The sequence below is a fragment of the Pseudomonas sp. TE3899 genome (assembly GCF_056279105.1).
This window is the reverse complement of the sequence record NZ_JBWBQR010000001.1, coordinates 5,658,096-5,772,533: the sequence shown is the minus strand read 5'-3', so window position 1 is coordinate 5,772,533 and position 114,438 is coordinate 5,658,096. Positions and strand designations below refer to the sequence as shown.

108 protein-coding genes, 6 tRNA genes, 3 rRNA genes and 3 pseudogenes (1 of these 120 cut by a window edge) are annotated in these 114,438 nt (G+C 57.8%); 38 read left to right on the top strand and 82 right to left on the bottom strand.

Annotated features, from left to right (window positions below; genetic code table 11):
- The 10 genes from ACZ89E_RS26235 to ACZ89E_RS26190 all read left to right on the top strand — a co-directional run bounded on the left by ACZ89E_RS26235 (position 1) and on the right by ACZ89E_RS26190 (position 9,408).
- On the top strand, positions 1-555 hold the full coding sequence (locus ACZ89E_RS26235) for a cysteine hydrolase family protein (RefSeq protein ID WP_149660966.1): 555 nt from the start codon (positions 1-3) through the stop codon (positions 553-555).
- Positions 556-858: 303 nt separating this feature from the next.
- Positions 859-1,440 carry a YjfI family protein gene (locus ACZ89E_RS26230; RefSeq protein ID WP_149660967.1) on the top strand — a complete coding sequence of 194 codons (582 nt, stop codon included), beginning with the start codon at positions 859-861 and terminating at the stop codon, positions 1,438-1,440.
- Positions 1,441-1,464: 24 nt separating this feature from the next.
- Positions 1,465-2,163, top strand: coding sequence for a PspA/IM30 family protein (locus tag ACZ89E_RS26225; protein ID WP_149660968.1), 699 nt, complete (start codon positions 1,465-1,467; stop codon positions 2,161-2,163).
- Positions 2,164-2,381: 218 nt separating this feature from the next.
- The gene (locus ACZ89E_RS26220) at positions 2,382-2,945 is read left to right on the top strand and encodes a rhomboid family intramembrane serine protease (RefSeq protein ID WP_149660969.1); all 564 of its coding nucleotides are present in this window, start codon (positions 2,382-2,384) and stop codon (positions 2,943-2,945) included.
- A 60-nt stretch (positions 2,946-3,005) separates the two neighbouring features.
- Positions 3,006-4,040 carry an ion channel gene (locus tag ACZ89E_RS26215; protein WP_149660970.1) on the top strand — a complete coding sequence of 345 codons (1,035 nt, stop codon included), beginning with the start codon at positions 3,006-3,008 and terminating at the stop codon, positions 4,038-4,040.
- Positions 4,027-4,701 (top strand): DUF2491 family protein, encoded by a 675-nt coding sequence (locus tag ACZ89E_RS26210; RefSeq protein WP_149660971.1) that lies wholly within the window; start codon positions 4,027-4,029, stop codon positions 4,699-4,701. The genes ACZ89E_RS26215 and ACZ89E_RS26210 overlap by 14 nt, the downstream gene beginning before the upstream one ends.
- 16 nt (positions 4,702-4,717) lie before the next feature.
- Complete coding sequence (locus ACZ89E_RS26205) at positions 4,718-5,146, top strand: DUF350 domain-containing protein (protein ID WP_123404383.1); 429 nt, start codon at positions 4,718-4,720, stop codon at positions 5,144-5,146.
- A 20-nt stretch (positions 5,147-5,166) separates the two neighbouring features.
- Entirely contained in the window at positions 5,167-5,895 is a 729-nt protein-coding gene (locus tag ACZ89E_RS26200; RefSeq protein WP_149660973.1) for a DUF1190 domain-containing protein, read from the top strand.
- A gap of 12 nt (positions 5,896-5,907) precedes the next feature.
- The gene (locus ACZ89E_RS26195; protein WP_149660974.1) at positions 5,908-7,065 is read left to right on the top strand and encodes a glutathionylspermidine synthase family protein; all 1,158 of its coding nucleotides are present in this window, start codon (positions 5,908-5,910) and stop codon (positions 7,063-7,065) included.
- 144 nt (positions 7,066-7,209) lie between these two features.
- On the top strand, positions 7,210-9,408 hold the full coding sequence (locus tag ACZ89E_RS26190) for an OsmC domain/YcaO domain-containing protein (RefSeq protein WP_463258616.1): 2,199 nt from the start codon (positions 7,210-7,212) through the stop codon (positions 9,406-9,408).
- Positions 9,409-9,480: 72 nt separating this feature from the next.
- Here ACZ89E_RS26190 and ACZ89E_RS26185 read toward each other — a convergent pair whose 3' ends face one another.
- Both ACZ89E_RS26185 and ACZ89E_RS26180 read right to left on the bottom strand, forming a co-directional pair.
- A complete protein-coding gene (locus ACZ89E_RS26185) occupies positions 9,481-10,011 on the bottom strand; it encodes a single-stranded DNA-binding protein (protein ID WP_123404375.1) in 531 nt (176 codons plus the stop codon).
- 9 nt (positions 10,012-10,020) lie between these two features.
- On the bottom strand, positions 10,021-11,418 hold the full coding sequence (locus ACZ89E_RS26180) for an MFS transporter (RefSeq protein ID WP_476256697.1): 1,398 nt from the start codon (positions 11,416-11,418) through the stop codon (positions 10,021-10,023).
- A 191-nt stretch (positions 11,419-11,609) separates the two neighbouring features.
- On the opposite strand from ACZ89E_RS26180, the gene uvrA reads away from it, so the two are divergent.
- Entirely contained in the window at positions 11,610-14,444 is a 2,835-nt protein-coding gene (gene uvrA / locus ACZ89E_RS26175; RefSeq protein ID WP_149662053.1) for an excinuclease ABC subunit UvrA, read from the top strand.
- Positions 14,445-14,584: 140 nt separating this feature from the next.
- Here the strand turns inward: uvrA and bfr are convergent, their stop codons facing one another.
- From bfr to tyrS, 56 genes and pseudogenes are all read right to left on the bottom strand, one after another.
- The gene (gene bfr, locus ACZ89E_RS26170; protein ID WP_008030905.1) at positions 14,585-15,049 is read right to left on the bottom strand and encodes a bacterioferritin; all 465 of its coding nucleotides are present in this window, start codon (positions 15,047-15,049) and stop codon (positions 14,585-14,587) included.
- 155 nt (positions 15,050-15,204) lie between these two features.
- Positions 15,205-16,653 carry a catalase gene (locus tag ACZ89E_RS26165; RefSeq protein ID WP_476256696.1) on the bottom strand — a complete coding sequence of 483 codons (1,449 nt, stop codon included), beginning with the start codon at positions 16,651-16,653 and terminating at the stop codon, positions 15,205-15,207.
- 241 nt (positions 16,654-16,894) lie between these two features.
- Positions 16,895-17,281: a 50S ribosomal protein L17 gene (gene rplQ, locus ACZ89E_RS26160; protein ID WP_007896790.1), complete on the bottom strand. Its 387-nt coding sequence runs from the start codon at positions 17,279-17,281 to the stop codon at positions 16,895-16,897.
- Between the two features lie 42 nt (positions 17,282-17,323).
- Positions 17,324-18,325: a DNA-directed RNA polymerase subunit alpha gene (locus ACZ89E_RS26155; protein WP_003186012.1), complete on the bottom strand. Its 1,002-nt coding sequence runs from the start codon at positions 18,323-18,325 to the stop codon at positions 17,324-17,326.
- A 22-nt stretch (positions 18,326-18,347) separates the two neighbouring features.
- Entirely contained in the window at positions 18,348-18,968 is a 621-nt protein-coding gene (rpsD, locus tag ACZ89E_RS26150; RefSeq protein WP_003210056.1) for a 30S ribosomal protein S4, read from the bottom strand.
- Between the two features lie 18 nt (positions 18,969-18,986).
- Entirely contained in the window at positions 18,987-19,376 is a 390-nt protein-coding gene (rpsK, locus tag ACZ89E_RS26145; protein WP_002555466.1) for a 30S ribosomal protein S11, read from the bottom strand.
- A gap of 30 nt (positions 19,377-19,406) precedes the next feature.
- Positions 19,407-19,763, bottom strand: a complete 357-nt coding sequence (rpsM, locus tag ACZ89E_RS26140) for a 30S ribosomal protein S13 (protein WP_003186020.1) — start codon at positions 19,761-19,763, stop codon at positions 19,407-19,409.
- Positions 19,764-19,893: 130 nt separating this feature from the next.
- Positions 19,894-20,010 carry a 50S ribosomal protein L36 gene (rpmJ, locus tag ACZ89E_RS26135; RefSeq protein WP_002555468.1) on the bottom strand — a complete coding sequence of 39 codons (117 nt, stop codon included), beginning with the start codon at positions 20,008-20,010 and terminating at the stop codon, positions 19,894-19,896.
- A gap of 27 nt (positions 20,011-20,037) precedes the next feature.
- The gene (secY, locus tag ACZ89E_RS26130) at positions 20,038-21,366 is read right to left on the bottom strand and encodes a preprotein translocase subunit SecY (protein ID WP_077574735.1); all 1,329 of its coding nucleotides are present in this window, start codon (positions 21,364-21,366) and stop codon (positions 20,038-20,040) included.
- Positions 21,367-21,804, bottom strand: coding sequence for a 50S ribosomal protein L15 (gene rplO, locus ACZ89E_RS26125; RefSeq protein WP_007896782.1), 438 nt, complete (start codon positions 21,802-21,804; stop codon positions 21,367-21,369).
- 3 nt (positions 21,805-21,807) lie between these two features.
- Entirely contained in the window at positions 21,808-21,984 is a 177-nt protein-coding gene (gene rpmD, locus ACZ89E_RS26120) for a 50S ribosomal protein L30 (RefSeq protein ID WP_003186033.1), read from the bottom strand.
- Between the two features lie 2 nt (positions 21,985-21,986).
- On the bottom strand, positions 21,987-22,487 hold the full coding sequence (rpsE, locus tag ACZ89E_RS26115; RefSeq protein WP_007943782.1) for a 30S ribosomal protein S5: 501 nt from the start codon (positions 22,485-22,487) through the stop codon (positions 21,987-21,989).
- A 3-nt stretch (positions 22,488-22,490) separates the two neighbouring features.
- Positions 22,491-22,841 carry a 50S ribosomal protein L18 gene (rplR, locus tag ACZ89E_RS26110; protein ID WP_003186037.1) on the bottom strand — a complete coding sequence of 117 codons (351 nt, stop codon included), beginning with the start codon at positions 22,839-22,841 and terminating at the stop codon, positions 22,491-22,493.
- A 10-nt stretch (positions 22,842-22,851) separates the two neighbouring features.
- A complete protein-coding gene (gene rplF / locus ACZ89E_RS26105; protein ID WP_003176412.1) occupies positions 22,852-23,385 on the bottom strand; it encodes a 50S ribosomal protein L6 in 534 nt (177 codons plus the stop codon).
- A 12-nt stretch (positions 23,386-23,397) separates the two neighbouring features.
- Positions 23,398-23,790: a 30S ribosomal protein S8 gene (gene rpsH, locus ACZ89E_RS26100; RefSeq protein WP_003186040.1), complete on the bottom strand. Its 393-nt coding sequence runs from the start codon at positions 23,788-23,790 to the stop codon at positions 23,398-23,400.
- Positions 23,791-23,999: 209 nt separating this feature from the next.
- Positions 24,000-24,305, bottom strand: a complete 306-nt coding sequence (rpsN, locus tag ACZ89E_RS26095) for a 30S ribosomal protein S14 (RefSeq protein WP_003176414.1) — start codon at positions 24,303-24,305, stop codon at positions 24,000-24,002.
- A gap of 13 nt (positions 24,306-24,318) precedes the next feature.
- Positions 24,319-24,858, bottom strand: a complete 540-nt coding sequence (rplE, locus tag ACZ89E_RS26090; RefSeq protein ID WP_003176415.1) for a 50S ribosomal protein L5 — start codon at positions 24,856-24,858, stop codon at positions 24,319-24,321.
- Positions 24,859-24,878: 20 nt separating this feature from the next.
- Positions 24,879-25,193 carry a 50S ribosomal protein L24 gene (rplX, locus tag ACZ89E_RS26085; protein ID WP_003176416.1) on the bottom strand — a complete coding sequence of 105 codons (315 nt, stop codon included), beginning with the start codon at positions 25,191-25,193 and terminating at the stop codon, positions 24,879-24,881.
- A gap of 11 nt (positions 25,194-25,204) precedes the next feature.
- Positions 25,205-25,573, bottom strand: coding sequence for a 50S ribosomal protein L14 (gene rplN, locus ACZ89E_RS26080; protein ID WP_002555479.1), 369 nt, complete (start codon positions 25,571-25,573; stop codon positions 25,205-25,207).
- 23 nt (positions 25,574-25,596) lie between these two features.
- Complete coding sequence (rpsQ, locus tag ACZ89E_RS26075; RefSeq protein ID WP_003176419.1) at positions 25,597-25,863, bottom strand: 30S ribosomal protein S17; 267 nt, start codon at positions 25,861-25,863, stop codon at positions 25,597-25,599.
- Between the two features lie 2 nt (positions 25,864-25,865).
- Positions 25,866-26,057, bottom strand: a complete 192-nt coding sequence (rpmC, locus tag ACZ89E_RS26070) for a 50S ribosomal protein L29 (RefSeq protein WP_008030901.1) — start codon at positions 26,055-26,057, stop codon at positions 25,866-25,868.
- Complete coding sequence (gene rplP / locus ACZ89E_RS26065; protein WP_007896757.1) at positions 26,057-26,470, bottom strand: 50S ribosomal protein L16; 414 nt, start codon at positions 26,468-26,470, stop codon at positions 26,057-26,059. The genes rpmC and rplP overlap by 1 nt, the downstream gene beginning before the upstream one ends.
- Positions 26,471-26,482: 12 nt before the next feature.
- On the bottom strand, positions 26,483-27,169 hold the full coding sequence (rpsC, locus tag ACZ89E_RS26060) for a 30S ribosomal protein S3 (protein WP_003176422.1): 687 nt from the start codon (positions 27,167-27,169) through the stop codon (positions 26,483-26,485).
- Positions 27,170-27,182: 13 nt separating this feature from the next.
- The gene (rplV, locus tag ACZ89E_RS26055) at positions 27,183-27,515 is read right to left on the bottom strand and encodes a 50S ribosomal protein L22 (RefSeq protein ID WP_003103908.1); all 333 of its coding nucleotides are present in this window, start codon (positions 27,513-27,515) and stop codon (positions 27,183-27,185) included.
- A gap of 13 nt (positions 27,516-27,528) precedes the next feature.
- Positions 27,529-27,804: a 30S ribosomal protein S19 gene (gene rpsS, locus ACZ89E_RS26050; protein ID WP_002555486.1), complete on the bottom strand. Its 276-nt coding sequence runs from the start codon at positions 27,802-27,804 to the stop codon at positions 27,529-27,531.
- Positions 27,805-27,820: 16 nt separating this feature from the next.
- Complete coding sequence (gene rplB, locus ACZ89E_RS26045; protein ID WP_003210080.1) at positions 27,821-28,645, bottom strand: 50S ribosomal protein L2; 825 nt, start codon at positions 28,643-28,645, stop codon at positions 27,821-27,823.
- A gap of 14 nt (positions 28,646-28,659) precedes the next feature.
- A complete protein-coding gene (gene rplW, locus ACZ89E_RS26040) occupies positions 28,660-28,959 on the bottom strand; it encodes a 50S ribosomal protein L23 (protein ID WP_002555488.1) in 300 nt (99 codons plus the stop codon).
- Positions 28,956-29,558, bottom strand: a complete 603-nt coding sequence (gene rplD, locus ACZ89E_RS26035; RefSeq protein ID WP_007896707.1) for a 50S ribosomal protein L4 — start codon at positions 29,556-29,558, stop codon at positions 28,956-28,958. Before rplD ends, rplW begins: the two co-directional genes overlap by 4 nt.
- Positions 29,559-29,570: 12 nt before the next feature.
- On the bottom strand, positions 29,571-30,206 hold the full coding sequence (gene rplC, locus ACZ89E_RS26030; protein ID WP_003186059.1) for a 50S ribosomal protein L3: 636 nt from the start codon (positions 30,204-30,206) through the stop codon (positions 29,571-29,573).
- A gap of 80 nt (positions 30,207-30,286) precedes the next feature.
- Entirely contained in the window at positions 30,287-30,598 is a 312-nt protein-coding gene (gene rpsJ, locus ACZ89E_RS26025; protein WP_003186070.1) for a 30S ribosomal protein S10, read from the bottom strand.
- Between the two features lie 141 nt (positions 30,599-30,739).
- The gene (tuf, locus tag ACZ89E_RS26020; protein ID WP_008145495.1) at positions 30,740-31,933 is read right to left on the bottom strand and encodes an elongation factor Tu; all 1,194 of its coding nucleotides are present in this window, start codon (positions 31,931-31,933) and stop codon (positions 30,740-30,742) included.
- Positions 31,934-31,964: 31 nt separating this feature from the next.
- Entirely contained in the window at positions 31,965-34,070 is a 2,106-nt protein-coding gene (gene fusA / locus ACZ89E_RS26015) for an elongation factor G (RefSeq protein WP_064680057.1), read from the bottom strand.
- 30 nt (positions 34,071-34,100) lie between these two features.
- Positions 34,101-34,571 carry a 30S ribosomal protein S7 gene (gene rpsG / locus ACZ89E_RS26010; protein ID WP_002555493.1) on the bottom strand — a complete coding sequence of 157 codons (471 nt, stop codon included), beginning with the start codon at positions 34,569-34,571 and terminating at the stop codon, positions 34,101-34,103.
- 118 nt (positions 34,572-34,689) lie between these two features.
- Complete coding sequence (rpsL, locus tag ACZ89E_RS26005) at positions 34,690-35,061, bottom strand: 30S ribosomal protein S12 (RefSeq protein WP_002555494.1); 372 nt, start codon at positions 35,059-35,061, stop codon at positions 34,690-34,692.
- A 216-nt stretch (positions 35,062-35,277) separates the two neighbouring features.
- A complete protein-coding gene (rpoC, locus tag ACZ89E_RS26000) occupies positions 35,278-39,477 on the bottom strand; it encodes a DNA-directed RNA polymerase subunit beta' (protein ID WP_149662055.1) in 4,200 nt (1,399 codons plus the stop codon).
- 64 nt (positions 39,478-39,541) lie between these two features.
- Positions 39,542-43,616 (bottom strand): annotated as a pseudogene (gene rpoB, locus ACZ89E_RS25995) (DNA-directed RNA polymerase subunit beta).
- A gap of 220 nt (positions 43,617-43,836) precedes the next feature.
- Positions 43,837-44,202 carry a 50S ribosomal protein L7/L12 gene (gene rplL / locus ACZ89E_RS25990; protein WP_149662056.1) on the bottom strand — a complete coding sequence of 122 codons (366 nt, stop codon included), beginning with the start codon at positions 44,200-44,202 and terminating at the stop codon, positions 43,837-43,839.
- A gap of 78 nt (positions 44,203-44,280) precedes the next feature.
- On the bottom strand, positions 44,281-44,781 hold the full coding sequence (gene rplJ / locus ACZ89E_RS25985) for a 50S ribosomal protein L10 (protein ID WP_149662057.1): 501 nt from the start codon (positions 44,779-44,781) through the stop codon (positions 44,281-44,283).
- A gap of 198 nt (positions 44,782-44,979) precedes the next feature.
- Positions 44,980-45,675: a 50S ribosomal protein L1 gene (gene rplA, locus ACZ89E_RS25980; protein ID WP_019693883.1), complete on the bottom strand. Its 696-nt coding sequence runs from the start codon at positions 45,673-45,675 to the stop codon at positions 44,980-44,982.
- Positions 45,675-46,106: a 50S ribosomal protein L11 gene (gene rplK / locus ACZ89E_RS25975; RefSeq protein WP_003228756.1), complete on the bottom strand. Its 432-nt coding sequence runs from the start codon at positions 46,104-46,106 to the stop codon at positions 45,675-45,677. The genes rplA and rplK overlap by 1 nt, the downstream gene beginning before the upstream one ends.
- A gap of 117 nt (positions 46,107-46,223) precedes the next feature.
- Positions 46,224-46,757 carry a transcription termination/antitermination protein NusG gene (nusG, locus tag ACZ89E_RS25970; protein ID WP_007896622.1) on the bottom strand — a complete coding sequence of 178 codons (534 nt, stop codon included), beginning with the start codon at positions 46,755-46,757 and terminating at the stop codon, positions 46,224-46,226.
- Positions 46,758-46,766: 9 nt separating this feature from the next.
- A complete protein-coding gene (secE, locus tag ACZ89E_RS25965) occupies positions 46,767-47,135 on the bottom strand; it encodes a preprotein translocase subunit SecE (RefSeq protein WP_008145488.1) in 369 nt (122 codons plus the stop codon).
- Between the two features lie 45 nt (positions 47,136-47,180).
- Positions 47,181-47,256 (bottom strand) — tRNA-Trp (locus ACZ89E_RS25960).
- Positions 47,257-47,309: 53 nt separating this feature from the next.
- Entirely contained in the window at positions 47,310-48,503 is a 1,194-nt protein-coding gene (gene tuf, locus ACZ89E_RS25955; RefSeq protein WP_007896619.1) for an elongation factor Tu, read from the bottom strand.
- An 84-nt stretch (positions 48,504-48,587) separates the two neighbouring features.
- Positions 48,588-48,663, bottom strand: a tRNA-Thr gene (locus tag ACZ89E_RS25950).
- Between the two features lie 26 nt (positions 48,664-48,689).
- A tRNA-Gly gene (locus ACZ89E_RS25945) sits at positions 48,690-48,763 on the bottom strand.
- Positions 48,764-48,787: 24 nt separating this feature from the next.
- Positions 48,788-48,872 (bottom strand) — tRNA-Tyr (locus ACZ89E_RS25940).
- A gap of 142 nt (positions 48,873-49,014) precedes the next feature.
- Positions 49,015-49,455, bottom strand: a complete 441-nt coding sequence (locus ACZ89E_RS25935) for a hypothetical protein (protein ID WP_476256695.1) — start codon at positions 49,453-49,455, stop codon at positions 49,015-49,017.
- 7 nt (positions 49,456-49,462) lie between these two features.
- Positions 49,463-50,212 (bottom strand): pantothenate kinase, encoded by a 750-nt coding sequence (locus ACZ89E_RS25930; RefSeq protein WP_149662060.1) that lies wholly within the window; start codon positions 50,210-50,212, stop codon positions 49,463-49,465.
- Entirely contained in the window at positions 50,202-51,161 is a 960-nt protein-coding gene (gene birA / locus ACZ89E_RS25925; RefSeq protein WP_476256694.1) for a bifunctional biotin--[acetyl-CoA-carboxylase] ligase/biotin operon repressor BirA, read from the bottom strand. Before birA ends, ACZ89E_RS25930 begins: the two co-directional genes overlap by 11 nt.
- Before the next feature lie 136 nt (positions 51,162-51,297).
- A 5S ribosomal RNA gene (gene rrf / locus ACZ89E_RS25920) occupies positions 51,298-51,413 on the bottom strand.
- Between the two features lie 152 nt (positions 51,414-51,565).
- Positions 51,566-54,457, bottom strand: a 23S ribosomal RNA gene (locus ACZ89E_RS25915).
- A 247-nt stretch (positions 54,458-54,704) separates the two neighbouring features.
- A tRNA-Ala gene (locus ACZ89E_RS25910) sits at positions 54,705-54,780 on the bottom strand.
- A 34-nt stretch (positions 54,781-54,814) separates the two neighbouring features.
- Positions 54,815-54,891 (bottom strand) — tRNA-Ile (locus ACZ89E_RS25905).
- Between the two features lie 83 nt (positions 54,892-54,974).
- Positions 54,975-56,513, bottom strand: a 16S ribosomal RNA gene (locus ACZ89E_RS25900).
- Together the 16S, 23S and 5S rRNA genes with 2 tRNA genes alongside form the textbook arrangement of a ribosomal RNA operon.
- Positions 56,514-57,065: 552 nt before the next feature.
- Complete coding sequence (tyrS, locus tag ACZ89E_RS25895; RefSeq protein WP_149659540.1) at positions 57,066-58,265, bottom strand: tyrosine--tRNA ligase; 1,200 nt, start codon at positions 58,263-58,265, stop codon at positions 57,066-57,068.
- 211 nt (positions 58,266-58,476) lie between these two features.
- Here tyrS and ACZ89E_RS25890 point away from each other — a divergent pair, with 211 nt between their 5' ends.
- Positions 58,477-59,895, top strand: a complete 1,419-nt coding sequence (locus ACZ89E_RS25890) for a peptidoglycan DD-metalloendopeptidase family protein (RefSeq protein ID WP_149659541.1) — start codon at positions 58,477-58,479, stop codon at positions 59,893-59,895.
- Between the two features lie 2 nt (positions 59,896-59,897).
- Positions 59,898-60,989, top strand: a complete 1,092-nt coding sequence (locus tag ACZ89E_RS25885) for an anhydro-N-acetylmuramic acid kinase (RefSeq protein ID WP_149659542.1) — start codon at positions 59,898-59,900, stop codon at positions 60,987-60,989.
- Between the two features lie 67 nt (positions 60,990-61,056).
- Here ACZ89E_RS25885 and erpA read toward each other — a convergent pair whose 3' ends face one another.
- Positions 61,057-61,407, bottom strand: coding sequence for an iron-sulfur cluster insertion protein ErpA (erpA, locus tag ACZ89E_RS25880; RefSeq protein ID WP_007947969.1), 351 nt, complete (start codon positions 61,405-61,407; stop codon positions 61,057-61,059).
- A 155-nt stretch (positions 61,408-61,562) separates the two neighbouring features.
- Positions 61,563-62,597 carry an N-acetyl-gamma-glutamyl-phosphate reductase gene (gene argC, locus ACZ89E_RS25875; RefSeq protein ID WP_123512992.1) on the bottom strand — a complete coding sequence of 345 codons (1,035 nt, stop codon included), beginning with the start codon at positions 62,595-62,597 and terminating at the stop codon, positions 61,563-61,565.
- 135 nt (positions 62,598-62,732) lie between these two features.
- On the opposite strand from argC, the pseudogene hemJ reads away from it, so the two are divergent.
- The 6 genes and pseudogenes from hemJ (at position 62,733) to coq7 (ending at position 67,352) form a co-directional block, all read left to right on the top strand.
- Positions 62,733-63,162 (top strand): annotated as a pseudogene (hemJ, locus tag ACZ89E_RS25870) (protoporphyrinogen oxidase HemJ).
- Between the two features lie 33 nt (positions 63,163-63,195).
- Positions 63,196-64,164 carry an NAD(P)H-dependent flavin oxidoreductase gene (locus tag ACZ89E_RS25865; RefSeq protein ID WP_149659545.1) on the top strand — a complete coding sequence of 323 codons (969 nt, stop codon included), beginning with the start codon at positions 63,196-63,198 and terminating at the stop codon, positions 64,162-64,164.
- A gap of 92 nt (positions 64,165-64,256) precedes the next feature.
- Positions 64,257-65,243 (top strand): DUF805 domain-containing protein, encoded by a 987-nt coding sequence (locus tag ACZ89E_RS25860; protein ID WP_476256693.1) that lies wholly within the window; start codon positions 64,257-64,259, stop codon positions 65,241-65,243.
- Between the two features lie 62 nt (positions 65,244-65,305).
- The gene (locus ACZ89E_RS25855) at positions 65,306-66,094 is read left to right on the top strand and encodes an SDR family NAD(P)-dependent oxidoreductase (RefSeq protein ID WP_476256692.1); all 789 of its coding nucleotides are present in this window, start codon (positions 65,306-65,308) and stop codon (positions 66,092-66,094) included.
- 80 nt (positions 66,095-66,174) lie between these two features.
- On the top strand, positions 66,175-66,513 hold the full coding sequence (locus ACZ89E_RS25850) for a histidine triad nucleotide-binding protein (protein WP_149659548.1): 339 nt from the start codon (positions 66,175-66,177) through the stop codon (positions 66,511-66,513).
- Between the two features lie 191 nt (positions 66,514-66,704).
- Complete coding sequence (gene coq7 / locus ACZ89E_RS25845) at positions 66,705-67,352, top strand: 2-polyprenyl-3-methyl-6-methoxy-1,4-benzoquinone monooxygenase (protein ID WP_123410512.1); 648 nt, start codon at positions 66,705-66,707, stop codon at positions 67,350-67,352.
- A gap of 66 nt (positions 67,353-67,418) precedes the next feature.
- Here the strand turns inward: coq7 and speD are convergent, their stop codons facing one another.
- Both speD and ACZ89E_RS25835 read right to left on the bottom strand, forming a co-directional pair.
- A complete protein-coding gene (gene speD, locus ACZ89E_RS25840) occupies positions 67,419-68,213 on the bottom strand; it encodes an adenosylmethionine decarboxylase (RefSeq protein WP_149659549.1) in 795 nt (264 codons plus the stop codon).
- 239 nt (positions 68,214-68,452) lie between these two features.
- On the bottom strand, positions 68,453-68,875 hold the full coding sequence (locus ACZ89E_RS25835) for an OsmC family protein (RefSeq protein WP_007941657.1): 423 nt from the start codon (positions 68,873-68,875) through the stop codon (positions 68,453-68,455).
- Between the two features lie 235 nt (positions 68,876-69,110).
- Here ACZ89E_RS25835 and crp point away from each other — a divergent pair, with 235 nt between their 5' ends.
- Positions 69,111-69,755 (top strand): cAMP-activated global transcriptional regulator CRP, encoded by a 645-nt coding sequence (crp, locus tag ACZ89E_RS25830; protein ID WP_149659550.1) that lies wholly within the window; start codon positions 69,111-69,113, stop codon positions 69,753-69,755.
- Here the strand turns inward: crp and ACZ89E_RS25825 are convergent.
- The 4 genes from ACZ89E_RS25825 to ACZ89E_RS25810 all read right to left on the bottom strand — a co-directional run bounded on the left by ACZ89E_RS25825 (position 69,752) and on the right by ACZ89E_RS25810 (position 73,005).
- Positions 69,752-70,453: a lipoate--protein ligase family protein gene (locus ACZ89E_RS25825; RefSeq protein ID WP_476256691.1), complete on the bottom strand. Its 702-nt coding sequence runs from the start codon at positions 70,451-70,453 to the stop codon at positions 69,752-69,754. The genes crp and ACZ89E_RS25825 overlap by 4 nt on opposite strands.
- A 66-nt stretch (positions 70,454-70,519) precedes the next feature.
- Complete coding sequence (gene trpC / locus ACZ89E_RS25820) at positions 70,520-71,356, bottom strand: indole-3-glycerol phosphate synthase TrpC (RefSeq protein ID WP_149659552.1); 837 nt, start codon at positions 71,354-71,356, stop codon at positions 70,520-70,522.
- Positions 71,353-72,402 carry an anthranilate phosphoribosyltransferase gene (gene trpD, locus ACZ89E_RS25815; RefSeq protein ID WP_149659553.1) on the bottom strand — a complete coding sequence of 350 codons (1,050 nt, stop codon included), beginning with the start codon at positions 72,400-72,402 and terminating at the stop codon, positions 71,353-71,355. Before trpD ends, trpC begins: the two co-directional genes overlap by 4 nt.
- A 9-nt stretch (positions 72,403-72,411) precedes the next feature.
- Positions 72,412-73,005 (bottom strand): aminodeoxychorismate/anthranilate synthase component II, encoded by a 594-nt coding sequence (locus ACZ89E_RS25810; protein ID WP_149659554.1) that lies wholly within the window; start codon positions 73,003-73,005, stop codon positions 72,412-72,414.
- A gap of 408 nt (positions 73,006-73,413) precedes the next feature.
- Between ACZ89E_RS25810 and estP the strand changes: the two genes are divergently transcribed.
- A complete protein-coding gene (gene estP, locus ACZ89E_RS25805) occupies positions 73,414-75,324 on the top strand; it encodes an esterase EstP (protein ID WP_476256690.1) in 1,911 nt (636 codons plus the stop codon).
- A gap of 284 nt (positions 75,325-75,608) precedes the next feature.
- On the opposite strand, the gene trpE is transcribed toward estP, so the two are convergent.
- The 10 genes from trpE to ACZ89E_RS25755 form a co-directional block, all read right to left on the bottom strand.
- Positions 75,609-77,090, bottom strand: a complete 1,482-nt coding sequence (gene trpE / locus ACZ89E_RS25800; protein WP_463258627.1) for an anthranilate synthase component I — start codon at positions 77,088-77,090, stop codon at positions 75,609-75,611.
- A gap of 71 nt (positions 77,091-77,161) precedes the next feature.
- The gene (locus ACZ89E_RS25795) at positions 77,162-77,980 is read right to left on the bottom strand and encodes a phosphoglycolate phosphatase (RefSeq protein ID WP_149659557.1); all 819 of its coding nucleotides are present in this window, start codon (positions 77,978-77,980) and stop codon (positions 77,162-77,164) included.
- On the bottom strand, positions 77,977-78,651 hold the full coding sequence (gene rpe, locus ACZ89E_RS25790; protein ID WP_123410522.1) for a ribulose-phosphate 3-epimerase: 675 nt from the start codon (positions 78,649-78,651) through the stop codon (positions 77,977-77,979). The genes ACZ89E_RS25795 and rpe overlap by 4 nt, the downstream gene beginning before the upstream one ends.
- An 80-nt stretch (positions 78,652-78,731) precedes the next feature.
- On the bottom strand, positions 78,732-79,880 hold the full coding sequence (locus ACZ89E_RS25785; protein ID WP_149659558.1) for an iron-containing alcohol dehydrogenase: 1,149 nt from the start codon (positions 79,878-79,880) through the stop codon (positions 78,732-78,734).
- Between the two features lie 250 nt (positions 79,881-80,130).
- Positions 80,131-80,955, bottom strand: a complete 825-nt coding sequence (locus ACZ89E_RS25780; RefSeq protein WP_133835769.1) for an ABC transporter permease — start codon at positions 80,953-80,955, stop codon at positions 80,131-80,133.
- Between the two features lie 12 nt (positions 80,956-80,967).
- Positions 80,968-82,215 carry an ABC transporter permease gene (locus ACZ89E_RS25775; protein WP_149659559.1) on the bottom strand — a complete coding sequence of 416 codons (1,248 nt, stop codon included), beginning with the start codon at positions 82,213-82,215 and terminating at the stop codon, positions 80,968-80,970.
- A 270-nt stretch (positions 82,216-82,485) separates the two neighbouring features.
- Complete coding sequence (locus tag ACZ89E_RS25770; protein WP_149659560.1) at positions 82,486-83,529, bottom strand: ABC transporter substrate-binding protein; 1,044 nt, start codon at positions 83,527-83,529, stop codon at positions 82,486-82,488.
- 49 nt (positions 83,530-83,578) lie between these two features.
- The gene (locus ACZ89E_RS25765) at positions 83,579-84,703 is read right to left on the bottom strand and encodes an ABC transporter ATP-binding protein (RefSeq protein WP_149659561.1); all 1,125 of its coding nucleotides are present in this window, start codon (positions 84,701-84,703) and stop codon (positions 83,579-83,581) included.
- A 394-nt stretch (positions 84,704-85,097) separates the two neighbouring features.
- Positions 85,098-85,727: a response regulator gene (locus tag ACZ89E_RS25760; RefSeq protein ID WP_003210977.1), complete on the bottom strand. Its 630-nt coding sequence runs from the start codon at positions 85,725-85,727 to the stop codon at positions 85,098-85,100.
- A gap of 27 nt (positions 85,728-85,754) precedes the next feature.
- Positions 85,755-88,148, bottom strand: a complete 2,394-nt coding sequence (locus tag ACZ89E_RS25755; protein WP_149659562.1) for a PAS domain-containing sensor histidine kinase — start codon at positions 88,146-88,148, stop codon at positions 85,755-85,757.
- Positions 88,149-88,221: 73 nt separating this feature from the next.
- On the opposite strand from ACZ89E_RS25755, the gene ACZ89E_RS25750 reads away from it, so the two are divergent.
- The gene (locus ACZ89E_RS25750) at positions 88,222-89,214 is read left to right on the top strand and encodes an alpha/beta hydrolase family protein (RefSeq protein ID WP_463258630.1); all 993 of its coding nucleotides are present in this window, start codon (positions 88,222-88,224) and stop codon (positions 89,212-89,214) included.
- Positions 89,215-89,352: 138 nt separating this feature from the next.
- On the opposite strand, the gene ACZ89E_RS25745 is transcribed toward ACZ89E_RS25750, so the two are convergent.
- From ACZ89E_RS25745 to ACZ89E_RS25735, 3 genes are read right to left on the bottom strand one after another with little or no spacing between them, the layout of a single operon-like run.
- A complete protein-coding gene (locus ACZ89E_RS25745) occupies positions 89,353-90,120 on the bottom strand; it encodes a TerB family tellurite resistance protein (RefSeq protein WP_149659564.1) in 768 nt (255 codons plus the stop codon).
- 1 nt (position 90,121) lies between these two features.
- Positions 90,122-90,793, bottom strand: a complete 672-nt coding sequence (gene murU / locus ACZ89E_RS25740) for an N-acetylmuramate alpha-1-phosphate uridylyltransferase MurU (RefSeq protein WP_463258631.1) — start codon at positions 90,791-90,793, stop codon at positions 90,122-90,124.
- Entirely contained in the window at positions 90,790-91,809 is a 1,020-nt protein-coding gene (locus ACZ89E_RS25735; RefSeq protein WP_476256689.1) for an aminoglycoside phosphotransferase family protein, read from the bottom strand. The genes murU and ACZ89E_RS25735 overlap by 4 nt, the downstream gene beginning before the upstream one ends.
- Before the next feature lie 131 nt (positions 91,810-91,940).
- On the opposite strand from ACZ89E_RS25735, the gene ACZ89E_RS25730 reads away from it, so the two are divergent.
- The 11 genes from ACZ89E_RS25730 to ACZ89E_RS25680 all read left to right on the top strand — a co-directional run bounded on the left by ACZ89E_RS25730 (position 91,941) and on the right by ACZ89E_RS25680 (position 106,066).
- Complete coding sequence (locus ACZ89E_RS25730; RefSeq protein WP_149659567.1) at positions 91,941-94,757, top strand: LPS-assembly protein LptD; 2,817 nt, start codon at positions 91,941-91,943, stop codon at positions 94,755-94,757.
- A complete protein-coding gene (gene surA, locus ACZ89E_RS25725) occupies positions 94,732-96,054 on the top strand; it encodes a peptidylprolyl isomerase SurA (protein WP_178129144.1) in 1,323 nt (440 codons plus the stop codon). The genes ACZ89E_RS25730 and surA overlap by 26 nt, the downstream gene beginning before the upstream one ends.
- Positions 96,051-97,040, top strand: a complete 990-nt coding sequence (gene pdxA, locus ACZ89E_RS25720) for a 4-hydroxythreonine-4-phosphate dehydrogenase PdxA (protein ID WP_463258634.1) — start codon at positions 96,051-96,053, stop codon at positions 97,038-97,040. Before surA ends, pdxA begins: the two co-directional genes overlap by 4 nt.
- Positions 97,037-97,855, top strand: coding sequence for a 16S rRNA (adenine(1518)-N(6)/adenine(1519)-N(6))-dimethyltransferase RsmA (gene rsmA, locus ACZ89E_RS25715; protein WP_463258635.1), 819 nt, complete (start codon positions 97,037-97,039; stop codon positions 97,853-97,855). The genes pdxA and rsmA overlap by 4 nt, the downstream gene beginning before the upstream one ends.
- Positions 97,856-97,978: 123 nt before the next feature.
- Positions 97,979-98,359: a Co2+/Mg2+ efflux protein ApaG gene (apaG, locus tag ACZ89E_RS25710; protein WP_149659571.1), complete on the top strand. Its 381-nt coding sequence runs from the start codon at positions 97,979-97,981 to the stop codon at positions 98,357-98,359.
- The gene (locus ACZ89E_RS25705) at positions 98,359-99,240 is read left to right on the top strand and encodes a symmetrical bis(5'-nucleosyl)-tetraphosphatase (RefSeq protein ID WP_476256688.1); all 882 of its coding nucleotides are present in this window, start codon (positions 98,359-98,361) and stop codon (positions 99,238-99,240) included. Before apaG ends, ACZ89E_RS25705 begins: the two co-directional genes overlap by 1 nt.
- A gap of 33 nt (positions 99,241-99,273) precedes the next feature.
- Complete coding sequence (glpE, locus tag ACZ89E_RS25700) at positions 99,274-99,603, top strand: thiosulfate sulfurtransferase GlpE (protein WP_149659573.1); 330 nt, start codon at positions 99,274-99,276, stop codon at positions 99,601-99,603.
- A 296-nt stretch (positions 99,604-99,899) separates the two neighbouring features.
- Complete coding sequence (locus ACZ89E_RS25695) at positions 99,900-101,822, top strand: PrkA family serine protein kinase (RefSeq protein WP_054044143.1); 1,923 nt, start codon at positions 99,900-99,902, stop codon at positions 101,820-101,822.
- A gap of 118 nt (positions 101,823-101,940) precedes the next feature.
- Positions 101,941-103,212, top strand: a complete 1,272-nt coding sequence (locus ACZ89E_RS25690; RefSeq protein ID WP_054616829.1) for a YeaH/YhbH family protein — start codon at positions 101,941-101,943, stop codon at positions 103,210-103,212.
- Positions 103,209-104,771 carry a SpoVR family protein gene (locus tag ACZ89E_RS25685; RefSeq protein ID WP_133835752.1) on the top strand — a complete coding sequence of 521 codons (1,563 nt, stop codon included), beginning with the start codon at positions 103,209-103,211 and terminating at the stop codon, positions 104,769-104,771. The genes ACZ89E_RS25690 and ACZ89E_RS25685 overlap by 4 nt, the downstream gene beginning before the upstream one ends.
- 65 nt (positions 104,772-104,836) lie before the next feature.
- The gene (locus tag ACZ89E_RS25680) at positions 104,837-106,066 is read left to right on the top strand and encodes a multifunctional CCA addition/repair protein (RefSeq protein WP_476256687.1); all 1,230 of its coding nucleotides are present in this window, start codon (positions 104,837-104,839) and stop codon (positions 106,064-106,066) included.
- A gap of 85 nt (positions 106,067-106,151) precedes the next feature.
- Here ACZ89E_RS25680 and folK read toward each other — a convergent pair whose 3' ends face one another.
- The gene (gene folK, locus ACZ89E_RS25675; RefSeq protein ID WP_463258638.1) at positions 106,152-106,670 is read right to left on the bottom strand and encodes a 2-amino-4-hydroxy-6-hydroxymethyldihydropteridine diphosphokinase; all 519 of its coding nucleotides are present in this window, start codon (positions 106,668-106,670) and stop codon (positions 106,152-106,154) included.
- Positions 106,661-107,017 carry a dihydroneopterin aldolase gene (gene folB / locus ACZ89E_RS25670; RefSeq protein WP_015097071.1) on the bottom strand — a complete coding sequence of 119 codons (357 nt, stop codon included), beginning with the start codon at positions 107,015-107,017 and terminating at the stop codon, positions 106,661-106,663. The genes folK and folB overlap by 10 nt, the downstream gene beginning before the upstream one ends.
- A gap of 74 nt (positions 107,018-107,091) precedes the next feature.
- Between folB and plsY the strand changes: the two genes are divergently transcribed.
- Positions 107,092-107,661 carry a glycerol-3-phosphate 1-O-acyltransferase PlsY gene (plsY, locus tag ACZ89E_RS25665; RefSeq protein ID WP_149659577.1) on the top strand — a complete coding sequence of 190 codons (570 nt, stop codon included), beginning with the start codon at positions 107,092-107,094 and terminating at the stop codon, positions 107,659-107,661.
- 23 nt (positions 107,662-107,684) lie between these two features.
- On the opposite strand, the pseudogene tsaD reads toward plsY, so the two are convergent.
- Positions 107,685-108,711, bottom strand: a pseudogene (gene tsaD, locus ACZ89E_RS25660) (tRNA (adenosine(37)-N6)-threonylcarbamoyltransferase complex transferase subunit TsaD).
- Between the two features lie 199 nt (positions 108,712-108,910).
- Here tsaD and rpsU point away from each other — a divergent pair.
- The 4 genes from rpsU to ACZ89E_RS25640 form a co-directional block, all read left to right on the top strand.
- On the top strand, positions 108,911-109,126 hold the full coding sequence (gene rpsU / locus ACZ89E_RS25655; RefSeq protein WP_002551877.1) for a 30S ribosomal protein S21: 216 nt from the start codon (positions 108,911-108,913) through the stop codon (positions 109,124-109,126).
- 476 nt (positions 109,127-109,602) lie between these two features.
- Positions 109,603-111,582, top strand: coding sequence for a DNA primase (gene dnaG / locus ACZ89E_RS25650; protein ID WP_133835747.1), 1,980 nt, complete (start codon positions 109,603-109,605; stop codon positions 111,580-111,582).
- A gap of 67 nt (positions 111,583-111,649) precedes the next feature.
- On the top strand, positions 111,650-113,500 hold the full coding sequence (gene rpoD / locus ACZ89E_RS25645) for an RNA polymerase sigma factor RpoD (protein ID WP_054044152.1): 1,851 nt from the start codon (positions 111,650-111,652) through the stop codon (positions 113,498-113,500).
- Between the two features lie 123 nt (positions 113,501-113,623).
- Positions 113,624-114,438, top strand: the start of a protein-coding gene (locus ACZ89E_RS25640; RefSeq protein WP_463258639.1) for a bifunctional diguanylate cyclase/phosphodiesterase. It continues 2,932 nt past the right edge of the window; the window shows 815 of its 3,747 coding nt (coding positions 1-815); it begins with the start codon at positions 113,624-113,626; its stop codon lies off the right edge, out of view.

Here is a 114,438-nt window from a genome sequence, read left to right as displayed (position 1 = left end):
ATGGCCAAGCAAGCGCTCATCGTAGTTGATATCCAGAACGACTACTTCCCCCAAGGCAAGTGGCCGTTGGTCGGCGCCGACGCGGCGGCGGACAACGCCGTACGCCTGATCAACGCCTTTCGCGAAGCCGGCGACCCGGTGGTGCACATCCGCCATGAATTCACTTCCGACGCCGCGCCGTTCTTCACCCCGGGATCGGACGGCGCGAAGCTGCACCCCAAAGTCCTCAACCGCGCCGACGAGCCGGTGGTGCTCAAGCATTTCGTCAACTCGTTCCGCGAAACCGAGCTGCAAGCGATCCTCGATGAACAAGGCATCGAGCATCTGGTGGTCGTCGGCAGCATGAGCCACATGTGCGTCGATGGCATCACCCGCGCCGCCGCCGACCTGGGCTACACCGTGACCGTGATCCATGACGCCTGCGCCACTCGCGATCTGGAGTTCAATGGCGTTACGGTGCCTGCCGCCCACGTTCACGCCGCGTTTATGTCGGCACTGGGGTTTGCTTATGCGAGCGTGGTGTCGGCTGATGAGTTTCTTGGGGCTGGGCGCTAACGGCATGACCTGAGAAAAATCAAAAGATCGCAGCCTTCGGCAGCGCCTACAAAAGCAATCACAGGCCCGCAGCGTGTTCGCGCTGCGGGCTTTTGTATTTCCGTTGGTAAAAATCCTCACGCGTGAGCTATTGAGAGGGCCAGACAATCCCTGTAGTGTTTCTCACGCGTGAGATTTCACAACGGAGTCACCAGTATGAAAAGCAGCTCTGCATCAGGTCCGCCTGCCGAGCCTGTTACCGATACAGCGAGTCGCAAGGGAGAGCGCTCGAAACCGTCCGCGAAAAAACCGTCGAGCTTCTACATGAAGCAGATGCGCGCGGGCCTGGGTGCCGCCGGTTATGTGAAACACGAGACTTGGGTGCTTCCCGAAAACCGAAGCCTGCTCAAGCAGATGGAGAAACAGCTACGCCAACCGATCCTGGCTGGCTCATTCATGTCGGAGAATTTCATGAGCGCAGGTAACAACTGGAACATCGACCGCCTCTTCAGCGCCCTCCAGGCCCTGGATGACGTGGTTTCCAACGACATCACCCTTTCCCTCGTTCAAGGCTCCGAATCCAGCATCAAGCTGGAAATGAACGACTTTGGCGGCTTGCCGATTTACATCGCGGTCGTGGGCGAGCAGATCATCGTCGACACCGTGCTGGTGGACGTCGAGTCGATCAAGGACGTCGCAGCCTTCAACGACGCCGTGCTGCGCAGCCGCGAGCTGTTCCCGCTGTCCTCGATTGGTATCGAGTCGATGCCGAACGGCCAGGTCGTCTACAACATGTTCGGCGCCCTGAGCTCCGATTCGAGCCTGACCAACGTCGTGACCGAGGTCAAAACCCTCGTCGACAATGTGCAGCGCGCCAGCGAAGCCTTTGAACGTTTCTTCCATTAATTATTCAGCCATAGGGCATATCCAATGACTCAGTCCATCTGGAGCAAATTGTTCACCGCGCTGCGCGGCGGTGCCAGTGAAGTCGGCGAAGCCATCGTCGATCAACAGGCCCTGCGCATCCTCGACCAGGAAATCCGCGATGCTGACACCGCCCTGGCCAACGCCAAGCGCGAGCTGGTCACCATCATGGCCAAGCACAAACTGTCGGCGGATCGTGTGGCCGAGTACAACGCCAAGATCCAGGACCTGGAAACCAAGGCCATGGCTGCGATCCAGGCCAACCGCGAAGACCTGGCGCTGGAAGTCGCCGAAGCCATTTCGACCCTGACCAACGAACTTGAGGTCGAGCAAAAGCAGGCCAGCGAATTCGGCGGTTACGCGGACAACATGCGCAAAGACATCACCAAGGCCGAAAACCGCATCAAGAGCCTGCGCCAGCAAGTGGACATGGCCAAGGCGCGCGAAAGCGTACAGAAAGCCCAGGTCAGCGCTTCGATCGCCAGTGGCGGCGCCAACGGCAAGCTGGAAACGGCCGTCGGCACGCTGAACCGTTTGCAGGCCAAGCAGCAGCAACGCGCTGCCGAACTGCAAGCCCAGGATGAACTGGCCGACGCGTCGACCGGCACGGACCTGGAGCGCAAACTGCGCGAAGCTGGCATCACCCCGGATTCGGGCAGTGCCAATGCGATCCTGGATCGTCTGAAGAAAAAATCGGCTGAGTAATCGGTCCGGGCAATCTGGAGCGCGACGAACATCCTGTGGCGAGGGGGCTTGCCCCCGTTCGGCGGCGAAGCAGTCGCAAACCGTTTCAAGCGGCGTACCTGATACAGGACGTTTGCAGGTTTTGGGGCCGCTGCGCGACCCAACGGGGGCAAGCCCCCTCGCCACGGGTGTGTGTTCGTCGCACCTGTCTGCCCTTTTTTGTAGAGTCGAGGTCAAGAATGGATGCCCTGAAGGGTTTCAAGACAATCGCCGGCCTGGCCCTTTTCATGGTGGCGCTGCAAGTGCTCAATTTCGTGAGCGGCTACAGCCTGCTGTCATTCGGCCTGGTCCCGCGGACACTCTACGGACTGCCCGGCATCCTCACGTCGCCTTTCCTCCACGCCTCGTTCGCGCACCTGAGCGCCAACCTGATTCCCTTTTTGATCCTCGGCACCCTGGTCATCGTCGATGGGCTCAACCGCTTCCTGGCCGTCAGCGCGATCATCATTGGCCTGGGTGGTTTGCTGGTCTGGCTGTTCGGTTTCTCCGGCCTGCACATCGGCGCCAGCGGCTGGGTGTTCGGGTTGTGGGCGTACATTCTGTTCCGCGCCTGGTTCCAGCACAGTTGGGGCAACCTGATCACGGCGGCGGTCGTCGCCTTGCTGTATGGCGGGCTGGTCTTCGGCTTCCTGCCGCGCCAGGGGGTTTCTTTCGAAGGCCATATTGCCGGGGCATTCGCCGGATTTATTGCGGCAAAGGTACTTCTCTCGGCGCCCGGCAACAGGTTTAATGCCGCCCGGTAGATGCGGATTCGAACCACGCATAGTGCCTGGAACGAGTTTTCCCACGGAGTCAGGGACGCCATGTCGATTTTTCTTTTATTACGCGTGTATGCCGCGACCTTCTTCCACCGTTTCGGCTGGGCAGGACTGGCAATTGCCTTGGGCATACACCTGAGCACGGCTTACCTCGGCCTGGTGCTTCTGGGCGAACAACACCTCACCGCCCCCGCGACGTTCACCTACTTCTATCTCACCACCACGCTGACGGTCGGCTACGGCGATCTCGCGCCGCAAACGGCGGCCGGGCGGGTGTTCGTGGCCACTTGGGTCATGCTTGGCGGCATTGCGCTGCTCACGGCAGCCATCGGCAAAACCACCAGCAGCGTCATTGATGTATGGAGAAAAGGCATGAAGGGCAAAGGCGATTTCAGCGGCAAGTCCGGCCATACGGTGCTGATTGGCTGGGAAGGTTCGTCCAGTGAGCGGGTCATCGAGCTGCTGCTGGAGGATGAAACCTCCAATGACAACCTGATCGTCATTTGCGATTGCGACCTCGAAGAAAACCCCATGCCGGGCAAAGCCGCCTTCATCAAAGGTGAAAGCCTGTCCTCCAGCGCGCTACTGATACGGGCCGGCGTGCCCGGCGCCGAACGCGTGCTGGTGCGCACCCATTCCGACGACCTGACCCTGGCCACCGTGCTGGCGGTCAATCAACTGAGCCCGGTCGGACACGTGGTGGCGCACTTCAACGAAAGCGAAATCGCCGCCCTCGCCAGCTCCTACGCGCCCAGCCTGGAATGCACCTCAAGCATGGCCATCGAGATGCTGGTGCGCGCGTCGCAGGACCCGGGCTCGTCCGTGGTCATCAACGAGTTGTTATGCGTCGGCCAGGGCGCCACGCAATACCTGATGAAACTGGCGCCGGACTATGTGGCAACATTCGGCGAGCTGTACGCGCGCATGAAAGACCGCCACAACGCGACCCTCATCGGCTATCGCGCCAAAGGCGCCCAGCAACCATCGATCAATCCGCCCAACGCCACGCGCATTGAGGGCGGTGAACTCTTCTACATCGCCTCCACTCGCCTCAAGGAAATCTCCAATGGGATGGTTTAAACAGTTGATGGGGCTTGAGGCCCCGGCTCCTAAAGCGGACCCGAACTGGACAGCCAACGCCAGCCAGCAGGCAGTCGGCCCGCTGGGCCTGGCGCTGGGTAAAGGCGTGATGTTCGACAGCACACTCACATTGCTGCTCGACGAAAAAACCGCCGTGACCATCCCCGGCTCCCAGCAGATCTGGTGCGCCGGCACGGTCGATCTCGGGCAGTCGAACTGGCTGTCACGCTATTACATGAACGACGAAGATTATTGGCTGCAAGTGCACACCACCGGCGACATCGCCGGGCAGGTCGAGTCGGTCATCCTGTTCAACTACCTCAGCTACGTGACCATCAGCAGTGAGGCGGAGTTGAGTCGCCTGGCCGGCCCGCAAAGCCTGATCGGGCTGCCGTACTACGCCCACAAAGGCGTCGAATTCACCCGCGAATGGGGCACCGAGAACGGACAAACCGAGCTGGTCGCCCTGAGCGAAAACCTGAAGAACCCGAACGAGGCCTACACCATTGAGCACCGCTCGATGCTGTACGCCCGCGAAACCGGCCTGACCGATCGACGGGAATTCCTGCTGTTCTCCGTCGAAGAGGACGCCGAAGGCAGCATCAGCTTGAGCACGTCGCTGGGCATTTCGCTGTACACCACCGATCTGAACACCATTTAAAAAAAGGAAGAATGCCATGCTAGAAGCGCTCTCTATCTCCCTGAACAAGGCCGCCGTGCTCGGGTTTGTCACCTATATCATCGGCGCGGCCGTGCTGTTCGCGCTGTTCCAGTTCATCTATACCCGCATCACCCCGCACAAAGAGTTCGAACTGATCCGCTCGGGCAACGTCGCGGCGGCGATTGCCCTGGGCGGCGCGATCATCGGCTTCGCCATTCCGGCCAGCAACGTGATTGCCTACTCGATCAGCATCCTCGACTTCGTGGTCTGGGCGGTCATTGCCGCGTTCGTCCAACTGCTGGCGTTCCTGATGACCAGCCTGGTACTCAAGGGCACGTCCGAGCGCATTCGCAACGGTGAAATCGCTGCCGGCATCTACGTGGCAGCCGTGGCCATCAGCGTCGGCATGCTCAATGCCGCGTGCATGACCCCGTCCCAGAACTGATCGCGCAAACGGAGATTGTGATGAAACGAAGCAAGTACGTTCAGCTCTCGCTCGCCGCGTCAGTTGCCATGGCGATCTCAGGCTGCGGGCCATCAGAAAAAACCTACGAGATCCACAAGAAGTACAACTTCCAGTCCGTCCAGCAGTGTGCCGATGAAAAGCTTCCGGTCGACATCTGTTCTGACGCCTACATGAAGGCCATGACCCAGCATCGCAGCATTGCGCCGGTGTACGACAACAAGGCCGATTGCGATGCTGACTTCGTCGCCGACTGGTGCCAACAGGACTCCGCCGGCAAGTTCATCCCCAAGCTCGGCGGTTTCGAACTGAACGCCGATGGCGAGGTGACGCAATCGGAAGTGGACGCGGCCAAGTCGAAACTGCCGGCGTCCGAAGCGAGCGCCGTCGGTGATTCCGGATTCTCCGGCAGCAGCCTGCTGATGGGGATGTTGGTGGGCAACATGCTCAGCGGCAACCGCAGCAGCTACTACTCCGAACCGGTCTACCGCTACCGCGATGATCGCGGCAGCTACTCGAACTCGACACTCAGCCAGCGGGTTTCGTCGGGTTCGACCTTCAACAAGTCCAATCAGGCGCGCTACGGCAGCAGCAATTACGCCGACACCGTCAGCCGCAGCAAGTCGGCGACGGTTTCCTCCGCGACCTCTCGCGGCGGCTTCGGCAGCCAGGCCAGCGCACGCAGTGGCTGGGGCGGTTCGGGCAAGAGTTCGGGCGGCTCAAGCAGCTAAGGGAACAGGGCCATGAAGAAAATCCTCTGCGCAGAGCGTCCCGACTGGAAACAGACCGCCGAAAGCCTCGGCTTTATGTTCCACACCATCGACGACGAACCCTATTGGGACGAGAGCGCGTATTACCAGTTCACGCTCAAGCAGATCGAAAACGATCTGGAAGACCCGACCACCGAGCTGCATGAGATGTGCATGGACCTGGTGGCCCGGGTGGTGCAGAGCGAGGAATTGCTGGAGCGCCTGAGCATTCCCGCGCCGTTCTTCGACCTGGTCCGTACTTCATGGCTCGAAGGCCACCCGCATTTGTACGGGCGCATGGACTTCTCCTACAACGGCAGCGGCCCGGCCAAGTTGCTGGAACTCAACTACGACACGCCGACCAGCCTGTACGAAGCGGCGGCGTTTCAGTGGGGTTGGCTGGAGCAATGCATCGAACGCGGCCTGCTGCCCAAGCATGCTGACCAGTTCAACAGCATCGACACCAAGCTGCACCAGGCCTTTGCCCAACTGCAACTCAAGCAGCCGTTCTATTTCGCCTCGATGAAAGGCTCGGTCGAAGACAAAGGCACCACCGACTACCTGCGCCTGATTGCGGAGAAGGTCGGAATCGAATCCCGCCACATCGACCTCGAAGACATCGGCCTGACCAGCGACGGACGTTTCGTCGATCTTGAAGATCGCTGGATCCCGCACCTGTTCAAGCTGCATGCCTGGGAATTCATCTTCCACGAACCGTTCGGCGCTGCGATTGCCCAGAGCGATACGCAGTTTTTCGAGCCAGCCTGGAAAGCGATCATCTCCAACAAAGGCATCCTGCCGCTGTTGTGGGCGTTCAACAAAGGTCACCCGAATCTGCTCGCGGCGCACGTGGATACCGACCCGAACAAAGCCGTGCCGAAAGGCTGGGTGCGCAAACCTTTTTTCTCCCGGGAAGGCGCCAACATCGAGTTGCAAACGGCCGACGGTCTGATTGTGAAAGAGGACGGGCCCTACACGGATGCGCCGTTTATCCTTCAGGAATTTGCGCCGTTGCCGCAGTTTGGCGACAGCTTCACGCTGGTGGGTTCGTGGGTGATTGGCGACCAGGCGGCCGGCATCGGCGTGCGGGAAGACAACAGCCTGATCACCAAGGATTCGAGCCGGTTTCTGCCGCACCTGATTCTTGATTGATCGGCACTTCACTTATAAAAAAGCCCGGTGCCGTGCATCGGGCTTTCGGGTGAAACAGGCTCTGGCCCCGACAACGACAAGACATACGTCTGAAAAGCCGGATAATGGCGGCCAATTCGTCTGCCGTCATGCTGGTAATCCCCCATGGAAATCAAGGTCAACTTTCTCGACAACCTTCGACTTGAAGCCAAGTTCGACGACTTCACGGTGGTGGCCGATCAACCTATCCGCTACAAGGGCGATGGCTCGGCACCGGGCCCGTTCGATTACTTCCTGGCGTCCTCGGCGTTGTGTGCGGCTTATTTCGTGAAGTTGTACTGCGACACGCGCAGCATTCCCACGGAAAACATCCGCCTGTCGCAGAACAACATTGTTGATCCGGAAAACCGCTACAACCAGATTTTCAAGATTCAGGTCGAGCTGCCCGCGGACATTTCCGACAAGGACCGCCAAGGCATCCTGCGTTCCATCGACCGCTGCACCGTGAAAAAAGTGGTGCAAGCCGGGCCTGAGTTTGTCATCGAAGAAGTCGATAACCTCGACGCCGATGCCCAGGCTTTGCTGATGCCGGCGTCCAGTTCCGAGGCGAGCACTTTTATTGCCGGCAAGGACCTGCCGCTGGAGCAGACCATCGCCAACATGTCGGCCATCTTGGCTGACCTGGGCATGAAGATTGAAATCGCTTCGTGGCGCAATATCGTGCCCAACGTGTGGTCGCTGCACATCCGCGACGCGCACTCGCCGATGTGTTTCACCAACGGCAAGGGCGCGACCAAGGAAGGCGCATTGGCGTCGGCATTGGGCGAGTTTATCGAGCGTCTGAACTGCAACTTCTTCTACAACGACCAGTTCTGGGGCGAAGACATCGCCAACGCGCCGTTCGTGCATTACCCGGACGAACGCTGGTTCAAGCCTGGCCGTAAAGATGCACTGCCGAGCGAAATCCTCGACGAGTACTGCCTGAAGATTTACAACCGCGACGGCGAGCTGCGTGGCTCCCATCTGATCGATACCAACTCGGGCAACGAAGAGCGCGGCATCTGCTCGCTGCCGTACGTGCGCCAGTCGGACGGTGAAGTGGTGTATTTCCCGTCCAACCTGATCGAGAACCTGTTCCTGAGCAACGGCATGAGCGCCGGCAATACTTTGGCTGAAGCCCAGGTGCAATGCCTGTCGGAGATCTTCGAGCGCGCGGTCAAACGCGAAATCATCGAAGGCGAATTTGCTCTGCCGGATGTGCCGGCCGAGGTGCTGGCGAAGTACCCCGGGATATTGGCCGGTATTCAGGCGCTGGAAGAACAAGGCTTCCCGGTGCTGGTGAAGGATGCGTCCCTGGGCGGTGAATTCCCGGTGATGTGCGTCACGTTGATGAACCCGCGCACTGGCGGTGTATTCGCCTCGTTCGGCGCGCACCCGAGCCTGGAAGTGGCGCTGGAACGCAGCCTCACCGAATTGCTCCAGGGTCGCAGCTTCGAAGGCCTCAACGACCTGCCACAGCCGACCTTTGAAGGCCATGCGGTGACCGAGCCGAACAACTTCGTCGAGCACTTTATCGACTCCAGCGGCGTGGTGTCGTGGCGCTTCTTCAGCTCCAAGTCGGATTACGAATTCGTAGAGTGGGACTTCTCCGGCCAGGGTGAAAACTCGAACGCCGAGGAAGCCGCGACCTTGTTCGGCATTCTTAAAGCCATGGGCAAAGAATCGTACATGGCGGTCTACGAGCACATCGGCGCAACGGCGTGCCGCATCCTGGTGCCGGACTACTCGGAAATCTATCCTGCGGACGACCTGATCTGGGATAACACCAACAAAGCGCTGTTCTTCCGCGCCGACATCCTCAACCTGCATCGCCTGGACGAAGAAGAACTGAAAGCGCTGGTTGAGCGTCTGGTGGAAAGTGAGCTGGACGACTACACCGACATCACCTCGTTGATCGGCATCGAATTTGACGACAACACCGCGTGGGGTCAGCTGACCATCCTCGAGTTGAAGCTGCTGATCTATCTCGCCCTGCAGCAATATGAAGAGGCGAAAGAAGCGGTCGAAATGTTCCTGCAGTACAACGACAACACGGTGGAGCGCGGCTTGTTCTACCAGGCGGTCAATGTGGTGCTGGAGATGAAACTGGACGAAGACCTGGAACTGGAAGACTACGAAGCCAATTTCCGCCGGATGTTTGGCAACGAGCGCACGGAAGCAGCGATCGGCTCGGTGGACGGCAGCGTACGCTTCCACGGCCTGACGCCGACCAGCATGAAACTCGAGGGGCTCGACCGGCACCTGCGGTTGATCGAAAGCTACAAGAAGCTGCACTCGGCCCGGGCCAATGTGAACGCCCGTTAAAACAGCGCCCACAAAAAAGCGAAGCCAGATGGCTTCGCTTTTTTTTGTTCGCGGTTCTGAACCAGTTAGGGATCAGAACGGGATATCGTCATCAAAGCTGTCGAAATCCGGAGCCGGTTGCGGTGCTGCCTGCTGTGGCGGCGGAGCCTGACGCGACTGCTGCGGTGCCGACTGCTGCGGACGCGGAGCCTGCTGCTGGCGTGGGGCTGGAGCGGACTGCTGGTAGTTGTTGCCCCCGCCTTGTTGGTCGCCCTGTTGTGGACGGCCGCCCAGCAGTTGCATGGTGCCTTGCATGTCGACCACGATTTCAGTGGTGTAACGCTTGATACCGTCTTTTTCCCACTCGCGGGTCTGCAGCTTGCCTTCGATGTAGACCTGCGAACCTTTACGCAGGTATTCGCCGGCGATTTCGGCCACTTTGCCGAACATCGAAACACGGTGCCATTCGGTCTTCTCGACCTTCTGACCGGTTTGCTTGTCAGTCCACTGTTCGCTGGTCGCCAGACTCAGGTTGGTCACGGCGTTACCGTTAGGCAAGTAGCGAACTTCGGGATCCTGGCCGCAAGTGCCGACCAATATGACTTTGTTAACCCCACGGGCCATAACGTTCTCCTAGGCTACGCACGCTGCCTCGGCCGGGTTGTTCACCAGGCGCTCAAGGGTCGTGCGATCCAATAGTTCTGTGTCCAATTTGATGTAAATCGCCGCTTCGTCTGCGACGACCACTGCATCTGTTACCCCTACGACGGCCTTCAGGCGCTCGACCAGACCCGCTTCGCGGATCGCCTCGGGCGACAATGGCAAGCGCAAGCTCGTCACGTAGGGAGGTTCGCGCATGGTAACAGCAAAGGCCAGCCAGAGGGCAGCCAGGCCGGCGCATCCGAGGAAGACAACCGACAGACCGCCATGCTGAAACATCCAGCCGCCGAGGATACCGCCGAGTGCCGAACCGAGGAACTGGCTGGTGGAATAAACCCCCATCGCCGTACCCTTGCCGCCTGCTGGTGAAACCTTACTGATCAGCGAAGGCAATGAAGCTTCCAGCAGATTGAACGCGGTAAAGAACACCACCGTCCCGATCACCAGAGCCCGCAAGCTATCGCCGAACTGCCAGAAGAATAGCTCAGTGAGCATCAGCGTCGCGACGGCGCCCAGCAAAACTCGTTTCATTTTGCGTCGCTTCTCGCCGTAGATGATGAACGGGATCATGGCGAAGAAGGAAATCAGCAGCGCGGTCAGGTACACCCACCAGTGTTGCTCTTTCGGCAGCCCGGCTTTTTCCACCAGGGCCAGGGGCAATGCGACGAAGCTCGACATCAACATCGCATGCAACACAAAAATGCCCAGGTCCAGGCGCAACAGGTCCGGGTGCTTGAGCGTCGGGATCAGCGCCTGGCGCGCAACGCCGGACTCGCGATGCTGCAGCGGCCCGGTGGCGCGCGGCACCATGAACATCACGATGACGATGCCGAACAGCGCCATGCCGCCCGTCGCCAGGAACAACCCGGACAGGCCGAAGGCGCGGGTCAGCAAGGGGCCGACCACCATGGCCACCGCGAACGACAGACCGATGGTCATGCCGATCATGGCCATGGCCTTGGTGCGATGCTGCTCCCGGGTCAGGTCCGACAGCAACGCCATGACCGCCGCGGAAATCGCCCCGGCGCCTTGCAGGACGCGTCCGGCGATGACGCCCCAGATTGAATCGGCATTGGCCGCCAGCAGGCTGCCGAGGGCAAAAACGATCAGGCCCAGGTAAATCACCGGGCGCCGACCGATACGGTCGGAAATGAAACCGAACGGAATCTGGAACAGCGCCTGGGTCAGGCCGTAAGCGCCAATCGCCAGCCCGATCAGGGCCGGGGTCGCTCCGGCCAGGTCCATGCCATAGGTCGCCAGTACCGGCAACACCATGAACATGCCAAGCATACGGAAGGCGAACACCAGGGCCAGACCGCTGGCTGCGCGGGTCTCACTGCCACTCATGCGTTCGCTGTTGGGATCGTGCATGGAAAAACCTCATGTGAACCGGCGGCGATTCTACCAGTCCCATCGATTGACGGGGTATATCGCGACGCTATGACGCGCATAGATGACGCAGTCTTCATGTAAGCCTGCGCACTCCGTATTTGATAGTGTGCATCCATCCAGTATTTGGCCGTATACTCCTACGTTTTCGACGCCCGCCGAGCGAGGCCACTTTGGACAAGATCCTGATTCGTGGGGCCCGAACCCACAACCTGAAGAACATCGACCTGACCCTGCCACGGGACAAACTGATCGTCATCACCGGCCTGTCCGGATCCGGCAAGTCGTCCCTGGCTTTCGACACGCTGTACGCCGAAGGCCAGCGCCGCTATGTCGAATCGCTGTCGGCCTACGCCCGGCAATTCCTGTCGATGATGGAAAAGCCTGACGTCGACACCATCGAAGGCCTGTCGCCAGCGATTTCCATCGAGCAGAAGTCGACCTCGCACAACCCGCGTTCGACGGTCGGCACCATCACCGAAATCTACGACTACCTGCGCCTGCTGTACGCCCGCGTCGGTATTCCGCGCTGCCCGGACCACGACATTCCACTGGAAGCCCAGACTGTCAGCCAGATGGTTGACCTGGTGATGGCGCAACCGGAAGGCAGCAAACTGATGCTGCTGGCGCCGGTGATTCGCGAACGTAAAGGCGAGCACCTGTCGGTCTTCGAAGAACTGCGTGCCCAAGGTTTTGTGCGGGCGCGGGTCAACGGCCGGCTCTGCGAGCTGGACGAGTTACCGAAGCTGGATAAACAGAAGAAGCATTCGATTGATGTGGTGGTGGACCGCTTCAAGGTCCGCGCCGATCTGCAACAGCGTCTGGCCGAGTCGTTCGAGACCGCGCTGAAACTGGCGGACGGTATCGCTCTGGTGGCACCGATGGACGACGAGCCCGGCGAAGAGATCATCTTCTCCGCCCGCTTCGCCTGCCCGATCTGCGGCCACGCCATCAGCGAGCTGGAACCGAAGCTGTTCTCCTTCAACAACCCGGCCGGCGCCTGCCCGACCTGCGATGGCCTGGGGGTTAAGCAATTCTTCGACATCAAGCGACTGGTGAACGGCGAACTGACCTTGGCCGAAGGCGCGATTCGCGGCTGGGACCGGCGCAACGTCTATTACTTCCAGATGCTCGGGTCGCTGGCGTCCCATTACAAGTTCAGCCTCGAAGTGCCGTTCAACGACCTGCCGGCCGATCAGCAGAAGTTCATCCTGCACGGCAGCGGTTCGCAGAACGTCGACTTCAAATACCTGAACGACCGTGGCGACATCGTCAAACGCTCGCACCCGTTCGAAGGCATTGTGCCGAACCTGGAACGCCGCTACCGCGAAACCGAGTCCGCCTCGGTCCGTGAAGAGCTGGCCAAGTTCCTCAGCACCCAGCCTTGCCCGGATTGCCGTGGCACCCGTCTGCGTCGCGAAGCGCGGCACGTGTGGGTGGGCGAGAAGACCTTGCCAGCGGTCACCAACCTGCCAATCGGCGACGCCTGTGAGTATTTCGGCGTACTGAAGCTGACCGGGCGCCGTGGTGAGATTGCCGACAAGATTCTCAAGGAAATCCGCGAGCGCCTGCAGTTCCTGGTTAACGTGGGTCTGGATTATCTGTCGCTGGATCGCAGCGCCGACACGTTGTCTGGTGGTGAGGCTCAGCGTATTCGCCTGGCCAGTCAGATCGGCGCAGGTCTGGTCGGGGTTCTGTACATCCTCGATGAACCGTCGATTGGCTTGCACCAGCGGGACAACGATCGGTTGCTCGGCACCCTCAAGCACCTGCGGGACATCGGTAATACCGTGATTGTGGTCGAGCACGACGAAGACGCGATTCGTCTGGCGGACTACGTGGTAGACATCGGTCCTGGTGCCGGCGTACATGGCGGGCACATTGTTGCTGAAGGCACCCCAGCCGAAGTCATGGCTCACCCGGATTCGCTGACCGGGAAATACCTGTCGGGCCGAGTGAAGATTGCCGTACCGGCCAAACGTACACCGCGTAACAAAAAGCTGACCCTGTCGCTCAAGGGTGCTCGCGGTAACAACCTGCGCAATGTCGATCTGGAGATCCCTCTGGGTCTGCTGACCTGTGTGACGGGCGTGTCCGGTTCGGGCAAATCGACGCTGATCAACAACACGCTGTTCCCGCTGAGCGCCACGGCACTCAATGGCGCCACGACCCTTGAAGCTGCCGCTCACGACAGCATCAAGGGCCTGGAGCATCTGGACAAGGTTGTGGACATCGACCAGAGCCCTATCGGTCGGACGCCTCGCTCCAACCCGGCGACCTACACCGGCTTGTTTACACCGATTCGCGAGTTGTTCGCTGGCGTGCCGGAGTCGCGCTCCCGTGGTTACGGCCCGGGTCGCTTCTCGTTCAACGTGAAGGGCGGACGCTGCGAAGCTTGCCAGGGCGATGGCCTGATCAAGGTGGAAATGCACTTCCTGCCAGACATCTATGTCCCGTGCGACGTCTGCAAGAGCAAGCGCTACAACCGCGAAACCCTGGAGATCAAGTACAAGGGCAAGAACATCCACGAAACCCTCGAGATGACGATCGAGGAAGCGCGGGTGTTCTTCGACGCGGTTCCGGCGTTGGCGCGCAAGCTGCAGACGTTGATGGATGTCGGCCTGTCGTATATCAAGCTCGGGCAGTCGGCAACGACGCTGTCTGGTGGTGAAGCCCAGCGGGTGAAACTGTCCCGTGAGCTGTCCAAGCGCGATACCGGCAAGACCCTGTATATCCTCGATGAGCCGACTACCGGCCTGCACTTCGCGGACATCCAGCAATTGCTCGACGTGCTGCATCGTCTGCGTGACCACGGCAACACAGTGGTGGTGATCGAGCACAATCTGGACGTGATCAAGACTGCCGACTGGTTGGTGGATCTGGGGCCGGAAGGTGGTTCCAAAGGTGGGCAGATTATTGCCGTCGGTACGCCGGAGGAAGTCTCGGAGATGAAGCAATCTCACACCGGCTTCTACTTGAAACCGCTGTTGGCTCGCGACAAGGCCTGATCAAGGCCCATGAAAAAGCCCCTGTCACTTCATCGGTGACAGGGGCTTTTTTATGTCTTGCACCTGTAGGAGCAAAGCTTGCTAGCGATGGCGACTTCTAAAACGCCATCGCCGGCAAGCCGTGCTCCTGCAAAGCAGAATCAGGTATGCGATTGCAGGTAGTTCTCGAGACCGATCAACTTGATCAGACCCAACTGCTTCTCCAGCCAGTAGGTGTGATCTTCTTCAGTGTCGTTCAGCTGGATGCGCAACATCTCGCGGCTGACGTAGTCCTTGTGCTGCTCGCAGAGCTCTATGCCCTTGCAAAGCGCGGCACGGACCTTGTATTCCAGTCGCAGATCCGCAGCGAGCATGTCAGGTACCGTGGTGCCGACATCCAGGTCATCCGGACGCATGCGCGGCGTACCTTCAAGCATCAGGATGCGACGCATCAGGGCATCAGCGTGCCCCGCTTCTTCTTCCATCTCGTGGTTGATACGTTCGTAGAGCTTGGTGAAACCCCAGTCCTCATACATCCGCGAATGAACGAAATATTGATCACGCGCGGCCAGTTCGCCGGTCAGCAACGTGTTGAGGTAATCGATTACGTCTGGGTGGCCTTGCATCGCCCTACATCTCCCTGCTTGAAAGTCTGTAGTTTGAACCAAGGCGACTGTTTGGTCACGCCGATAGCGCGATAAAAGCGAAGATATTCTGAGAAAAGTAGTTTAAATAACGCAAAAACCGCCCAAATGAGGGCGGTTCTGCTTCTCGTTTAGACTTAGTTAAGCTGTACGCCCAACGCCTTTGCGATTGCTTCTCCATACGCCGGGTCAGCTTTGTAGAAGTGCTGCAACTGACGATCAGCCACGTCGCCGGAAACCTCGGCCATCGCGCCCGCGATGTTGCTGATCAGCAGATGTTTTTGCTCATCATTCATCAGGCGGAACAGCGCACCGGCGTGGCTGTAGTAATCGGTGTCTTCGCGATGATCGTAACGATCCGCTGCACCGCTCAAGGCCAGCGCAGGTTCGGCGTAACGCGGCGCTTGTTTCGGCGACTCTACGTAGCTGTTCGGCTCGTAGTTGGGTGCAGCACCACCGTTGCTGCCGAACGCCATGGAACCATCACGCTGATAGCTGTTGACCTGATTGCGCGGCGCATTCACTGGCAGTTGCTGGTGATTGGTGCCTACGCGATAGCGGTGAGCATCGGCGTATGCGAACACGCGACCTTGCAGCATGCGATCCGGCGACAGACCTACACCTGGAACCATGTTGCTCGGACCGAAGGCCGCTTGCTCTACCTCAGCGAAGTAGTTCTGCGGATTGCGGTTGAGTTCCAATTCACCGACTTCGATCAGCGGGAACTCTTTCTGCGACCAGGTCTTGGTCACATCGAACGGGTTCTCATAGTGCGCAGCGGCTTGAGCCTCGGTCATGATCTGAATGCACACACGCCATTTCGGGAAGTCACCACGCTCGATTGCACCGAACAGATCGCGCTGAGCGTAATCCGGATCGGTACCGGCCAGGCGTGCAGCATCTGCCGGCGCCAGGTTCTTGATCCCTTGCTGAGTCTTGTAGTGCCATTTCACCCAGTGACGCTCACCTGTGGCGTTGATCAGGCTGTAGGTGTGGCTGCCGAAGCCGTGCATGTGACGGTAACCGTCAGGGATACCGCGATCCGAAAACAGGATGGTGACCTGGTGCAGCGCCTCTGGGGAGTGCGACCAGAAGTCCCACATCATTTGTGCGCTTTTCAGGTTGCTTTGCGGCAGGCGCTTTTGCGTGTGGATAAAGTCAGGGAATTTCAGTGGATCGCGAATGAAGAACACCGGGGTGTTGTTGCCAACGATGTCCCAGTTGCCCTCTTCGGTGTAGAACTTGAGGGCAAAGCCTCGTGGATCGCGCTCGGTATCAGCCGAACCGCGCTCGCCGCCTACAGTCGAAAAGCGCAGGAACGTCGGGGTTTGTTTGCCGACGGATTCGAACAGCTTGGCGCTGGTGTACTCAGTGATGTCGCGGGTAACGGTGAACGTACCGTAAGCACCCGAGCCTTTAGCGTGTACGCGGCGCTCTGGGATGTTTTCACGGTTGAAGTGGGCAAGCTTCTCGATCAGATGAAAATCGTCGAGCAGCAGCGGGCCACGAGGGCCGGCGGAGCGGGAATTCTGGTTGTCGGCGACAGGAGCGCCACTGGCGGTCGTAAGCGTTTTGTTTTGGCTCATGCGATCTTCTTCCTCTGTCAGTTTTGGAACTGCCGGCTAATCGGCTTGGGACGGAGTATTGACCATTGATCAGGAAGGCTACAAATTCATTAATTTGTGGCGATCAATAGAAAAATACTACCAACGAATCCCGCTCGCATCATGACGGCGTGAACCGCAGGGAAGCTTGTATAAACAGCGCGTTTCTTACAGGCACAAAAAACCGGGCACTAGGCCCGGTTCTTCGTTTCAGACTGACGTCTTACTCAGCGGATACAGCTTCACCGCCAACTGGACGATCAACCAACTCGACGTACGCCATAGGCGCGTTGTCGCCAGTGCGGAAGCCGCACTTGAGGATGCGCAGGTAGCCACCCTCACGGGTAGCGTAACGCTTGCCCAGGTCGTTGAAGAGCTTACCAACGATAGCTTTCGAACGAGTACGGTCGAAAGCCAGACGGCGGTTAGCCAGGCTGTCTGTCTTGGCCAAAGTGATCAGCGGCTCAGCAACGCGACGCAGTTCTTTAGCTTTCGGCAGTGTAGTTTTGATCAGCTCGTGCTCGAACAGCGACACTGCCATGTTTTGAAACATGGCCTTGCGGTGCGAGCTAGTGCGGCTCAGGTGACGACCACTTTTACGATGACGCATGGTTCATTCCTTACCAAACACAACGTTCGGTGATTACGACGATCAGGCAGTCGCCTTGTCGTCCTTCTTAAGACTTGCAGGCGGCCAGTTGTCGAGGCGCATGCCGAGGGACAGACCGCGGGAGGCCAGAACGTCCTTGATTTCAGTCAAGGATTTCTTGCCAAGGTTCGGAGTCTTCAACAGCTCTACTTCGGTACGCTGAATCAGGTCACCGATGTAGTAGATGTTTTCCGCCTTAAGGCAGTTAGCCGAACGTACAGTCAGTTCCAGATCGTCAACCGGGCGAAGCAGGATCGGATCGATCTCGTCTTCCTGCTCGACAACCACTGGCTCACTGTCACCTTTGAGATCGACGAACGCAGCCAGCTGCTGTTGCAGGATGGTTGCAGCACGGCGGATAGCCTCTTCAGGATCCAGGGTACCGTTGGTTTCCAGATCAATAACCAGCTTGTCCAGGTTAGTACGCTGCTCGACACGGGCGTTTTCCACCACGTATGCGATACGGCGAACCGGGCTGAACGAAGAGTCAAGCTGCAAGCGACCAATGCTGCGGCTTTCGTCTTCATCGCTCTGACGCGAGTCTGCCGGTTCATAACCACGACCACGAGCTACGGTGAGCTTCATGTTCAGGGCGCCGTTAGACGCCAGGTTAGCGATTACGTGATCGGGGTTAACGATCTCGACATCATGATCCAGCTGAATATCGGCAGCGGTAACCACCCCCGAACCCTTCTTCGACAAGGTCAGCGTAACTTCGTCACGGCCGTGCAGCTTGATAGCCAGACCTTTAAGGTTCAACAGGATTTCAATTACGTCTTCCTGTACACCTTCGATGGCGCTGTACTCGTGGAGCACACCGTCAATCTCGGCCTCGACTACTGCACAGCCGGGCATTGAGGACAACAGGATGCGTCGCAGCGCGTTGCCCAGGGTGTGGCCGAAACCACGCTCGAGAGGCTCGAGTGTGATCTTGGCGCGGGTTGGACTGACAACCTGCACATCAATATGGCGGGGTGTCAGGAACTCATTTACCGAAATCTGCATGGATGCACCTATTTTCTAGCCCTTACTTGGAGTAGAGCTCGACAATCAGGCTTTCGTTGATGTCGGCGGACAGATCACTGCGAGCAGGAACGTTCTTGAAAACGCCCGACTTCTTCTCAGTGTCTACTTCTACCCATTCTACGCGGCCACGTTGGGCACACAGATCGAGAGCTTGGACAATGCGAAGTTGGTTCTTTGCTTTCTCGCGAATCGCGACCACGTCACCAGCACGAACCTGGTACGACGGCACGTTTACGGTCTGACCGTTAACGCTTACGGATTTGTGCGATACCAGCTGACGGGATTCGGCACGAGTAGAGCCAAAACCCATACGGTATACAACGTTGTCCAGACGGCATTCGAGCAGCTGCAACAGGTTTTCGCCAGTTGCGCCTTTCTTGCCAGCAGCTTCTTTGTAGTAGCCGCTGAATTGACGCTCGAGAACGCCGTAGATACGACGGACCTTCTGCTTTTCACGCAGTTGGGTGCCGTAATCGGACTGGCGACCGCGGCGTTGGCCGTGGATACCAGGTGCTGCTTCAATGTTGCACTTCGATTCGATCGCGCGCACGCCGCTCTTCAGAAAGAGATCGGTGCCTTCACGACGAGCGAGTTTGCATTTTGGACCAATGTAACGAGCCATTCTTTACAATCTCCTGGATTACACGCGGCGCTTCTTCGGCGGACGGCACCCGTTGTGCGGGATTGGCGTCACGTCGGTGATGCTGGCGATCTTGTAGCCACAGCCGTTCAAAGCGCGGACTGCGGATTCACGACCTGGGCCTGGACCTTTGACGTTAACGTCGAGGTTTTTCAGACCGTATTCCAGCGCAGCTTGACCAGCACGTTCAGCAGCTACTTGAGCAGCAAACGGCGTGGACTTGCGGGAACCGCGGAAACCCGAACCACCGGAGGTAGCCCAGGAAAGAGCGTTGCCTTGACGGTCGGTGATGGTCACGATTGTGTTGTTAAACGACGCGTGGATGTGGGCGATGCCATCAACCACTGTCTTTTTAACTTTTTTACGAGGACGAGCAGCAGGTTTAGCCATGATTAATTTCCTGTCGATTCGCTGGGGCGATTACTTGCGGATCGGCTTACGCGGACCTTTACGGGTACGCGCGTTAGTCTTGGTACGCTGACCGCGCACTGGAAGACCACGACGATGACGCAGACCGCGATAGCAACCGAGGTCCATCAAACGCTTGATTTTCATGTTGATTTCGCGACGCAGGTCACCTTCAGTGGTGAACTTCGCCACTTCGCCACGCAGCTGTTCAATCTGCTCGTCGCTCAGATCTTTGATCTTTGCGGCTGGGTTTACCCCAGTCACTGCACAAATCTTCTGTGCAGTAGTGCGACCAACACCATAGATGTAGGTCAGCGAGATAACAGTATGCTTGTTATCTGGAATGTTAACGCCTGCAATACGGGCCATTCAGTGGGACTCCAATTGACAGCTACCTACGCCCCGGAAGCCAAGAAATAGGGCGCGAGATAATATCGCTGTAATAACAAATAATCAACCCGGCAGCGCACTAGCTGCCGGGCTTGAAGCACAATCACACTCAGCCTTGGCGCTGTTTGTGACGCGGTTCCGCGCTGCAAATTACTCGAACAACACCTTCGCGGCGAATAATCTTGCAGTTACGGCACAGCTTTTTCACCGATGCACGAACTTTCATCACCAACTCCTCGAACCTTATGGGTACTCAGCGCAACATGCCGCTGCCGTAACCCTTCAGGTTGGCTTTCTTCATCAGGGATTCGTACTGGTGCGAAACGAGGTGCGATTGTACTTGGGACATGAAGTCCATCACAACCACGACGACGATCAGCAACGAGGTCCCGCCAAGGTAGAACGGTACGTTTGCCGCAACCACCAGAAACTGGGGCAGCAGGCACACGGCCGTCATGTAAAGAGCACCGAACATGGTCAAACGAGTCAGAACGCCATCAATGTAGCGCGCAGACTGCTCGCCTGGACGGATGCCCGGAATAAAGGCACCGGACTTCTTCAGGTTTTCCGCTACGTCTTTCGGATTGAACATCAACGCCGTATAGAAGAAGCAGAAGAAAATAATCCCTGCACTAAACAGCAGAATATTCAACGGCTGACCAGGAGCGATCGACTGCGAGATGTCCTGCAACCAGCCCATACCTTCAGACTGACCGAACCAGGCACCCAACGAAGCCGGGAACAGCAAAATGCTGCTCGCGAAAATAGCCGGAATAACACCGGCCATGTTCACCTTCAGCGGCAAGTGGCTAGTCTGCGCAGCAAAAACCTTGCGGCCCTGCTGACGCTTGGCGTAGTGAACAGCAATACGACGCTGACCACGCTCAATGAACACCACGAAACCGATAATCGCTACTGCCAGCAAACCGATGGCTACCAGGGCGAAGATATTGATATCACCCTGACGTGCAGACTCGAAAGACTGCCCGATCGCTCTCGGAAGACCGGCGACGATACCCGAAAAAATCAACATCGAGATACCGTTGCCAACACCACGCTCAGTAATCTGCTCACCCAGCCACATCATGAACATCGCACCAGCCACAAAAGTGGATACCGCGACGAAATGGAAGCCAAAGTCACCAGTGAACGCAACACCCTGCCCCGCCAGACCAATGGACATGCCAATAGCCTGAACGAGAGCGAGGATGACAGTGCCGTAGCGGGTGTACTGGCTGATCTTGCGACGGCCAGCTTCACCTTCCTTCTTCAACTGCTCCAGCTGCGGGCTGACGGCGGTCATCAGTTGCATGATGATCGATGCCGAAATGTACGGCATGATCCCCAGTGCAAAGATGCTCATCCGCTCCAGCGCGCCGCCGGAAAACATGTTGAACAAGCTAAGAATGGTCCCCTCATTCTGTCGAAACAGGTCCGCGAGTCGGTCCGGGTTGATACCTGGAACCGGGATGTGTGCGCCTATTCGGTAGACGATAATCGCCAGGAACAGAAAACGCAGACGAGCCCAGAGTTCAGACATACCGCCTTTGCCGAGCGCAGAGAGAGCACCTTGCTTAGCCATTTATTCCTCGAACTTGCCGCCAGCTGCTTCGATAGCCGCACGCGCACCTTTGGTGGCGCCGATTCCCTTTCCGATGGTGACAGCGCGAGTAACTTCGCCGGACAGCATGATTTTCACACGCTGTACGTTGACGTTAATCACGTTGGCATCTTTCAGGGACTGCACGGTGACGATGTCGCCTTCCACTTTGGCCAGCTCGGACAAACGCACTTCTGCGCGATCCATGGCTTTCAGGGAAACGAAACCGAACTTCGGCAGGCGACGATGCAGCGGCTGTTGACCGCCTTCAAAGCCTGGAGCAATGGTGCCACCGGAGCGGGAGGACTGACCTTTGTGGCCACGGCCACCGGTCTTGCCCAAACCACTACCGATACCACGGCCCGGACGATGCTTTTCGCGACGGGAACCCGGCGCCGGACTCAGATCATTGAGTTTCATCGATTAACCCTCGACACGCAGCATGTAGTAAGCCTTGTTGATCATCCCGCGATTCTCGGGAGTATCAAGTACTTCTACAGTGTGACCGATGCGACGCAGACCCAGACCCTTAACGCACAGTTTGTGGTTAGGGATGCGGCCGGTCATGCTTTTGATCAGCGTAACTTTAACGGTAGCCATGATCAGAAGATCTCCTTGACGCTTTTGCCACGCTTGGCGGCAATGGATTCAGGAGATTGCATAGCTTTCAAACCTTTGAAAGTGGCGTGAACCACGTTTACCGGGTTAGTCGAGCCGTAGCACTTGGCCAGAACGTTCTGAACGCCAGCAACTTCGAGGACAGCACGCATAGCGCCGCCAGCGATGATACCGGTACCTTCAGAAGCAGGCTGCATGTACACCTTCGAAGCGCCGTGACCGGACTTCATTGCGTACTGCAGCGTGGTGCCGTTCAGATCAACTTGGATCATGTTGCGACGAGCAGCTTCCATTGCCTTCTGGATCGCGGCAGGCACTTCACGTGACTTGCCACGGCCGAAGCCAACACGCCCTTTACCATCACCCACCACGGTCAACGCGGTGAAAGTGAAGATACGGCCGCCTTTTACGGTTTTGGCTACGCGGTTAACTTGAACCAGCTTCTCAATGTAGCCTTCGTCGCGCTTTTGGTCGTTATTTGACATAACTTAGAACTCCAGCCCAGCTTCACGAGCAGCATCAGCCAGCGCCTTGACGCGGCCGTGGTACTTGAAGCCAGAGCGGTCGAAAGCCACCTGCGAGACGCCAGCGGCTTTAGCACGCGTAGCGACCAGCTGGCCAACCTTAGTGGCCGCGTCGATGTTGCCAGTGGCGCCATCACGCAGTTCTTTATCCAAAGTCGAGGCAGATGCCAGGACTTTGTTGCCGTCGGCCGAAATGACCTGGGCGTAGATGTGCTGCGACGAGCGGAACACGCAGAGACGCACGACTTCGAGTTCGTGCATTTTCAGGCGTGCTTTGCGAGCGCGACGCAGTCGAGTAACTTTTTTGTCGGTCATTTGCTATGCCCTACTTCTTCTTGGCTTCTTTACGACGGACGACTTCGTCCGCGTAGCGCACACCTTTGCCTTTGTACGGCTCTGGTGGACGGAAGTCGCGGATCTCGGCGGCCACTTGACCTACCAGCTGCTTATCGATGCCCTTGATCAGGATATCGGTCTGGCTAGGAGTCTCAGCGGTGATGCCTTCCGGCAGTTCATAATCCACTGGGTGCGAGAAGCCAAGAGCCAGGTTCAGCACTGTGCCTTTTGCTTGCGCTTTGTAACCAACACCGACCAGCTGGAGCTTGCGCTCGAAGCCTTGGCTTACGCCTTGGACCATGTTGTTTACCAACGCACGAGTGGTACCAGCCATTGCGCGAGTTTGTTGATCGCCATTGCGAGCAGCGAAACGCAGCTCACCAGCTTCTTCAACGATCTCAACGGACGAATGGATGTTCAGTTCGAGAGTGCCCTTGGCACCCTTCACCGAAAGCTGTTGGCCTGCGAATTTGACTTCGACACCGGCTGGCAGCTTAACGGGGTTCTTAGCGACGCGTGACATGCTTATCCCCCCTTAGAACACAGTGCAAAGAACTTCGCCGCCGACACCGGCAGCGCGCGCAGCACGATCCGTCATCACACCTTTGTTGGTGGAGACGATAGACACACCGAGACCGCCACGAACTTTTGGCAGATCATCGACGGACTTGTACTGACGCAGGCCTGGACGGCTAACGCGCTTCACTTCCTCGATGACCGGACGGCCTTCGAAGTACTTCAGCTCGATGGACAGCAGTGGTTTGATTTCGCTGCTGATCTGATAACCCGCAATGTAACCTTCGTCCTTCAGGACTTTGGCAACAGCTACCTTCAAAGTAGAAGATGGCATGCTTACGACGGACTTTTCAGCCATCTGGGCATTACGGATTCGAGTTAGCATGTCCGCTAACGGGTCCTGCATACTCATGGGCTAGACGCTCCTAATACAAAAAAATTAGCCTTGCGGCTACTACTTGTCGCCGAGCTCATCCATGCGAAAAAAGCACGGGCTCAGGCGAGCCGGGTATTCTAGACACACCCCACAAATGAATCAAGCCCCAAAAGGGGCTTGATTCAAGTTCAAGGTCACCGGCGGTCAGGATCTTGCGAACCTGGACGCCGAGACTTTGATAGTGCTTACCAGCTGGCTTTAACCAGACCAGGTACGTCACCACGCATTGCAGCTTCACGCAGTTTGTTACGGCCGAGGCCGAACTTGCGGTAAACGCCGTGTGGACGACCGGTCAGGCGGCAGCGGTTACGCATGCGCGAAGCGCTTGCGTCACGTGGCTGCTTCTGCAGAGCTACTGTAGCTTCCCAACGCGCTTCTGGACTTGCGTTCAGATCAACGATGATAGCTTTCAGTGCTGCACGCTTTTTGGCGTACTTGGCAACCGTGAGCTGACGCTTCAGCTCGCGGTTTTTCATGCTCATCTTGGCCATTTTCCTACTCCAATCAGTTGCGGAACGGGAATTTGAAAGCACGCAACAGGGCGCGACCTTCATCATCGTTCTTGGCAGTGGTGGTCAGGGTAATGTCCAGACCGCGGAGAGCATCGATCTTGTCGTAGTCGATTTCCGGGAAGATGATCTGCTCTTTAACGCCCATGCTGTAGTTACCACGACCATCGAAGGACTTGGCATTCAGGCCGCGGAAGTCGCGAACCCGAGGCAGGGAGATCGACAGCAGACGATCCAGGAACTCATACATACGCTCACGGCGCAGGGTCACTTTGACGCCGATCGGCCAACCTTCACGGACTTTAAAGCCAGCGATGGATTTCCGAGCGTAAGTCACAACGACTTTCTGACCGGTGATCTTTTCCAGGTCGGCAACAGCGTGCTCGATGACTTTTTTGTCACCGACCGCTTCGCCCAGACCCATGTTCAGGGTGATCTTTGTAACGCGTGGAACTTCCATCACGTTCGAAAGCTTAAGTTCTTCCTTAAGCTTCGGTGCGATTTCCTTCCAGTAAATCTCTTTTAGTCGTGCCATGGTCTTCTACCTAGCAGTGTTCAAGCATCAACCGCTTTTTGGGTCGACTTGAAGACACGAATTTTCTTGCCGTCTTCTACTTTGAAACCAACGCGATCAGCCTTGTTGGTTTCGCCGTTGAAAATGGCGACGTTAGAAGCGTCCAGTGGAGCTTCTTTTTCGACGATACCGCCTTGTACGCCCGACATCGGGTTAGGCTTGGTATGACGCTTAACCAGGTTCAGACCACCAATAACCAGACGGTTATTAGCGAGAACCTTAAGCACCTTACCGCGCTTACCTTTGTCTTTGCCGGCGATCACGATGATCTCGTCGTCACGACGAATCTTTTGCATGTCGGATCTCCTTACAGCACTTCTGGGGCGAGCGAGACGATCTTCATGAACTTCTCAGTACGAAGTTCACGGGTCACTGGCCCAAAGATACGGGTGCCGATCGGCTCTTGCTTGTTGTTCAGAAGAACAGCAGCGTTGCCATCAAAGCGGATAATGGAGCCATCAGCACGACGTACGCCGTGACGAGTGCGGACTACAACAGCAGTCATCACTTGGCCTTTTTTCACTTTACCGCGAGGAATTGCTTCCTTCACGGTAACTTTGATGATGTCACCGATACCAGCGTAACGACGATGGGAGCCACCCAGCACCTTGATGCACATAACGCGGCGTGCGCCGCTGTTATCGGCCACATCGAGCATGGATTGAGTCTGAATCATATAATTTCTCCGACCCCTAGTCCTTAGACTTCCACAGCGCGTTCGAGAACATCAACCAGCGCCCAAGACTTAGTCTTGGCCAAAGGACGAGTTTCACGAATAGTGACTTTGTCGCCGATGTGGCACTGATTGGTTTCGTCGTGCGCGTGCAGCTTAGTCGAACGCTTAACGTATTTACCGTAGATCGGGTGCTTAACGCGACGCTCGATCAGAACGGTGATGGTCTTGTCCATTTTGTCGCTGACAACACGGCCAGTCAGCGTACGGACGGTTTTTTCGGCTTCAGCCATGATTACTTACCTGCCTGCTGTTTGAGCACAGTCTTCACGCGAGCGATGTCACGCTTAACTTGCCGGAGCAGGTGAGACTGCCCCAACTGGCCAGTTGCTTTCTGCATACGCAGATTGAACTGGTCGCGCAGCAGGCCGAGCAGTTGCTCGTTAAGCTGCGGCGCGTCTTTTTCACGAAGTTCGTTCGCTTTCATCACATCACCGTCCGTTTAACAAAGGCGGTGGCGAGCGGCAGCTTTGCAGCAGCCAGGGCAAAAGCCTCACGCGCCAGCTCTTCAGAAACGCCCTCGATTTCATACAGGACTTTGCCTGGCTGAATCTGGGCAACCCAGTACTCCACACTACCCTTACCTTTACCCATCCGAACTTCGAGGGGCTTTTTGGAAATAGGCTTGTCCGGGAATACACGGATCCAGATCTTGCCGCCACGTTTAACGTGACGGGTCAGTGCACGACGCGCTGACTCGATCTGACGAGCGGTGAGACGACCACGAGCTACAGACTTCAGCGCGAACTCGCCGAAGCTGACTTTGCTACCGCGCTGAGCCAGACCACGGTTGTGGCCTGTCATCTGCTTGCGGAACTTCGTACGCTTTGGTTGCAACATTTGGCGTACCCCTTACTTAGCAGCTTTTTTACGAGGCGCTGGTGCTTGTGGTTTCAGTTCTTCTTGGCGACCACCAATTACTTCGCCTTTGAAGATCCAAACCTTTACACCGATCACACCGTAAGTGGTGTGAGCTTCGTAGTTGGCATAGTCGATGTCGGCACGCAGGGTGTGCAGTGGCACACGACCTTCGCGATACCATTCAGTACGTGCGATTTCAGCACCGCCGAGACGACCGCTCACTTGGATTTTGATGCCTTTGGCACCAATGCGCATGGCGTTCTGTACAGCGCGCTTCATAGCGCGACGGAACATTACGCGACGCTCCAGCTGCTGAGCTACGCTCTGCGCAACCAACATACCGTCGAGTTCCGGCTTGCGGATTTCTTCGATATTGATGTGCACAGGCACACCCATTTGTTTGGTCAGGTCCTGACGCAGTTTCTCAACATCTTCACCTTTCTTCCCGATAACGATACCTGGACGAGCGGTGTGGATGGTGATACGTGCAGTTTGGGCCGGACGATGGATATCGATACGGCTTACGGACGCGCTTTTTAGTTTGTCTTGGAGATACTCGCGCACCTTCAGATCAGCGAACAAATAGTCCGCATAAGTCCGACCGTCTGCGTACCAGACGGAGGTGTGCTCCTTGACGATTCCCAGGCGAATGCCAATGGGATGTACTTTCTGACCCATCTCTTCGACTCCGTTACTTGTCAGCAACCTTGACAGTGATATGGCAAGACCGCTTGACGATGCGATCAGCACGGCCTTTGGCACGTGGCATGATTCGCTTCAGCGAACGCCCTTCGTTGACGAAAACGGTGCTGACTTTAAGGTCATCAACGTCTGCGCCTTCGTTATGCTCGGCGTTGGCTACGGCCGACTCCAGCACTTTCTTCATGATCTCGGCGGCTTTCTTACTGCTGAAAGCCAACAGGTTGAGCGCTTCGCCCACCTTCTTCCCGCGGATCTGGTCGGCGACCAAGCGGGCTTTCTGGGCGGAGATTCGAGCGCCCGACAACTTAGCGGCTACTTCCATCGTTCCTTACCCCTTAACGCTTGGCTTTCTTGTCTGCCACGTGCCCACGATATGTGCGGGTACCGGCAAACTCGCCTAGTTTGTGGCCGACCATGTCTTCGTTCACGAGAACTGGAACATGTTGACGACCGTTATGCACAGCAATGGTCAAACCGACCATTTGTGGCAGGATCATGGAACGGCGCGACCAGGTCTTAACTGGTTTGCGATCGTTCTTTTCCGCCGCCACTTCGATCTTCTTCAGTAGGTGAAGATCAATAAAAGGACCTTTTTTCAGAGAACGTGGCACTGTCGTATCCCTCTATTTACTTGCGACGACGGACGATCATTTTGTCGGTACGCTTATTACCACGAGTCTTCGCGCCCTTAGTCGGGAAGCCCCATGGCGATACCGGATGACGACCACCAGAGGTACGACCTTCACCACCACCATGTGGGTGGTCAACCGGGTTCATGGCAACACCACGAACGGTTGGGCGAACGCCACGCCAGCGTTTGGCACCAGCTTTACCCAGCGAACGCAGGCTGTGCTCGGAGTTCGAGACTTCACCCAGGGTCGCGCGGCATTCAGCCAGCACTTTACGCATCTCACCAGAACGCAGACGCAGGGTCACGTAGACACCTTCACGAGCGATCAGCTGAGCCGAAGCACCAGCGGAACGAGCGATTTGCGCGCCTTTACCTGGCTTCAATTCGATGCCGTGTACGGTGCTACCAACTGGAATGTTACGCAGTTGCAGAGCGTTGCCCGGCTTGATCGGCGCCAAAGCACCTGCGATCAGCTGGTCGCCAGCACTCACGCCTTTAGGGGCGATGATGTAGCGACGCTCGCCATCTGCGTACAGCAGCAGAGCGATGTGAGCAGTACGGTTTGGATCGTATTCAATACGCTCGACAGTGGCAGCGATGCCATCTTTGTCGTTGCGACGGAAATCGACCAGACGATAATGCTGCTTATGGCCACCACCAATGTGACGAGTGGTAATACGACCATTGTTGTTACGACCACCAGTCTTCGATTTTTTCTCGAGCAGCGGTGCGTGAGGAGCGCCTTTATGCAGCTCCTGGTTGACCACCTTGACCACAAAACGGCGGCCAGGGGAAGTCGGTTTGCATTTAACGATTGCCATGATGCACCCCTTCCTTACTCAGCACTGCTGCTGAAATCGAGATCTTGGCCTGGCTGAAGGGAGATAACTGCCTTCTTCCAGTCATTACGCTTGCCCAGACCGCGAGCAGTGCGCTTGCTCTTACCCAGAACATTCAGGGTAGTAACACGCTCTACTTTCACGCTGAACAGGCTTTCGACGGCCTTCTTGATTTCCAGCTTGGTTGCGTCAGTTGCAACCTTGAAAACGAACTGGCCTTTCTTGTCAGCCAGAACCGTAGCCTTTTCGGAAACGTGCGGGCCAAGCAGAACTTTAAATACGCGTTCCTGGTTCATCCCAGCAGCTCCTCGAATTTCTTCACGGCCGACACGGTGATCAACACCTTGTCGTATGCGATCAGACTAACTGGATCGGAACCTTGAACGTCACGTACATCAACGTGTGGCAGGTTACGAGCAGCCAGGTACAGGTTCTGATCAACTACTTCAGACACGATCAAGACGTCAGTCAGGCCCATGCCAGTCAGTTTGTTCAGCAGATCTTTGGTCTTCGGTGCATCAACAGCGAAGTCCTGAACCACAACCAGACGATCAGTACGCACCAGCTCAGCAAGGATGGAACGCATTGCTGCGCGATACATCTTCTTGTTCAGCTTCTGGGTGTGATCCTGAGGACGAGCTGCGAAAGTGGTACCGCCGCCACGCCAGATTGGGCTACGGATGGTACCGGCACGAGCACGGCCAGTACCTTTCTGACGCCAAGGGCGCTTACCGCCACCACGAACGTCGGAACGGGTCTTTTGCTGCTTGCTACCTTGACGGCCGCCGGCCATGTAGGCCACGACTGCTTGGTGAACCAGCGTCTCGTTGAATTCGCCGCCAAATGTCAGTTCGGAAACTTCGATCGCTTGAGCGTCATTTACATTTAATTGCATGTCAGCTTCCCCTTAACCGCGAGCCTTGGCTGCTGGACGTACAACCAAGTTGCCGCCAGTAGCGCCAGGAACAGCACCCTTGACCAACAACAGATTGCGTTCAGCGTCCACGCGCACTACTTCCAGGGACTGCACGGTCACGCGCTCAGCGCCCATATGACCGGACATTTTTTTGCCCTTGAATACACGACCAGGAGTCTGGCACTGGCCGATAGAGCCTGGAACGCGGTGGGACACGGAGTTACCGTGGGTATTATCTTGCCCGCGGAAGTTCCAACGCTTGATCGTACCCTGGAAGCCTTTACCCTTGGACTGACCGGTTACATCAACCAGTTGACCAGCGGCGAAGATTTCAGCGTTGATCAGATCGCCGGCCTGGTACTCGCCTTCTTCAAGACGGAATTCCATTACGGTACGACCAGCGGCAACGTTCGCTTTAGCGAAGTGGCCAGCTTGAGCAGCTGTAACACGCGAAGCACGACGCTCGCCTACAGTGACTTGCACTGCACGATAGCCATCGGTCTCTTCAGTTTTGAACTGGGTGACGCGATTCGGTTCGATCTCAATGACCGTGACCGGAATGGAGACACCTTCTTCGGTGAAAATACGGGTCATACCGCATTTACGACCGACTACACCAATAGTCATGTTGTAAACCTCATGAGTGTACGGGGCTTTCACCCGCTATGGCCGCCCATTTCAGAGCGTTACACGACTAAGACCGAGTCTTAGCCGAGGCTGATCTGCACTTCCACACCGGCCGCAAGATCGAGCTTCATAAGAGCATCAACGGTTTTATCCGTTGGCTGGACGATGTCCAGAACGCGCTTATGAGTACGGATCTCGTACTGGTCACGCGCGTCTTTGTTGACGTGCGGGGAGACCAGAACGGTGAACCGCTCTTTACGGGTAGGCAGTGGAATTGGACCACGCACTTGAGCACCAGTACGTTTCGCGGTTTCCACGATTTCCTGGGTGGATTGGTCGATCAGGCGATGGTCAAAAGCCTTCAACCTGATACGGATTTGCTGATTTTGCATTGGATTTCAGACTCCGGCTGCTATTCCCAGCGAGCGCAATACGCCCGTTAAAAGGAGGCGCAATTCTATAGACGGGTTTCTACAGTGTCAACCCAATAAAAAAGCCCCCGCTAGGCGGGGGCTTTTTCAAGTCATCACTTATTAAGCGATGATTTTGGCTACGACGCCAGCGCCGACGGTACGACCGCCTTCACGAATAGCGAAACGCAGACCATCTTCCATTGCGATGGTTTTGATCAGGGTGACAACCATTTTGATGTTGTCGCCTGGCATTACCATTTCAACGCCTTCCGGCAGTTCGCAGTTACCGGTCACGTCAGTGGTCCGGAAGTAGAACTGTGGACGGTAGCCTTTGAAGAACGGAGTGTGGCGACCGCCTTCTTCTTTGCTCAACACGTACACTTCAGCTTCGAAGGTAGTGTGCGGCTTAACCGAACCTGGCTTGACCAGAACCTGGCCACGCTCAACGTCGTCACGCTTGGTGCCGCGCAGCAGCACGCCGCAGTTCTCGCCAGCACGACCTTCGTCGAGCAGCTTACGGAACATTTCAACACCGGTGCAGGTGGTGACAGTAGTGTCACGCAGACCAACGATTTCCAGTGGATCCTGAACCTTGACGATACCGCGCTCGATACGGCCAGTTACAACAGTACCGCGACCGGAGATCGAGAATACGTCTTCGATTGGCATCAGGAACGGCTTGTCGATAACACGGACTGGATCTGGGATGTAGCTGTCCAGAGTCTCAACCAGTTTACGAACGGCAGTGGTGCCCATTTCGTTGTCGTCTTGGCCGTTCAGAGCCATCAGAGCCGAACCGATGATGATCGGAGTGTCGTCACCTGGGAAGTCGTAAGTGCTCAGCAGGTCGCGCACTTCCATCTCAACCAGTTCCAGCAGCTCAGCGTCGTCAACCATGTCAGCCTTGTTCAGGAAGACAACGATGTACGGAACGCCTACCTGACGGGACAGCAGGATGTGCTCACGGGTTTGTGGCATCGGACCATCAGCGGCCGAGCAAACCAGGATAGCGCCGTCCATCTGTGCAGCACCGGTGATCATGTTCTTCACATAGTCAGCGTGACCTGGGCAGTCAACGTGAGCGTAGTGACGGATCAGCGAGTTGTATTCAACGTGCGCGGTGTTGATGGTGATACCACGAGCCTTTTCTTCTGGAGCGCTGTCGATTTTATCGAAAGCAACAACAGCGGAACCGAAAACTTCGGAGCAGACGCGAGTCAGAGCAGCGGTCAGCGTGGTTTTACCGTGGTCGACGTGACCGATGGTGCCAACGTTGACGTGCGGGAGGGTACGGTCAAATTTTTCTTTAGCCACGACAATTAACTCCTAGCCTAAAGGGGCTGAATCAGCCTTGTTTTTTGGTAACGGTTTCGACGATGTGCGACGGAGCCGTATTGTATTTTTTGAATTCCATAGAGTAGCTTGCGCGACCTTGGGACATGGAACGAACGTCGGTTGCGTAACCGAACATCTCACCCAACGGAACCTCGGCGCGAATCACTTTGCCGGAAACCGTGTCTTCCATACCCAGGATCATGCCGCGACGACGGTTAAGGTCGCCCATCACGTCACCCATATAGTCTTCAGGCGTAACAACCTCTACCGCCATGATCGGCTCGAGCAACTCACCACCACCCTTCTGGGCCAGTTGCTTGGTCGCCATGGAAGCAGCCACCTTAAACGCCATCTCGTTGGAGTCGACGTCGTGGTAGGAACCATCAAACACGGTAGCCTTCAGGCCGATCAGCGGATAGCCGGCAACAACGCCGTTCTTCATCTGCTCTTCGATACCCTTCTGGATAGCCGGGATGTATTCCTTAGGAACCACACCACCTACTACTTCGTTCACGAATTGCAGACCTTCCTGACCTTCGTCAGCAGGAGCAAAGCGAATCCAGCAGTGACCGAACTGGCCACGACCGCCGGATTGACGAACGAACTTACCTTCGATTTCACAGTTCTTCGTGATGCGCTCACGATAGGAAACCTGAGGCTTACCGATGTTGGCTTCGACGTTGAACTCACGGCGCATCCGGTCAACCAGGATGTCCAGGTGCAACTCGCCCATGCCGGAGATGATCGTTTGACCAGTCTCTTCATCAGTCTTGACGCGGAAAGACGGGTCTTCCTGAGCAAGTTTGCCCAGAGCGATACCCATTTTTTCCTGGTCGTCCTTGGTCTTAGGCTCTACGGCAACCGAAATAACCGGCTCCGGGAAGTCCATGCGAACCAGGATGATTGGCTTGTCAGCGTTGCACAAAGTCTCACCAGTGGTGACGTCCTTCATGCCGATCAAGGCCGCGATGTCGCCAGCGCGCACTTCCTTGATTTCTTCACGGGCGTTTGCGTGCATTTGCACCATACGACCCACGCGCTCTTTCTTGCCTTTAACCGAGTTGATCACGCCGTCGCCGGAGGCCAACACGCCCGAGTAAACTCGAACGAAGGTCAAGGTACCCACGAATGGGTCGGTAGCGATCTTGAACGCCAGAGCCGAGAACGGCTCGCTGTCGTCTGCGTGACGCTCCATTTCCTTGGTCTCGTCATCCGGGTCAGTACCCTTGATGGCAGGAATGTCGGTTGGAGCAGGCAGGTAGTCGATAACGGCGTCGAGAACCAGGGGAACACCCTTGTTCTTGAAGGAAGAACCGCAAACAGCCAGAACGATCTCACCAGCGATAGTACGCTGACGCAGAGCGGCCTTGATTTCCGCGTTGGTGAGTTCTTCACCTTCGAGGTACTTGTTCATCAGTTCTTCGCTGGCTTCGGCCGCAGCCTCAACCATGTTACCGCGCCACTCGTCAGCCAGTTCCTGCAGTTCAGCAGGGATAGGCTTACGAACTGGAACCATGCCTTTGTCAGCATCATTCCAATAAACAGCTTCCATGGCCAACAGGTCGATCTGACCCTGGAAGTTATCTTCGGAACCGATAGCCAACTGGATTGGCACCGGAGTGTGACCCAGACGCTGTTTGATCTGACCGATCACGCGCAGGAAGTTCGCACCAGCACGGTCCATCTTGTTTACGTAAACAAGACGTGGAACGCCGTACTTGTTGGCTTGACGCCATACGGTTTCCGACTGAGGCTCAACACCCGAGGTACCGCAGAACACAACGACCGCGCCGTCGAGAACACGCAGGGAACGTTCAACTTCAATAGTGAAGTCAACGTGACCCGGGGTGTCGATGACGTTGAAACGGTATTGGTCCTTGTGCTGCTTCTCGGAACCCTGCCAGAAGGCGGTAATAGCAGCAGAAGTAATGGTAATACCACGCTCCTGCTCCTGCACCATCCAGTCTGTGGTCGCGGCGCCGTCATGCACCTCGCCCATTTTGTGACTTTTGCCAGTGTAAAAAAGGACGCGCTCGGTGGTGGTGGTTTTACCAGCATCCACGTGAGCAACGATACCAATGTTACGGTAGCGGTTAATCGGTGTAGTACGAGCCATAAAGCCCTCGCAAAATTAGTGACGCTAAAATTAGAAGCGGTAGTGCGAGAAAGCCTTGTTGGCTTCAGCCATACGGTGCACGTCTTCACGCTTCTTAACTGCAGCACCTTTACCTTCAGCGGCGTCCAACAGTTCGCCAGCCAAACGCAGAGCCATAGACTTCTCGCCGCGCTTGCGGGCGAAGTCTACCAACCAGCGCATTGCCAGGGCGTTACGACGGGACGGACGAACTTCGACCGGAACCTGGTAAGTAGCACCGCCTACACGGCGCGACTTCACTTCGACCAGCGGAGCGATGGCGTCGAGAGCTTTCTCGAAGATTTCCAGGGGATCGCTGTTCTTGCGTTCTTTAACCTTTTCCAGCGCGCCATAAACGATACGTTCGGCAACGGCTTTCTTGCCGCTTTCCATAACGTGGTTCATGAACTTGGCCAGGATTTGGCTTCCGTATTTTGGATCGTCAAGCACTTCGCGCTTGGCTGCTACGCGTCTTCTTGGCATGGATAAGCCCTCAAACGGTCTTCAGGTTCGCTCGGAATCGGTGCCCTTTCGGGACGCCTCCGACCTTACTCTTATCGACTCAGAAAAATAGAAAATCAGTTTTTACAAAAAGCCGCTACTACTTAGGCTTCTTGGTACCGTACTTCGAACGACCCTGGTTACGACCTTTAACGCCGGAAGTATCCAAAGAACCGCGCACGGTGTGGTAACGAACACCTGGCAAGTCTTTTACACGACCGCCGCGGATCAGTACCACGCTGTGCTCTTGCAGGTTGTGGCCTTCACCGCCGATGTACGAGGAAACCTCGAAACCGTTGGTCAGACGCACACGGCATACTTTACGCAGTGCCGAGTTAGGTTTTTTCGGCGTGGTGGTATACACACGAGTGCATACGCCACGACGTTGCGGGCAGTTCTGCAGCGCAGGCACGTCGGATTTCTCGACGATACGCTTACGCGGCTGACGTACCAGCTGGTTGATAGTTGCCATCTACTAGCTCCACTGTTGTCTTGCGACGCTATTGTCTTGCAAGAAAAGCAAAATGGCAGGAACGAATTCCCGCCAAATTTAGGGGTACAAGAGTCTAAAGAGGATCTTGTCCCCAGTCAAGGCAAGGCCCCGACCTCCCCGCTCATCCAACCTCGACAAATTGTCTCGATTCGATGAACGGAACGACCGGGGCCCCACACTCATTTACTGCAGAACTCAGTTACCGCTCGAGTTCAGTGCTTCGGTCAGTGCAGCTTCCACTTCACTGGCGCTTACGCGCAACGGTTTGTCAGCATCACGGCGGCGCTTACGCTCGCTGTGATAAGCCAGACCGGTACCGGCCGGGATCAGACGACCCACGACTACGTTTTCTTTCAGGCCGCGCAGGTAATCGCGCTTGCCGGTTACCGCCGCTTCGGTCAGTACGCGAGTGGTTTCCTGGAAGGAAGCCGCCGAGATGAACGATTCGGTGGACAACGACGCCTTGGTGATACCCAACAGCACGCGAGTGAACTTGGAAACGAATTTCTCGTCGCCAGCCAGACGCTCGTTCTCTACCAGAACGTGAGTCAACTCCATCTGGTCGCCCTTGATGAAAGTCGAGTCGCCGGATTCAGCGATTTCAACTTTACGCAGCATCTGACGCAGGATGGTCTCGATGTGCTTATCGTTGATCTTCACGCCTTGCAGACGATAAACGTCCTGGATCTCGTTCACGATGTACTTGGCCAGCGCACTCACACCCAGCAGACGCAGGATGTCGTGTGGATCGCTCGGGCCGTCGGAGATAACTTCGCCGCGGTTTACCTGTTCGCCTTCGAAGACGTTCAGGTGACGCCACTTCGGAATCAGCTCTTCGTACGGATCGGTACCGTCGTTCGGGGTGATAACCAGACGGCGCTTGCCTTTGGTCTCTTTACCGAACGCGATGGTGCCGCTGACTTCAGCCAGAATCGAGGCTTCTTTCGGACGACGGGCTTCGAACAAGTCGGCAACACGCGGCAGACCACCGGTGATGTCGCGGGTTTTCGAAGTTTCTTGCGGGATACGAGCGATAACATCACCGATCGCAACCTGCACACCATCCGCTACACCGACCAGGGCGTTAGCCGGCAGGAAGTACTGAGCCGGTACGTCGGTACCTGGCAGCAGCAGATCCTTGCCATCGACACCGACCATCTTAACGGCAGGACGGATGTCTTTACCGGCAGCTGGACGGTCTTTGGCGTCGAGTACTTCAATGTTGGTCATACCGGTCAATTCGTCAGTCTGACGCTTGATCGTGATGCCTTCTTCCATGCCCACGTAGGTCACGGTACCTTTCATTTCGGTAACGATTGGGTGAGTGTGCGGATCCCACTTGGCCACGATTGCGCCAGCGTCGACCTTGTCACCTTCTTTAACCGAAATCACAGCACCGTACGGCAGCTTGTAACGCTCGCGCTCACGACCGAAGTCATCAGCGATTGCCAGCTCACCGGAACGGGACACAGCAACCAGGCAACCATCCACTCGCTCAACGTGCTTCAGGTTGTGCAGACGGACGGTACCGCCATTCTTCACCTGAACGCTGTCAGCTGCGGAGGTCCGGCTTGCCGCACCACCGATGTGGAACGTACGCATGGTCAGCTGAGTACCCGGCTCACCGATGGACTGGGCAGCGATAACGCCGACCGCTTCACCGATGTTCACCTGGTGACCACGAGCCAAGTCACGGCCGTAGCACTTGGCGCAAATGCCGTAGCGGGTTTCGCAGCTGATCGGCGAACGCACGATCACTTCGTCGATGCTGTTCAGCTCGATGAACTCGACCCACTTCTCGTCTACCAGCGTGCCGGCAGGAACGATGATTTCTTCGCTACCTGGCTTGAACACGTCACGGGCAATGACACGACCCAATACGCGCTCACCCAGCGGCTCAACAACGTCACCGCCTTCAATGTGCGGAGTCATTACCAGGCCATGCTCGGTGCCGCAATCGATCTCGGTCACAACCAGATCCTGCGCCACGTCTACCAGACGACGAGTCAGGTAACCGGAGTTCGCAGTTTTCAACGCGGTATCCGCCAAACCTTTACGAGCACCGTGAGTGGAGATGAAGTACTGAAGTACGCTCAAACCTTCACGGAAGTTCGCAGTAATCGGCGTTTCGATGATGGAACCGTCCGGCTTGGCCATCAGGCCACGCATACCGGCGAGCTGACGGATCTGCGCAGCAGAACCCCGTGCGCCCGAGTCGGCCATCATGTACATCGAGTTGAAGGACTCTTGGTCGACTTCGACGCCATGACGGTCGATGACTTTCTCTTTCGAGAGGTTGGCCATCATCGCCTTGGAAACTTCGTCGTTCGCCTTGGACCAAAGGTCGATCACTTTGTTGTACTTCTCGCCCTGGGTTACCAGGCCGGAGGCGTACTGACTTTCGATCTCTTTCACTTCATCAGTAGCAGCATTGATGATGCGGGCTTTTTCATCCGGGATAACGAAGTCGTTAACACCGATGGAAACGCCGGAAATGGTCGAATAGGCAAAACCGGTGTACATCAACTGGTCAGCGAAGATCACGGTCTCTTTCAAACCAACCACGCGGTAGCACTGGTTGATCAGCTTGGAGATCGCTTTTTTCTTCATCGGCTGGTTGACGACGTCGTACGACAGGCCAGGCGGAACAACCTGGAACAACAGCGCACGGCCGACAGTGGTGTCGACGATACGGGTGTTCTTGACGCTGCCACCATCGCGATCGTTGACGGTTTCGTGGATCCGCACTTTGACTTTAGCGTGCAGTGCGGCTTCGCCAGCACGGAACACACGGTCAACTTCCTGCAGATCCGCGAACACACGACCTTCGCCTTTGGCGTTGATCGCTTCACGAGTCATGTAGTACAGACCCAATACAACGTCCTGCGACGGAACGATGATTGGCTCACCGTTGGCTGGCGACAGAATGTTGTTGGTCGACATCATCAACGCACGCGCTTCCAACTGGGCTTCCAGTGTCAGCGGTACGTGCACGGCCATTTGGTCGCCGTCGAAGTCGGCGTTGTACGCAGCACAGACCAACGGGTGCAGCTGGATAGCCTTACCTTCGATCAGTACCGGTTCAAACGCCTGGATACCCAGACGGTGAAGGGTCGGTGCACGGTTGAGGAGAACCGGGTGTTCGCGGATTACTTCAGCGAGAACGTCCCAAACTTCCGGCAGCTCGCGCTCGACCATCTTCTTGGCAGCTTTGATGGTGGTAGCGAGACCACGCATTTCCAGCTTGCCGAAAATGAACGGCTTGAACAGCTCGAGAGCCATCTTCTTCGGCAGACCGCACTGGTGCAGACGCAGGGTCGGACCTACGGTAATTACCGAACGACCGGAGTAGTCAACACGCTTACCGAGCAAGTTCTGACGGAAACGACCTTGTTTACCCTTGATCATGTCAGCCAGGGATTTCAGAGGACGCTTGTTGGAACCGGTGATAGCGCGGCCACGACGACCGTTGTCGAGCAGTGCATCGACGGCTTCCTGCAACATACGCTTTTCGTTGCGCACGATGATGTCCGGAGCGGACAGATCGAGCAGACGCTTCAAGCGGTTGTTACGGTTGATCACTCGACGATACAGATCGTTGAGGTCGGAAGTCGCGAAGCGACCACCATCCAGCGGGACCAGTGGACGCAGATCTGGCGGCAGAACCGGCAGAACGGTCAGCACCATCCATTCTGGAAGGTTGCCGGAACCCTGGAAGGCTTCCATCAACTTCAGACGCTTGGACAGCTTCTTGATCTTGGTTTCGGAGTTGGTTTGCGGAATTTCTTCGCGCAGACGGCCAATCTCGTGCTCCAGGTCGATAGCGTGCAACAGTTCACGGACAGCTTCGGCACCCATGCGGGCATCGAAATCGTCGCCGAACTCTTCCAGCGCTTCGAAGTACTGCTCGTCGTTCAGCAGCTGACCTTTTTCAAGGGTGGTCATACCCGGGTCGATAACGACATAGCTCTCGAAATAGAGAACGCGTTCGATATCACGCAGGGTCATGTCCATCAGCAAGCCGATACGCGACGGCAGCGATTTCAGGAACCAGATGTGGGCAACCGGCGAAGCCAGTTCGATGTGCGCCATGCGCTCACGACGAACTTTAGCCAGCGCGACTTCAACGCCGCACTTCTCGCAGATCACACCACGGTGCTTCAAGCGCTTGTACTTACCGCACAGGCACTCGTAATCCTTTACCGGGCCAAAGATCTTGGCGCAGAACAGGCCGTCACGCTCAGGTTTGAACGTACGGTAGTTGATGGTTTCCGGCTTTTTAACTTCACCGAACGACCACGAACGGATCATCTCAGGCGATGCCAATCCAATACGGATGGCGTCGAACTCTTCGACTTGACCCTGGTTTTTCAGCAAATTCAGTAGGTCTTTCAAGGCCTTTCCTCCTGGCGGAGCAGAGAGCGGGCAATCCTGCCCCGCTCTCGATTCGCGTCACGTGTTATTCGGTTTCCAGATCGATATCGATGCCGAGGGAACGAATTTCCTTGATCAACACGTTGAAAGACTCGGGCATGCCCGGCTCCATACGGTGATCGCCATCCACGATGTTTTTGTACATCTTGGTACGGCCGTTCACATCGTCCGACTTCACTGTGAGCATTTCTTGCAGAGTGTAAGCGGCACCGTATGCTTCCAGTGCCCAGACCTCCATCTCCCCGAAACGCTGACCACCGAACTGTGCCTTACCACCCAGCGGCTGCTGGGTAACCAGGCTGTACGAACCGGTAGAACGAGCGTGCATCTTGTCGTCTACCAAGTGGTTCAGCTTCAGCATGTACATGTAGCCAACAGTAACCGGGCGCTCGAACTTGTTGCCGGTACGGCCGTCGGTCAGCTGCATCTGGCCGCTTTCTGGCAGGTCTGCCAGTTTCAGCATGGCCTTGATTTCGCTTTCCTTGGCACCGTCGAACACTGGAGTGGCCATTGGAACGCCGCCACGCAGGTTCTTCGCCAGATCCAGGATTTCCTGGTCGGAGAAGCTATCCAGATCTTCGTTACGACCGCCGATCTGGTTGTAGATCTCGTCGAGGAATTTACGAAGTTCAGCGACTTTGCGCTGTTCTTCGATCATCCGGTTGATCTTCTCGCCCAGACCTTTAGCCGCGAGGCCGAGGTGAGTTTCAAGGATCTGACCAACGTTCATACGCGAAGGTACGCCCAACGGGTTGAGGACGACGTCGACCGGGGTGCCATTGGCATCGTGCGGCATGTCTTCAACCGGCATGATCACGGAGACCACACCTTTGTTACCGTGACGACCGGCCATCTTGTCGCCCGGCTGGATGCGACGACGGATTGCCAGGTAAACCTTGACGATTTTCAGCACGCCTGGAGCCAGGTCATCGCCCTGCTGCAGTTTGCGCTTCTTGTCTTCGAACTTGTCGTCCAGCAGACGGCGACGATCAACGATGTAGGCCTGGGCCTTCTCGAGTTGCTCGTTCAGAGCATCTTCAGTCATGCGCAGTTTGAACCACTGACCATGCTCAAGACCGTCGAGTACTTCGTCGGTGATGTCCTGACCTTTCTTCAGGCCGGCGCCGCCTTCGGCTTTGTGGCCGACCAGAGCGGAACGCAGACGTTCGAAAGTTGCGCCTTCAACGATACGGAACTCTTCGTTCAGGTCCTTGCGGATCTCGTCGAGTTGAGTCTTCTCGATCGACAGTGCACGAGCATCACGCTCTACGCCGTCACGAGTGAAGACCTGTACGTCGATGACGGTACCCTTGGTGCCGGTAGGCACACGCAGGGAGGTGTCTTTAACGTCGCTGGCTTTTTCACCGAAGATGGCACGCAACAGCTTCTCTTCCGGAGTCAGTTGGGTCTCGCCTTTCGGAGTGACCTTACCAACCAGAATGTCGCCTGCGCCAACTTCAGCACCTACGTAAACGATACCGGCTTCGTCCAGCTTGTTCAGAGCAGCTTCACCCACGTTCGGGATGTCGGCAGTGATTTCCTCTGGCCCAAGCTTGGTGTCACGTGCCACACAGGTCAGTTCCTGAATGTGGATCGTGGTGAAGCGATCTTCTTGAACAACTCGTTCCGACAGGCAGATGGAGTCTTCGAAGTTGTAACCGTTCCAGGCCATGAACGCGATGCGCATGTTCTGACCCAGCGCCAGTTCACCCATGTCGGTGGACGGACCGTCGGCCATGATGTCGCTACGCTGAACCCGATCACCTTTACGCACCAGCGGACGCTGGTTGATGCAGGTGTTCTGGTTGGAACGGGTGTATTTGGTGAGGTTGTAGATGTCAACACCAGCTTCACCGGTTTCAACTTCATCATCAGCAACACGAACCACGATACGGCTGGCATCAACGGAATCGATCACGCCGCCACGACGAGCCACGACGCAAACGCCGGAGTCACGAGCTACGTTACGCTCCATGCCGGTACCGACCAGCGGCTTGTCAGCGCGCAGGGTTGGTACAGCTTGACGCTGCATGTTCGAACCCATCAACGCACGGTTGGCGTCATCGTGCTCGAGGAACGGGATCAGCGACGCTGCAACCGAAACAACCTGCTTCGGCGAAACGTCCATCAAGGTGACGTCTTCCGGCGCCTTGACGGTGAACTCGTTCAAGTGACGAACAGCTACCAGTTCGTCGATCAGCATTTTCTTGTCGTTCATCGTGGCCGAAGCCTGGGCGATCACGTGATCAGCTTCTTCGATGGCGGACAGGAAAACGATCTCGTCGGTGACCAAAGCGTCTTTCACCACGCGGTACGGGCTCTCGAGGAAGCCGTACTGGTTGGTGCGCGCATAGGCAGCCAGGGAGTTGATCAGACCGATGTTCGGACCTTCCGGCGTTTCAATCGGGCATACACGACCGTAGTGAGTCGGGTGTACGTCACGAACTTCAAAGCCAGCACGCTCACGAGTCAAGCCGCCAGGGCCGAGTGCAGACACACGACGCTTGTGGGTGATCTCGGACAGCGGGTTGTTCTGGTCCATGAACTGGGACAGCTGGCTGGAACCGAAGAACTCTTTCACCGCCGCAGCCACTGGCTTGGCGTTGATCAGGTCTTGCGGCATCAGGCCTTCGCTTTCAGCCATCGACAGACGCTCTTTGACCGCACGCTCAACACGTACCAGGCCAACGCGGAACTGGTTTTCAGCCATTTCGCCTACGCAGCGAACACGACGGTTACCCAGGTGGTCGATGTCATCGACGATGCCTTTACCGTTACGGATGTCGACCAGAGTCTTCAGGACCGCAACGATGTCTTCCTTGCACAACACGCCCGAACCTTCGATCTCGGTACGACCGATACGACGGTTGAACTTCATCCGGCCGACCGCAGACAGATCATAGCGCTCAGGGCTGAAGAACAGGTTGTTGAACAGAGTCTCGGCAGCGTCTTTGGTTGGCGGCTCGCCTGGACGCATCATGCGATAGATCTCGACCAGCGCTTCCAATTGGTTGCTGGTGGAGTCGATCTTCAGAGTGTCGGAGACGAACGGACCGCAGTCGATATCGTTGGTGTACAGAGTTTCGATGCGAACAACCTGGGACTTGGCGATTTTCGCCAGGATCTCGGTGTTCAGCTCGGTGTTGCACTCTGCAAGGATTTCGCCGGTTGCCGGATGCACGATGACCTTGGCTGTAGTGCGGCCCAGGACGTAGTCCAGAGGCACTTGCAGCTCTTTGATCCCTGCCTTTTCCAGCTGGTTGATGTGGCGAGCAGTAATACGACGACCTTGCTCGACAATAACCTTGCCTTTGTCATCCAGGATATCCAGGACAGCAATTTCACCGCGCAGGCGATGAGGCACCAGTTCCAGGCTGAGGTTTTCACCTTGCACGTGGAAGACGTTGGTGGTGTAGAACGCGTCCAGCACTTCTTCAGTGGTATAGCCGAGCGCGCGCAGCAATACCGATGCAGGCAGCTTGCGACGACGGTCAATACGCACGAATACGCAGTCTTTCGGATCGAACTCGAAGTCCAACCACGAACCGCGGTAAGTGGATGATGCGCGCGGAGTACAGCAGTTTACCGGAGCTGTGCGTCTTGCCACGGTCGTGGTCGAAGAACACGCCCGGGGAACGGTGCAGCTGGGAAACGATTACACGCTCGGTACCGTTGATTACGAAGGTACCGTTCTCAGTCATCAGGGGGATTTCACCCATGTAGACTTCTTGCTCTTTGATGTCCTTGATCGCTTTGTTCGACGATTCTTTGTCGAAAATGATCAGGCGCACTTTTACCCGCAACGGTACGGCGTAAGTTACACCGCGCAATACGCATTCTTTGACATCAAATGCCGGTTCGCCCAGGCGATAACCGACGTACTCCAGCGCAGCATTGCCGGAGTAGCTGATGATCGGGAAAACGGATTTGAAGGCCGCATGCAGGCCCACGTCGCGGAACTGATCTTTAGTCGCTCCCGCTTGCAAGAATTCACGATACGAATCCAGCTGGATGGCCAGGAGGTACGGCACATCCATGACGTCCGGCAACTTGCTAAAGTCCTTGCGGATACGTTTTTTCTCAGTATATGAGTAAGCCATCAGCGTTCCCCAGCTTGGTCACCTGCTTGTTTGGCCCCTCCCGACGGGAGCAGCCAGAAAATCGTGCAAACCCCATGGTTTGCTCCACCACATCGGGTGGTTACAGCTCGTTACCAGCACCGACCCAGTCGGCTGCCAATAACGGAAAAAGGCCGGTGGCAAGAGCCACCAGCCATCAGCCTTTCGCTTAACGCTCGGGCTGGAGACGCAAAGTCGATGCTTACTTCAGCTCGACTTTAGCGCCTGCTTCTTCCAGAGTGGCTTTGGCTTTGTCAGCTGCGTCTTTCGAAACAGCTTCCAGAACCATGGCAGGAGCGCCGTCAACTACAGCCTTGGCTTCTTTCAAGCCCAGACCGGTCAGTTCACGTACTGCCTTGATCACGTTAACTTTCTTCTCGCCAGTTTCGGTCAACATGACGTTGAATTCGGTTTGCTCTTCAGCAACAGCGGCAACAGCGGCTGGGCCGGCGGAAGCAGCAGCAGCGGAAACGCCGAATTTTTCTTCGAAAGCTTTGATCAGCTCAACAACCTGCAGAACCGACATTTCAGCTACGGCGTTGAGGATATCTTCTTGGGAGATAGACATTACTGTATTTCCTGAATTGGGGGACGGCCTACGCGGCCATCGAAATAAACAAAAATACGCGAAAGGAGATGCTCAGCCTTAGGCTGCAGCAGCTTCTTTTTGCTCGCGAACTGCAGCCAGAGTACGAGCCAACTTGCTGGTAGCGCCTTGAATCACGCTCATCAGCTGAGAAATAGCTTCGTTACGGGTCGGCAGTGTTGCCAGTACGTCGATTTGGTTAGCTGCGAGGAACTTGCCCTCGAACGCAGCTGCCTTGATCTCGAACTTATCCTGACTCTTGGCGAATTCCTTGAACAAACGGGCAGCAGCGCCTGGATGATCCTTGGAGAACGCGATCAGAGTCGGGCCGGTGAACACGTCGTTGAGGACACTGTATTCAGTGCCAGCAACAGCGCGCTTGAGCAGGGTGTTACGTACAACACGTACGTATACGCCAGCTTCACGAGCCTCTTTACGGAGTCCGGTCATTGCGCCTACTGTCACACCGCGGGCATCAGCCACAACAGCAGACAGGGCAACTTTGGCAGCCTCGTTGACTTCAGCGACGATGGCCTTCTTGTCTTCGAGATTAATTGCCACGGGTTTAACTCCTGCTTGTTACCGTTTCATCCAACCGGAGCCGGATGTCGTTTTGGTGTCTGATTCGGTAAGGAACCGGGAGCACCATCTGCGTAGGCTTGAGGTTTAAGACTTGCGTCGCCTACGGTCTTGGATAGCCCCCGCCAGGCAGGGACCCCAATCTTTCAATTGGCGCAATCGCTTGCGCCAACCTGCGTCTTACGCGTCGAGCGAGCCTTGGTCGATGACCAGACCTGGACCCATGGTGGTGCTCAGGGTAACGCGCTTGACGTAAATACCTTTCGAAGAAGCTGGCTTGATACGCTTCAGATCAGCGATCAGGGCTTCAACGTTTTCCTTCAGCTTGACGGCGTCGAAACCGACTTTGCCAACGGAGGTGTGAATGATGCCGTTTTTGTCGGTGCGATAACGAACCTGACCAGCCTTGGCGTTTTTAACCGCGGTAGCTACGTCTGGGGTTACGGTGCCGACTTTAGGGTTAGGCATCAGACCACGTGGGCCGAGGATCTGACCCAACTGACCAACAACGCGCATTGCATCCGGGGATGCGATAACTACGTCATAGTTCAGGTCGCCGCCTTTCATTTCGGCAGCCAGATCGTCCATACCTACACGGTCAGCGCCGGCAGCCAGAGCGGCCTCAGCAGCTGGCCCCTGGGTGAACACAGCAACGCGAACAGTCTTGCCAGTGCCGTGCGGCAGCACAGTAGCGCTACGAACGACCTGGTCGGATTTACGCGGGTCAACGCCCAGGTTTACAGCAACGTCGAACGACTCGCTGAACTTGACAGTCGACAGCTCAGCCAGCAGAGCAGCAGCGTCTACAAAGTTGTAGGCCTTGCCTGCTTCGATTTTGCCGGCGATAGCCTTTTGACGCTTGGTCAACTTAGCCATTACACACCCTCCACGTTAAGGCCCATGCTACGAGCAGAACCGGCGATAGTACGCACGGCTGCGTCCATATCAGCTGCAGTCAGATCCGCGTTTTTGGTTTTCGCGATTTCTTCCAGCTGAGCACGGGTCACGGTGCCAACCTTAACGGTGTTCGGACGAGCAGAACCGCTAGTCAGACCAGCAGCCTTCTTCAGCAGAACCGAAGCAGGTGTGGATTTGGTTTCGAAAGTGAAGCTACGGTCGCTATAGACAGTGATGATCACTGGAGTCGGCAGACCAGCTTCAAGACCCTGAGTACGGGCGTTGAAAGCCTTGCAGAATTCCATGATGTTCACGCCGTGCTGACCCAGAGCAGGACCAACAGGTGGGCTTGGGTTAGCCTGAGCGGCCTTCACTTGCAGCTTGATGTAAGCGGTAATCTTCTTGGCCATGAGGCACTCCAATTACGGGTTCGAACGCCTCGAAAGGCTCCCCGGTTACTTGCGCGTTTATCCCAGTGACGACAAAACCCCACAGCCTAGGGCTGCGGGGTTGGGATGCTTGCTCAGCTAGACCTTTTCGACCTGACTGAACTCTAACTCTACCGGAGTAGAGCGACCGAAAATGAGCACTGCCACTTGGATTCGGCTCTTTTCGTAGTTAACTTCTTCGACCGTGCCAGTGAAATCAGCAAACGGCCCATCGTTGACACGCACCGATTCGCCTGGCTCGAAGAGTGTCTTCGGCTTCGGCTTGTCGCTACCGTCAGCAACGCGACGCAGAATCGCTTCTGCCTCTTTATCTGTGATCGGTGCAGGCTTATCGGCGGTACCGCCAATGAAACCCATCACCCGAGGAGTATCCTTGACCAAGTGCCAAGTCCCCTCGTTCATGTCCATCTGGACCAGCACATAACCTGGGAAGAACTTGCGCTCGCTTTTGCGTTTCTGGCCATTACGCATTTCAACCACTTCTTCAGTGGGAACCAGAATTTCGCCGAAGCCATCTTCCATGCCAGCCAGCTTTACGCGCTCTACCAACGAGCGCATGACATGCTTCTCGTAACCGGAGTAAGCATGCACAACGTACCAACGCTTAGCCACGGGACACCCTTAGCCGACAATCAAGGAAACAAGCCAGCCGAGGAGGGAGTCAAGCCCCCACAACAGCAACGCCATAACCAGAACAACAGCCACAACAATCAACGTGGTCTGCGTGGTTTCTTGGCGAGTTGGCCATACGACTTTACGAATCTCGGTGCGAGCTTCCTTAACCAGTACAAAGAAAGACTTGCCCTTGACTGTCTGCAGGCCTACAAAGGCAGCTACAGCAGCAATGGCGAGCAAAGCTAGTACGCGGTACAGGATCGGCGAAGCAGAGTAATACTGATTGCCAACAACGCCAACAACCACCAAAGCGACTACTACTAGCCACTTGAGCAGATCGAAGCGAGAGCCTTGAGCTTCAGCTTTAGGAGTCATCTATGAAGATCCTGTGAAAAGAAAGCCAGACACACCAAGTGAATCTGGCAGGTCAGGAGGGAATCGAACCCCCAACCTACGGTTTTGGAGACCGTCGCTCTGCCAATTGAGCTACTGACCTAAAACAAAATCAGGCCGACCATTATGCCGGCCTGAAAAAGACATTACAACAACTTACTCGATGACTTTAGCCACGACACCAGCGCCGACGGTACGACCGCCTTCACGGATAGCGAAACGAAGACCATCTTCCATCGCGATGGTTTTGATCAGGGTAACGGTCATCTGAACGTTATCACCCGGCATCACCATTTCAACGCCTTCTGGCAATTCGCAGTTACCGGTCACATCCGTAGTACGGAAGTAGAACTGTGGACGGTAACCCTTGAAGAACGGCGTATGACGACCACCCTCCTCCTTGCTCAGAACATAAACCTCTGCAGTGAACTTGGTGTGAGGCTTGACAGTGCCTGGCTTGACCAGGACCTGGCCACGCTCTACATCATCACGCTTGGTGCCACGCAGCAGCACACCACAGTTCTCGCCAGCACGACCTTCGTCGAGCAGCTTGCGGAACATCTCAACACCAGTACAAGTAGTTTTGACAGTGTCACGAAGACCCACAATCTCAACTTCTTCCTGAATGCGAACAATGCCACGCTCAACACGACCAGTCACAACAGTACCGCGACCGGAGATCGAGAACACATCCTCGATCGGCATCAGGAACGGCTTGTCGATAGCACGCTCAGGCTGCGGAATGTAGCTATCCAGAGTCTCAACCAACTTCTTGACGGCAGTAGTACCCATCTCGTTGTCATCTTGACCGTTCAACGCCATCAGCGCAGAACCAATGATGATCGGAGTGTCATCACCTGGGAAATCGTAAGTACTCAGCAGATCGCGCACTTCCATCTCAACCAGCTCGAGCAGCTCCGCATCATCTACCATGTCAGCCTTGTTCAGGAAGACAACAATGTACGGAACGCCAACCTGGCGAGAGAGCAGGATATGCTCGCGGGTTTGCGGCATCGGACCATCAGCGGCCGAGCAAACCAGGATCGCGCCATCCATCTGAGCGGCACCGGTGATCATGTTTTTTACGTAGTCAGCGTGACCTGGACAGTCAACGTGTGCGTAGTGACGCACGGCCGAATCGTATTCAACGTGAGCGGTGTTGATGGTGATGCCACGAGCTTTTTCTTCTGGGGCACTATCGATTTTGTCGAAGTCGACTTTTGCCGAACCGAAAACTTCGGAGCAGACACGAGTCAAGGCTGCGGTCAGAGTAGTTTTGCCATGGTCTACGTGACCGATGGTACCTACGTTGACGTGCGGCTTATTACGTTCGAACTTTTCCTTAGCCATCGAAATAACTCCCAGCAGAAGAATTGAGCAAGTAACATCAGCCATTAAAACAAAGGCAGATATTTTCATATCTGCCTTGTTATATGGAGCTCTTGAGCGGATTTGAACCGCTGACCTCACCCTTACCAAGGGTGTGCTCTACCAACTGAGCTACAAGAGCGCAACACTTTGCAGGACCTGCAAACTTGGAGCGGGTAGCGGGAATCGAACCCGCATCATCAGCTTGGAAGGCTGAGGTTCTACCACTAAACTATACCCGCGGAGCTTGCAGCTCTCGCTAAAAATGGTGGAGGGGGAAGGATTCGAACCTTCGAAGTCGTAGACGTCAGATTTACAGTCTGATCCCTTTGGCCGCTCGGGAACCCCTCCTAAGCGAGCCGGCATTCTATATCATGCCAGCCTTCTGTCAAGCATTTTCTCATTAAAAACCTGAGGTTAGCTGCGTTGACCTCGTTTCGCACTGTTTACCGTAGAAGGTCTTCACTGCGAAGCGGGCGCCATTCTATTCAAACTATTCGACGGGTGCAACCCCCTCGCACGGCATTATTTTATGTTTTAACTCATTGAATTCTTTAGAAAGGTTTTGCAGCTTCGAGTCATCCAGTAAACGCCGGCTTTCAGGCGTCACACGGAGCCAAAATCCTCCAGATTCCAGGGCATCCTTAGGCAAGACCTGAGCCTTGATCTCCAAACCACTCAACCGACGCTCGATCGCCTGTACCGTTTCCTGACGAGCAAAACCTCCCACATAGAGGCAATCACCGTCCGCCTGGAGAGGCTTACCTTTATCGCGAGCAACGTCAGTCGTCTCGCTCAACAAACGTATGTCCTGCTGAGAGCCTCGATACAAGCTCAGGGGCGTCACATCCTTCGCACGAAGGGGCGCCTCTTGTTGATGCCAGACGTAATAAAAAACATTGAGGACGACCAGCAACAGAAACAACCAACGCATAAGAACCTCAGGGCAAGGGACACGCCATAGCCAAACCTACAAACACCAGATCAGGAACCACCCTGGCATCAGGCACGATCCCGGCAACCAGGTCAGCATCACCACCAGTGAGGAATACAGTGAAACCCTCTCCCCAATAGCTGCGCGCCAGCTGGAGCTGGGTCAGGACAAAACCCTGAAGCATCAAGGAACACCCTCTCTCAACTGCCTCTACAGTTGTGCGACCAGGCACAAGGCTTTCCAGAGCGCGCTCAGCCGCAAGATCGCCATAGCGGATTCTTCGGGTATGGGTGCGCAACTGATTGCGCATCAAGGGCATACCTGGACAAATGAATCCCCCAAGATGCTCTCCGTCGCTCGCAATAAAGTCTGCAGTGACCGCCGTGCCGAAATCCAACACAAGACAGGCGCCCGAGGCTAGGTGGAACCCTCCAAGCATCGCAAGCCATCGATCAAGACCAAGCCTTTCATAATCATCGTAGCCATTACGGACGCCGGACATTTCGCGGGCAGACACCGCACACATGACGGACACCCCAAACGCGTCAGTCAAAAGGCAAATCAGGGCACTGGTTTCTTCACCAGTCCTGACACTCACCAATCGACAATGCTTGAGAGCCAACCCATTGACCTGCTTCAAGCTCTCCAGCAAGGCAAGATCCGAATCGACAATACCTTCCGCAACCACTGACCGGACGTCCGCACCGAGCAACCGCCACTTTATAAAGCTATTACCGCAGTCGAGCTCAAGAATCATCACGCAACCTCAAACTGAGCTCACCGCCACTAAAGACTTTTTCCACATCACCCACCTTCAAGCGCAAGGCACCCTGATTATCGATACCCATTACAACGCCATCTATCTGGTTGACGCCGGCAATCAATGAGACAGCCCGCCCCTGCCACAGATGGTTTTGCTCCCACTCATCATGGCTGGCTGAAAAGCCGTCGCGCTGATGACGCTCCAAGTAAGCCTGGAGCATCAAACCCAGCTCCACCACCAAGAGATTGCGGTCAAACACCCTGCCAGACTCAAGCCGCATGGACGTCCACTGCTGATCAACCTCTTCAGCGGCCTGCATGTTCACATTGATTCCAACACCTAACACTACGTGGCACACGTCAGCAGGATCGCCCACCAACTCTAGGAGTATCCCCGCGATCTTTTTCTGACCAACAAGAAGGTCATTGGGCCATTTTAGCCCCACCCCGGAAACCCCCTGCTTTCGCAAGGCATGCATTACCGCAAGCCCTACGACCAAACTCAAGCCTTCCAGCTGCCGCATACCACCCTCGATGCGTAGCACGAGGCTGTAATAGATGTTTTCTGCAAATGGACTCACCCATTTACGACCTCGCCTTCCGCGACCAGCAGTCTGTCGCTCTGCCAGTACCAGGAACGGCGCAGCCCTACCTCGCCCGATAGCGCGCAAGGCTTCAGCATTAGTAGAGTCAACAGAGTCAAAAACCTGCGCAGGCCAACCGCAAATAGACGACTTTTCATCTATTTCCACAGGATCAAGTAGCGTCAATGGCGCAGCCAATTGATAGCCGCGACCGCGTACCTTATGAATTGACAGACCCAATTCAGCCTCTAAAAGCTGAAGCTGCTTCCACACAGCACTTCGACTGACACCCAAGGCTATGCCCAAGGCCTCACCTGAATGGAATCGGCCATCCTTTAGAAGCTTTAACAAAGTCAGCATGCAAGTCCCGCCTCACAATGAGGCCCGAATGATAGCCATGCCCCGAGCCGTTGCATAGAAACCCTATTGAGCGGATTTTTCTTCGGACAAAACAAAACCCCTACCTGCATACGCAGATAGGGGTTTCGGAATTTAATCTTGACGATGACCTACTCTCACATGGGGAAACCCCACACTACCATCGGCGATGCATCGTTTCACTGCTGAGTTCGGGATGGGATCAGGTGGTTCCAATGCTCTATGGTCGTCAAGAAATTCGGGTACTGAGTCGTGACCAGCTGGCCTCGCTTCAGCAAATTGGGTATGTGATAGCTTTCGGTGTTTGTGAGTCTTTCGAACTTTCGGTTCGTTTCGTCTTCACACACCGCAATCTGCTCTTTCGACGCAAATTGCTTGGGTGTTATATGGTCAAGCCTCACGGGCAATTAGTATTGGTTAGCTCAACGCCTCACAGCGCTTACACACCCAACCTATCAACGTCGTAGTCTTCGACGGCCCTTCAGGGGACTCAAGGTCCCAGTGAGATCTCATCTTGAGGCTAGTTTCCCGCTTAGATGCTTTCAGCGGTTATCTATTCCGAACATAGCTACCCGGCAATGCCACTGGCGTGACAACCGGAACACCAGAGGTTCGTCCACTCCGGTCCTCTCGTACTAGGAGCAGCCCCTCTCAAATCTCAAACGTCCACGGCAGATAGGGACCGAACTGTCTCACGACGTTCTAAACCCAGCTCGCGTACCACTTTAAATGGCGAACAGCCATACCCTTGGGACCGGCTTCAGCCCCAGGATGTGATGAGCCGACATCGAGGTGCCAAACACCGCCGTCGATATGAACTCTTGGGCGGTATCAGCCTGTTATCCCCGGAGTACCTTTTATCCGTTGAGCGATGGCCCTTCCATACAGAACCACCGGATCACTAAGACCTACTTTCGTACCTGCTCGACGTGTCTGTCTCGCAGTCAAGCGCGCTTTTGCCTTTATACTCTACGACCGATTTCCGACCGGTCTGAGCGCACCTTCGTACTCCTCCGTTACTCTTTAGGAGGAGACCGCCCCAGTCAAACTACCCACCATACACTGTCCTCGATCCGGATAACGGACCTGAGTTAGAACCTCAAAGTTGCCAGGGTGGTATTTCAAGGTTGGCTCCACGCGAACTGGCGTCCACGCTTCAAAGCCTCCCACCTATCCTACACAAGCAAATTCAAAGTCCAGTGCAAAGCTATAGTAAAGGTTCACGGGGTCTTTCCGTCTAGCCGCGGATACACTGCATCTTCACAGCGATTTCAATTTCACTGAGTCTCGGGTGGAGACAGCGCCGCCATCGTTACGCCATTCGTGCAGGTCGGAACTTACCCGACAAGGAATTTCGCTACCTTAGGACCGTTATAGTTACGGCCGCCGTTTACCGGGGCTTCGATCAAGAGCTTCGCGTTAGCTAACCCCATCAATTAACCTTCCGGCACCGGGCAGGCGTCACACCCTATACGTCCACTTTCGTGTTTGCAGAGTGCTGTGTTTTTAATAAACAGTCGCAGCGGCCTGGTATCTTCGACCGGCATGGGCTTACGCAGTAAATGCTTCACCCTCACCGGCGCACCTTCTCCCGAAGTTACGGTGCCATTTTGCCTAGTTCCTTCACCCGAGTTCTCTCAAGCGCCTTGGTATTCTCTACCCAACCACCTGTGTCGGTTTGGGGTACGGTTCCTGGTTACCTGAAGCTTAGAAGCTTTTCTTGGAAGCATGGCATCAACCACTTCGTGTTCTAAAAGAACACTCGTCATCAGCTCTCGGCCTTAGAATCCCGGATTTACCTAAGATTCCAGCCTACCACCTTAAACTTGGACAACCAACGCCAAGCTGGCCTAGCCTTCTCCGTCCCTCCATCGCAATAACCAGAAGTACAGGAATATTAACCTGTTTTCCATCGACTACGCTTTTCAGCCTCGCCTTAGGGACCGACTAACCCTGCGTCGATTAACGTTGCGCAGGAAACCTTGGTCTTTCGGCGTGGGTGTTTTTCACACCCATTGTCGTTACTCATGTCAGCATTCGCACTTCTGATACCTCCAGCAAGCTTCTCAACTCACCTTCACAGGCTTACAGAACGCTCCTCTACCGCATCACCTAAGTGATACCCGTAGCTTCGGTGTATGGTTTGAGCCCCGTTACATCTTCCGCGCAGGCCGACTCGACTAGTGAGCTATTACGCTTTCTTTAAAGGGTGGCTGCTTCTAAGCCAACCTCCTAGCTGTCTAAGCCTTCCCACATCGTTTCCCACTTAACCATAACTTTGGGACCTTAGCTGACGGTCTGGGTTGTTTCCCTTTTCACGACGGACGTTAGCACCCGCCGTGTGTCTCCCATGCTCGGCACTTGTAGGTATTCGGAGTTTGCATCGGTTTGGTAAGTCGGGATGACCCCCTAGCCGAAACAGTGCTCTACCCCCTACAGTGATACATGAGGCGCTACCTAAATAGCTTTCGAGGAGAACCAGCTATCTCCGAGCTTGATTAGCCTTTCACTCCGATCCACAGGTCATCCGCTAACTTTTCAACGGTAGTCGGTTCGGTCCTCCAGTTAGTGTTACCCAACCTTCAACCTGCCCATGGATAGATCGCCCGGTTTCGGGTCTATTCCCAGCGACTAGACGCCCTATTAAGACTCGCTTTCGCTACGCCTCCCCTATTCGGTTAAGCTCGCCACTGAAAATAAGTCGCTGACCCATTATACAAAAGGTACGCAGTCACCCAACAAAGTGGGCTCCCACTGCTTGTACGCATACGGTTTCAGGATCTATTTCACTCCCCTCTCCGGGGTTCTTTTCGCCTTTCCCTCACGGTACTAGTTCACTATCGGTCAGTCAGTAGTATTTAGCCTTGGAGGATGGTCCCCCCATATTCAGACAAAGTTTCTCGTGCTCCGTCCTACTCGATTTCATGACTAAGAGATTTTCGCGTACAGGGCTATCACCCACTATGGCCGCACTTTCCAGAGCGTTCCGCTAATCTCAAAGCCACTTAAGGGCTAGTCCCCGTTCGCTCGCCACTACTAAGGGAATCTCGGTTGATTTCTTTTCCTCAGGGTACTTAGATGTTTCAGTTCCCCTGGTTCGCTTCTTAAGCCTATGTATTCAGCTTAAGATACCTAACTTATGTTAGGTGGGTTCCCCCATTCAGACATCTCCGGATCAAAGTCTGTTTGCCGACTCCCCGAAGCTTTTCGCAGGCTACCACGTCTTTCATCGCCTCTGACTGCCAAGGCATCCACCGTATGCGCTTCTTCACTTGACCATATAACCCCAAGCAATCTGGTTATACTGTGAAGACGACATTCGCCGAAAATTCGAATTTCTCAATTAAGAGAACTCACAAATTTTACCTTAGCCTGATCCGTTACCAGTGAAAGTAACGTCCAGTCTATCTTTCTATCACATACCCAAATTTTTAAAGAACGATCTAATCAAAGACTAGAAATCAACATTCATCACCGTCTTGGTGGAATGCTCATTTCTAAGCTTTCAACAATCAGAAGCAGTAGTGGTGGAGCCAAACGGGATCGAACCGTTGACCTCCTGCGTGCAAGGCAGGCGCTCTCCCAGCTGAGCTATGGCCCCGTATTTCTACAGGCGTTTCCCACACAAGCAAAATTGGTGGGTCTGGGCAGATTCGAACTGCCGACCTCACCCTTATCAGGGGTGCGCTCTAACCAACTGAGCTACAGACCCAATTTCGGGCTGCTTCTTTATCGTCTTCTTCAATGAATCAAGCAATTCGTGTGGGAACTTATGGAGCAGCTGATGTCGTCGATTAAGGAGGTGATCCAGCCGCAGGTTCCCCTACGGCTACCTTGTTACGACTTCACCCCAGTCATGAATCACACCGTGGTAACCGTCCCCCCGAAGGTTAGACTAGCTACTTCTGGTGCAACCCACTCCCATGGTGTGACGGGCGGTGTGTACAAGGCCCGGGAACGTATTCACCGCGACATTCTGATTCGCGATTACTAGCGATTCCGACTTCACGCAGTCGAGTTGCAGACTGCGATCCGGACTACGATCGGTTTTCTGGGATTAGCTCCACCTCGCGGCTTGGCAACCCTCTGTACCGACCATTGTAGCACGTGTGTAGCCCAGGCCGTAAGGGCCATGATGACTTGACGTCATCCCCACCTTCCTCCGGTTTGTCACCGGCAGTCTCCTTAGAGTGCCCACCATTACGTGCTGGTAACTAAGGACAAGGGTTGCGCTCGTTACGGGACTTAACCCAACATCTCACGACACGAGCTGACGACAGCCATGCAGCACCTGTCTCAATGTTCCCGAAGGCACCAATCTATCTCTAGAAAGTTCATTGGATGTCAAGGCCTGGTAAGGTTCTTCGCGTTGCTTCGAATTAAACCACATGCTCCACCGCTTGTGCGGGCCCCCGTCAATTCATTTGAGTTTTAACCTTGCGGCCGTACTCCCCAGGCGGTCAACTTAATGCGTTAGCTGCGCCACTAAGAGCTCAAGGCTCCCAACGGCTAGTTGACATCGTTTACGGCGTGGACTACCAGGGTATCTAATCCTGTTTGCTCCCCACGCTTTCGCACCTCAGTGTCAGTATTAGTCCAGGTGGTCGCCTTCGCCACTGGTGTTCCTTCCTATATCTACGCATTTCACCGCTACACAGGAAATTCCACCACCCTCTACCATACTCTAGCTCGACAGTTTTGAATGCAGTTCCCAGGTTGAGCCCGGGGATTTCACATCCAACTTAACGAACCACCTACGCGCGCTTTACGCCCAGTAATTCCGATTAACGCTTGCACCCTCTGTATTACCGCGGCTGCTGGCACAGAGTTAGCCGGTGCTTATTCTGTCGGTAACGTCAAAACACTTACGTATTAGGTAAATGCCCTTCCTCCCAACTTAAAGTGCTTTACAATCCGAAGACCTTCTTCACACACGCGGCATGGCTGGATCAGGCTTTCGCCCATTGTCCAATATTCCCCACTGCTGCCTCCCGTAGGAGTCTGGACCGTGTCTCAGTTCCAGTGTGACTGATCATCCTCTCAGACCAGTTACGGATCGTCGCCTTGGTGAGCCATTACCTCACCAACTAGCTAATCCGACCTAGGCTCATCTGATAGCGCAAGGCCCGAAGGTCCCCTGCTTTCTCCCGTAGGACGTATGCGGTATTAGCGTCCGTTTCCGAGCGTTATCCCCCACTACCAGGCAGATTCCTAGGCATTACTCACCCGTCCGCCGCTCGCCACCAGGTACAAGTACCCGTGCTGCCGCTCGACTTGCATGTGTTAGGCCTGCCGCCAGCGTTCAATCTGAGCCATGATCAAACTCTTCAGTTCAAACATCTTTGGGTTTTTAAGAAACCCTAAACTTGGCTCAGCAATCGTTGGTTACATCTTTGATTTCTCGCGGAGTAACTTGTGATGCTGATAATCTTGTTGACTATCAGTCTGACTCCACAAGCACCCACACGAATTGCTTGATTCAATTGTTAAAGAGCGGTGGGTTAAGATCTTTCGTCTCAACCGAGGCGCGCATTCTACAGCAGCGCCAGTTACTGTCAAGCGGTTATTTTCAGAAGTTTTCAAAGTTTCCTTTGCAACTTCAACCACTTGCGCTTCCGATCTCTCGTTAGCGGGAGCCGAATTCTACAGCGTTACTCGCTGCTGTCAACACCTCTTTTGTTCCGCTTTCGACCGAGAAGATCGAACCGTTAACAAGGCGACAACACACTGCCTTATCAACTCCTTCTGGGCTTCGATGACCTGAAGCAACTCGCTGCCGAAAACTGCGTAACTCTTTGTTTACCAAGGAGTTTTCCGTTTCGACTGCGCCGGAAGTGGGGCGAATTATAGACTTCCAGAATCTGCCGTCAAGCACTGATTTCAGCTTTATTCGGATTTGAGCGTAATACGCGCAAAAGCCTTCTTACCAGCCTGACAAACATGGGTCGCGCCCAGTACGTATATAAAGGTGCGATCGACAACCTCACCATCTATACGCACGCCGCCCGAATTCAGAAGATCGCGCGCCACTGCCGAGTTCTTCACCAAGCCCGCCTTATTAAGGACAGCAGCAATCGGCATATCTTCAGCAGCAGTCAGCTCGATCTCTGGCAGATCATCCGGCAGCTCGCCTTCCTTCATACGGTTCCCCGCCGCACGGTGAGCACTGGCCGCAGCCTCCTCCCCATGGAAACGCGCAACAATCTCTTCAGCCAGCTTGATTTTGATGTCCCTTGGATTGGCACCTGCTTCGACATCAGCACGGAACGCAATGATCTCATCCATGGAACGGAAGCTGAGCAATTCGAAATAGCGCCACATCAGCGCATCCGGAATGGAAACCAGCTTGCTGTACATGACCCCAGGCGCTTCCTGGATGCCGACGTAGTTGCCCAACGACTTGGACATCTTCTTCACGCCGTCCAGACCTTCGAGCAACGGCATGGTCAGAATGCACTGCGGCTCCTGCCCATAACCACGCTGCAGTTCACGCCCCATCAGCAGGTTGAACTTCTGATCGGTACCACCCAACTCGACGTCCGCGCGCAAGGCCACCGAGTCATAACCCTGAACCAACGGATACAGGAACTCATGAATGGCGATCGGCTGATTGGTTGTGTAACGCTTGTCGAAGTCATCGCGCTCGAGCATGCGAGCCACGGTGTACTGCGAAGTCAGACGAATGAAGTCGGCCGGCCCCATCTGATCCATCCAGGTGGAGTTGAATGCCACTTCGGTTTTGGCCGGATCGAGAATCTTGAAAACCTGAGTCTTGTAGGTCTCGGCATTCTCGAGAACCTGCTCGCGGGTCAGCGGAGGACGGGTGGCACTCTTGCCACTCGGATCGCCGATCATCCCGGTGAAGTCTCCTATAAGGAAGATCACCTGGTGCCCCAGCTCCTGGAACTGACGCAGCTTATTAATAAGCACTGTGTGACCCAGGTGCAAATCCGGCGCGGTCGGATCGAAGCCCGCCTTAATACGTAGCGGCTGGCCACGCTTGAGCTTTTCGATCAGCTCGGACTCGACCAACAGTTCTTCTGCACCACGTTTGATCAGCGCTAGCTGCTCTTCAACCGACTTCATAACAGACCCGCAAGGCTCAGATTCAAAGGGAACCAACCATACAAGATCGCGCACCAAATACAAGTTTTGCCCGGCGCACGCACGCCAATCCACAGACAGAGCATCCGCAGGCTTGCTTCAGAGATGATTTGGTTATATTTTATACAGTTATTTCATCTTCATCATGTCATTCATCTTTTCCAATTCATCTTTTCAAAGTCAAAAATTACCTATGACCACAGAACCGTCTAAAGCGCCGCCGCTTTACCCGAAGACCCACCTGCTTGCCGCAAGTGGGATCGCCGCCCTTCTCAGCCTGGCTCTCCTGGTATTTCCTTCCAGTGATGTTGAAGCCAAAAAGACGACCCTGAGCCTTGAACTGGAAAGTCCTGCTGAACAACTGACACAAGATCAAGACGCTGCCGATGCCGTCCAAGCCACAAATGAACCGGCAGGCTCCCCGTTCGCGCAGATCGAAGACAGCGCCGAAGACACCAAGGAAACCGCTCAAGCCGCCCCTGCGCCAGTGGTCGAACCAAAGAAAGCCCCCAACCATAAAGAAGTCATTGTTGGCAAAGGCGACACCCTCTCTACCCTGTTTGCAAAGGTCGGCCTGCCCGCCGCCTCAGTGCATGAAATTTTGGCCAGCGACAAGCAAGCCAAACAGTTCAGCCAACTCAAGCATGGTCAGAAGCTCGAATTCGAACTGAACCCTGAAGGCCAGTTGACCAACCTGCACAGCAAAGTCAGCGACCTCGAAAGCATCACCCTGACCAAGAACGACAAGGGTTATGTGTTCAACCGTATTACCGCCAAACCGACCGTACGCTCCGCCTACGTTCACGGCGTGATCAATAGCTCGCTGTCGCAGTCCGCGGCTCGCGCCGGCCTGTCCCACAGCCTGACCATGGACATGGCCAGCGTGTTTGGCTACGACGTCGACTTCGCCCAGGATATTCGCCAAGGCGACGAATTCGATGTGATCTACGAACAGAAAGTCGTCAACGGCAAGGCTGTCGGCACTGGCCCGATCCTGTCCGCACGCTTCACCAACCGCGGCAAGACCTACACCGCCGTGCGTTACACCAACAAACAAGGCAACAGCAGCTATTACACGGCTGACGGCAACAGCATGCGCAAGGCATTCATCCGTACTCCGGTAGACTTCGCCCGCATCAGCTCGAAATTCTCCATGGGCCGCAAGCATCCGATCCTGAACAAGATCCGCGCGCACAAAGGTGTCGATTACGCAGCACCACGCGGTACGCCGATCAAGGCAACCGGGGACGGCAAAGTTCTGCTGGCCGGTCGCCGTGGTGGTTACGGCAACACCATCATCATTCAGCACGGCAACACCTACCGTACGTTGTACGGCCACATGCAAGGTTTCGCCAAAGGCGTGCAGACTGGCGGCAGCGTCAAACAAGGCCAGGTGATCGGCTACATCGGCACCACCGGCCTGTCGACCGGCCCGCACTTGCACTATGAATTCCAGGTCAATGGCGTGCACGTCGATCCACTGGGCCAGAAGCTGCCGATGGCTGACCCGATTGCCAAAGGCGAGCGCTCGCGCTTCCTCGCGCAAAGCCAGCCATTGATGGCTCGGATGGACCAAGAGAAGGCCACCATGCTCGCGTCGAGCAAACGCTAAGCATGGCGCTCTATATAGGCGTGATGTCCGGGACCAGCCTTGATGGCCTGGACATTGCGCTGATCGAACAAACCCCGGCGATCAAACTGATCGCCACGCACTACATCCCCATGCCTGAATCCCTGCGCGCCGAGCTGCTTGGCTTGTGCGCCAGCGGCCCGGACGAGATTGCCCGCTCCGCCATCGCCCAACAGAACTGGGTGAATCTGGCAGCACAGGGCATTCACACCCTCCTCGATCAACAAAACCTGAAAGCCGAAGACATTCGCGCGATTGGCAGCCACGGCCAGACCATTCGCCACGAACCGGCACGCGGGTTCACGGTGCAAATCGGCAACCCCGCCCTGCTGACCGAGCTGACTGGCATCACCGTGGTCGGTGATTTCCGCAGTCGCGACGTCGCCGCAGGCGGCCAGGGCGCGCCACTGGTTCCAGCCTTTCACGAAGCCTTGTTTGAAGAACAGCCAGGCAACCGAGCAGTATTGAACGTCGGCGGTTTCAGTAACTTGAGCCTGATCGAGCCTGGCAAACCTGTCGCCGGTTTCGACTGCGGCCCGGGCAATGTGCTGCTGGATGCCTGGATTCACCAGCAACGCGGCGACAATTTCGATCGCGACGGCCGATGGGCAGCCAGCGGCAAGGTTGAACCCACCTTGTTGAGCGAGCTACTCAGTGATCCATTTTTCGTGACCAAAGGCCCCAAGAGCACCGGCCGCGAAGTATTCAACCTGCCTTGGCTGACGCAGCACCTCTCGCACTTGCCCACCTTCGCTCCTGAAGATGTACAGGCGACCCTGCTCGAACTGACCGCCCTGACCATTATTGAGTCACTGCAAAGCGCCCAATCAGATACCCGTGAATTACTGGTCTGCGGCGGCGGCGCCCACAACGCTACGCTGATGGCCCGCCTGGCGAGCCTGCTACCGAATGCCAAAGTCAGCAGCACCGCCGCTTACGGTGTCGACCCGGACTGGGTCGAAGCCATGGCCTTCGCCTGGCTGGCCCATTGCTGCCTCGAAGGCATCGCCGCCAACCGCCCAAGCGTCACCGGTGCCCGCGGCTTGCGCGTACTCGGCGCCATCTACCCTGCTTAAAGGCCAGACAGCAAAACGCCGCAGGGCTGTGAAACCCTGCGGCGCCTTGTAATTCGGTGATGCGCGATCAGATCGAGAACGAAGAACCGCAACCACAGGTGGTGCTGGCGTTCGGATTCTTGATCACGAACCGCGAACCTTCCAGACCTTCCTGATAATCCACCTCAGCACCTGCCAGGTACTGGAAGCTCATCGGGTCTACGACCAGACTCACACCTTCGCGCTCGACGATGGTGTCGTCATCGGCCACTTCTTCATCGAAGGTGAAGCCGTACTGAAAACCTGAACAACCACCGCCCGTAACAAATACGCGCAGCTTCAAGCGATCATTCCCCTCTTCATCGACCAGGCTCTTCACCTTGTGCGCGGCACCGTGGGTGAATTGCAAAGCCGTGGGGGTGAAGGATTCGACGCTCATGCTAACTATCTCCCGGCGTTACGCCGCCATAATGCGTGATGACGGGCATTATCCGCTTCTCCTAGAAAATTGGTCAACTATTAGAAGGAGCAGCGGCAAGCTTCAAGTCGTTAGCTTTAAGCTTAAGGCTTACAACTTGAAGCTTGTGGCTGCGCTTAAGGCAGCATGCCCGCGTGGGACAGACCCAAGCGTTCATCCAGCCCGAACAGGATGTTCAGGTTCTGCACCGCCTGGCCCGACGCGCCCTTGACCAGGTTATCGATCACTGACAACACCACCACCAGGTCACCATCCTGTGGACGATGCACGGCGATACGGCAAACGTTGGCACCGCGCACGCTGCGCGTTTCCGGATGGCTGCCGGCCGGCATCACATCGACGAACGGTTCGTTGGCATAACGCTTTTCAAACAGCGCCTGCAGATCCACTGAACGATCGACGACGGTCGCGTACAGCGTCGAGTGAATGCCGCGAATCATCGGCGTCAGGTGCGGAACGAAAGTCAGGCCGACGTCCTTGCCCGATGCGCGACGCAGACCCTGGCGAATTTCCGGCAGGTGACGGTGCCCTTTGACCGCGTAAGCCTTCATGCTTTCCGACGTCTCGGAGTACAAGGAACCTACCGCTGCGCCCCGACCGGCACCGCTGACACCCGACTTGCAGTCAGCGATCAAACGGGAAGTGTCCGCCAGACCGGCTTCGAGCAATGGCAGGAAACCCAACTGGGTTGCGGTTGGATAGCAACCCGGCACGGCGATCAGGCGCGCTTGCTTGATCTGCTCGCGATTGACTTCCGGCAGGCCATAGACCGCCTCTTCCAGCAACTCCGGTGCACCGTGCGGCTGGCCGTACCACTTGGCCCATTCATCAGCGTCTTGCAGACGGAAATCCGCCGACAGATCGATGACCTTGGTGCCGGCAGCCAGCAGTTCGCCGGCCAGAGCATGGGCAACACCGTGTGGTGTGGCGAAGAACACCACATCGCAGGCGCCCAGGGTCTTGATGTCCGGAACGCTGAACGCCAGGCCGTCGTAGTGGCCTCGCAGGTTCGGATACATATCAGCCACGGCCAGACCGGCCTCGGATCGGGAAGTGATCACTACCACTTCAGCTTGCGGATGCTGTGCCAACAGACGCAGCAGTTCGACACCGGTGTAACCCGTGCCGCCGACGATACCGACCTTGACCATAAACCTGCCCTCAACGAACCCACTGGAAAGCCGTCGATAATAGGGCCCGTATCGTCCTGCGACAACCGGCAAGGTGACGTGCGGACGCTCAAGCCTCTACTATCCGGGCTACCGTGAACCTGGGAATAACTAAAAATGCTTTATCTGTGGCTCAAAGCGCTTCACATCGTCAGCATGGTCTGCTGGTTTGCCGGCCTGTTTTACCTGCCGCGACTGTTCGTCTATCACGCGCAAAGCGAAGACACCGTCAGCAAGGAACGCTTCAGCCTCATGGAGCGCAAGTTGTATCGGGGCATCATGGGCCCGGCGATGATCGCCACCCTGGTCTTCGGCCTTGCCCTGATCTACCTCAACCCGAGCATCTTCAGCCAGGGCGCCTGGATGCACGCCAAGTTGACCCTCGTGGTGATCCTGATCGGCTACCACCACATGTGCGGCGCCCAGGTAAAACGTTTTGCCCGTGGCGAAAACACCCCGCAGCCATGTCTTTTATCGCTGGTTCAATGAAGTGCCGGTTCTGATATTGCTGGCTATCGTAATTCTGGTCGTCGTTCGGCCGTTCTAATCCAATAAGCAAACATCTATCGGGGTACTTCCAATGTCGCTGCCCGCTCTGCTCGAACAACGTCTGCGCCTGCCGGTAGTGGCCGCGCCGATGTTCCTGATCTCCAATCCTCAGCTGGTGCTGGCCTGCTGCCGAAATGGCGTAGTGGGCAGTTTTCCTGCGCTGAACCAGCGCGAGAGCAGCGGCTTCAAGGCCTGGTTGGAAGAAATCGAAGCAGGCTTGGCGACACTGGAAAACCCGGCGCCGTACGCGGTGAACCTGATCGTCCACAACAGCAACCCGCGCCTGCAAGCGGACCTGGATATCTGCATCGAGCACAAGGTGCCGATCGTGATCACCAGCCTCGGTGCCGTGAAAGAACTGGTCGATGCTGTGCACAGCTATGGCGGCTTGGTGTTTCACGACGTGACGACGCGCCGCCACGCGGAGAAAGCCGCCGAGGCGGGTGTCGACGGTTTGATCGCGGTGGCGGCGGGAGCCGGCGGACACGCCGGAACCTGGAGCCCGTTTTCGCTGATTGCCGAGATTCGCCAGTTCTTTGACAAGACCCTGCTGCTGGCCGGCTGCCTGAACCATGGCCACGAGATTCTCGCCGCACAATTGCTCGGTGCGGATTTGGCCTACTTCGGCACGCGATTTATCGGCACCACTGAAAGTCACGCGCCTGACGCCTACAAGGAGATGTTGCTGACATCCAGAGCGGCGGACATTGTTCATACTCCAGCGGTGTCGGGTGTACCGGCGAGTTTCATGCGCCAGAGCCTGGAGGCCGCCGGCTTCGACATGGCCGCCTTGCAGGGCAAGGGTGAAGTGAACTTCGGTTCCAAGCTCAAGCCCATCAGCGATGAAGCCAAAGCCTGGAAAACCGTGTGGTCTGCCGGGCAGGGTGTAGGGGAAATCGATGACCTGCCGAGTGTCGATCAATTGGTCGCACGGCTGGACGCGGAATACCGAAAGGCGCTGGAGCTGGCGGCACAACTGCCAAAACGCTGGCCGCGCTGAGATGAAAATTTTGGCCAGCCCACCCGGCTGGCTTTACACTCCACACCTGTAACGTTTCCTAACTTAATTTCTCGCGACAAGGATGCCTCGCAATGAGCGACAACCGTTTCAAGATTGTTTTCGACGGCGCTCTGCTGCCAGGTGTTGATGTCACTACCGCCAAGTTTAATCTCGCCGAGCTGTATAAAAGCGAAGTGGCTGCCGTTGAACGGCTGTTCACCGGCAAGACGGTCACGCTCAAGCAAGGCTTGTCGCAGATCGACGCGCAAACCTACCTGCAGGCGCTGACGAAAACCGGTATCGATGCCCGAATCGAAAGCGAACCGTCGATAGAGCTCAATCTGGCCGATGCTCACGAGCATGTGCCCGCCAGCAGCCAACCAGTTTTCGCCGAGCCCTCCTCCCCTTACGCGCCGCCCCGAGCCGCTGTCGGCGAAAGCCTGCCGGCGTTTTCCACGCTCAAGCCCTTCGGCGTCGAAGGCCGCATCGGCCGCTTGCGCTATCTGGCGTGGACGATGGCCCTGACGCTGGTCATGCTGGCCGTAGGTTCCGTAGCGGCCCTACTGGCCATCGCGATCATCAGTGCCGATTCCACCGCAGGCTTGATTATTGGCGGCCTGATAGCGGTCATCCTGTGCTTCGTCCTCGCGGTCGTCAGTATTCAGATCAGCGTCCAGCGCCTGCACGACATCGGTTGGTCCGGCTGGCTCTGGCTGCTGAACCTTGTGCCGCTCCTGGGCAGTTTCTTCCCGTTCGTGATCATGGCGGTGCCCGGCAGCAACATTGCCAACCAATACGGTCCACCGCCTCCGCCGAACTCTACGGCGGTCAAGGTGCTGGCTTCGCTCTGGGTGGCCTTTATCGCGATCATGTTCGTTGGCGCACTGGCCGGCGGTTTCGCAGCTGTCCAGCAAGAGTACGAAACTGCGGCGCAAACCAGCTACGACAGTGGCTCGGTAACCACTGACGAGGTCGAAGCCGAGCCAGCTGACGAGGCCGTGCAAGCACCCGATTCCGCAGACGATGAAACCGAAGAGGCCGAAGAAGCCCCGGCCCCTGTAGACTCTGCGAAAGAATGAACAGCGCTCCCCGCCCCTGACACCTGCGTCGCCGGCGCGGAGCTGTTGCGATGGAGAACTGCATGACCCGTTACGCTCTGATCACTGGCGCTTCCAGCGGTATCGGCCTGGCGATGGCCGAAGCGCTGGCCCGCCGTGGCCGCAGCCTGATTCTGGTGGCCCGACAGCGTGATCAGCTGGAAAGCATTGCGATTGAACTGACTCAGCGTTTTGGCGTGGAAGTGCTATTCCGCGCCTGCGATCTGGGCGAGCCCTTGAGGCTGTCTGGGTTCCTGCTGGAACTGGAAGAAGGTGATCGCCAGATCGATCTGCTGGTCAACTGCGCCGGTATCGGTACGTGCGGCCCGTTCCTGGCCCAGGATTGGATGACCGAGCAGGACTTGATCGAGGTGAACATCCTCGCCCTCACCCGCCTGTGTCACGCCATCGGTAACAGCATGGCGTTGCAGGGCGGCGGGCAGATTCTGAATGTCGCCTCGGTGGCGGCGTTCCACCCCGGCCCGTGGATGAGCACTTACTACGCGAGCAAAGCGTACGTGCTGCACTTTTCCGAAGGCTTGCGCGTCGAGCTGAAGAAATGTGCGGTCAAGGTGTCGGTGCTGTGCCCAGGTCCTACGCGCACGGCGTTTTTCCACACGGCGCAACTGGACGCCGTCAAAGTCACCGACAGTAGACTGCTGATGAGCCCCGAAGAAGTGGCGCTGTATACCGTGCGGGCCCTGGCCAAAAATCGCGCCATCATTATTCCTGGCCGACTTAATCGCTGGTTCGCCGTCCTGCCGCGATTCGGTTCGCGATGGCTGACCCGGACAATCGCCGGTATGGTCAACAAGGCTTACTGCCCGCGCTGAAACCCTTGAAGGTAATAAGCTGGGCTCGCGCCTACCCCATGGGTACACTCAGGCCAGCCCAAACAACGGAGAAAACAGCTGTGGATACTCTGTTCACCAAGATCATCAACCGGGAAATCCCGGCCAGGATCATCTACGAGGACGACCAGGTACTGGCCTTCCACGACATCGCCCCACAGGCACCGGTGCATTTTCTGGTCATCCCGAAAAAAGCGGTGCGCACCCTCAATGACCTGACCGAAGAGGACAAGGCATTGGCCGGGCATATCCTGTTCACCGCCCAACGCCTGGCGCTGGAGCTGGGCTGTGAAAAAGGTTTCCGCGTGGTCATGAACTGCAATGAAGACGGTGGGCAGACTGTCTACCACATTCATATGCATGTGCTCGGTCAGCGCCAGATGACCTGGCCGCCGGGCTGATTCAACACCTTCCCCTGTAGGAGCGAGGCTTGCCCGCGAAGAACGATAACGCGGTCTATCTGAATGACCGCGTCACCCCTTTCGCGGACAAGCCTTGCTCCTACAGGTCGCGGTGCTGCAATGACCCAGCGCAAACCTTCCCCGGCCGATTCGGTTAAACTGGCCGCCGAGATTCCCCCCCGGAGGTCAGCATGACTACCCAGCGTCACTACTCGCCGATTGACCGCCTTCTGCTGCAAGCCGATGCCGCGATGCGTACCCTGCTGCCGTTCAGTGGTCAGCCGTACCGTCCGTCGCCAGCCATCGTGCAGCCCGAAACGCAAATGAGCGATGAAGACACCCGGCACGTGGCCGGCCTGATGCGCATCAACCATACCGGCGAAGTCTGCGCCCAGGCGCTGTACCAGGGCCAGGCCCTGACTGCCAAGCTGCCGCACGTGCGCGCCGCGATGGAACATGCTGCCGAAGAAGAAATCGATCACCTGGTGTGGTGCGAACAACGTATCCACCAATTGGGCAGTCACACCAGCATTCTCAATCCGCTGTTTTATGGCATGTCGTTCGGGATTGGCGCTGTCGCCGGCTTGATCAGCGACAAAGTCAGCCTGGGGTTTGTGGCGGCTACCGAGCATCAGGTGTGCAAGCACTTGAATGAACATCTTGAACAGTTGCCGGCCGAGGATGAAAAATCCCGGGCGATTCTTGAGCAGATGCGCATTGATGAAGAACATCATGCGGAGAGCGCGCTGGACGCTGGCGGATTCCGCTTCCCGGCGCCGGTGAAGTTCGGAATGAGTTTGTTGGCCAAGGTAATGACCAAGAGTACGTATCGGATTTGATCCCTGCGAAACCCATAAAAAAGGCGACTACCCCGAGGTAGTCGCCTTTTTTTGTATTCGAAAATCTTAGCTCGGCATGTTGCGCGCGTAGAAGATTTCCAGCATTTCGTGTTTCACACGTTCAGTCACCTGGGCACGTTGCTCAGAGGACAGGCTGTTGGTCGCGTCGCCGAACAGGTAATCGTCCAGTTCGAAGTTCTTCAACAGCATTTTGGTGTGGAACAGGTTTTCCTGGTACACGTTCACGTCAGTCATCTGGTAACTGTCGCGGGTGTCTTCGGAGAGGTAGTTCTGGATCGAATTGATCTCGTGGTCGATGAAGTGCTTTTTGCCTTCAACGTCACGGGTGAATCCGCGCACGCGATAATCCACGGTCACGATGTCCGAATCGAACTGGTGAATCAGGAAGTTGAGCGCTTTAAGCGGTGAAATGACACCACAGGTCGACACGTCAATGTCCACACGGAATGTCGCAATACCGTCCACCGGATGGATTTCCGGGTAGGTGTGCACCGTGATGTGGCTCTTGTCGAGGTGGGCCAGGATAATCTCGGGCAACGGGCCCGGGGACTCTTCGATCTGGCTGTCGGTCGGGGTGACCGGCTCTTCAGAGATCAGAATCGTGACGCTGGCGCCCTGTGGATCGTAATCCTGACTGGCGATGTTCAGGATGTTGGCACCAATGATATCGACAACTTCTGTGAGGATCTGCGTCAGGCGCTTCGCGTTGTACTCTTCATTGATGTACTCGACGTAAGCCTGCTGGTCTTGCGGGGTTTCCGCGTAGCAGATGTCATAGATGTTGAAGCTCAAGGTCTTAGTCAGGTTATTGAACCCGTGGAGCTTGAGTCTGCTTTTCACCGTTAAAAACTCTCTATGTATTGCGGCCCGGGCCGCGTGATCAAGCATGCCCGTCAGATGCGAACAACGCAGCTGCGTAGGACGGTTAACACCTCTTCGCGATGGCGATTTTGGTTGTCCGTTCGGATCAGCGGCCTGTCGGTTGACGGGCCACGACCCTGAAAAAAGTGGCGCATTATGCAGACGTCAGCTATGGATCGCCAGAGTCTGCACTGCTTTTATGATAGTTGAATGTCGAATCAACCGAGTTCGATGATCTCGTAGTCGTGGGTAATCGCCACGCCAGCCGCGCCGAGCATGATCGAGGCCGAGCAATACTTCTCGGCGGACAGTTCGATGGCGCGTTTGACCTGGGCTTCTTTCAGGCCCCGGCCCTTGACCACGAAGTGCATGTGGATCTTGGTGAACACCTTGGGATCTTCGGTCGCGCGTTCGGCTTCGAGGAAGGCTTCGCAGCTTTCGACGGCCTGCCGGGACTTCTTGAGAATGCTGACCACATCGAAATTGCTGCAACCGCCGACACCCAGCAGGAGCATTTCCATTGGGCGTACACCCAGGTTGCGACCACCGGCGTCCGGCGGACCGTCCATGACCACGACATGACCACTGCCGGATTCGCCGAGGAACATGGCTTCGCCAGCCCATTGGATGCGTGCCTTCATCGCCAAGACTCCACTGTATAAAAAAGGGTCGCCAGCTTAGCACAGGGCCTCGCAATGACAGCGCCTCGCCTTCCTAGGACGGACGTGCCAATCTCCCGCGTAAATTCTCGAATCCTGAAGGAATGTGTCTGTTAAGCTGGCGCCAATTCGCTGGCGCTTAGCCAACCCTGCAGCGTCGTCATCAGCAATTCATAAAAAAACCAACCACACCGTGCAGTCTTTTCGGGATACAACCATGGTTGCTATTACCCCAACACCCAAAATCAAGAACCTCGACAAGCTGTTGATGCACTGCCAGCGCCATCGTTATGCGGCCAAGAGCAACATCATCTGTGCCGGCGATCGTTCGGACACGCTGTTCTTCATCATCAAGGGCTCGGTCACCATCCTGATCGAGGACGATGACGGCCGCGAGATGATCATCTCCTACCTGAACGCCGGGGACTTTTTCGGCGAGCTCGGGCTGTTTGAACAGGCCGGCATGGAACAGCAACGCAGTGCCTGGGTACGCGCCAAGGTCGAATGCGAAGTCGCGGAAATCAGCTACGCGAAGTTCCGCGAACTGTCCCAGCAAGATCCAGACATTCTTTACGTACTCAGCGGACAAATCGCACAGCGCCTACGCAATACCACGCGCAAGGTCGGCGACCTGGCCTTCTTCGATGTGACCGGCCGTGTCGCCCGCTGCCTGCTGGAACTGTGCAAGCAGCCAGACGCCATGACTCACCCGGACGGCATGCAGATCAAGGTGACCCGTCAGGAAATCGGGCGGATTGTCGGGTGTTCCCGGGAGATGGTCGGTCGCGTGCTCAAGGATCTTGAGGAACGCAACCTGGTGGATGTCAAAGGCAAGACCATGGTGGTCTTCGGCACGCGTTAAGCCTCGAACATCTCTGCCAGCAACTGGCGGTACAGCGCATGGAGGCGCTCCAGCGCATCAGGCGCAGCGAACTTTTCATGCAAGGCGATGTGGCTTTCGGCACGAACCCGCTGTTCCAGGCCGCACGCTTCGTTGAAGCGGTTGACTGCGGCGACCATCGATTCCCGTTCGTTATCCAGCAACAACGCCCCGTGCACCAAGCCTACTGGACGCGTTCCACCCTTGCTCTGACGCCAGCGCTGGGCGGTGCCGACCATCTTGCGCCCGTCGAGGTTGACGTTGAAGCGGCCATCACAGAAGGCGCCGTCGACCTCCCCCAATGACGAGACGCCGCCCAACTCATCCAGCAGCTGACACATCGGGTCGCAGAGTCGGCGGTAAGCGGTTTCGATGCGGTTTTGGTCACCTTCGCTGCGCGGTGCTGCATAGACCAGGGCAATGTTGATCGTTGCGGCCGATTGCGGCACCGGTTCACCGCCGGTTTCTCGCAGCAGCACCGGCCAGCCCGCCGCCGCCGACACCTCGCACGCGGCGTCGAAACCCGGAAGACGATTCAACCGGCGCGGCATGACCAGCGCTCGATCGCTTGGCTGCCAAAACAGCAGGCCAAACTCTGAATCGCCGGTGCACACATGCGCCAACAGATCCTGCTCGGCAAGCAGGCCGGCTTCGACAGTCAGGGCAACGGGCTGGGTCATGGCAGCAAAATCCTTTGTCGGGGCTATAAAAAAGCCGGCATCGCCGGCTTCTTCATTGAATCAGGTTCAGTCGAGTGTAGAGCCGCTCACCGCAGTGCCGCGCTCTGGAAAGAACAAACGTTGCAGCTCGGTACCCGGGCTTTCGGCGCGCATGAATGCTTCGCCAACCAGGAACGCATACACGTCGCTGATTTCCATCAGCTCGACATCGGCGCGATTGAAAATGCCGCTCTCGGTAATTACCAGGCGATCACGGGGGATGCGCGGCAACAGGTCGAGGGTGGTTTCCAGATTCACGTCGAAGGTGTGCAGGTTGCGGTTGTTCACGCCGACCAACGGCGTGTCGAGGGTTTTCAAGGCCCGCTCCAGCTCGTTGCCATCGTGGACTTCCACCAGCACATCGAGGCCGACGCTCTTGGCCACCGCCGCCAGTTCGGCCATTTTCACGTCGTCCAGAGCGGAGACGATCAACAGCACGCAGTCGGCGCCGAGGGCACGGGCTTCAACGATCTGGTAAGGATCGATCATGAAGTCCTTGCGGATCACCGGCAGCTTGCACGCGGCGCGCGCTTGTTGCAGATAGGCATCGGCACCCTGGAAAAAATCGATATCGGTGAGCACCGAGAGGCACGTGGCGCCGCCCTTCTCGTAGCTCTTGGCGATGTCGGCCGGCACGAAGTTCTCGCGGATCACGCCTTTGCTCGGCGAGGCCTTTTTGATTTCAGCAATCACCGCCGGCTGCTTGAGCTTGGCCTGGGCGATCAGTGCCCGGGCAAAACCACGGGGTGCATCGGCAGCCTTGGCCAGGCTTTCCAGCTCGGCCAGGCTGACACGGGCGCTACGCTCGGCAACTTCCTGGACCTTGCGGGCCAGAATGTTTTCCAGAACCGTCGGTACACTCATCCCTCATTCTCCACTCGAAATACCGCGGTAAACGCACCCAACTCCTCGAGTTTTTCCCGAGCGAGGCCGGTGTGCAGCGCGTCGTGCGCCAGGGCAACGCCCTCTTTCAAACTTGTTGCGTGGTCAGCGGCATACAGTGCGGCACCGGCATTGAGCACGATCATCTCGGCGGCTTTCTGGCCGTTTTCGGTCTTGCGTTTGCCCAGGGCATCGCGGATCAGTTCGAGGGAAGCGGCCGGGCTGTCCACCGCGAGGCCGTGCAGGCTCTGGCTCTTCATGCCCAGGTCTTCCGGCTCGACCCAATACTCGGTGATCTGATCGTTCTTCAGCTCCGCGACGAACGTCGGCGCTGCGAGGCTGAATTCGTCCAGGCCATCCTTCGAATGCACCACCAGCACATGTTTGCTGCCCAGACGCTGCAAGACTTCGGCCAATGGCCGGCACAGCGCCGGGTTGAACACGCCCACCACCTGATGTTTCACGCCGGCCGGATTCGTAAGCGGGCCGAGCATGTTGAACAGGGTGCGCAGGCCAAGGTCCTTGCGCGGACCGGCGGCGTACTTCATGGCACTGTGGTGAGTCTGGGCGAACATGAAACCGATGCCGACGTTATCGATACAGCGCGCGACCTGAATTGGCGTCAGGTTCAAATAGATCCCGGCGGCTTCCAGCAAGTCAGCGCTGCCGCTTTTGCCCGAGACGGCACGGTTACCGTGCTTGGCCACCGTGCAACCAGCCGCTGCAACCACGAAGGAAGACGCGGTCGAGACGTTGAAGATATTGGCGCCGTCACCGCCGGTGCCGACCACATCGACCACGCCGTCGAGGGTCTTGAGTTCGACTTTGTCCGCCAGCTCACGCATGACCGATACCGCACCGACGATTTCGTCGATGCTTTCGCTCTTCATGCGCATGGCCATCATGAACGCGCCAATCTGCGCGTCCGAGCATTGCCCGGTCATGATTTCACGCATGACATCGCGCATTTCATCGGTGCTGAGGTCGAGGTGATCGACGATACGGCCCAGGGCTGTCTTGATGTTCATGAAAAGTCCTTAGCGCGTGCCGCCGGTTTGTTTGAGGAAGTTGGCGAACAGCTCGTGGCCCTGCTCGGTGAGGATCGATTCCGGGTGGAATTGCACACCCTCGATGTTCAGCGTCTTGTGGCGCAGGCCCATGATTTCGTCGACCGAGCCGTCTTCGAGCTGGGTCCAGGCGGTCAGCTCCAGGCACTCGGGCAAGGTTTCACGCTTGACGATCAACGAGTGGTAGCGGGTGACGGTTAGCGGACGGTTCAGGCCTTCGAAAACACCCTTGTCCTCGTGGAATACCGGACTAGTCTTACCGTGCATCACCTGACGGGCGCGCACCACATCACCGCCAAAGGCCTGGCCGATGGACTGATGGCCGAGGCAGACACCGAGGATCGGCAGTTTGCCGGCGAAGTGTTTGATCGCTTCGATGGAGATGCCAGCTTCGGTCGGCGTGCAAGGACCGGGGGACACGACGATGCGCTCAGGATTGAGGGCCTCGATTTCGGCGATGGTGAGTTCATCGTTGCGCACGACTTTGACCTGGGAGCCAAGCTCACCAAGGTACTGCACAACGTTGTAAGTAAAAGAGTCGTAGTTATCGATCATCAGCAACATGGCGCTGGGAACCTCTTGAATTCACTGACTTTTAATACAGCCTTCGAATGATTACCCGCAGTGTGCTGCGCTTTGTCAGGTGCTGGAGTGGCGCCAGCAAAGCGGCATTTCAAACAGGTACAGAAGGCGAAGCGGGTACAGGTCCGGCGGGGCCGGCAAAAGAATTCAGGCGCGCCAACGCCAGCGGGCGTGTGCCTTGATGACTTGATCCAGGAGTTTGCTGATGATCAACACGGGAAAGGTCTCATTCATACGTCTCGGCACAGTAACTTAGCTGGGCAGAGCGTGCAATAAGGCGCACACCAAGGCTGGCGAAACAAATGAAGGCTTCGCGACAGATGGCAAAAGGCCGGAAGTTTTTGGTACTGTCGTTTCGTTCTCTACAACAATAATTAAACGGACTTGCACATGATCAAACAGACGTTGTTTGTACCGCTCGCCAGTTGCCTGCTCGCCATGGCCTGCGCCCAGGCGAATGCGGCGCCCAATCCTTACACGAGTTTCATCGTCTTCGGCGACAGCCTCAACGACGCCGGGACCTTCGCCGACACCGGCGGGCCTGCCGGGTCCACCCAGCGCTTCACCAACCGCACCGGCCCGGTCTACCTGGACGGCAGCGGTGAAGAACGCTCGCTCAACGCCACGCAAATTCTTGGGGGAAAACTGGGGTATTCGGCGGACCAGACAGCGTCCTCGTCTTCGGCAGTACGCGCCAACGAAGGCCAGCCCGATGGTAACAACTGGGCGGTCGGCGGTTATCGCACCGACCAGATCCTCGATTCGATCACCAGCACTTCCGCCACTGGCGAACGCACCCGCGCGGGCTATCTGCCGTCGAACGGCTTTCGCGCCGACCCGAATGCACTGTATTACCTCTCGGGCGGTGGTAACGACTTCCTGCAAGGCCGCGTGACCAGCCTGCCCCAGGCCAGCGCCGCCGCCGATCGCCTGGCCAGCAGCGCACAAGCCCTGCAACAGGCCGGCGCCCGTTACATCATGGTCTGGCTGCTGCCGGATATCGGCTTTACCCCGGCGTTCAATGGCTCGCCGTTGCAAGACTTCACGTCCCAACTGAGCAACCAGTTCAACACCGAACTGGTGAGCCAACTGCAGGGCATCAACGCCAACATCATCCCGCTGAACATTCCGGTGTTGCTCAAAGAGACGTTTGCCAACCCGGGGCAGTTCGGCCTGGCCACTGACCAAAACCTGAGCGCCACCTGCTTCAGCGGCAACAGTTGCACCGAGAACGCCCGCTACGGGATCAACAGTGCGACGCCGGATCCAACCAAGCTGATCTACAACGACTCGGTGCACCCGACCGAAGCCGGGCAACGCCTGATTGCCGATTACGCCTACTCGCTGTTGTCCGCGCCATGGGAGGCGACCCTGTTGCCGCAAATGGCCCAGGGCACTTTGCGCTCCCATCAGGATGAATTGCGTAACCAGTGGCTGGCGGATTGGGAAAACTGGCAAGGCGTGGGTCAATGGCGGGCGATTGTCGCCGGTGGCGGCCAGCATCAAGACTTCGACAGCCAGCGCAGCGGCGCCAGTGCTGACGGCAATGGCGCCAACCTGAACATCGGTGGCAGCTACCGGCTGAATGACGCATGGCGCGTCGGCCTGGCTGCGGGTTTCTACAACCAGAAGCTGGAAGCCGGAGACAACGATTCGGACTACAAGCTCAACACCTACATGGGTACGGCGTTCGCTCAGTATCAGCAGAATCGTTGGTGGGGTGATGCGGCCGTGACGGCCGGGCATCTGGACTACGACAGCCTCAAACGCAAATTCCAATTGGGGGTCAACGAGCGCGGGGAGAAAGGCGATACCGACGGTTACCTGGTGGCTTTCAGTGGTCGCGTCGGTTACGACATCGCGCCACTGGCGAGCAGCCCATGGCACCTGTCGCCGTTCGTCAGCGCCGACTTCGCCAAGGTAGAGGTCGACGGTTACTCGGAGGATGGCGCCGACTCCACCGCCCTGACGCTCGATGACCAGTCACGCATCTCCCGGCGTCTTGGCATTGGCCTCCAGGGCAAGTATCAGATCACCTCGCAGACCCAGGTATTCGGCGAACTGGCCCACGAGCGTGAGTACAACGACGATACCCAGGACGTGACCATGAACCTCAACAGCCTGCCGGGCAACCGCTACACCCTGGCCGGCTACACCCCGCAAACCAATCTGAACCGTTTGAACCTGGGTGTGAGTCACAACCTCACCAAGGATTTGGCGTTGCGGGCGAGTTATGACATTCGCAAGGATGATGACTTTACCCAGCAGGGCGTGAACCTTGGGGTGAGCCTGGACTTCTAAATCGCAAGATCAAAAGATCGCAGCCTTCAGCAACGCCTACGGGGGGTGCGATCTTTTGGTGATCTGAATTGGCAGGCCATAAAAAACGCGGCGCCCTCACAGGCGCCGCGTTTTTTTATGCTGAACACTTATTGTGGCGAGGGGGCTTGCCCCCGTTCGGCTGCGCAGCAGTCGCAAATCCAGACCGCTCGATAAACCTGAAAGAATGCAGGGGGCCGCTTCGCGCCCCAACGGGGGCAAGCCCCCTCGCCACACAAGCCAGCTCCCACAAGTTTTGTGTGAACTTAACTGTCCGGGGTTTGCTCGGCCAACGCGACCGCGCGGAACATCGCACGCCGTTTGTTCAGGGTTTCTTCCCATTCCAGCGCCGGCACCGAATCGGCGACGATGCCGCCACCGGCCTGCACGTGCAGTTCGCCGTCCTTGATCACCGCGGTGCGGATCGCAATCGCAGTGTCCATGTTGCCGTTCCAGGCGAAGTAACCCACCGCCCCGCCGTAGACGCCACGCTTGACCGGCTCCAGCTCGTCGATGATTTCCATCGCGCGAATCTTCGGTGCGCCGGACAAGGTGCCCGCCGGCAGAATCGCCCGCAGCGCGTCCATCGCCGTCAGCCCGGCCTTCAATTGCCCGGTGACGTTGGAGACGATGTGCATCACGTTCGAATAGCGCTCGATGACCATCTTCTCGGTGAGTTTCACCGAACCGATTTCCGAGACCCGGCCAGTGTCGTTGCGGCCAAGGTCAATCAGCATCAAGTGCTCGGCGATTTCCTTGTCGTCGGACAGCAGGTCTTTTTCCAGCGCCAGATCCGCTTCTTCGTTGGCCCCGCGTGGGCGGGTGCCGGCGATCGGGCGCACGGTGATCAGGTTGTCTTCGACCCGCACCAGCACTTCCGGCGAACTGCCGACGACGTGGAAGTCGCCGAAGTTGAAGAAGTACATGTAAGGCGTCGGGTTGAAGCAACGTAGCGCCCGGTACAGATCGATGGGCGCCGCCTTGAAGTCGATCGACATGCGCTGGGACGGCACGACCTGCATGCAGTCACCGGCCAGGATGTATTCCTTGATGGTGTCGACGGCTTTTTCGTAATCGTCCTGGGTGAAGCTCGAACGGAACACCGGGTCAGCCGACTGTTGCTTGCTGAAGTCCAGGCCACGACGCGGGGTGATTGGCTGGCGCAGTTTCTCCAGCAACTCTTCCAGACGTGCCTGACCTTGCTCGAAGGCATCGGCTTGTGCCGGGTCGGCGAGGACAATCGCGTGCATCTTGCCGGCGAGGTTGTCGAACACCACCACCGCGTCGGACACCATCAGCAGAATGTCCGGCACGCCCAGTGGATCCGGGTTCGGGCATTTGCCCAGACGCTTCTCCACATAACGCACGCAGTCATAACCGAAGTAACCCACCAGCCCGCCGTTGAAGCGCGGCAGCCCAGGGATGGTCGGGACGTTGTAGCGGGCTTTGAATGCTTCGACGAAGGCCAGTGGGTCTTCGGCCTCAAGGCTTTCGATCTCGACGCCGTCGTGGGTCACGCTGATGTGGTGATCGTGAACCCGCAGCACGGTGCGGCACGGCAGGCCGATGATCGAGTAACGGCCCCACTTCTCCCCGCCCTGCACCGATTCCAGCAGGTAGGAATTGGGCTCGTCGGCCAGTTTCAGGTAGATCGACAGTGGCGTGTCGAAGTCGGCCAGGGTTTCACAGGCCATCGGGATACGGTTATAGCCGGCAGCGGCCAAACGCAGGAATTCTTCGCGGATCATGGGGTAGCCTCGTGGCTTGAGGGTCTAACAGTCAGGTATGCAAACGCGCCGGGATGCCGGCCAGGAACAAGTCAGGCGCGCCAACGCCAGCGGGCCAGGGCCTTGATGACTTTCATCCAGAGTTTGCGAGTGACCACCACGATGGCGTTTCCAGAAGGGGGTTGAGCAGCGTCGGGCAACGTTATCTCAGCCGCCGGGTCCAGGCAACCGGGAATTAGCTTGCGCAGATCGTCGATCACCAACGCCGGTGACTCTTCGGCAATCGGCCGGCCATGGTTGTAGCCATAACTCAGCGCCACGCACTTGACCCCCGCCGCTTTCGCCGCCAGCACATCACTGCGCGAATCGCCGACAAACAACGATTGCGACGCCGGAATGTTGGCCATTTTCATCACGAAAAACAGCGCGGCCGGGTCGGGTTTCTTCTGCGGCAGGGTGTCGCCGCCGATGATCCATTTGAAGTAACGGCCGATCTTCATCTGATCCAGCAGCGGCGCGACAAAGCGCTCCGGCTTGTTGGTGATCAGCGCCATCTCGACGCCCTGCTTGTGCAGCCATTTCAGGGTGTCGCGCACGCCGGGATAGACCACGGTCAGTTCATGGCTGCCACCGTAGGCTTCCATAAAAATCTCCAGCGCACCTTCGGCCTCACCGTCATCGACCGCCGAATGGTCGATGCCACCGGCCAGCGCGCGGCGAACCAACACCGGCGCACCGTTACCGACCCACTCGCGCACCGACTCAAGGCCGGCGGGTTCACGGCCCATTTTGAGCAGCATGTTATCCACGGCAACCGCGAGGTCGGGGACCGAATCGATCAGCGTGCCATCCAGATCGAACATCACCAGCCGCGGCAGACGCCCCGGGAACAGCTGCTCAAAGCCACTCATGGACGAGCCAGCGCCAGTTCGGCACGCATCTTCTCGATCACTTCCTGGTAGTTCGGCGCATTGAAGATCGCCGAGCCGGCCACGAAGGTGTCGGCGCCGGCAGCGGCGATTTCACGGATGTTGTTCACATTGACCCCGCCGTCGATTTCCAGGCGAATGTCGCGCCCCGAAGCATCGATCAGCGCACGGGCCTGACGCAGTTTGTCGAGGGTGCCAGGAATGAACTTCTGCCCGCCGAAGCCCGGGTTGACGCTCATCAGCAGGATCATGTCGACCTTGTCCATCACGTACTCAAGCACGCTCAGGGGAGTGGCTGGGTTGAACACCAGGCCCGCCTTGCAGCCGCCCTCGCGGATCAGTTGCAGGGAACGGTCGACGTGCTGGGTGGCTTCCGGGTGGAAGGTGATGTAGGTCGCACCGGCTTCAATGAAGTCACCGACGATGCGATCCACCGGGCTGACCATCAAGTGGGCGTCGATCGGCGCGGTCACGCCGTACTTGCGCAGTGCCGCGCAGACCATCGGGCCGATGGTCAGGTTGGGCACGTAATGATTGTCCATGACATCGAAGTGCACGAAGTCGGCGCCAGCGGCCAGGACGTTGTCCACTTCTTCGCCCAGGCGGGCGAAGTCGGCGGAGAGAATCGACGGAGCAATTACGAAGGGCTGCATGACGCACCTTTTCTGAGCAGAATCACGATGGCGCGCATTGTATACCTCATGCTTTGACGCGCGCGACGTGACCGCGATGATCAGTAGGCCGCTCGGTAGATCTTCTCGATATCGACGGCGCTCAACTTGCGTGGATTGTTGCGCATCAGGCGCTCGATCCCCGCCGCTTCCACGGCCATGGCCGGGATCGCGTCTTCGGGCACGCCGAAGCTGCGCAGGCCCAGGGGAATCTCCACCGCCAGGCACAACGCGGTCATCGCTTCCACGGCTTTGTCCGCGGCATCGATGGCGCTCAAGTGCGCGGTTTTCACGCCCATGGCCTCGGCAATATCCTGCATGCGCTCGACGCAGGCCAACTTGTTCCAGGTCATCACATACGGCAGCAGCAACGCATTACTGACGCCGTGGGCAATGTTGTAGCGCCCGCCCAGCGGGTACGCCAGCGCATGCACCGCGCCGACCCCGGCATTGCCGAACGCCATGCCGGCCATCAGGCTGGCGGTGGCCATGTCTTCGCGGGCTTGCAGGTTGGCCGGGTTGGCGTAGGCCTTGGGCAGCGCCTGGGTAATCAGCTTGATCGCACCAATCGCCAAGGCATCGGTGATCGCCGAGGCATTCAGCGACAGGTAGGACTCGACCGCATGCACCAGCGCATCGACGCCACTGGCGGCAGTGACACTGCGCGGGCAGGTCAGGGTCATTTGCGGGCTGACCAGCGCCACGTCCGGTAATAGATAGTCGCTGACGATGCCTTTCTTCAACTGCGCGAGCTTGTCGGAGAGGATCGCCACGTTGGTGACTTCCGATCCGGTGCCGGCGGTGGTCGGGATGGCGATCAGCGGCGGGCCTTTGCGCGGCACCTGATCGACGCCGAACAGATCTTCCAGCGCGCCGTGATAACCGGCATAGGCTGCGACACTTTTGGCGATATCGATGGCGCTGCCGCCACCCAGGCCAATCAACCCGTCATGCCCGCCTTCGCGGTAGACGCGCATGCAGTCTTCGACGATGGCGATTTCCGGGTCGGGCAGCACGCGGTCGAACACCTCGTAGGTGCGGTCGCCCAGGTGCGCCAGCGCCAGCTCGACCGTGCCGGACTTGACCAGCGCGGCATCGGTGACGATCAGCGGGTTATCGACATCCAGGCGGGTCAGCTCGGCGGCCAGTTGCTCGATGGCACCGGCGCCGGTGATCAGTTTGTGGGCAATTTTGAAAGAGGAAAGACTCATGTGCGCAGCCTCTTATCGTTAGGGGAGCTGGGCACAATAGTAGCTGGGGATTGGGGTTTGTCGTTTATTCACGACGCGAATGATTGAGGTGACCTGTAGGAGCGAGGCTTGCCCGCGAAGACGGTGAGTCAGTCAACATAGATGTTTAATGTGCTGACGCCTTCGCGGGCAAGCCTCGCTCCTACAGGATTAGGTCCGATCATCCCCAAGGCATTCCCACGCAGAGCATGGGAACGATCAGCGGTGCAGGTCAGACCTGGGCGGTGCGCAGTTTTTCGCTGCGGCCACGCAGCCATTCCAGGGTCAGCAGCAGGATCACCGAGAAGGCAATCAGCAACGTCGCGGCGGCGGCAATCGTCGGGCTGAGGTTTTCGCGGATGCCGCTGAACATCTGCCGTGGCAGGGTCGCTTGCTCGGGACCGGCAAGGAACAGTGTCACCACAACCTCATCGAACGACGTCGCGAAAGCAAACAGCGCCCCGGAGATCACACCCGGCGCGATCAACGGCAAGGTCACCCGACGGAACGCGGTCAGCGGCGAGGCACCGAGGCTCGCAGCGGCACGCACCAGATTGTGGTTGAACCCCTGCAACGTCGCCGACACCGTGATGATCACGAACGGCACGCCCAACACCGCATGCACCACGATCAGCGAAAAGAAGCTGTTACCCAAACCCAGCGGCGCAAAGAACAGATAACTCGCCACACCAATGATCACCACCGGCACCACCATCGGCGAAATCACCAGCGCCATCACCAGCGCTTTGCCGGGGAAGTCGCCACGGGTCAGGCCAATCGCCGCCAGCGTGCCGAACACCATGGCCAGCACCGTGGCCGCCGGGGCGACGATGATGCTGTTCTTCAACGAGCGCATCCATTCGGCCGAGGCGAAGAAGTCCTGATACCAGTGCAGCGAGAAACCCTGCAGTGGGTACACCAGGAAACTGCCCGAGTTGAACGACAGCGGAATGATCACCAGCACCGGCAGGATCAGGAACAGCAAAACCAAGCCGCAGAGAATCCGCAAACTGTAGAACCACACCCGCTCAATGGGCGACATATAAGGACTCAGCATTTCGTTCTCCCCTTAGCTCAGGCGCAGGCGACTGGCGCCCACCAGCCAGCTGTAAATCAGATAAAGCACCACGGTCGCCAACAGCAGCAGCCCACCGAGTGCGGTCGCCATGCCCCAGTTGATGCTGGTGTTGGTGTAGAAGGCGACGAAGTAACTGACCATCTGATCGTTCGGGCTGCCCAGCAACGCCGGAGTGATGTAGTAGCCGATGGCGAGGATGAACACCAACAGGCAACCGGCGCCGATACCGGCATAGGTCTGCGGGAAGTACACCCGCCAGAAACTGGCGAACGGATGGCAGCCGAGGGAAATCGCCGCCCGCATGTAAGTCGGCGAGATGCCTTTCATTACGCTGTAGATCGGCAGAATCATGAACGGCAGCAGGATGTGCACCATGGAGATGTAGACCCCGGTGCGGTTGAACACCAGCTCCAGCGGCTTATCGATAATGCCCATGGCCATCAGGCCGCTGTTGATCAGCCCGCCGGATTGCAGCAAGACGATCCATGCGGCGACCCGCACCAGGATCGAGGTCCAGAACGGCAGCAGCACCAGAATCATCAACAGGTTACTTTGCCGCGATGGCAGGTTCGCCAGCAGGTAGGCCAACGGATAGGCCAGCAACAGGCAGATCACGGTGATGACCAGGCCCATCCAGAAGGTGCGGGCGAAGATGTCGAGGTAGATCGCCTGATCCGGGGTGGCAGGGGCCACTTCGCCGAGGTCGTCGATCCGGTGATCCACCGCCGCCAGCAAGTAGTACGGGGTAATGCTGCTGGTGTTGCGGCGCACGGCCTGCCAATAGGCCGGATCGCCCCAGCGCTCGTCGAGCCCTTCCAGCGCTTCTTTATAAGAGGTCGGCTCGGTGGCGAACGGCAAGGCGCGGGCGGTTTTGGTCAGCAGGCTGCGGTAGCCGGCCAGTTCCATGTTCAAGCGCTTGGACAAGTCACCCAAGGTCTGGTTTTTGCGCGCTTCAGCGAGGTCTTCGCTGGCAGCCTTGTAAACCGGTTCAGCGGGCAGGCCACGGCCGTCCCAACTGGCGATAGCCGTCACGGTGCGCGGCATGCCGCCGACCACTTCCGGGTTACCGACACTTTTGTAGAGCAGCGCCACAATCGGCACCAGAAACACCAGCAACAGAAACAGCACCAGCGGCGCAATCAAGGCCTGGGCCTTCCAGCGATTGATCCGCTCGGCGTGCTTGAGCCGCTGCTTCAAGGTGGGGTCAGTGCCCGCGTTCAGGGGAACGGCGATAGCCATGGCGTACTCCGGAAATCTTTGATCGTTACAGAGGCAGACAGGCCACCTCTGTTCTTCTTATCGATACATCACCCCTGTAGGAGCGAGGCTTGCCCGCGAAGGCGGTGTGTCAGTCAGCATTAATGTTGAATGTGCTGACGTCTTCGCGGGCAAGCCTCGCTTCTGCAGGGTACTGAACGTTCCCACGCTCTGCGTCACAGGGACGCGGAGCGTCCCGGGCGGCATTCCCACGCAGAGCGTGGGAACGATCAATAAGCCCACGAGGTGGGCTTATTTCGCAGCCCAGGAATTGAAGCGCTGTTCCAGTTGCTCGCCGTTGTCAGCCCAGAAGCTGACGTCGATCTGCACCTGGTTGGCGATGTTTTCCGGGGTGGTCGGCATGTCTTTCAACACGTCCTTGGCCAGCAACGGAACGGCTTGAATGTTGGCCGGGCCGTAAGCGATGTTTTCCGAGTACGTCTTCTGCTGCTGCGGGGCCACCGAGTACGCGATGAATTTCTTCGCCGCTTCGGCACGGGTTTTATCCAGGCCTTTTGGAATCGCCCACGCGTCGAAGTCGTAGATCCCGCCGTTCCACACCACTTTCAGGTTGCTTTCTTTCTGCACGGCGGCGATCCGACCGTTGTAGGCCGAGCTCATGACCACGTCACCGGAGGCGAGGTATTGCGGCGGTTGCGCGCCAGCTTCCCACCACTGGATGCTTGGCTTGAGTTCATCGAGTTTCTTGAACGCGCGGTCCTGGCCATCCTTGCCGGCCAGCACTTTGTAGACGTCTTTCGGCGCCACGCCGTCGGCCATCAGAGCGAATTCCAGGGTGTACTTGGCGCCTTTACGCAGACCACGCTTGCCCGGGAATTTCTTGGTGTCCCAGAAATCCACCCAGCTAGTCGGTGCGGAAGCCAATTTGTCGGCGTTGTAGGCCAACACGGTCGACCACACGAAGAAGCCCACGCCGCACGGCTGGATCGCGCCTTTGACGTAGTCTTCAGTCTTGCCGAACAACTTCGGATCAAGCTGCTCGAACATGTCTTCGTCGCAACCACGGGACAGTTCTGGCGATTCAACTTCTACCAGGTCCCAGGACACGCTCTTGGTGTCGACCATGGCTTTGACCTTGGCCATCTCGCCGTTGTATTCGCCGGCGACGATCTTGCCGTTGCCCGCCGCTTCCCACGGTGCGTAGAACGCCTTGGTTTGCGCGGCCTTGTTCGCCCCGCCAAAGGACACCACGGTCAGGTCCGGGCCCGCAGCCATCGCGTGTGCCGCACCGATCATGCCCATGACCAAAGCGGTGAATTTCAGGGATCTCAACATTTATTGTTCTCTCCACGTGCAGGGTTGGTGTTGGTATTGCGGGGGGCGATCAATGCGCCTCTAAAAGAGGATCGAGCGCGCGAACGTGCTCGACCTGCCAGCCAAGCGGTACCACATCGCCAACCGCCAGCTCGGGATCGAGCTCGGCAATCGGCTGTTTCACGAAGAAGTCGGTCTTGCCGCAGACTTCCAGGCGCACCCGGACGTGGTCGCCCAGATAGATGAATTCCGCCACCCTCCCTGAGAAGCGGTTGACGCAGGACTCGCTCGAACCATTGAGGCTCACGCGTTCCGGGCGAATCGACAGGGTGACGGGCTCGCCGGTCTGGCCGACGTTGACCGCCAGTGCTTCAACTTTTTCACCGCGCCCCAGTTCAACGATGCAGCGGTCGCCGGTGTGGCTGTGCAGGCGGCCGTTGAGGCGGTTGTTCTCGCCGATGAAGTTGGCGACGAAGGTGTTTTTCGGTTCTTCGTAGAGCGTGCGCGGCGGGGCGATTTGCTGGATTTCGCCCTGGTGGAACACCGCCACACGATCGGACATGGTCAGGGCTTCACCCTGGTCGTGGGTCACGTAGACCACGGTCACGCCGAGGCGCTGGTGCAGGTGTTTGATTTCCATCTGCATGTGTTCGCGCAGCTGTTTATCCAGCGCGCCGAGGGGTTCGTCCATCAGCACCAGTTGCGGTTCGAACACCAGGGCACGGGCCAGGGCCACACGTTGTTGCTGACCACCGGACAATTGCGCCGGGTAACGCTGGGCGAACGCATCGAGCTGGACCATGCTCAGGACTTTCTTGACCTTGTCGCTGACGTCGCTCTTGTTCAAGCCGCGTACGGTCAGCGGGAAGGCGAGGTTCTCGGACACGGTCATGTGTGGGAACAACGCGTAGTTCTGGAACACCATGCCGATGTCGCGTTTGTGCGGCGGCACGTTGTTGATGGAACGCCCGGCCAGCAGGATTTCCCCGGCGGTCGGGGTTTCGAAACCGGCGAGCATCATCAGGCTGGTGGTCTTGCCCGAGCCGGACGGCCCGAGCAAGGTGAGGAATTCGCCTTTGCGAATGTCCAGGTTGAGGTCTTTGACGATCAGGTTCTCGCCGTCGTAGCTTTTCTGCACTCCACGAAAGCTGACCAGAATGTCATTGGCCCCTGCACTTGAATCGACCTGGCTCATACCCACACCTTTGTTATTGATGACTGCTTGTGGACTAAGCCTAGTGGACGCTGGGGACCGCGCAAATCGGGGCGCAGGAGAGAATCGCCTCAGCAGGATGGAAGGTTGGGGGTAGGGATTGCCCTACAAGGATGGCGCGTTTTGGCAAACGCAGCGGCAGGCGGTCAGCTGCAAGCAGCAAGAACAGGCAAAAGCAGGTTTACGGGGTGTCGCAAATGGACATGCCACCGAGATCCCCGTGGGCGCGGGCTTGCTCGCGAAAGCGGTGTGTCAGGCAATATTGATACGACTGACACGCCCCCTTGTAGGAGCGAGGCTTGCCCGCGAAGCTTTTAGCGTCAGTGAGGACGCCTTCGCGGGCAAGCCTTGCTCCTACAGGGTTCGTGGCGGGGTTTTAAAGGAGTTTATGTTCCATCGCGTACTTCACCAGTTCCGCCAGGGAGGTGATGTTGAGCTTTTGCATCAGCCGCGCCTTGTGGGTGCTGATGGTTTTGCTGCTCAGGGCCAGTTGCTGAGCGATGTCGTTGACGTTGGCGCCTTGGGCCAGGCGTTCGAACACCGAGAATTCGCGTTCCGACAATAACGAGTGCAACGGCCGGGAGTCGGTCAGACCGACCTCGAAGACCATGCGGTCGGCCAGGTCCGGGTCAATGTAACGCCCGCCCGCCGCGACTTTGCGGATCGCGGTCAGCAGCAGCGCCGGATCGCTGTCTTTGGTCGCATAACCAGCGGCGCCGACCTTCAACGCCCGGGCGGCCATTTGCGCTTCGTCGTGCATCGACAGCACCAGGATCGCCGGCGGGTTGTTCAGCGCGCGGATCCGTGGAATCGCCTCCAGGCCATTGACGCCGGGCATGGAGATGTCCAGCAACACCACTTCGCAGGGCACGTGACGCAGGGTTTCGAGCAACTGCTCGCCGTTGCTCGCCTCCCCCACTACCAGCAAATCCTTGGCCAGGCCGATCAATTGCTTGATGCCTTCACGGACGATGGTGTGGTCTTCGGCTACCAGTACACGGATCACTAGCCTCTCCTCATTAAATGCGATCTTTCAGCGATCCAAAGGCACCCGCACACTTAGCGTCGTGCCCTCCCCCGGCTCACTTTCAAGCGACAACTGCCCGCCCATGATCAACACCCGCTCGCGCATACCCACGACACCAAAGGATGTTGACCGGCCAGTAGCGGGAACAAATCCTACGCCATCATCGCTGACGGTCAGGCACAACTCGTCGCCTTCCAGCGCCAATGTCAGTTCGACAGTATGCGCCTGGGCATGGCGCATGACATTGGTCAGCGCTTCCTGAAGGATGCGGAACAGGCCAATCGCCTTGGCATCGCTGAGCAGCGGCAGGTTCTCCGGCACCTGCACCAGGCACGGGATCTGCGTACGCGCCTCGAAACGCCGGGCCTGCCACTCAATGGCCGAGGCGATCCCGGCATCGAGAATCGGTGGCCGCAGCGCCGTGGCCACATCCCGCACCAGTTGGAATAACTGAGCAATCAACCGCTTCATGCTGTTCAAGCGTTCCTGCAACCCAGGATCGAGCTGGGCGTACGCCAATTCACACATGGAGGTTTCAAGTTTCAACACGGTCAGCATCTGCCCCAGCTCATCGTGCACTTCCCGGGCAATGCGGGCCTTTTCCTCTTCCCGCACGCTTTCCAGGTGCGCCGACAACTCCCGCAGTTGCGCCCGGGAGCTGGCCAGTTCCAGTTCGATGCGCTTGCTTTCGCTGATGTCCCAGACGATCCCGTCCCACACATACGCGCCATCTTCCAGCCGCCGGGTGATGGCCTTGATCTCGGCCCAGCGCTGCTCGCCCGAACGCGTGAGGATTCGGCCCTGCCACGACCAGTCGCTGTCGGTGTCCAGCGCATGATCCTGGGTCTGGTGATAACTGGCCTTATCGTCCGGGTGCACCAGGCTGCGCAGACCTTTGTCCCGGTGGGCCAGGGTCGCCGGCGAATAACCAACCAGGCTCTCGCTGCCTTCACTGATGTAGGCAAAGTCGATCTGCCCGGTCACCGGTGCCCGCTCCAGGCGAAAGACCAATCCCGGCACGTTGGCGGCGATTCCTTGCAACCGCGCCTCGCTTTCCTGCAACGCGGCCAGGGCACGCCGGCGTTCGGTGACGTCATTCAGGTACACCACCAAATATTCGCCATCGCGAAACCGCAGGAAGCTCAACGAAACATCCGCCGGCAAAACGCTGCCGTCGGCGCGAACGCAATTGGTTTCGAAACTTTGCGGCCCTTCTTCGCTGGCGCGGGCGCGTTTCCACAGGTTCAGCCAGCGGTCCATGTGCAGCCCGGGCTCGAAGTCGATCAACGGCCGGTCGATGATGCCGCCAGATGGATAGCCGAGCATGGCTTCGGCGGCGCGGTTGGCGTAACGCACATGGCTGTCCCAGTTGACCCAGAGGATGCCGACGGTGCTTTGATCGATGGAAAACTGGGTCAGGCGCAGGGCTTCCTCACTGGCCTGGCGCAGGGCGATGTCTTGCCGCGCCGCCAGCAGCCGTTGCTCCAGGCTGTGTTGCTGGCGCCGCTGCCAGAACACGATGGCCATGCTGCTCAGCAGCAACACCGCCAACAACAGGCACAGGTTCTGCCAGAATCCCGGCGACTCGGACAGCCGCGGGTATTTGGGTTGCAGCCATTGGTTGTGCAGTTGTTCCAGGTCCTTGGCCGGGATCGCCCGCAACGCGCTTTCGACGATGCCGGCCAGCTCCGGCCAGTCCCGGCGCGTGGCCACCCGCAGCAGTTGCGGCAGGCCGATATCACCGACCACCACCAGTCCGGCGAATTCAGGTTCGGCGGACAAACGCCCCAACTGTGCTTCATCAACCACCGCGTAACCGGCCTGCTGACTCAACAGCAACTGCAACGCCTGACGCTCGATCGGCACGCCTTGCAGGTTCAGGTGGGGGAAGTTACTGCGCAGGTAATCGGCGGTGACGCTGGGCATGCGCACGGCGACGCGGGTCTGGCTGTCGAGTTTTTCCAGCTCCACCACACCGGCACCCTTCTGGTCGCTGACCACCAGTTGCGGCACGCGCATGTACGGGTCGGAAAATTGCCAGAGCTTGAGCCCGCCGGGAGTTTGGGTCAGCCCCGGGGCGATATCGACTTCGCCCTCGCGCACGGCTTGTTCCAGCTGTTCGACGTCGGGGAAGTTGCGCCAGCTCAACTCGATCTTGAGCGACTTGGCCAACCACTTCATCAACTCGACATTGACCCCGGACAAGCGCTGCAAGCGTCGATCGTATTGCGCATACGGCGCCTGCAACACCACGCCGACGCGCAATTCGCCATGCTCGGCCAGCCACTGCTGCTGGGCCGTCGACAACTGTGCAACGTGCGCAGGAGGCGCGGGCGCCGCCCAACTCATCAAGGGAAACCACAAACAGCCGATAACCCACAGGCAGCGAAAATGCTTCATTGAAGTCTCACACACTGACAAATACTGACCAACCCATTAGGCTGCCGGAATAACTTCTGGCCTGGAATATCCGATGCCCCCTGTCTACCGCCTGGCACTGCCAGCATTGTGCCTGTCGCTGATCCTGCCTTGCGCCTTCTCCGTCGAGGCCGCCGACCCGGCTCCCGCCACGGAAAAACCTGCCGACGCAAAACCGGCCGAGCGCCAGCCGCTGCTTGAGCGTAGTCAGGAAGAAGCGACCGCACTTGAGCGCACCGTGCCGGCCCAGGAACAGCAACAACTCCAGGCCGGGGCCGATACGTTTCTCGCTTTGTGGAAGCCGGCCAACACCCCCGAACCCAAAGGCGCGGTGATTATCATCCCTGGCGCCGGCGAGACTGTTGACTGGCCGCAAGCAATCAGCCCTTTGCGCAACAAACTGCCAGACGCCGAGTGGAGCAGCCTGAGTATCACCTTGCCGGACCTGCAAAGCGATGCCATTGCGCCACGTGTCGCCGAAGTCCCGCCGACGATCAAAGCCCCTGAGACGGGCAGCAAAGACTCGACCACCGCGACGCCCATCGAGCAAGCGGCCAGCGGTGAAGCGGACGTCGCCGATAAAGCGGTCGTGGAAACCACCGAAGAACAGTCCAAAGCCGACGCCGAGCGCATCTTCGCCCGCATCGACGCCGCCATCGCCTTTGCCGAACAGCAAAGTGCGCGCCGCATCGTGGTGCTGGGGCATGGCACCGGCGCTTATTGGGCCGCGCGCTACCTCAGCGAGAAGCAGCCTTCGCAAGTGGAGAAATTCGTGATGGTCGCGGCGCAGACGCCGGCGGCCAGTAAACCGGAACTGGTAGAACTGACGCCCACCCTCAAGCTGCCGACTGCCGATCTCTTTTATATGGACAGGCCACTGGATCGCAATGCAGCACTCGCGCGCCTGCAAGCCAGTAAACGCCTGAAAACGTCTGCCTTCAGCCAGGTGTCGCTCAAGGCGTTGCCGGGCAATACCAAGGCTGAGCAGGAGCAATTGTTTCGCCGGGTGCGCGGGTGGTTGAATCCGCAGCCGGTGGCGGAGCCATAGACCGCGTCGCCCCCGTTCGCGGGCAAGCCTCGCGCCTACAAAGGGTATGTCGTTCCCATTTCCGGCGTACGACACAAACCCTGTAGAAGCGAGGCTTGCCCGCGAAGGCGACCTCACTGACAACACAACTATGTGCTGCTAGCGAAAATCCCGCCGCGCCTTGATCAACGTATAGGCGTTATGCAATTCCCGCGTCTTGTCCGTCGCCTCGCGCACCTGCAACGCCGTCGCCCCCGAACCGGCGATCTTGTCCGGATGATGACGACTGAGCAGGCGCCGATAGGCCCGTTTGATCTGTTCCGGCTCGCTGGTCGCCGATACCCCCAACAGCCGCATGGCGTCCTGATACGTCACGGCGCTGCTGACTTGCGGGCGTTTCTGTGGTTCATAGTCGTGCGCCAACGCCAGCACCTGCTGCGGCGTCCAGCCCAACCATTTACCCCATTGCGCCAGCAGTTCACGCTCACTGCTGCCCGCGCGACCATCGGCCCAGACCATCCGCCAACACGCGCGCAGCACGCCTTCGGCCGCATGGGGCTGGGCACTCAAGCGTCGCAGATAGCCACGCAACCGGTCGTGCCCGTTTTTGCCGCGATTGAACGCGGCAATCGCACGCCGCTGCGCCGACTCGGTCATGTCCAGCGAACGCATCTCCTGACGCGCCTGCTGAATATGACCATCCACCACCCGTCCATCACACTTGGCCAACCGGCCCAGCAACACGAACAACAGTTCATCGTTGCGAAGCGCCGGCCGACCGCCGAGTTTTTCCCGTAAATGCGCCCAGCTCTGCAAGTGCAAGCGCCGGTCCAGCGCCTGTCCCAACAAGGCGCCGAGCATGGCCCCCGGAATGCTGGCTATGGCAAAGCCCGCTCCGGCTCCGATCAGAGTCCCTGGCCACAACATGTCAGCGGCTCGCTTCTATCAGGGATTCGGCTTCGGCCAGGCGTTCGTACGTGCCGACATCTACCCAATGCCCAGACAGTCGCTCACCGGAGACTTGCCCCGCAGCCATGGCTTGGCGAAACAGCGGTGCGAGCTTGAATGCGCCGGCCGAGCAGCCTTCGAACAGCTTTGGGTGCAGCACCGCGATGCCGCTGTAGGTCAGGGTCTCGGCATCCGGTTGCCCGTCGCGCACCTGGCCATCGACCAGAACGAAATCCCCGGCCGGGTGATGGGCCGGGTTGTCCGCCAGTACCAGATGAGCCAACCCGGCAATGGGTTGGCGTAGCGCGCTGAAGTCGTAATCGGTCCAGATGTCGCCGTTGACCACCACAAACGCTTCGTCACCCAGCAACGGCAAGGCACGGAAAATCCCGCCACCGGTTTCCAGCGGTTCGCCTTCGGGCGAGTACTGGATGCCGACGCCGTAACGGGAACCGTCGCCCAGGTAGTCTTCGATCTGCTGACCGAGCCAGGCGTGGTTGATCACGATCTCGGTAAATCCGGCGGCCGCCAGGGCGTGCAGATGATATTCAATCAACGGCACGCCGCCGGCACGCACCAGCGGTTTGGGGGTGGTCAGGGTCAGCGGGCGCATGCGTTCGCCTTTGCCCGCCGCCAGAATCATTGCCTTCATGCCGGGGCTCCAGCACGCAGGCTGGCCAGCAGCACATCCAGCTCCGCCAGTTCGGGACGACGGGCGATCACCGCGTCTATATAAGCAAAGAAGCGTGGCACGTCGGCGAGGTAGCGCGGCTTGCCGTCGCGGTGGCAGATGCGCGCGAAGATGCCGATCACTTTCAGATGACGCTGCACGCCCATCAGGTCGCAGGCACGGTGGAACTCTTCGAAGTCAGGCTGCACCGGAATGCCCAGCGCACCCGCCTGTTGCCAGTAATCCTGCAACCAGGCGTACACCCGCTCTTCAGGCCAGCTGAGGAACGCGTCCTTGAACAGGCACGTCACGTCGTAGGTCACCGGGCCATACACCGCATCCTGGAAATCCAGCACACCGGGATTCGGCTCGCTGAGCATCAGGTTGCGCGGCATGTAGTCGCGGTGCACCAACACGGTCGGCTGGGCCAGGGCGCTGTCGATCAACAGATCGCTGGCCTGTTGCCAGAGCATTTGCTGGGCGGCGTCAAACTCGATGCCCAGTTCGTGCTTGACGTACCACTGCGGGAACAGTTCCAGCTCGCGACGCAGCAGGGCCACGTCGTAACTTGGCAGCGGCGCCACCATCGGCAATTGCTGAAAAGCCAGCAACGCCTGCAGGGCATCCTTGAACAAATCGTCGGCATTTTCGCTGTCGATCACGTCCAGATACGTCTTGCTGCCCAGGTCATTGAGCAAAAGAAATCCGCGCTCGAGGTCCTCGGCATAAATTTTCGGCACATTTATTCCGGATTTCGCCAGCAGAAAAGCCATATCCACGAAGGGTTTGCAGTTTTCCTGGGGCGGCGGGGCGTCCATCACGATGAAACTTTTGCCCTCGCCTTCCCAGCGGAAATAGCGCCGGAAACTCGCGTCGCTACTGGCCGCGGTCAACGTGGCCGGGGGCACGGCGCCCCAGCCTTGCTCGGCAAAGAGGGTCGCCAACTGTTCGTCGAGCCAAACTTTCAGGTGTTGCAAGCGTACATCTTGGTCAGGCATTACAAGGGTCTCCGACGGCGCTAGCCGTCAAGCGGGTCATGCTTTATTATCCAGCATCTTTTTCAGACCATCGAGAGGCGTGCGGCCCACCACCGCGGGCAGATGGCACGCAGGAAGCCCGGACTAATAAGATGGCATTGAAATCCCCCGCGTTTCGTAAAAAATTTCCGTTGTTGGTTACCGGCAGTCTGCTGGCCCTGCAACCCCTAGCCACTTCCTACGTGGTCGCCGCGGAACAGTATGACTGCTCAGTCTCTGCTTCGGGTGCCTGGGACTGTGCGCCCAAGTCGCCGGCAGCTGCCTTGCCGCCGCGACCCGTCCATGACGGCAGCGCAACAGCCACCGCGAACGGCGAAGCTCCAGCCCAGAACGGCTCCAGCGAAGACACCGGCGCCAAGCCTGTACTCGTTACCGAGTCCAAGGGCCGTGGCCTGAAGTCCCGTAGCGCAGACTACAGTCACCTCGACTGGGTTCCGCGCGAGAAGCTCACTGCTGCGCAGTTGGCCGAAACCGGTCCTTACTGCTCTGGTTCCTATATCGAACCGATTCGTCCTGGCATGAATGACAAGACGAATAAAAGTGACGCTCCGACCTTTATCGGCGCGAAAGCTTCGCGCTATAACACCGAAGATCAGGTCGGCACGCTGGCCGGTGACGTGGTATTGCGTCAGGGCAGCATGCAGGCCGAGGCCGATGAGGCCAGTCTGTACCAGGCCGAGAGCCGTGGCGAACTGAGCGGTAACGTCCGCATTCGCGACAATGGCGCACTGCTCGTGGGCGACCACGCCGACGTGCAGCTTGACACCGGTGAAGCCAAGGTCGACAACGCCGAATACGTGATGCACAAGTCCCGTATCCGCGGTAACGCGCTGTACGCCAAACGTGCCGAGAACGCGATCATCCGCCTCAAGGATGGTACGTACACCACGTGCGAACCGAATAGCAACGCCTGGCAGCTCAAGGGCAACAACATCACCTTGAACCCGGCCACCGGCTTCGGTACCGCGACGAACGTGACGCTGCGGGTCAAGGACATTCCGGTCCTGTACACGCCGTACATCTACTTCCCGATCGACGACCGTCGCCAATCCGGTTTCCTGCCGCCGACCATCGGCACCGGCAGCGATACCGGCTTCATGCTGGTCACGCCGTACTACTTCAACCTGGCACCGAACTACGACGCCACGTTGTATCCGCGTTACATGAGCAAGCATGGCATGTTGGTGGAAGGCGAGTTCCGTTACCTGACCAAGTCCAGCGAAGGTCAGTTCGGTGCTGCGTACCTCAACGACGAGGACACCGATCGCAGCAAGCAGACCGATTACCAGAAAAACCGCTACATGTATAACTGGCAGCATAAAGGTGGCCTCGACTCGCGCGTCTACACACAAGTCGATTACACCAAGATCAGCGATCCGTATTACTTCCAGGATCTGCAGACTGACCAGATTGGTGTGAAAAGCGAAGACTATGTCACCCAGCAGGGTGCCGTCGTATACCGTGGCGATAACTACGCCGCGACGCTCAGCGCCACGGCCTATCAGTTGGCGACGGTCTCGGCCATCACGCCATACGACCGCTTGCCGCAAATCACCTTCAATGGTGCGCTGCCGCAACATCCGGGCGGGTTGGATTTCTCGTATAACACTGAAATCGTGCGGTTTGATCGCGACCTGGAAAACGGCAACTTCACCGATGAAGACGGCAATGTCAGTCCGCGACTGGACAGGAACGTTGCTGGCCTGGCGCGCGCCAATGGCGATCGTCTAAACCTGGCCCCGACTGTCAGCCTGCCTCTGAACTGGTCATATGGTTTCCTGAAACCATCGCTCAAGTACCAATACACCCAGTATCAACTGGACCTGGACAGCATCGGCAAAAACCAGATCGTGGCTCAGGATCAAGCCGCTGCCGCAGCCGGGACAGACAATGTCAATGGTCACTTCGGCTCCAACCAGAATCGTGGCGTACCCATTGCCAGTATCGACAGCGGACTGTACTTCGACCGAAATACCACATGGTTCGGCAAGAACTACCGCCAAACCCTGGAACCGCGCCTGTTTTACCTCTATGTACCTGAGGAGAACCAGGAAGACATCCCAGTGTTCGACACTGGCGAATACACCTTCAACTACGCGTCACTGTTCCGCGACAATCGCTTCTCCGGTACCGACCGTGTCGGCGACGAGAACAAACTGTCCCTGGGCGTGACGAACCGCTGGATCGAAGAAGACGGTTTCGAGCGTCAACGCATCAGCGTTGGCCAGGCCCTGTACTTCAAGGACCGCGAAGTCCAGTTGCCAGGTATCGACGCGAAAACCCGCGACGACGCGCATGCCAACGTTTCGCCGTACGCACTGGAATACGAATACCGCTGGAACCGCGATTGGCGCACCACGGCCGACTACAACTGGGACCCGGACAGCCGCAGCCCGCGTTCGGGTAGCGCAATGTTCCACTACCAGCCTGAAGACAACCCGAACAAGGTTATCAACGCCGGTTATCGCTATCGCAACGACCAGGTTCGTTACGACCAGAACACCGGTAAATGGACCGTGGGCGGCGGCAACTATGGCGTCGAAGGCCAACCAGGCTTCGTGAAGGATTACTACAAGATTCAACAGCACGACTTTTCGGTGATCTGGCCGATCGTGCCGCAATGGAACGCCATCAGCCGCTGGCAGTATGACTACAACCGCAACCGTACCCTGGAAGCCTTCGGTGGTTTCGAGTACGACAACTGCTGCTGGAAACTGCGCCTGATCAACCGTTACTGGGTTTCCTATGACGAGTTCAGTCAAGAAGCCCCGCAAAACGAAAAAGGCGACCATGGCGTCTTCCTCCAAATTGTTCTGAAGGGACTCGGCGGCCTCACTGGCGCCAAGGTAGAGAGCTTCCTCGACAAAGGCATTCAAGGTTATCGTGAACGTGAAGACCAAGCTTTCTGATTGTCTGCGCCCGCTAGTGCTGGGCGCGTTGTTCCTGGGTACCGCGGCTAACGCCGCGGTACAGTCCATCGATAAAGTGGTGGCCATCGTCGACAACGACGTGGTCATGCAGAGCCAACTGGACCAGCGGGTCCACGAAGTTCAGCAAACCATCGCCAAACGCGGTACTGCCGTGCCGCCGGCCAGCGTGCTGGATCAGCAGGTACTGGAACGCCTGATCGTCGAAAACCTGCAATTGCAGATCGGCGAACGTTCCGGCATCCGTATTACCGATGAAGAACTGAACCAGGCCGTCGGCACCATTGCACAGCGCAATAACATGTCGATCGATCAATTCCGTGCTGCCTTGGCTCACGACGGTCTGTCTTATGACGACGCCCGTGACCAGATCCGCCGCGAAATGATCATCAGCCGTGTGCGCCAACGCCGTGTGGCCGAGCGCATCCAGGTGTCCGAGCAGGAAGTGAAGAACTTCCTGGCATCCGACCTGGGCAAAATGCAGCTGTCCGAAGAATTCCGTCTGGCCAACATCCTGATTCCTACGCCGGAAAGCGCCAACTCCGACGCGATCCAGGCTGCGGCCAAACAAGCGGACGCGGTGTACCAGCAACTCAAGCAAGGCGCTGACTTCGGTCAGTTGGCAATCGCCAAATCCGCCAGCGAAACCGCGCTGGAAGGCGGCGACATGGGCTTCCGCAAAGCGGCCCAACTGCCACCTCCGTTCGATCGCATGCTGAGCACCATGGCAGTCGGCGACATCACCCAGCCAATGCGCACCCCGGGCGGCTTCATCATCCTGAAGATCCTCGACAAGCGTGGCGGCGCGACTCAGGTGCGTGACGAAGTGCACGTGCGTCATATCCTGGTCAAACCTAGCCCGATCCGCGACGAAGCAAAAACCAAGGCGTTGGCCGAGTCGCTCTACACCCGTATCGAAGCGGGCGAAGATTTCGGCGAACTGGCGAAAAGCTTCTCGGAAGATCCGGGTTCTGCCCTCAACGGTGGCGACCTGAACTGGATCGACCCGAACTCACTGGTACCTGAGTTCCGCGAAGTGATGGCCAAGACCCCGCAAGGTCAGCTGTCCAAGCCATTCCAGACCCAATACGGCTGGCACGTTCTGGAAGTCCTTGGCCGTCGCGCCACCGACAGCACCACCCAGGCCCGTGAGCAGCAAGCGATGACTGTACTGCGTAACCGCAAATACGACGAAGAGCTGCAAACCTGGCTGCGTCAGATCCGTGACGAAGCGTATGTAGAGATCAAACTCCCTGGTGCAGACCAGGCAGCGCAGTGAAACCGAAGCGTTTCGCGCTGACACCCGGCGAGCCGGCCGGCATAGGTCCCGACCTGTGCCTGCTGCTCGCCTCGCAAGCCCAGCCACATCCCCTGATTGCCATTACCAGCCGCGACCTGCTCATCGAGCGGGCCGCGCAACTGGGCGTGGTCGTCGACCTGCTGCCGGTCACCCCGGATCACTGGCCGGACGCTCCTGCACCGGCCAACAGCCTGTATGTCTGGGATACGCCGCTCAGTGCACCGGTTACCGCCGGGCAACTGGACAAGGCCAACGCGGCGTTCGTCCTGGAAACCCTGACCCGTGCGGGCCAAGGCTGCATGGACGGGCATTTCGCCGGGATGATCACCGCGCCAGTGCACAAGGGCGTGATCAATGAATCCGGAATCGCTTTTTCCGGGCACACGGAATTCCTCGCCGACCTGACCCATACCGCCCAAGTGGTGATGATGCTCGCGACGCGCGGATTGCGCGTGGCACTGGTCACCACTCACCTGCCCCTGCGCGAGATTGCCGATGCAATCACCCCGGAGCGCCTGGAGCGGGTCACACGAATCCTGTACGCCGACCTGCAAGAAAAATTCGGCATTGCCCAGCCTCGCATCCTGGTCTGTGGGCTCAACCCCCACGCCGGTGAAGGCGGACACCTGGGCCATGAAGAAATCGACATCATCGAACCTACATTAGAGCGCCTGCGCGGCGAGGGCATGGACCTTCGCGGTCCCCTGCCCGCCGACACTCTGTTTACCCCCAAATATCTGGAGCACTGCGACGCGGTGCTGGCGATGTACCACGACCAGGGCCTGCCGGTGCTGAAGTACAAAGGCTTCGGCGCGGCAGTCAACGTGACCCTCGGCTTGCCGATCATCCGCACATCGGTGGACCACGGCACTGCCCTGGACCTGGCCGGTAGCGGCAACATCGACACCGGCAGCCTGCAAGTCGCCCTGGAAACCGCCTACCAGATGGCCGAGACCCGTTTATGACCGAGCATTACCAACACAAGGCGCGCAAACGCTTTGGCCAGAACTTCCTGCACGATGCCGGCGTTATCGACCGTATCCTGCGCGCCATCCGCGCCAAACCCGAAGACCGCCTGCTGGAAATCGGCCCGGGCCAGGGCGCACTGACCCAGGGCCTGCTCAACAGCGGCGCGCAACTGGACGTGGTGGAGCTGGACAAGGACCTGATCCCGATCCTCAACCAGCAGTTTGCCGACAAGAGCAACTTCAACCTGCACCAGGGCGATGCGCTGAAATTCGACTTCAATAGCCTGAATGCCGCGCCGAACAGCCTGCGAGTGGTCGGCAACCTGCCGTACAACATCTCCACACCGCTGATTTTCCACCTGCTGAACAACGCCGGCATCATTCGCGACATGCACTTCATGCTGCAAAAAGAAGTGGTCGAGCGTCTGGCGGCAGGTCCTGGCGGTGGCGACTGGGGTCGCCTGTCGATCATGGTTCAGTACCATTGCCGGGTCGAACACCTGTTCAACGTCGGCCCGGGCGCGTTCAATCCGCCGCCGAAAGTCGATTCGGCCATCGTGCGCCTGGTGCCCCACGACGTGCTGCCGCACCCGGCCAAGGATCACAAGCTGCTGGAGCGCGTCGTTCGCGAAGCCTTCAACCAGCGCCGCAAAACCCTGCGCAACACCCTCAAGCTGCTGCTGAGCAACGACGAGATCGAAGCCGCCGGCGTCGATGGCAGCCTGCGTCCCGAGCAACTTGACCTGGCCGCCTTCGTGCGCCTGGCCGACAAGCTCAGCGAACAAGTCCTGCAGGCTCCCGTTGCCAACTGACAGGCGATGAGCGTTATCGGGTAGGACGCCAGACGCGATGTCTGGTTTACTACCCGATACTTGGCCTAGACTGAATCCCATCAGCTACGCCCCGCGTCCCGCTCCGTTTTTAAGGCCTCTTGCATGTCCGATCCTCGTTATCAGGTCGACGTCAGCGTCGTCACCCGCTATCTGGCAGAACAATCGCAACCCGAGCACAACCGCTTTGCCTTCGCCTACACCATCACCGTGCACAACAATGGCGAGCTACCGGCCAAACTGTTGTCGCGGCACTGGGTGATCACCGACGGTGACGGGCATGTGGAAGAGGTTCGCGGTGCGGGCGTCGTGGGTTTGCAGCCGCTGATCCAGGCCGGCGAAAACCACACCTACAGCAGCGGCACAGTGATGACCACCAAGGTCGGCACCATGCAAGGCACGTATCAGATGATTGCCGACGACGGTAAACACTTCGACGCCGTGATCTCGCCTTTCCGCCTGGCGGTGCCCGGAGCCCTGCACTGATGGCAACGTACGCCGTCGGCGACCTGCAAGGCTGCCTCGAACCGCTGCAATGCCTGCTCAAGCAAGTAGCCTTCGACCCTGCCCGGGACACACTGTGGCTGGTGGGCGACCTGGTCAACCGTGGCCCGCAGTCCCTGGAAACCTTGCGCTTCCTCTATAGCCTGCGCGAATCGCTGGTGTGCGTGCTTGGCAACCACGACCTGCACTTGCTGGCCGCCGGGCACAACATCGAACGCCTGAAGAAAAACGACACCCTGCGCGAGATCCTCGAAGCGCCGGATCGCGCGGAACTGCTGGAGTGGCTGCGTCAGCAAAAACTCATGCACTACGACGAACAGCGCGACATCGCCCTGGTTCATGCCGGCATACCACCCCAGTGGTCGCTGCGCAAAGCCTTGAAGTACGCCGGCGAAGTCGAAGCCGCCCTGCGCGACGACAACCTGCTCCCGCCTTATCTGGATGGCATGTACGGCAATGAGCCGGCCAAATGGAACAGCGACATCACTGGCGTGGAACGCTTGCGGGTGATCACCAACTATTTCACCCGCATGCGCTTCTGCACCAGCGAGGGCAAGCTTGACCTCAAGGGCAAGGAAGGCGCCGACACCGCGCCACCGGGTTACGCCCCGTGGTTCAAGTACAAGGAGCGCAAGACCAAGGGCCTGAAGATCATCTTCGGTCATTGGGCGGCCCTTGAAGGCAAATGCGACGAGCCCGGCGTCTTCGCCCTCGACACCGGTTGCGTCTGGGGCGGCGCCATGACCCTGATGAACGTCGACACCCTCGAGCGCCTGAGCTGCAAATGCGACGAACAGGGCCACAGCAAGCCGTCAGTCGCCCCACCTATTCCCGATCAAACGTCAGCCAGCGCCCAGCGCTAGACTGCGCTTTCCGCCGAGCCACAGGAGCCCGCCATGAGCGAATTCAAACGTATCCCCCCAGAACAGGCCCAGGCCCTGCGCGAACAAGGCGCAGTGGTGGTCGATGTCCGTGATCCGCAAACTTATGCCGCGCTGCACATCGCCGGCTCGAAGCATCTGGACAACGTTTCCATCTCGGATTTCATCCGCGCCGCCGACCTCGATGCGCCGACCGTGGTGGTCTGCTATCACGGCAATTCCAGCCAGAGCGCCGCCGCCTACCTGATCAGCCAGGGCTTCTCCGACGTCTACAGCATGGATGGCGGTTTTGAGCTGTGGCGCACGACTTATCCCTCGGAAACGGCGCAAGGCACTTCCGAATAATTTTTTTGTAACGTGCAAGCCCCGGCCCCCGTGGGCTCGCGCGGTGGCAGACGAACGGTCTGCCACAACTAATTACGTATCTCGCCTTTACCTCCCGAATAAGCAACTATCCTTAAGCGCAGGCCATCCAAAACAGGGGAGAGCCGGTACACCGGCGCGCGGGTCATCGGGAGTAGCTTTCGGGGGAGTCCGCTCCGAAAGAGTTCTGGGGGGTAAACAGCGACTGCATATCCAGTGGCTGCCAGCATCGACTGAATGATCCGGCGTCGGCTCCACGTATCGAGCGAGGTGACGTCATGAGTATCTTTAGCCACTTCCAACAACGCTTCGAGTCCACACGCCAGGAAGAACTCTCGCTGCAAGAGTACCTGGAGCTCTGCAAGAAGGACCGCAGCGCCTACGTTTCCGCCGCCGAGCGCCTGCTGCTGGCCATCGGTGAACCGGAGCTGCTCGACACCTCGGCCAACTCGAGACTGTCGCGAATCTTCTCCAACAAGGTGATCCGCCGCTATCCGGCCTTTGAAGACTTCCACGGGATGGAAGAATGCATCGACCAGATCGTGTCGTATTTCCGCCATGCCGCCCAGGGCCTTGAGGAGAAGAAACAAATCCTCTACCTGCTCGGCCCCGTCGGTGGCGGTAAATCGTCCCTGGCCGAAAAGCTCAAACAGCTGATCGAGAAAGTGCCCTTCTACGCGATCAAGGGCTCTCCGGTATTCGAATCGCCTCTGGGTCTGTTCAACGCCACTGAAGATGGCGCGATCCTCGAGGAAGATTTCGGCATTCCACGGCGCTACGTGAATACCATCATGTCGCCCTGGGCGACCAAACGCCTGGCCGAATTCGGCGGCGACATCAGCCAGTTCCGGGTGGTGAAACTCTATCCGTCGATCCTCAATCAGATCGCCGTGGCCAAGACAGAGCCTGGGGATGAGAACAACCAGGACATCTCGGCGCTGGTGGGCAAGGTCGATATCCGCAAACTGGAAGAATTCCCGCAAAACGACGCCGACGCCTATAGCTACTCGGGCGCGCTATGCCGGGCCAACCAGGGCCTGATGGAATTCGTCGAAATGTTCAAGGCGCCGATCAAGGTGCTGCACCCATTGCTGACGGCCACCCAGGAAGGTAACTACAACAGTACCGAAGGCCTGGGCGCGATTCCGTTCACCGGGATCCTGTTGGCTCACTCCAACGAATCGGAGTGGCACACCTTCCGCAACAACAAGAACAACGAAGCCTTCATCGACCGGATCTACATCGTCAAAGTGCCGTACTGCCTGCGGGTCAGCGACGAAGTGAAGATCTACGACAAGCTGCTGTTCAACAGTTCGCTGGCCAAGGCCCATTGCGCCCCCGACACCCTGAAAATGCTCGCCCAGTTCACCGTGCTCTCGCGTCTCAAGGAGCCGGAAAACTCGAACATCTACTCCAAGATGCGCGTGTATGACGGCGAGAACCTCAAGGACACCGATCCGAAAGCCAAGTCGATCCAGGAATACCGCGACAACGCCGGTGTAGATGAAGGCATGAACGGCCTGTCGACCCGGTTCGCGTTCAAGATCCTGTCGAAAGTCTTCAACTTCGACCCGCACGAAATCGCCGCCAACCCGGTGCACCTGCTCTACGTGCTGGAACAACAGATCGAACAGGAACAATTCCAGGCCGAGACCCGCGAACGCTATCTGCGCTTCCTCAAGGAATACCTGGCGCCGCGTTATATCGAATTCATCGGCAAGGAGATCCAAACCGCCTACCTCGAGTCTTACAGCGAGTACGGGCAGAACATCTTCGATCGCTACGTGCTATACGCCGACTTCTGGATCCAGGACCAGGAATACCGCGACCCGGAAACCGGCGAAATCCTCAACCGCGTGGCACTGAACGAAGAACTGGAGAAAATCGAAAAACCGGCCGGCATCAGCAATCCGAAGGATTTCCGCAACGAAATCGTCAACTTCGTGCTGCGCGCCCGGGCCAACAACAACGGCAAGAACCCAACCTGGCTCAGCTACGAAAAACTGCGGGTGGTCATCGAGAAGAAAATGTTCTCCAACACCGAGGACCTGCTGCCGGTCATCAGCTTCAATGCCAAGGCCAGCAAAGAGGACCAGCAGAAGCACAACGACTTTGTCACAAGGATGGTGGAGCGCGGCTACACCGACAAACAGGTACGGCTTCTTTCAGAATGGTACCTACGGGTCCGGAAGTCTCAGTGACGCAGCGGCAAGCTCCAAGCTGCAAGCGACAAGTGAGAAGCGCATAAGCCCTGATATCCGGGCAACTGCTTCTTCTTGCAGCTTGCAGCTCACAACTTGAAGCTGCCCGGAGGGCCCTATGAGCTATGTGATCGACCGACGTCTCAATGGCAAGAACAAGAGCACGGTGAACCGCCAGCGGTTTCTGCGGCGTTACCGTGATCACATCAAAAAGGCCGTCGAAGAGGCGGTCAGCCGGCGTTCCATTACCGATATGGAACATGGCGAACAGATCAGCATTCCCGGCCGCGACATCGACGAGCCGGTGCTTCACCACGGCCGCGGTGGCAAGCAGACCGTCGTGCACCCCGGCAACAAGGAATTCACCAGCGGCGAACACATCGCCCGGCCACCCGGCGGTGGCGGCGGCAGAGGTCCCGGCAAGGCCGGCAACTCCGGCGAAGGGATGGATGAGTTCGTCTTTCAGATCACCCAGGAGGAATTCCTCGAGTTCATGTTCGAGGACCTCGAGCTGCCGAACCTGGTCAAGCGCAACCTGACCGGCACCGACACCTTCAAGACCGTGCGCGCCGGCATCAGCAACGAGGGCAACCCGTCACGGATCAACATCATCCGCACCCTGCGCTCAGCCCATGCCCGACGCATCGCCCTGTCCGGCAGCAGCCGTGCGCGACTGCGGGACGCCAAAGAGGAACTGGCCAGACTCAAGCGGGAAGAACCGGACAACTTCGGCGACATCCAGGAAATCGAGGCGGAAATCGAGAAACTCAGTGCGCGGATTCACCGGGTGCCGTTCCTCGACACATTCGACCTCAAGTACAACTTGCTGATCAAGCAGCCCAACCCCAGCTCCAAAGCGGTGATGTTCTGCCTGATGGACGTGTCCGGCTCGATGACCCAGGCGACCAAGGACATCGCCAAGCGCTTCTTCATCCTGCTGTACCTGTTTCTCAAGCGTAACTACGACAAGATCGACGTCGTGTTCATCCGCCACCACACCAGCGCCCGGGAAGTGGACGAGGAAGAGTTCTTCTACTCGCGGGAAACCGGCGGCACCATCGTTTCCAGCGCCTTGAAACTGATGCAGGAGATCATGGCCGAGCGTTATCCGAGCAACGAGTGGAACATCTACGCCGCCCAGGCTTCCGACGGCGACAACTGGAACGACGACTCGCCGATCTGCCGTGACATCCTGATCAACCAGATCATGCCGTTTGTGCAGTACTACACTTACGTGGAGATCACCCCGCGCGAACACCAGGCCCTTTGGTTCGAATACGAACGCATCGCCGAAGCCTTCTCTGACACTTTTGCCCAGCAGCAACTGGTCTCGGCCGGGGATATCTACCCGGTCTTCCGTGAACTCTTCCAGCGCAGGTTAGTGACATGACCGCCAAAGAGCAGAAGCGCCAACCCATTTCCACCGGCTCCGAATGGACATTCGAGCTGATCCAGGCGTACGACAAGGAAATCAGTCGCCTGGCGGCCCGCTATGCCCTGGATACCTACCCCAACCAGATCGAAGTGATCACCGCCGAGCAGATGATGGACGCCTACGCGTCCGTCGGCATGCCACTGGGCTATCACCATTGGTCCTACGGCAAGCACTTCCTCAGCACCGAAAAATCCTACACCCGTGGGCAGATGGGCCTGGCCTACGAGATCGTGATCAACTCCGACCCGTGCATCGCCTACCTGATGGAAGAAAACACCATCTGCATGCAGGCGCTGGTGGTGGCTCACGCGTGCTATGGCCACAACAGCTTCTTCAAGGGCAATTACCTGTTCCGCACCTGGACCGACGCCAGTTCGATCATTGATTACCTGGTGTTTGCCAAGCAGTACATCATGCAATGCGAAGAGCGCCACGGCATCGACGCGGTGGAAGACTTGCTCGATTCCTGCCACGCCCTGATGAACTACGGCGTTGACCGTTACAAACGTCCCTACCCGATTTCCGCCGAAGAAGAACGCCGGCGGCAGAAGGATCGCGAAGAGCATCTGCAGAAACAGATCAACGACCTGTGGCGCACCATTCCCAAAGGCGCGGACAAGTACAGCGACAAGGACAACGCACGCTTCCCCGCCGAACCTCAGGAAAACATCCTGTACTTCATCGAAAAACACGCGCCGCTGCTGGAGCCGTGGCAGCGGGAAATCGTGCGGATCGTGCGCAAGATTGCCCAGTATTTCTATCCACAGCGCCAGACACAGGTGATGAACGAAGGCTGGGCGACGTTCTGGCACTACACGCTGATGAATGACCTGTACGACGAAGGCCTGGTCACCGACGGCTTCATGATGGAATTCCTGACGTCCCACACCAGCGTGGTGATGCAGCCAGGTTTCGATAGTCCCTACTACAACGGCATCAACCCCTATGCTTTGGGCTTCGCCATGTACCGGGACATTCGGCGCATGTGTGAACACCCCACCGAGGAGGACTACCGCTGGTTCCCGGAAATCGCCGGCACCGATTGGTTGTCGAGCATCAAGTTCGCCATGAGCAGCTTCAAGGATGAGAGTTTCATCCTGCAATATTTGTCACCCCAGGTGATCCGCGACCTGAAACTGTTCAGCATTCTCGATGACGACCAGAAGGATGATCTGCTGGTCCCGGCCATTCACGATGAACCCGGCTACCGGACCATCCGTGAAACCCTGGCCGCCCAGTACAACCTGGGCAATCGCGAGCCCAACGTGCAGATCTACAGCATCGATCGGCGTGGCGACCGCTCCCTGACCTTGCGTCACCAGCAACACGACCGCAAGCCACTGGGCGAGTCCACCGAGGAAGTGCTCAAGCACCTGCATCGGCTGTGGGGCTTCGACATTCACCTGGAAACCCTGCAAGGCGACCAAGTGATGAAAGTCCATCATGTTCCACCCAGAAGCGAGCACGCCGAAGGGGATTACGGTCGGCTCGACCTGGCTGTCATTCACCTGTGATTTTTGGTTTCTGCCTCCGGAAGTTCGACGCAACGGTTATTCTGTCGAGCTAACGGAGGTTTTTTATGCAGATTTATAAAGTTGGCGGCGCCGTACGCGATCGCCTGCTGGGCATACCGGTCACTGACGTCGACCGGGTTGTGGTCGGCGCGACCACCGAAGAAATGCTCGCCAAGGGTTTTCGCCCGGTGGGTGCGGACTTCCCGGTGTTTCTTCACCCCAAGACCGGCGAGGAATACGCCCTCGCCCGCACCGAGCGCAAAAGTGGACGTGGTTATGGCGGTTTCACTTTTCACGCCAGCCCCGAAGTCACCCTCGAAGAAGACCTGATTCGCCGCGACCTGACGATCAACGCCATGGCCGAAGACGATCAGCACAACCTGACTGATCCTTACCATGGCCAGCGCGATCTTGAAGCCCGTGTTCTGCGCCACGTTTCCCCCGCGTTCGCCGAAGATCCGCTCCGTGTCCTGCGCGTTGCCCGCTTTGCCACGCGCTATGCCGGACTGGGTTTCACCGTGGCCCCCGAGACGCTGGAGTTGATGCGTCAACTGAGCGATTCAGGCGAACTCGAAGCCTTGACCGCAGAGCGTAGCTGGAAGGAAATCTCCCGCGCCCTGATGGAAGATCAGCCGCAGGTGTTCATCGAAGTACTGCGGGCGTGTGGCGCGCTCAAGGTGCTGATACCGGAGGTCGACGCGTTGTTCGGCGTGCCGCAGCCCGAAGCCCATCACCCGGAAATCGACACCGGCGTGCACACCTTGGGCGTGCTGGAGCAAGCGGCGCTGCACAAACAACCACTGACGGTACGCTGGGCTTGCCTGCTGCATGATTTGGGCAAAGGCCTGACCCCGAAAGAGGAATGGCCTCGGCATATCGCCCACGAGCACACGGGCCTGAAGCTGATAAAAGCGGTGAACGAACGGTTCAAGGCGCCGAAAGACTGTCAGGAACTGGCGCTGCTGGTGGGCCAATACCACACCCATGGGCATCGGGCCCTGGAGCTGAAGCCATCGACCTTGCTGGAGTTGCTGCAAAGCTTCGACGTCTACCGGCGGCCGCAGCGGTTTGAGGAATTTATTGCGGCGTGCGAGATGGATGCTCGCGGACGTAAAGGCCTGGAGCAGAGAAGTTATCCACAGGCGGATTATCTGCGCGGGGCAGCGGTTGCGGCGCGGGGCGTTGCGGTTCAGCCCTTGCTGGAGAAGGGATTCAAGGGGCCGGAGCTGGGCGAGGCGATCAAACGGGAACGGCTTAAGGCGTTGAAGGCCTACAAAGAGGCGGCGTCGGCCTGAAAAGCTTCGCGGGCAAGCCTCGCTCCTACAGGACTTCTGCAAACCCTTGTAGGAGCAAGGCTTGCCCGCGAAGGCGTCATCCGCCTCACAACAAATCTGAAGGCGTCAACGGCTGCCCACGCCACTCAAACGCCACCGGCGCCAATACCTGATCAATCTGCGCTTCGTCCCACAAGGTCGCAAAGCTTTTGCCGACACCCGGATGCACCCGATCTGGCGCAATCAGCGACAACGGCCACAGCACAAAGGCGTTTTTCAGAATTTCTGCCCGGGGCAGGATCAAGCCATCGAAGTTACCCACCAGATCGCCGAACAACAGCACGTCGATATCCAACGGCAAACCCTTGCGGTCCGGCGCGTAACGGCCGTTGTCGGCCTCGATGAATTTCAGCCGGCGATCCAGCTCCATCAGCGGCAAGTCGGTAAAAGCCGACACCACGAAATTGAAGAACGGACCGCTCTTGATCCCCACCGGCTGGCTTTCGAACACCGCCGAGCAGCGGATATCCACCAGGAAACCCGCCAGGGCCTCCAGGCCAGCCTGCAAATGGGTTTCACGCTCGATATTGCTACCGAGCCCGAGGTACACCTGAGTCAGCGACATCCGCGCTCGATCTCCACGCCGACGCCGCCGGTGGCCGCCGGGACCGCGCCCGGCTTGGTCAGCTTGAGGCGCATCCATGTGATCTTGAATTCGCTCATCAGGACCTCAACCAAACGCTCGGCAAAGGTCTCGACCAGTTGGTATTGCGCCTGCTCGGCAAAGGCCTGGATACGCGACGAAACGCTCGCGTAGTCGAGCGCCAGGGTCAGGTCGTCACCCGCCGCTGCCGGGCGATTGTCCCAAGCGAAGCTCAGATCAAGTCGCAGGCATTGTCGGATGCCGCGCTCCCAGTCGTAGGCACCAATCACGGTGTCGACTTCCAGGCCCTCGATAAACACTCTGTCCAAGCACTTTTCTCCGCTGCACGACAAGGGCGCAATGCGCCGTTAGAATCAGGGCGTCCTCGCCCGGAATAGTTAGCATGTTTTGGTTATTGGCGACCTTCGCCTACCTGCTCGGCTCGCTGTCCTTCGCCATTTTGCTCAGCCGCCTGACCGGTAACCCCGATCCGCGAATGAGTGGCTCGGGCAATGCCGGCGCCACCAACATGTTGCGCCTGGCCGGCAAGAAACTCGCCGTCCTGACCTTGCTCGGCGATTTATGCAAAGGCTTGCTGCCGGTGCTGATCGCCGGTGTTGCAGGTCTTTCGCTGCAAGAACAGGCCTGGGTCGGCGTCTGCGCCGTAATCGGTCACCTGTTCCCACTGTACTTCCGCTTTCGCGGCGGCAAGGGTGTCGCCACCGCGGCCGGCATGTTGCTGGGCCTGTACCCGCCGGCAGCCTTGTTGGCGGTCTGTGCCTGGCTACTGACGTTCTACCTGACCCGCACCAGCTCGCTGGCGGCGCTGATCGCCACACCGCTGACCCTGCCGCTGCTCGCCTGGCAAGAGCCGGCGGCATTGCTGCCCATGAGCGCACTCACGGCACTGATCGTCTGGCGTCATCGCGGCAATCTACGCGACCTGTTTGCCGGGCGCGAACGGCATTTTTAAATACCGCCCATGAGCGCCGCTCATCACAGCGCCGACAACTGCTCCATCGGCCAGCGCGCCTGCACGCTGATCGCCAAGCTTTCGTGCTGGCCCGCCTGCAACCGCTGGCAACCGGCAAACGCAATCATCGCGCCGTTATCGGTGCAGAATTCCGGGCGCGCATAAAACACATCGCCCTTCATAACGCCGAGCATTTTTTCCAGGGAGGTGCGCAGTGCCTTGTTGGCGCTGACGCCCCCAGCGATCACCAGACGCTTCATGCCCGCCGCTTTCAGGGCGCGCTTGCACTTGATGGTCAAAGTCTCCACCACGGCCTGCTGGAACGCCAGAGAGATGTCGCAACGGGCTTGCTCGCTGTCGTCCCCGGCGCTGACGCATTGCTGCCAGGTGTTCAGGGCGGAGGTTTTCAAGCCGCTGAAGCTGAAGGCCAGGCCCGGGCGGTCGCACATTGGTCGCGGGAAGGTGAAACGTCCTGCAACCCCTTGCTCCGCCAGGCGCGCGATTTCCGGACCGCCCGGATAATTGAGCCCCATCATCTTCGCAGTCTTGTCGAATGCTTCGCCGGCGGCATCGTCGAGGGTCTCGCCCAACAACGTGTATTGGCCGATCCCGTCGACCTGAACCAGCTGCGTATGACCGCCTGATACCAACAAAGCGACGAACGGGAATTCGGGCGGTTGCGGCTCCAGCATCGGCGCCAGCAAGTGGCCTTCCATGTGGTGTACGCCAAGGGCCGGAATGCCCCAGGCAAAGGCCAGCGCCTGGGCGCAGGACGCCCCGACCAGCAGCGCCCCGACCAGTCCGGGACCGGCGGTATAAGCGATGGCGTCGATCTCGGTCGGCACGCAGCCGGCCTCGGCCAACACCTGACGAATCAAGGGCAGCATGCGTTTGACGTGATCACGGGAGGGCCAGCTCCGGCACCACGCCGCCATAGGCGCGATGCAGGTCGATCTGGCTGAACAGCGCGTCGGCCAGCAGGCCGCGTTCACTGTCATATAATGCGACACCGGTTTCGTCGCAGGAGGTTTCTAATCCCAGTACTAGCATGGGTTTGCGCCTTGTTTAGGCTGAATTCGAAGGCGCGCATAATAGTCGCCATGGGATGCCCCGACTAGCGGTTTTCGATCAGAGGCTTTGCATTCCGGTCGATGAGGAGTTAACATCCGCAACCCTTAAAAACCGACGTCTTCAAGTGCTCTTTTGCCGCGAGGATGTTGACCCCGGTAATGAATGAAGGTAGCTCTGGATGCCAGCCGTCAAAGTAAAAGAGAACGAACCCTTCGACGTAGCTCTGCGTCGTTTCAAGCGCTCCTGCGAAAAAGCCGGTGTACTGGCTGAAGTTCGTAGCCGCGAATTTTACGAGAAGCCAACTTCTGAGCGTAAGCGCAAAGCAGCAGCCGCTGTTAAGCGTCACGCCAAGAAAGTACAGCGCGAACAGCGCCGCGCCGTTCGTCTGTACTAATACACAGACGTTCGTAGCAAGCTTCTGCCAAGCCCGGCCCTCAGCCGGGCTTATGGCATTTGCGTAAAACGCTTGATGCTTTACCGTCAACGCCGCAGACGCGACCGAGACAAACCTGCTTCACAGCGTCAGACCTGGCTCTTTTGCCAGCGGTGCACGTCTTTTCTGACGAGCCTTCCAAGGCTACTGACGAGCACACCCACTGATTCCTCTCACGACGATCAGCCCAAGGCACCTTCTTGCGTGCCCGCTTATGAGCTATCCGAGGCCATCGACTGGCCGCAGCGGATTTCAGCGCAACACTTTCAAATAGTCGAATACTGATTGGTACTAACGTCAGTGGATTTTCGGCAGATACACTTCCCGACAGCGATTACGCAGACGACACCGGTCGAGCCGCACATTTTGCGTGCCTCAAACAATACCCTGTGTTCGCCAGCCTTTGTTTTGGGTCCATTTCAGATGACGAGAACGCCATGGCCGGGCTAATTCCCCAGAGCTTTATTGACGACCTTCTGAACCGCACCGACATCGTCGACGTGGTCAGCTCGCGCCTGCAAATGAAAAAAGCCGGCAAGAACTACACCGCCTGCTGCCCGTTTCACAAAGAGAAAACCCCGTCCTTCAGCGTCAGCCCCGACAAGCAGTTCTATTACTGCTTCGGTTGCGGTGCTGGCGGTAACGCCCTCGGCTTCATGATGGACCACGACAACCTGGATTTCGTCCAGGCGGTCGAAGAACTGGCCAAAGCCGCTGGCATGGAAATCCCCCGCGAAGAAAGCGGCCGCCCGCACAAGCCGCGGCAGCCGACCGATTCGCCGCTGTACCCGCTGCTCACCGCCGCCGCCGAGTTTTACCGGCAAGCACTGAAAAGCCACCCATCGCGCAAAGCCGCCGTGGACTACTTGAAAGGTCGCGGCCTGACCGGTGAAATCGCCCGGGACTTCGGCCTCGGCTTCGCCCCGCCCGGCTGGGACAATCTGTTCAAGCATTTGAGCAGCGACACCCTGCAACAAAAAGCCATGGTCGACGCCGGCCTGCTGATCGAGAACGCCGAAACCGGCAAACGCTATGACCGCTTCCGTGATCGCGTGATGTTCCCGATCCGCGACAGTCGCGGGCGCATCATTGCCTTCGGTGGCCGCGTGCTGGGTGACGACAAGCCGAAATACCTGAACTCACCGGAAACCCCGGTCTTCCATAAAGGCCAAGAGCTTTACGGCCTTTATGAAGCGCGCAAGAACAACCGCAACCTCGACGAAATCATCGTCGTCGAAGGCTACATGGACGTCATCGCCCTCGCCCAGCAAGGCCTGCGCAATGCTGTCGCGACCCTGGGCACCGCCACCAGCGAAGAGCACTTGAAGCGATTGTTTCGCGTCGTGCCCAACGTATTGTTCTGTTTCGATGGTGACCAGGCCGGGCGAAATGCCGCCTGGCGAGCGCTGGAAGCGGCGCTGCCGTGCCTGCAGGATGGTCGGCGCGCACGTTTCCTGTTTCTGCCCGAAGGCGAAGACCCGGATACGCTGGTGCGCTCCGAAGGCACTGACGCCTTCCGCGCGCGGATCAATCAACACGCGCAACCACTGGCCGATTATTTTTTCCAGCAACTGACCGAAGAATCGGACCCGCGCTCGCTCGAAGGCAAGGCTCACATGGCCACCCTCGCCGCGCCGCTGATCGATAAAGTCCCGGGCGCCAACCTGCGCATCCTGATGCGCCAGCGACTGACCGAAATCACCGGCCTGACGGGCGAAGCCATGAGTCAGCTGGTGCAAAGCGCTCCTCAGGACGCGCCGCCGGCCTACGATCCGGGCATCGATTACGACGCCATGCCGGATTACAGCGACTACCATCAGCCTCAGGCACAAGACACGTACGCGCCGCAGCAGGAATGGACGCCGAAGAAACCCGGCGCCGGCGGCAAGAAGTGGGACAAGAAACCCTGGGACAAGAATGGCAAGCGTGGCGGCGATCGCGATCAACCGAGCGCGCCACGCACACCGATTGCCGTAGAAGCCCCGACGCTGATCGCGCTGCGCACGCTCATTCATCACCCGGACCTGGCCGGCAAGGTAGAAACCGCCGACCACTTCGCCAATGAGAGCAATACCTACGCGCAGTTGCTGGTCGCCCTGATCGGGGCCGTGCAAAAAAATCCTAAGCTAAACTCAATCCAGCTAATGGCCCGCTGGCACGGGACCGAACAGGGACGTTTGCTCAAGGCTTTGGCGGAAAAGGAATGGCTGATTGACGGTGACAACCTTGAACAACAGTTTTTAGACACCATTACTAGGTTATCGGCAACGCAACACACGGATAGCCTGGAAGCACTAATCAGGAAAGCAAGGCAGCCAGGACTGACCGCGGAGGAAGCAAATCAGATCGCAAATCAGATGCGCGACCTATTAAAACGCAATATGGCTGTATCAACCCCGACCTCAACTGGCGCGTGAGGTCATAGCTCAGGTATAATCCTCGGCTTGTTTTTTGCCCGCCAAGACCTTCAGTGGATAGGGTGTTATGTCCGGAAAAGCGCAACAGCAGTCTCGTATCAAAGAGTTGATCACACTTGGTCGTGAGCAGGGTTACCTGACTTACGCGGAGGTCAACGACCACCTGCCGGAGGATATTTCAGATCCGGAACAGGTGGAAGACATCATCCGCATGATCAACGACATGGGGATCAACGTATTCGAGGTTGCGCCAGATAAGGATTCCCTTATGCTGGCCGACGCCGATACCGACGAAGCCGCGGCCGAAGAGGCAGCAGCAGCGTTGGCAGCGGTCGAGACCGACATTGGTCGCACCACCGACCCAGTGCGCATGTACATGCGTGAAATGGGTACGGTAGAGCTCCTCACTCGTGAAGGCGAAATTGAAATCGCCAAGCGTATTGAAGAGGGCATCCGCGAAGTGATGGGCGCAATTGCGCACTTCCCTGGCACGGTTGACCACATTCTGTCCGAATACACTCGCGTCACCACCGAAGGTGGCCGCCTGTCCGACGTCCTGAGCGGTTATATCGACCCGGACGACGGCATTGCGCCGCCTGCAGCCGAAGTACCTCCGCCTGTCGATCCGAAAGCCGTGAAAGCGGATGACGACACCGACGACGAAGAAGCTGAAGCCAGCACCGACGACGAAGAAGAAGCCGAAAGCGGGCCGGATCCGGTCATCGCGGCACAGCGTTTTGGCGCTGTCTCCGATCAGATGGAAATCACCCGCAAGGCGCTGAAGAAGCACGGTCGTGGCAACAAGGCGGCGATTGCCGAACTGGTGCTGCTGGCTGAGCTGTTCATGCCGATCAAACTGGTGCCGAAGCAATTCGAAGGCCTGGTCGAGCGTGTTCGCAGTGCCCTGGATCGCCTGCGTCAGCAAGAGCGCGCGATCATGCAGCTTTGCGTTCGTGATGCGCGCATGCCGCGTGCCGATTTCCTGCGCCAGTTCCCGGGTAACGAAGTCGACGAAAGCTGGTCCGACGGCTTGGCCAAGGGCAAAGGCAAATACGCCGAAGCCATCGGTCGCCTGCAACCGGACATCATTCGTTGCCAGCAAAAGCTGATCGCGCTGCAAACCGAAACCGGTTTGACGATTGCCGAGATCAAGGACATCAACCGTCGCATGTCGATCGGTGAGGCCAAGGCCCGCCGCGCGAAGAAAGAGATGGTTGAAGCGAACTTGCGTCTGGTGATCTCCATCGCCAAGAAGTACACCAACCGTGGCCTGCAGTTCCTCGATCTGATCCAGGAAGGCAACATCGGTTTGATGAAAGCGGTAGACAAGTTCGAATACCGCCGCGGCTACAAATTCTCGACTTATGCCACCTGGTGGATCCGTCAGGCGATCACTCGCTCGATCGCTGACCAGGCCCGCACCATCCGTATTCCGGTGCACATGATCGAGACGATCAACAAGCTCAACCGTATTTCCCGGCAGATGTTGCAGGAAATGGGTCGCGAACCGACCCCGGAAGAGCTGGGCGAACGCATGGAAATGCCTGAGGACAAGATCCGCAAGGTATTGAAGATCGCTAAAGAGCCGATCTCCATGGAAACCCCGATCGGTGATGACGAAGACTCCCATCTGGGTGACTTCATCGAAGACTCGACCATGCAGTCGCCAATCGATGTTGCTACCGTTGAGAGCCTTAAAGAAGCGACTCGCGAAGTTCTCTCCGGCCTCACTGCCCGTGAAGCCAAGGTTCTGCGCATGCGCTTCGGTATCGACATGAATACCGACCACACCCTCGAGGAGGTTGGTAAGCAGTTCGACGTGACCCGTGAACGGATTCGTCAGATCGAAGCCAAGGCGCTGCGCAAGCTGCGCCACCCGACGAGAAGCGAGCATTTGCGCTCCTTCCTCGACGAGTGATCACAAAACCCCCGGCCCAGGCCGGGGGTTTTGCTTTATACAGATTAAATCCCCCGCATCACCCCCCCGCCGAATTGCCCGTCTACACTCGAAACATTCCCCCCGAGCCATAACGAGACCGTTATGCCCAGATTGCCGACCGTGCTTTTTTTGCTGTCGCTGATGACCTGGACCGCAACGGCTGGCGCGCTGACTCTGACCGACGAAGAACGTAGCTGGCTGGCGGCTCACCCGGACTTGCGTCTGGGCGTCGACGCGTCCTGGCCACCCTTCGAGTTCCGCGACGAACAGGCGCGCTACCAGGGCCTGGCCGCGGACTATATCAACGTGATCCGCCAACGCCTGGACATCAAGCTCACCCCCATCGAGCCCGTCAGCTGGACGGTGGTGCTGGAACAGGTCAAACAAGGCAAGCTGGACCTGTTGCCCGGCATCATGTCGACCCCGGAACGCCAGACTTACCTGTCGTTCACCCGCCCCTACCTGGATTTTCCGATTGTCATCCTCGCCCATGTCGGAGGCGCCCAGCCGCGCAAAATCGAGGACCTGTACGGCCTGAAAATCGCCGTGGTGGAAAACTACGCCCCCCATGAGCTGCTACGCACCCATCATCCGGATCTGAACCTGGTGGCGATGCCCAACGTCAGCTCGGCGTTGCAGGCGCTGGCCACCGACGAAGTGGATGCCGTGGTGGGTGATCTCGCCTCCAGCGTCTGGAGCCTGCGCCAGCTCAAGCTCGACGGGCTCTATGTCAGCGGCGAGACGCCTTATCGCTATCAATTGGCAATGGCGGTGCCGCCGAAAAACAAAATGCTCGTCGGCATCATCGATAAAGTCCTGGCGGACATGAGCCCGAGCGAAATCAGTGCGATTCAAGAGCATTGGGTCGGCAACGTCCTCGATCACCGGACTTTCTGGTCCGACTTGTTGGTCTACGG

Excerpts from the sequence above, each read along its gene's own strand:
- ACZ89E_RS25865 (WP_149659545.1), top strand. The coding sequence starts at position 63,196 with ATGTCGCTGCCCGCTCTGCTCGAACAACGTCTGCGCCTGCCGGTAGTG.
- ACZ89E_RS26215 (WP_149660970.1), top strand. The coding sequence starts at position 3,006 with ATGTCGATTTTTCTTTTATTACGCGTGTATGCCGCGACCTTCTTCCAC.
- ACZ89E_RS26205 (WP_123404383.1), top strand. The coding sequence starts at position 4,718 with ATGCTAGAAGCGCTCTCTATCTCCCTGAACAAGGCCGCCGTGCTCGGG.
- ACZ89E_RS26190 (WP_463258616.1), top strand. The coding sequence starts at position 7,210 with ATGGAAATCAAGGTCAACTTTCTCGACAACCTTCGACTTGAAGCCAAG.
- murU (WP_463258631.1), bottom strand. The coding sequence starts at position 90,793 with ATGAAGGCAATGATTCTGGCGGCGGGCAAAGGCGAACGCATGCGCCCG.
- rplW (WP_002555488.1), bottom strand. The coding sequence starts at position 28,959 with ATGAACCAGGAACGCGTATTTAAAGTTCTGCTTGGCCCGCACGTTTCC.
- ACZ89E_RS25855 (WP_476256692.1), top strand. The coding sequence starts at position 65,306 with ATGACCCGTTACGCTCTGATCACTGGCGCTTCCAGCGGTATCGGCCTG.
- ACZ89E_RS26220 (WP_149660969.1), top strand. The coding sequence starts at position 2,382 with ATGGATGCCCTGAAGGGTTTCAAGACAATCGCCGGCCTGGCCCTTTTC.
- fusA (WP_064680057.1), bottom strand. The coding sequence starts at position 34,070 with ATGGCTCGTACTACACCGATTAACCGCTACCGTAACATTGGTATCGTT.
- ACZ89E_RS25685 (WP_133835752.1), top strand. The coding sequence starts at position 103,209 with ATGACCGCCAAAGAGCAGAAGCGCCAACCCATTTCCACCGGCTCCGAA.
- ACZ89E_RS25935 (WP_476256695.1), bottom strand. The coding sequence starts at position 49,455 with ATGCGTTGGTTGTTTCTGTTGCTGGTCGTCCTCAATGTTTTTTATTAC.
- rplO (WP_007896782.1), bottom strand. The coding sequence starts at position 21,804 with ATGAAACTCAATGATCTGAGTCCGGCGCCGGGTTCCCGTCGCGAAAAG.
- ACZ89E_RS25745 (WP_149659564.1), bottom strand. The coding sequence starts at position 90,120 with ATGTTGTGGCCAGGGACTCTGATCGGAGCCGGAGCGGGCTTTGCCATA.
- rplB (WP_003210080.1), bottom strand. The coding sequence starts at position 28,645 with ATGGCAATCGTTAAATGCAAACCGACTTCCCCTGGCCGCCGTTTTGTG.
- ACZ89E_RS26210 (WP_149660971.1), top strand. The coding sequence starts at position 4,027 with ATGGGATGGTTTAAACAGTTGATGGGGCTTGAGGCCCCGGCTCCTAAA.
- folK (WP_463258638.1), bottom strand. The coding sequence starts at position 106,670 with ATGTCGCTGACTCAGGTGTACCTCGGGCTCGGTAGCAATATCGAGCGT.
- rpsE (WP_007943782.1), bottom strand. The coding sequence starts at position 22,487 with ATGTCAAATAACGACCAAAAGCGCGACGAAGGCTACATTGAGAAGCTG.
- rplF (WP_003176412.1), bottom strand. The coding sequence starts at position 23,385 with ATGTCACGCGTCGCTAAGAACCCCGTTAAGCTGCCAGCCGGTGTCGAA.
- ACZ89E_RS26235 (WP_149660966.1), top strand. The coding sequence starts at position 1 with ATGGCCAAGCAAGCGCTCATCGTAGTTGATATCCAGAACGACTACTTC.
- rpsG (WP_002555493.1), bottom strand. The coding sequence starts at position 34,571 with ATGCCAAGAAGACGCGTAGCAGCCAAGCGCGAAGTGCTTGACGATCCA.
- crp (WP_149659550.1), top strand. The coding sequence starts at position 69,111 with ATGGTTGCTATTACCCCAACACCCAAAATCAAGAACCTCGACAAGCTG.
- rpe (WP_123410522.1), bottom strand. The coding sequence starts at position 78,651 with ATGCAGCCCTTCGTAATTGCTCCGTCGATTCTCTCCGCCGACTTCGCC.
- ACZ89E_RS25755 (WP_149659562.1), bottom strand. The coding sequence starts at position 88,148 with ATGAAGCATTTTCGCTGCCTGTGGGTTATCGGCTGTTTGTGGTTTCCC.
- rplC (WP_003186059.1), bottom strand. The coding sequence starts at position 30,206 with ATGACTATTGGTGTAGTCGGTCGTAAATGCGGTATGACCCGTATTTTC.
- rplN (WP_002555479.1), bottom strand. The coding sequence starts at position 25,573 with ATGATTCAGACTCAATCCATGCTCGATGTGGCCGATAACAGCGGCGCA.
- rpmD (WP_003186033.1), bottom strand. The coding sequence starts at position 21,984 with ATGGCTACCGTTAAAGTTACGCTGATCAAAAGCATGACCGGCCGCATC.
- ACZ89E_RS25730 (WP_149659567.1), top strand. The coding sequence starts at position 91,941 with ATGGCATTGAAATCCCCCGCGTTTCGTAAAAAATTTCCGTTGTTGGTT.
- rpsK (WP_002555466.1), bottom strand. The coding sequence starts at position 19,376 with ATGGCTAAACCTGCTGCTCGTCCTCGTAAAAAAGTTAAAAAGACAGTG.
- ACZ89E_RS26155 (WP_003186012.1), bottom strand. The coding sequence starts at position 18,325 with ATGCAGATTTCGGTAAATGAGTTCCTGACACCCCGCCATATTGATGTG.
- trpD (WP_149659553.1), bottom strand. The coding sequence starts at position 72,402 with ATGAACATCAAGACAGCCCTGGGCCGTATCGTCGATCACCTCGACCTC.
- ACZ89E_RS25825 (WP_476256691.1), bottom strand. The coding sequence starts at position 70,453 with ATGACCCAGCCCGTTGCCCTGACTGTCGAAGCCGGCCTGCTTGCCGAG.
- erpA (WP_007947969.1), bottom strand. The coding sequence starts at position 61,407 with ATGAGCGTCGAATCCTTCACCCCCACGGCTTTGCAATTCACCCACGGT.
- rplQ (WP_007896790.1), bottom strand. The coding sequence starts at position 17,281 with ATGCGTCATCGTAAAAGTGGTCGTCACCTGAGCCGCACTAGCTCGCAC.
- rpsC (WP_003176422.1), bottom strand. The coding sequence starts at position 27,169 with ATGGGTCAGAAAGTACATCCCATTGGCATTCGCCTGGGAATCGTCAAG.
- birA (WP_476256694.1), bottom strand. The coding sequence starts at position 51,161 with ATGCTGACTTTGTTAAAGCTTCTAAAGGATGGCCGATTCCATTCAGGT.
- coq7 (WP_123410512.1), top strand. The coding sequence starts at position 66,705 with ATGACTACCCAGCGTCACTACTCGCCGATTGACCGCCTTCTGCTGCAA.
- ACZ89E_RS25750 (WP_463258630.1), top strand. The coding sequence starts at position 88,222 with ATGCCCCCTGTCTACCGCCTGGCACTGCCAGCATTGTGCCTGTCGCTG.
- trpC (WP_149659552.1), bottom strand. The coding sequence starts at position 71,356 with ATGAGTGTACCGACGGTTCTGGAAAACATTCTGGCCCGCAAGGTCCAG.
- ACZ89E_RS25810 (WP_149659554.1), bottom strand. The coding sequence starts at position 73,005 with ATGTTGCTGATGATCGATAACTACGACTCTTTTACTTACAACGTTGTG.
- rplP (WP_007896757.1), bottom strand. The coding sequence starts at position 26,470 with ATGTTGCAACCAAAGCGTACGAAGTTCCGCAAGCAGATGACAGGCCAC.
- ACZ89E_RS25775 (WP_149659559.1), bottom strand. The coding sequence starts at position 82,215 with ATGGCTATCGCCGTTCCCCTGAACGCGGGCACTGACCCCACCTTGAAG.
- ACZ89E_RS25930 (WP_149662060.1), bottom strand. The coding sequence starts at position 50,212 with ATGATTCTTGAGCTCGACTGCGGTAATAGCTTTATAAAGTGGCGGTTG.
- ACZ89E_RS26200 (WP_149660973.1), top strand. The coding sequence starts at position 5,167 with ATGAAACGAAGCAAGTACGTTCAGCTCTCGCTCGCCGCGTCAGTTGCC.
- secY (WP_077574735.1), bottom strand. The coding sequence starts at position 21,366 with ATGGCTAAGCAAGGTGCTCTCTCTGCGCTCGGCAAAGGCGGTATGTCT.
- ACZ89E_RS25695 (WP_054044143.1), top strand. The coding sequence starts at position 99,900 with ATGAGTATCTTTAGCCACTTCCAACAACGCTTCGAGTCCACACGCCAG.
- rplX (WP_003176416.1), bottom strand. The coding sequence starts at position 25,193 with ATGCAAAAGATTCGTCGTGACGACGAGATCATCGTGATCGCCGGCAAA.
- rpoD (WP_054044152.1), top strand. The coding sequence starts at position 111,650 with ATGTCCGGAAAAGCGCAACAGCAGTCTCGTATCAAAGAGTTGATCACA.
- ACZ89E_RS25705 (WP_476256688.1), top strand. The coding sequence starts at position 98,359 with ATGGCAACGTACGCCGTCGGCGACCTGCAAGGCTGCCTCGAACCGCTG.
- ACZ89E_RS25680 (WP_476256687.1), top strand. The coding sequence starts at position 104,837 with ATGCAGATTTATAAAGTTGGCGGCGCCGTACGCGATCGCCTGCTGGGC.
- rplK (WP_003228756.1), bottom strand. The coding sequence starts at position 46,106 with ATGGCCAAGAAGATTACCGCTTACATCAAGCTGCAAGTGAAGGCCGCT.
- rpsU (WP_002551877.1), top strand. The coding sequence starts at position 108,911 with ATGCCAGCCGTCAAAGTAAAAGAGAACGAACCCTTCGACGTAGCTCTG.
- ACZ89E_RS26180 (WP_476256697.1), bottom strand. The coding sequence starts at position 11,418 with ATGCACGATCCCAACAGCGAACGCATGAGTGGCAGTGAGACCCGCGCA.
- ACZ89E_RS26230 (WP_149660967.1), top strand. The coding sequence starts at position 859 with ATGAAGCAGATGCGCGCGGGCCTGGGTGCCGCCGGTTATGTGAAACAC.
- ACZ89E_RS25785 (WP_149659558.1), bottom strand. The coding sequence starts at position 79,880 with ATGAGTCTTTCCTCTTTCAAAATTGCCCACAAACTGATCACCGGCGCC.
- ACZ89E_RS26195 (WP_149660974.1), top strand. The coding sequence starts at position 5,908 with ATGAAGAAAATCCTCTGCGCAGAGCGTCCCGACTGGAAACAGACCGCC.
- rpsH (WP_003186040.1), bottom strand. The coding sequence starts at position 23,790 with ATGAGTATGCAGGACCCGTTAGCGGACATGCTAACTCGAATCCGTAAT.
- dnaG (WP_133835747.1), top strand. The coding sequence starts at position 109,603 with ATGGCCGGGCTAATTCCCCAGAGCTTTATTGACGACCTTCTGAACCGC.
- rpsL (WP_002555494.1), bottom strand. The coding sequence starts at position 35,061 with ATGGCAACTATCAACCAGCTGGTACGTCAGCCGCGTAAGCGTATCGTC.
- ACZ89E_RS25835 (WP_007941657.1), bottom strand. The coding sequence starts at position 68,875 with ATGAAGGCACGCATCCAATGGGCTGGCGAAGCCATGTTCCTCGGCGAA.
- ACZ89E_RS25885 (WP_149659542.1), top strand. The coding sequence starts at position 59,898 with ATGGCGCTCTATATAGGCGTGATGTCCGGGACCAGCCTTGATGGCCTG.
- rpsM (WP_003186020.1), bottom strand. The coding sequence starts at position 19,763 with ATGGCCCGTATTGCAGGCGTTAACATTCCAGATAACAAGCATACTGTT.
- ACZ89E_RS25860 (WP_476256693.1), top strand. The coding sequence starts at position 64,257 with ATGAGCGACAACCGTTTCAAGATTGTTTTCGACGGCGCTCTGCTGCCA.
- rpsQ (WP_003176419.1), bottom strand. The coding sequence starts at position 25,863 with ATGGCTGAAGCCGAAAAAACCGTCCGTACGCTGACTGGCCGTGTTGTC.
- apaG (WP_149659571.1), top strand. The coding sequence starts at position 97,979 with ATGTCCGATCCTCGTTATCAGGTCGACGTCAGCGTCGTCACCCGCTAT.
- ACZ89E_RS25890 (WP_149659541.1), top strand. The coding sequence starts at position 58,477 with ATGACCACAGAACCGTCTAAAGCGCCGCCGCTTTACCCGAAGACCCAC.
- rpsN (WP_003176414.1), bottom strand. The coding sequence starts at position 24,305 with ATGGCCAAGATGAGCATGAAAAACCGCGAGCTGAAGCGTCAGCTCACG.
- glpE (WP_149659573.1), top strand. The coding sequence starts at position 99,274 with ATGAGCGAATTCAAACGTATCCCCCCAGAACAGGCCCAGGCCCTGCGC.
- rpsJ (WP_003186070.1), bottom strand. The coding sequence starts at position 30,598 with ATGCAAAATCAGCAAATCCGTATCAGGTTGAAGGCTTTTGACCATCGC.
- estP (WP_476256690.1), top strand. The coding sequence starts at position 73,414 with ATGATCAAACAGACGTTGTTTGTACCGCTCGCCAGTTGCCTGCTCGCC.
- rpsD (WP_003210056.1), bottom strand. The coding sequence starts at position 18,968 with ATGGCTCGTTACATTGGTCCAAAATGCAAACTCGCTCGTCGTGAAGGC.
- rpmC (WP_008030901.1), bottom strand. The coding sequence starts at position 26,057 with ATGAAAGCGAACGAACTTCGTGAAAAAGACGCGCCGCAGCTTAACGAG.
- rplR (WP_003186037.1), bottom strand. The coding sequence starts at position 22,841 with ATGACCGACAAAAAAGTTACTCGACTGCGTCGCGCTCGCAAAGCACGC.
- bfr (WP_008030905.1), bottom strand. The coding sequence starts at position 15,049 with ATGCAAGGCCACCCAGACGTAATCGATTACCTCAACACGTTGCTGACC.
- plsY (WP_149659577.1), top strand. The coding sequence starts at position 107,092 with ATGTTTTGGTTATTGGCGACCTTCGCCTACCTGCTCGGCTCGCTGTCC.
- rplV (WP_003103908.1), bottom strand. The coding sequence starts at position 27,515 with ATGGAAGTAGCCGCTAAGTTGTCGGGCGCTCGAATCTCCGCCCAGAAA.
- ACZ89E_RS25690 (WP_054616829.1), top strand. The coding sequence starts at position 101,941 with ATGAGCTATGTGATCGACCGACGTCTCAATGGCAAGAACAAGAGCACG.
- ACZ89E_RS26165 (WP_476256696.1), bottom strand. The coding sequence starts at position 16,653 with ATGAGCCAAAACAAAACGCTTACGACCGCCAGTGGCGCTCCTGTCGCC.
- ACZ89E_RS25735 (WP_476256689.1), bottom strand. The coding sequence starts at position 91,809 with ATGCCTGACCAAGATGTACGCTTGCAACACCTGAAAGTTTGGCTCGAC.
- rpmJ (WP_002555468.1), bottom strand. The coding sequence starts at position 20,010 with ATGAAAGTTCGTGCATCGGTGAAAAAGCTGTGCCGTAACTGCAAGATT.
- rplA (WP_019693883.1), bottom strand. The coding sequence starts at position 45,675 with ATGGCTAAGTTGACCAAGCGTCAAAAGGCTATCGCCGGCAAAATCGAA.
- ACZ89E_RS25780 (WP_133835769.1), bottom strand. The coding sequence starts at position 80,955 with ATGCTGAGTCCTTATATGTCGCCCATTGAGCGGGTGTGGTTCTACAGT.
- rsmA (WP_463258635.1), top strand. The coding sequence starts at position 97,037 with ATGACCGAGCATTACCAACACAAGGCGCGCAAACGCTTTGGCCAGAAC.
- tyrS (WP_149659540.1), bottom strand. The coding sequence starts at position 58,265 with ATGAAGTCGGTTGAAGAGCAGCTAGCGCTGATCAAACGTGGTGCAGAA.
- ACZ89E_RS26225 (WP_149660968.1), top strand. The coding sequence starts at position 1,465 with ATGACTCAGTCCATCTGGAGCAAATTGTTCACCGCGCTGCGCGGCGGT.
- rplD (WP_007896707.1), bottom strand. The coding sequence starts at position 29,558 with ATGCAATTAAATGTAAATGACGCTCAAGCGATCGAAGTTTCCGAACTG.
- rplE (WP_003176415.1), bottom strand. The coding sequence starts at position 24,858 with ATGGCACGACTAAAAGAGATTTACTGGAAGGAAATCGCACCGAAGCTT.
- ACZ89E_RS25795 (WP_149659557.1), bottom strand. The coding sequence starts at position 77,980 with ATGAGTGGCTTTGAGCAGCTGTTCCCGGGGCGTCTGCCGCGGCTGGTG.
- argC (WP_123512992.1), bottom strand. The coding sequence starts at position 62,597 with ATGGTCAAGGTCGGTATCGTCGGCGGCACGGGTTACACCGGTGTCGAA.
- rplL (WP_149662056.1), bottom strand. The coding sequence starts at position 44,202 with ATGTCTATCTCCCAAGAAGATATCCTCAACGCCGTAGCTGAAATGTCG.
- secE (WP_008145488.1), bottom strand. The coding sequence starts at position 47,135 with ATGACTCCTAAAGCTGAAGCTCAAGGCTCTCGCTTCGATCTGCTCAAG.
- ACZ89E_RS25765 (WP_149659561.1), bottom strand. The coding sequence starts at position 84,703 with ATGAGCCAGGTCGATTCAAGTGCAGGGGCCAATGACATTCTGGTCAGC.
- tuf (WP_007896619.1), bottom strand. The coding sequence starts at position 48,503 with ATGGCTAAGGAAAAGTTCGAACGTAATAAGCCGCACGTCAACGTAGGT.
- ACZ89E_RS25770 (WP_149659560.1), bottom strand. The coding sequence starts at position 83,529 with ATGTTGAGATCCCTGAAATTCACCGCTTTGGTCATGGGCATGATCGGT.
- trpE (WP_463258627.1), bottom strand. The coding sequence starts at position 77,090 with ATGATCCGCGAAGAATTCCTGCGTTTGGCCGCTGCCGGCTATAACCGT.
- ACZ89E_RS26185 (WP_123404375.1), bottom strand. The coding sequence starts at position 10,011 with ATGGCCCGTGGGGTTAACAAAGTCATATTGGTCGGCACTTGCGGCCAG.